At 74.4% G+C, this 115343-nt stretch carries 53 protein-coding genes and 1 pseudogene (2 of these 54 only partly in view); 23 read left to right on the plus strand and 31 right to left on the minus strand.

Annotated features, from left to right (window positions below; all coding sequences use genetic code 11):
* Both GA0070623_RS09120 and GA0070623_RS09125 read right to left on the minus strand, forming a co-directional pair.
* On the minus strand, positions 1-466 hold the 5' portion of the coding sequence (locus GA0070623_RS09120) for a thioesterase II family protein (RefSeq protein ID WP_067311868.1). 311 nt of this gene lie to the left of the window's left edge; only the first 466 of its 777 coding nucleotides appear in the window; its start codon is at positions 464-466; the stop codon falls past the left edge of the window.
* 400 nt (positions 467-866) lie between these two features.
* Positions 867-2630, minus strand: coding sequence for an MFS transporter (locus tag GA0070623_RS09125; protein WP_067311871.1), 1764 nt, complete (start codon positions 2628-2630; stop codon positions 867-869).
* Between the two features lie 82 nt (positions 2631-2712).
* Here GA0070623_RS09125 and GA0070623_RS09130 point away from each other — a divergent pair, with 82 nt between their 5' ends.
* Positions 2713-3300, plus strand: coding sequence for a TetR/AcrR family transcriptional regulator (locus GA0070623_RS09130; protein ID WP_067311874.1), 588 nt, complete (start codon positions 2713-2715; stop codon positions 3298-3300).
* An 85-nt stretch (positions 3301-3385) separates the two neighbouring features.
* Here the strand turns inward: GA0070623_RS09130 and GA0070623_RS09135 are convergent, their stop codons facing one another.
* The 4 genes from GA0070623_RS09135 to GA0070623_RS09150 all read right to left on the minus strand — a co-directional run bounded on the left by GA0070623_RS09135 (position 3386) and on the right by GA0070623_RS09150 (position 26750).
* On the minus strand, positions 3386-3652 hold the full coding sequence (locus GA0070623_RS09135; protein WP_067311877.1) for a PqqD family peptide modification chaperone: 267 nt from the start codon (positions 3650-3652) through the stop codon (positions 3386-3388).
* Positions 3653-3868: 216 nt separating this feature from the next.
* Positions 3869-25192, minus strand: a complete 21324-nt coding sequence (locus tag GA0070623_RS09140; protein WP_407937972.1) for an SDR family NAD(P)-dependent oxidoreductase — start codon at positions 25190-25192, stop codon at positions 3869-3871.
* Between the two features lie 137 nt (positions 25193-25329).
* Entirely contained in the window at positions 25330-25566 is a 237-nt protein-coding gene (locus GA0070623_RS09145; protein ID WP_067314812.1) for a ferredoxin, read from the minus strand.
* Entirely contained in the window at positions 25563-26750 is a 1188-nt protein-coding gene (locus GA0070623_RS09150; protein ID WP_067314809.1) for a cytochrome P450, read from the minus strand. Before GA0070623_RS09150 ends, GA0070623_RS09145 begins: the two co-directional genes overlap by 4 nt.
* 365 nt (positions 26751-27115) lie before the next feature.
* Between GA0070623_RS09150 and GA0070623_RS09155 the strand changes: the two genes are divergently transcribed.
* The 4 genes from GA0070623_RS09155 to GA0070623_RS09170 all read left to right on the plus strand — a co-directional run bounded on the left by GA0070623_RS09155 (position 27116) and on the right by GA0070623_RS09170 (position 32314).
* Entirely contained in the window at positions 27116-28462 is a 1347-nt protein-coding gene (locus GA0070623_RS09155; protein ID WP_067314806.1) for a KamA family radical SAM protein, read from the plus strand.
* 29 nt (positions 28463-28491) lie between these two features.
* Positions 28492-29748 carry a pyridoxal phosphate-dependent aminotransferase gene (locus tag GA0070623_RS09160; RefSeq protein WP_067314803.1) on the plus strand — a complete coding sequence of 419 codons (1257 nt, stop codon included), beginning with the start codon at positions 28492-28494 and terminating at the stop codon, positions 29746-29748.
* A 67-nt stretch (positions 29749-29815) separates the two neighbouring features.
* Positions 29816-30745, plus strand: a complete 930-nt coding sequence (locus tag GA0070623_RS09165; protein ID WP_067314800.1) for an ACP S-malonyltransferase — start codon at positions 29816-29818, stop codon at positions 30743-30745.
* Positions 30746-30769: 24 nt separating this feature from the next.
* On the plus strand, positions 30770-32314 hold the full coding sequence (locus GA0070623_RS09170; RefSeq protein ID WP_067314798.1) for an AMP-binding protein: 1545 nt from the start codon (positions 30770-30772) through the stop codon (positions 32312-32314).
* 316 nt (positions 32315-32630) lie between these two features.
* On the opposite strand, the gene GA0070623_RS09175 is transcribed toward GA0070623_RS09170, so the two are convergent.
* Entirely contained in the window at positions 32631-34226 is a 1596-nt protein-coding gene (locus GA0070623_RS09175; protein ID WP_067314915.1) for an AMP-binding protein, read from the minus strand.
* A 160-nt stretch (positions 34227-34386) separates the two neighbouring features.
* Here GA0070623_RS09175 and GA0070623_RS09180 point away from each other — a divergent pair, with 160 nt between their 5' ends.
* Positions 34387-34635 carry a phosphopantetheine-binding protein gene (locus tag GA0070623_RS09180; protein ID WP_067314908.1) on the plus strand — a complete coding sequence of 83 codons (249 nt, stop codon included), beginning with the start codon at positions 34387-34389 and terminating at the stop codon, positions 34633-34635.
* Positions 34636-34796: 161 nt separating this feature from the next.
* Here GA0070623_RS09180 and GA0070623_RS09185 read toward each other — a convergent pair whose 3' ends face one another.
* The gene (locus GA0070623_RS09185; RefSeq protein WP_067314910.1) at positions 34797-35663 is read right to left on the minus strand and encodes an aldo/keto reductase family oxidoreductase; all 867 of its coding nucleotides are present in this window, start codon (positions 35661-35663) and stop codon (positions 34797-34799) included.
* Positions 35664-35807: 144 nt separating this feature from the next.
* Between GA0070623_RS09185 and GA0070623_RS09190 the strand changes: the two genes are divergently transcribed.
* Positions 35808-36242 (plus strand): winged helix-turn-helix transcriptional regulator, encoded by a 435-nt coding sequence (locus GA0070623_RS09190; RefSeq protein WP_407937995.1) that lies wholly within the window; start codon positions 35808-35810, stop codon positions 36240-36242.
* A gap of 30 nt (positions 36243-36272) precedes the next feature.
* Here the strand turns inward: GA0070623_RS09190 and GA0070623_RS09195 are convergent, their stop codons facing one another.
* The 5 genes and pseudogenes from GA0070623_RS09195 to GA0070623_RS09215 form a co-directional block, all read right to left on the minus strand.
* Positions 36273-37178: a proline iminopeptidase-family hydrolase gene (locus GA0070623_RS09195; protein WP_197700106.1), complete on the minus strand. Its 906-nt coding sequence runs from the start codon at positions 37176-37178 to the stop codon at positions 36273-36275.
* Positions 37179-37189: 11 nt separating this feature from the next.
* The gene (locus GA0070623_RS09200; protein WP_089003978.1) at positions 37190-53305 is read right to left on the minus strand and encodes a type I polyketide synthase; all 16116 of its coding nucleotides are present in this window, start codon (positions 53303-53305) and stop codon (positions 37190-37192) included.
* Positions 53306-53364: 59 nt separating this feature from the next.
* Complete coding sequence (locus GA0070623_RS09205; protein WP_089003979.1) at positions 53365-58125, minus strand: type I polyketide synthase; 4761 nt, start codon at positions 58123-58125, stop codon at positions 53365-53367.
* Positions 58126-58156: 31 nt separating this feature from the next.
* The gene (locus GA0070623_RS09210; RefSeq protein ID WP_089003980.1) at positions 58157-67234 is read right to left on the minus strand and encodes a type I polyketide synthase; all 9078 of its coding nucleotides are present in this window, start codon (positions 67232-67234) and stop codon (positions 58157-58159) included.
* Between the two features lie 47 nt (positions 67235-67281).
* Positions 67282-72699 (minus strand): annotated as a pseudogene (locus GA0070623_RS09215) (type I polyketide synthase); the annotation flags it as partial.
* A 366-nt stretch (positions 72700-73065) separates the two neighbouring features.
* Here GA0070623_RS09215 and GA0070623_RS09220 point away from each other — a divergent pair.
* A complete protein-coding gene (locus GA0070623_RS09220) occupies positions 73066-74004 on the plus strand; it encodes an SMP-30/gluconolactonase/LRE family protein (protein WP_067305075.1) in 939 nt (312 codons plus the stop codon).
* Between the two features lie 154 nt (positions 74005-74158).
* On the opposite strand, the gene GA0070623_RS09230 is transcribed toward GA0070623_RS09220, so the two are convergent.
* The 3 genes from GA0070623_RS09230 to GA0070623_RS09240 all read right to left on the minus strand — a co-directional run bounded on the left by GA0070623_RS09230 (position 74159) and on the right by GA0070623_RS09240 (position 77103).
* Positions 74159-75424 (minus strand): glycoside hydrolase family 16 protein, encoded by a 1266-nt coding sequence (locus GA0070623_RS09230; protein ID WP_067305068.1) that lies wholly within the window; start codon positions 75422-75424, stop codon positions 74159-74161.
* A gap of 293 nt (positions 75425-75717) precedes the next feature.
* Positions 75718-75936, minus strand: coding sequence for a hypothetical protein (locus GA0070623_RS09235; RefSeq protein WP_067305065.1), 219 nt, complete (start codon positions 75934-75936; stop codon positions 75718-75720).
* A gap of 75 nt (positions 75937-76011) precedes the next feature.
* A complete protein-coding gene (locus GA0070623_RS09240; protein WP_067305101.1) occupies positions 76012-77103 on the minus strand; it encodes an NYN domain-containing protein in 1092 nt (363 codons plus the stop codon).
* 186 nt (positions 77104-77289) lie between these two features.
* On the opposite strand from GA0070623_RS09240, the gene GA0070623_RS09245 reads away from it, so the two are divergent.
* Together GA0070623_RS09245 and GA0070623_RS09250 are read left to right on the plus strand one after the other, a co-directional pair.
* Positions 77290-77997 (plus strand): YoaK family protein, encoded by a 708-nt coding sequence (locus GA0070623_RS09245; RefSeq protein WP_067305062.1) that lies wholly within the window; start codon positions 77290-77292, stop codon positions 77995-77997.
* Between the two features lie 233 nt (positions 77998-78230).
* Positions 78231-83696 (plus strand): ATP-binding protein, encoded by a 5466-nt coding sequence (locus tag GA0070623_RS09250; RefSeq protein ID WP_067305059.1) that lies wholly within the window; start codon positions 78231-78233, stop codon positions 83694-83696.
* Positions 83697-83945: 249 nt separating this feature from the next.
* Here the strand turns inward: GA0070623_RS09250 and GA0070623_RS09255 are convergent, their stop codons facing one another.
* From GA0070623_RS09255 to GA0070623_RS09270, 4 genes are all read right to left on the minus strand, one after another.
* Entirely contained in the window at positions 83946-85598 is a 1653-nt protein-coding gene (locus tag GA0070623_RS09255; RefSeq protein ID WP_084261171.1) for a class I adenylate-forming enzyme family protein, read from the minus strand.
* A gap of 133 nt (positions 85599-85731) precedes the next feature.
* A complete protein-coding gene (locus GA0070623_RS09260) occupies positions 85732-86496 on the minus strand; it encodes an ABC transporter permease (RefSeq protein ID WP_067305055.1) in 765 nt (254 codons plus the stop codon).
* Between the two features lie 24 nt (positions 86497-86520).
* Positions 86521-87501, minus strand: a complete 981-nt coding sequence (locus GA0070623_RS09265) for an ATP-binding cassette domain-containing protein (protein WP_067305052.1) — start codon at positions 87499-87501, stop codon at positions 86521-86523.
* Positions 87502-87580: 79 nt separating this feature from the next.
* The gene (locus tag GA0070623_RS09270) at positions 87581-88768 is read right to left on the minus strand and encodes a glycosyltransferase (protein ID WP_067305050.1); all 1188 of its coding nucleotides are present in this window, start codon (positions 88766-88768) and stop codon (positions 87581-87583) included.
* A gap of 105 nt (positions 88769-88873) precedes the next feature.
* Here GA0070623_RS09270 and GA0070623_RS09275 point away from each other — a divergent pair, with 105 nt between their 5' ends.
* Positions 88874-89920: a 3-oxoacyl-[acyl-carrier-protein] synthase III C-terminal domain-containing protein gene (locus GA0070623_RS09275; protein ID WP_231932724.1), complete on the plus strand. Its 1047-nt coding sequence runs from the start codon at positions 88874-88876 to the stop codon at positions 89918-89920.
* Between the two features lie 59 nt (positions 89921-89979).
* Positions 89980-90918, plus strand: coding sequence for a serine/threonine-protein kinase (locus tag GA0070623_RS09280; RefSeq protein WP_172898381.1), 939 nt, complete (start codon positions 89980-89982; stop codon positions 90916-90918).
* A 67-nt stretch (positions 90919-90985) separates the two neighbouring features.
* On the opposite strand, the gene GA0070623_RS09285 is transcribed toward GA0070623_RS09280, so the two are convergent.
* The 6 genes from GA0070623_RS09285 to GA0070623_RS09310 all read right to left on the minus strand — a co-directional run bounded on the left by GA0070623_RS09285 (position 90986) and on the right by GA0070623_RS09310 (position 98292).
* Positions 90986-92011, minus strand: coding sequence for an aminotransferase class I/II-fold pyridoxal phosphate-dependent enzyme (locus GA0070623_RS09285; protein WP_067305047.1), 1026 nt, complete (start codon positions 92009-92011; stop codon positions 90986-90988).
* Entirely contained in the window at positions 92008-93288 is a 1281-nt protein-coding gene (locus GA0070623_RS09290; protein ID WP_067305044.1) for an FAD-dependent oxidoreductase, read from the minus strand. Before GA0070623_RS09290 ends, GA0070623_RS09285 begins: the two co-directional genes overlap by 4 nt.
* Positions 93285-94985, minus strand: a complete 1701-nt coding sequence (locus GA0070623_RS09295; RefSeq protein WP_067305041.1) for a prenyltransferase/squalene oxidase repeat-containing protein — start codon at positions 94983-94985, stop codon at positions 93285-93287. Before GA0070623_RS09295 ends, GA0070623_RS09290 begins: the two co-directional genes overlap by 4 nt.
* On the minus strand, positions 94982-96019 hold the full coding sequence (locus GA0070623_RS09300) for a UbiA family prenyltransferase (RefSeq protein ID WP_084261170.1): 1038 nt from the start codon (positions 96017-96019) through the stop codon (positions 94982-94984). Before GA0070623_RS09300 ends, GA0070623_RS09295 begins: the two co-directional genes overlap by 4 nt.
* Positions 96016-97035 (minus strand): polyprenyl synthetase family protein, encoded by a 1020-nt coding sequence (locus tag GA0070623_RS09305; protein WP_067305038.1) that lies wholly within the window; start codon positions 97033-97035, stop codon positions 96016-96018. The genes GA0070623_RS09300 and GA0070623_RS09305 overlap by 4 nt, the downstream gene beginning before the upstream one ends.
* Before the next feature lie 231 nt (positions 97036-97266).
* A complete protein-coding gene (locus tag GA0070623_RS09310) occupies positions 97267-98292 on the minus strand; it encodes a methyltransferase (protein WP_067305093.1) in 1026 nt (341 codons plus the stop codon).
* A 171-nt stretch (positions 98293-98463) separates the two neighbouring features.
* Between GA0070623_RS09310 and GA0070623_RS09315 the strand changes: the two genes are divergently transcribed.
* On the plus strand, positions 98464-99327 hold the full coding sequence (locus GA0070623_RS09315; protein WP_067305034.1) for a TauD/TfdA dioxygenase family protein: 864 nt from the start codon (positions 98464-98466) through the stop codon (positions 99325-99327).
* Between the two features lie 76 nt (positions 99328-99403).
* On the opposite strand, the gene GA0070623_RS09320 is transcribed toward GA0070623_RS09315, so the two are convergent.
* Complete coding sequence (locus tag GA0070623_RS09320; protein WP_067305032.1) at positions 99404-100576, minus strand: cytochrome P450; 1173 nt, start codon at positions 100574-100576, stop codon at positions 99404-99406.
* 188 nt (positions 100577-100764) lie between these two features.
* On the opposite strand from GA0070623_RS09320, the gene GA0070623_RS09325 reads away from it, so the two are divergent.
* Both GA0070623_RS09325 and GA0070623_RS09330 read left to right on the plus strand, forming a co-directional pair.
* Complete coding sequence (locus GA0070623_RS09325; protein ID WP_172898382.1) at positions 100765-102018, plus strand: nucleotide disphospho-sugar-binding domain-containing protein; 1254 nt, start codon at positions 100765-100767, stop codon at positions 102016-102018.
* A 35-nt stretch (positions 102019-102053) separates the two neighbouring features.
* Positions 102054-103262, plus strand: coding sequence for a cytochrome P450 (locus GA0070623_RS09330; RefSeq protein WP_067305029.1), 1209 nt, complete (start codon positions 102054-102056; stop codon positions 103260-103262).
* A 15-nt stretch (positions 103263-103277) separates the two neighbouring features.
* On the opposite strand, the gene GA0070623_RS09335 is transcribed toward GA0070623_RS09330, so the two are convergent.
* Positions 103278-104675: a condensation domain-containing protein gene (locus GA0070623_RS09335; RefSeq protein ID WP_067305026.1), complete on the minus strand. Its 1398-nt coding sequence runs from the start codon at positions 104673-104675 to the stop codon at positions 103278-103280.
* Positions 104676-104792: 117 nt separating this feature from the next.
* Between GA0070623_RS09335 and GA0070623_RS09340 the strand changes: the two genes are divergently transcribed.
* From GA0070623_RS09340 to GA0070623_RS09350, 3 genes are all read left to right on the plus strand, one after another.
* Positions 104793-105467 (plus strand): 4'-phosphopantetheinyl transferase family protein, encoded by a 675-nt coding sequence (locus GA0070623_RS09340; protein WP_067305023.1) that lies wholly within the window; start codon positions 104793-104795, stop codon positions 105465-105467.
* 94 nt (positions 105468-105561) lie between these two features.
* Positions 105562-105843 carry a phosphopantetheine-binding protein gene (locus GA0070623_RS09345; RefSeq protein WP_231932725.1) on the plus strand — a complete coding sequence of 94 codons (282 nt, stop codon included), beginning with the start codon at positions 105562-105564 and terminating at the stop codon, positions 105841-105843.
* 43 nt (positions 105844-105886) lie between these two features.
* Positions 105887-107209 carry a glycosyltransferase family 2 protein gene (locus GA0070623_RS09350; protein WP_231932726.1) on the plus strand — a complete coding sequence of 441 codons (1323 nt, stop codon included), beginning with the start codon at positions 105887-105889 and terminating at the stop codon, positions 107207-107209.
* A gap of 87 nt (positions 107210-107296) precedes the next feature.
* Here the strand turns inward: GA0070623_RS09350 and GA0070623_RS09355 are convergent, their stop codons facing one another.
* From GA0070623_RS09355 to GA0070623_RS09365, 3 genes are all read right to left on the minus strand, one after another.
* Positions 107297-108532: a beta-ketoacyl-[acyl-carrier-protein] synthase family protein gene (locus tag GA0070623_RS09355; RefSeq protein WP_231932727.1), complete on the minus strand. Its 1236-nt coding sequence runs from the start codon at positions 108530-108532 to the stop codon at positions 107297-107299.
* 97 nt (positions 108533-108629) lie between these two features.
* The gene (locus tag GA0070623_RS09360) at positions 108630-108890 is read right to left on the minus strand and encodes an acyl carrier protein (protein ID WP_067305017.1); all 261 of its coding nucleotides are present in this window, start codon (positions 108888-108890) and stop codon (positions 108630-108632) included.
* A 170-nt stretch (positions 108891-109060) separates the two neighbouring features.
* The gene (locus tag GA0070623_RS09365) at positions 109061-110344 is read right to left on the minus strand and encodes a cytochrome P450 (RefSeq protein WP_067305014.1); all 1284 of its coding nucleotides are present in this window, start codon (positions 110342-110344) and stop codon (positions 109061-109063) included.
* A 231-nt stretch (positions 110345-110575) separates the two neighbouring features.
* Between GA0070623_RS09365 and GA0070623_RS09370 the strand changes: the two genes are divergently transcribed.
* The 5 genes from GA0070623_RS09370 to GA0070623_RS09390 form a co-directional block, all read left to right on the plus strand.
* On the plus strand, positions 110576-111121 hold the full coding sequence (locus GA0070623_RS09370) for an RNA polymerase sigma factor (RefSeq protein WP_067305011.1): 546 nt from the start codon (positions 110576-110578) through the stop codon (positions 111119-111121).
* Positions 111118-111879, plus strand: coding sequence for a hypothetical protein (locus tag GA0070623_RS09375; protein ID WP_067305007.1), 762 nt, complete (start codon positions 111118-111120; stop codon positions 111877-111879). The genes GA0070623_RS09370 and GA0070623_RS09375 overlap by 4 nt, the downstream gene beginning before the upstream one ends.
* A 206-nt stretch (positions 111880-112085) precedes the next feature.
* On the plus strand, positions 112086-112475 hold the full coding sequence (locus GA0070623_RS09380) for an iron chaperone (protein ID WP_067305082.1): 390 nt from the start codon (positions 112086-112088) through the stop codon (positions 112473-112475).
* Between the two features lie 91 nt (positions 112476-112566).
* On the plus strand, positions 112567-113013 hold the full coding sequence (locus GA0070623_RS09385) for a hypothetical protein (protein WP_067305004.1): 447 nt from the start codon (positions 112567-112569) through the stop codon (positions 113011-113013).
* 97 nt (positions 113014-113110) lie between these two features.
* Positions 113111-115343 carry the 5' portion of a catalase gene (locus tag GA0070623_RS09390; protein ID WP_067305001.1) on the plus strand. Its footprint extends 26 nt past the window's final position, so only the first 2233 of its 2259 coding nucleotides appear in the window; the start codon lies at positions 113111-113113; its stop codon lies beyond the right edge, outside the window.

The following is a 115343-nucleotide window of genomic DNA, read 5'->3' on the forward strand; positions in this document are numbered from 1 at the left end:
GGTCCGACCCGCTGAGCCGGGCCAGCTCGCGGAGCACCCCGGCGTCATCGCGGGTGTGCACGTACCGCTCGTCCCGGGTACGCGACGGTGCCCGGCGACCGGACGCGAACAGCCGTACCGGCGGCCGGCCGGTCTCCTGTTGCAACCGCAGCCCCAGCTCGTAGCCGAGCACCGCGCCCATGCTGTGTCCGAAGATCGCCACCGGCCGGTCCAGCCACGGTCGCAACGCGCCGAACACCCCGTCGACCAGGCCGGCGACCGTGTCCAGCACCGGCTCGTGCCGGCGGTCCTGCCGGCCCGGGTACTGGATCGCCAGCACCTCGACCCCGGGCGAGAGTGCCCGGGAGACCGGGAACAGGTAGCTGGCGGAACCACCGGCGTGCGGTAGCGCCACCAGCCGGATCGCGCTCGACGGCGCCGGATGGAACCGCCGCACCCACAGGTCGTTCTCAAGCGTTGCCGTCATCACTGTTCCTCTGGGATCGACGCTGCGGGCCTGACCCGCAGCGGGACGCCTACGGCGGAGGGCACCCGGGCCGGCCCGCCGGTGGCGGATCGTCGGGGCGGCCCGCCGGTGGCGGAGGGCTCCCCGGCCGGACCCGCCGGTCACGTGCCGTCCGGGCGTATCGTGACCGTCCCGGAACCGGCATCGCCGCTGCGTCGCCCGCGGGTGTCATCGCCGCTTCCGTGCCGGGGTGGCGGCGTCCCGTCGGGACACCGCCGCCGTCGACGAAGCGAGCGTAGGAACACCGGGGGACCGGGACAACCCCTAGCCGGCGCCCCGGCCCCCTAGCCGACGCGGCGCGGACGGGCGGGCCGGATCAGCCGGATCCGGCGGGTACGCCGGGGGCCGCCCGGGAGCGCGGTCAGGCCACCGGATGCGCCGGGCGGTGCCCGGCCGGCGTGGCCGACTCCGGTCCGATCCGGATCTCGGTGCCCGGCCCGGCGTCGGCCCGGCCGGTGCCCCCGGTGACCGTGTCCCCCGACGCCGTGGCCTCGGCCGGCGCGGCAACCGGACCGGCACCGGCGGCCAGGGTCGGGTCGGCAGGGGCCGGGTCGGCAGGGGCCGGGGTCGGGGTGTCCTCCGGTCCACCGGCCGGCTGCTGCCCGGGGACCGACACGCCCACGTCACGCAGCAGCACGGCCGCCAGGACCGCCGTCACCACCAGGATGCCGGCCGAGACGACCGCGGCGACCCGCAGCTCGTCGGCGAACGCCGCACGGGCCACCGTCACCAGCGTCTCCGCCGCAGTGGTGGACAGCGTCCGGCTCTCCTCGACCGCGCCTCCGAGGGTCTCCCGCGCGGTGACCCAGGAGTCCGCCGGCACGCCGTCGGGGGCCGCCCCGGAGAGCTGCCGCCGGTAGACGAACGTGCCGATGCTGCCGAGGATCGCCACGCCGAGCGCGGCACCGAACTGGCTGCCCGTCTCGGAGAGCCCGGCGGCGGCACCGGCCCGCTCCGGCGGCGCGGTGGAGACGATCAACTCGGCGCTCAGGGTCAGCACCATCGCGATGCCGCCCGTCATCAGGGCCTGGCCGACCACCACCTGGGTCAACCCGACCTCGTCGCCGACCTGGGCGAGCACCAGGCAGCCGGCGGCCCCGACCAGCAGGCCACCGGCGGCGACGTAGGCCCGCCGGAAACGCTGCGCCAGCATCGGGGCCAGCACCGCCGCGCCGATACCCGCCGCGCCCGCCGCCGGCAGCGACCAGAGGCCGGCGCTGAACGGCCGCAGCCCGAGCACCAGCTGGAGGTACTGGCTGATGAAGAACATGAAACCGACCAGCGCGAAGTTGGCGAGCACGTTCATCACCACCGCCGCGCTGAACGCCGGGGCGCGGAACAGCCGGACGTCGATCACCGGGTCGGCGACCCGTCGCTGGCGCAGCACGAAGACGGCCAGCAGGATCAGCCCGCCGACCACCCCGGACACCTGGGGCCAGTCGACGCCGTCCTCGGCGAACTGCTTGACGCCCCAGATCATCGGCAGCACGGCGACGAAGGCCAGCACCGTGCTGAGCAGGTCGAGCCGCCCGGCCGCCGGGTCACGGAACTCCGGCAGCAGCAGCGGGGCGAGCACCAGCAGGAGCAGCATGATCGGCACGTTGATCTCGAAGACGGTGCCCCAGGAGAAGTACTGGAGCAGCGCACCCCCGGCCACCAGGCCGATGACGCCGCCCGCGGAGAACCCCGCCGCCCAGAGCCCGATCGCGGCCCGACGCTCGTTCTCGTCGTGGAACATGTTGCGGATCAACGACATGGTCGACGGCATCAGCGTCGCCCCGGCGGCGCCCATCACCGCCCGGGTGCCGATCAGCATGCCGGGACTGGTGGACAGGGCGGTGGCCGCGGAGGCCACCCCGAACACCGCCGCGCCGATCATCAGCAGCCGACGGCGGCCGATCCGGTCGCCCAGCGTGCCCATCGGGATCAGCAGGCCGGCCAGCACGAAGGCGTAGACGTCGGTGATCCAGAGGAGTTGGCTGCCGGTCGGCTGGAGATCCGCCGTGATGAACGGCAGGGCGTACGACAGCACGGTCATGTCCATGCTGATGATCAGAGTCACCAGGACGAGTACCGCGAGACCGATCCACTCGCGACGACCGGCCTTTGCCTGCGCTGTAGCCATGGCCGAAAGCTACCATCGAATTTATACAGGCGTATACATCCGATGGGTGAATTAGGGGGTGGTTCCGAGTAGGGTGACGCCCGTGGGTCATCGGGAACGCCTGCTGGCAGGGGCCAGAGTCTGCCTGTACGAGCGCGGCTACACGCGCACCACCGCCCGCGACATCGTTGCCGCCTCAGACACCAACCTGGCGTCGATCGGCTACCACTTCGGCTCCAAAGAGGCCCTGCTGACCGCCGCCCTGGTGCAGGCGTTCGAGGAATGGGGCGTCGAGATCGACCGGGTGCTCCGCGACGGCACCCAACCCGACCTGCTGGACCGGCTGGAGTCGATGTGGTCCGGTCTGGTGGAGTCCTTCGGCACCCACCGGCCGCTCTGGGTCGCGGGGATCGAGGCGTTCGCGCTGGCCGAACACCTGCCGGTGCTGCGGGAGCAGCTGGCCGACAGCTACTCCCGGGCCCGCCCGGCGCTGGCCGCCTTCGTCATCCGCGACGGCGGCGAGAACGTCAGCGACGGCACCCGTAGGGCCCTCGGCTCGTTCCTGCTGGCCCTGATGATCGGCCTGACGGTGCAGCGGCTGCTCGACCCCGAGGCGGCCCCGTCCGGCAAGGAGCTGGCCCGGGCGCTGCAACTGATCGTCGGCGCGATCAACACCCCCACCGGCGACTGACCCCACCCGGAACAGGGGTCCGGGCCGCCCCGCCCCGACGGCCGGCACGCCGGCAGGGGGTCGGTAGGGGTACCGGGCCACCCGGTCACTCCACCCGCACCAGGCCGGCACGGAGCAGGTCCTCCAGCCACACGTCGAAATCCCGTCGGGTGATCACCGGATCGGCCGCCCACTGTCGGGCGAGGACCCCGGCGGCGCGCTCCGGTGAACCGCCCTGCTGCTGCAACGCGATCCACATCGCCGCGGCGGTCGCCCCGAACCGGTAGCGCACTCCGGCCTGCTGGCAGGTCAGCTCCAGCTGCCCGCTCCGGGTGACCCTGGCGACGATCCCCTGTTCGAGTCGCACCCGCATCCTCCCTGCCTCCCCGTGTCCACCATGGTGGGACCTGCGGCGAACCGACACCTCCAGCCGCACGACCACTACCGTACGAGGTCACCTGGTGACGCGATACGGTCGTGGACCCACGCCGAAGGTGGACAAATACCCACCCTTCTCCGGGGAGGAAGCCCGAGGCCCGCCGAACGCCATGGGCGTCGACGGACCCCGGGCCGGCCCGACGGAGGCAGGTCAGTCCGATGCCTCCAGTTCGTCGTCGAGGATGTCGAACAACTCGTCGGCGGAGACCGATGCCAGGTCCCGGGTGGCCGGCTCCACCGCCGCCACGCCGTACGCCGTGTTCCACCGGGCCACCAGCCCCTGGAGCCGGACGGAGATCCGGCCCCGCTCCGCCTCGTCCGGCACCGTGCCGTCCAGCAGCGCCTCCAGCCGGGCCAGCTCGGCCTCCAGCGACGGGGCGGCCGGCAGGTCACCGGTCAGCTCCGTCCGCACGAACCGGGCCACCGCCGCCGGACTGGGGTGGTCGTAGATGAGCGTCGCGGACAGCCGCAGGCCGGTGGCCGCGCCGAGACTGTTCCGGAACTCCACGGCGGCCAGCGAGTCGAACCCCAGCTCCAGGAAGCCCTTGTCCATGTCGACCACGTGTGGACGGGCATGGCCGAGCACCTCGGCCGCCTGCCCCCGCACCAGCTCGGTGACCAGCCGGTCGGCCTCCTCCGCCGGCAGGCCGGCGAGCCGGTCGGCCAGCGACCGTTCCCCGGCCGCCGGGCCACCCGCCGCCCGCCGCGCCGGGGCGCGCACCAGGCCGCGCAGCAACGGCGGCACCCCCTCGCTCCGGGCCCGGATCGCGGCCAGGTCGAGACGGACCGGGAGCGCCAGGGCCGGAACCGGCCGGGTGGTCGCGTCGAACAGCGCCAACGCGTCCACCGTGGACAGCGCGGTCACCCCGGACCGGGCCATCCGGCGCAGGTCCGCCTCGCCCAGGTGAGCGGTCATCCCACTGCCCGACTCGGCCCACAGGCCCCAGGCCAACGAGGTGCCGACCAGCCCGTGCGCCCGGCGGTGCTGGGCGAGAGCGTCCAGGTAGGCGTTGGCGGCGGTGTAGTTGGCCTGACCGGCACCACCCAGCGTGGCCGCCGCCGAGGAGAACAGCACGAACCAGCGCAACGGCAGGTGCAGGGTGAGTTCGTGCAGGTGACGCGCGGCCTCCGCCTTGGGGGCCAGGACCGCCGCCAACCGCTCGCCGGTGAGCGCCGGCAGCAGACCGTCGTCGAGCACACCGGCGGCGTGCACCACCCCGGTCAGCGGGTGCGCGGCGGGCACCGCGTCGAGCAGGTCCGCCACCGCCGACCGGTCGGCCAGGTCGCAGGCGACCACCGTCACCTGCGCACCGGCCGCCGACAGTTTGGCGACCAGCTCGTCCACCCCGGGCGCGGCCGGGCCACGCCGGCTGACCAGCAGCAGCCGCCGTACCCCGTGCCGGGTCACGGCGTGTTCGGCGACCAGCCGGCCCAGCCCGCCGGTGCCGCCGGTGACCAGCACGGTGCCGTCCGGATCCGGGCCGGCGGGCAGCTCACCCGCGGGCACCGGCAGCGGCGCGAGCCGGGGCGCGAGCAGCCCGCCGGGGCGTACCGCGAGCTGTGGCTCGGCAGCGGCGGCGAGCGCCGCGCGCAGCCCCGCCGGATCCGCGCCGTCCACGTCGACCAGGACGAACCGGCCCGGACTCTCCTCCTGGGCGGCCCGGACCAGGCCCCAGACCGTGGCGTCCACCGGCCGGGGCACGTCCTCGCCCTCGCCCGTGGCGACCGCACGGGTGGTCACCAGCACCAGCCGCGCCCCGGTGAACCGGTCGTCGGCGAGCCACCGCTGGAGCAGCTCCAGCGCCCCGGTGGTCGCCGGCACCGTCGAGTCCCCCGCCGCCCGCCAGGGCACCACGACGGTCTGCGGCGCGACCCCGGTCCGCCCGACCTCGGCCGCCAGCGCGACGAGATCCGGATGGTGGGGCACCCCGAGGCCCAGGTCCGTGTCGCCGAGCACCACCGTACGGTCGGTCGGCCCGGCCGGCGCGGTCGGCACCGGGGTCCAGACGACCTGGTAGAGCGCGGAACGGTGGGCGGTGCCGGCTGGGCCGAGCTGGTCGGCCGCGAGCGGCCGGACCACCAGCGAGGCGACCGAGGCGACCGGAGCGCCGTCGGCGTCGGCCAGCTCGAAGGCGATCTCGTCCGGGCCGGTCCGGGTCAGCCGGACCCGCAGCGCCGCCGCGCCGGTGGCGTGCAGGGCGACCCCGCGCCAGGCGAACGGCACCTCGAGCCGGCCCTCGTCGGGCCGGTCCGGCTCGGCCAGGTCCAGGGCGTGCAGCACGGCGTCGAAGAGTGCCGGGTGCAGGCCGAACCGCCCGGCCGAGGACCAGGCGTCCTCGGGGAGCGCCACCTCGGCGTACACCTCGTCGCCCTGTCGCCAGGCGGCCCGCAGCCCCTGGAACAGCGGGCCGTAGTGGTATCCGGCCTCGGCCAGCCGGTCGTAGCGGCCGTCCAGGTCGACCGGGGTGGCACCGGTCGGCGGCCAGGTGTCCCCGACGGGCGCGGCCGGCGCGGCGGGGGCCACCGGGGCCAGCACGCCGGTGGCGTGCCGGGTCCACCCGTCGACCCCGTCCGCCGGGCGGGAGTGCACGGTGACCGGGCACCGTCCCGACTCGTCGGGCGACCCGACCACCACCTGGAGGTCCACCCCGCCCCGCTCCGGGACGGTCAGCGGGGCCTGGAGGGTCAGCTCCTCCACCAGGGCGCAGCCGACCTGGTCACCGGCGCGCACGGCGAGTTCCACGAACGCCGTCCCGGGCAGCAGCACCGTCCCGGCGAGGGCGTGGTCGGCCAGCCACGGGTGGGTCCGCAGCGAGAGCCGGCCGGTCAGCACGGTGCCGTCGGCGTCGGCCAGGCCGACCACCGCGCCGAGCAGCGGGTGGGCCGCCGGACGCTGGCCGAGGCCCGGCACGTCGCCACCGCCCGCCGGGGCGTCCAGCCAGAGTCGACGCCGCTGGAACGGGTACGTCGGCAGTGCGGTGACCCGGGCGCCGGTGGGCGCGAACCAGGCTCGCCAGTCCACCGGGACACCCCGGGTGTGCAGGGTGGCGAGGGCGGTCAGCAGGGTCGCCGCCTCGTCCCGGCCGCCCCGCAGCACCGGCACCAGGGCGGCCCGGTCGGTGTCGGTGACGCAGTCCCGGCCCATCGCGGTGAGCACCGCGTCCGGGCCGACCTCCAGGTACGTGGTGACGCCGGCAGCCTCCAGGGTGGCGATGCCGTCGCCGAACCGGACCGCCTCCCGGACGTGCCGCACCCAGTACCCCGGGTCGCAGATCTCGTCGGGGTCGGCGAGCCGGCCGGTCAGGTTGGAGACCACCGGCACCCGCGGCGGGGCGAAGGCCAGGCCGGAGAGGATCCGGTGGAACTCGGCCAGCATCGGCTCCATGTGCGGGGAGTGGAACGCGTGGCTGACCCGCAGCCGCTTGGTCCGGCGTCCCCTGGCCCGCCAGCCGTCGGCGATCGCGCCCACCGCGTCGTGGTCACCGGAGATCACCACCGCGTGCGGTCCGTTGACCGCGGCGATGCCCAGCTCCGCCTCGCGTCCGGCCAGCTCCCGGCGTACCTCCGCCTCGGACGCCTCGACGGCCACCATCGCGCCGTCCTCGCGCATGCCCTGCATCAGCCGGCCCCGCGCGGTCACCAGGGTGGCGGCGTCGGCCAACGACATCACCCCGGCCACGTGGGCCGCGGCGACCTCGCCGATGGAGTGCCCGGCGACCAGGTCGGGCCGGATCCCCCACGAGTCGAGCAGGCGGAACAGCGCCACCTCGATGGCGAACAGCGCACTCTGGCTGTAGACGGTCTGGTCGAGCAGGGCCGCGTCGGCGACGTCCGGCTCGGTGTAGAGCACCTCGCGCAGCGGACGGTCCAGCTTCGCGTCCAGGTGCGCGCTGACCTCCTCGAACGCCTCGGCGAACGCCGGGTACGCGGCGGCCAGCTCGCGGCCCATGCCGAGGCGCTGGGCGCCCTGACCGGTGAAGAGCACGGCGAGCTTGCCGGCCGACGGCGTGCCCCGGACCACCTCGGCGGGGTCGCCGCCCCGGGCCAGGTCCCGCAGGGCGCGCAGCGCGTCCTGGCCCTCGGCGGCCACCACGACGGCCCGACGTTCCAACGCCGCCCGGGTGGTGGCCAGCGAGTACGCCACGTCGAGGTCGGCACCGGTGTCGGCGACCAGGCCGGCCTGGACCCGCAGCGCCTCCTCCGACCGCGCCGACAGCAGCCACGGCAGCACCGGCGGGGCGACGGTCGCGGGCTTGTCGGTCGGCGGTTCCGTCACCGGGGGTGCCTGTTCGAGGATGACGTGCGCGTTGGTGCCGCTGATGCCGAACGACGACACCCCGGCCCGCCGCGGCCGGTCCAGCTCCGGCCACCGCTGCGGCTCGGTGAGCAGCCGCACCTCCCCGGCCGACCAGTCCACCTGTGGCGACGGCTCGTCCACGTGCAACGTGCGGGGCAGCAGGTCGTGGCGCATCGCCAACACCGCCTTGATCACCCCGGCCACCCCGGCCGCGCCCTGGGTGTGCCCGATGTTCGACTTCACCGAGCCGAGCCACAACGGCCGGTCCGTCGACCGGCCCTGGCCGTAGGTGGCCAGCAGGGCCTGCGCCTCGATCGGGTCGCCCAGCGTGGTGCCGGTCCCGTGCGCCTCCACCAGGTCGACCTGGTCGGCGGGGACGTCCGCGGCGGCCAGCGCCTGCCGGATCACCCGCTGCTGCGACGGGCCGTTCGGCGCGGTCAACCCGTTGGACGCGCCGTCCTGGTTGACCGCCGAGCCACGGACCACCGCGAGCACCCGGTGACCGTGCCGTTCGGCGTCGGAGAGCCGCTCCAGCAGCAGCATGCCGACGCCCTCGGACATCGTCGTGCCGTCCGCGCCGGCCGCGAACGACCGGCACCGCCCGGCGGCGGAGAGTCCGCGCTGGAGACTGAACTCGACGAAGGTGGCCGGGGTGGACATCACCGTCACCCCGCCCGCCAGCGCCAGCGAGCACTCCCCCGACCGCAGCGCCTGCACGGCCAGGTGGATGGCGACCAGCGACGACGAGCAGGCGGTGTCGACGCTGACCGCCGGCCCCTCCAGCCCCAGGGTGTACGAGATCCGGCCGGACGCCACACTGGACATGCTGCCGTTGCTCAGGTAACCGGCCAGCTCGTCCGGCACGGACGGCAGCCGGCTGCCGTAGTCGTGGTACATGACGCCGGTGAAGACGCCGGTCGGGCTGCCCTTGAGCGACAACGGGTCGATGCCCGCCCGCTCCAGTGCCTCCCACGAGCTCTCCAGCAGCAGCCGCTGCTGCGGGTCCATCGCGGTCGCCTCGCGCGGGCTGATCCCGAAGAAATCCGGGTCGAAGTCGGCCGCGTCGTAGAGGAAACCACCCTGCGTCGAGTACGTCCGGCCGGGCCTGCCGGGCTCCGGGTCGTACAGGGCGTCGAGGTCCCAGCCCCGGTCGGTGGGGAACGGCGAGATGGCGTCCGCCCCGTCGAGCAGGAGCTGCCACAGGTCCTCCGGGCTGCGTACCCCGCCGGGGAAGCGGCAGCTCATCGCGACGATCGCGATCGGCTCGTCGGCCACCGGGCGGGGGGCGTCGGCCCGTACCACGTCGACCGGGCCGCCGACGACCGTCTCGTGCAGGTGGTCGGCGAGCGCGGTCGGGTTCGGGTAGTCGAAGACCAGGGTGGCCGGCAGCCGCAGCCCGGTGGCGGTGTTCAGCCGGTTGCGCAGCTCGACAGCGGCGAGCGAGTCGAACCCGAGTTCCTTGAACGCCCGGGTCGGGTCGACGGCGGTTCCGCTGTCGTGGCCGAGGACTGCCGCGACGGCGGCCCGGACCAGGTCGAGCAGCATCCGGTGCTGGTCGTCCGGGCCGAGGGCGGCGAGCTGCCGGTGCAGGCCGGAGCCGGTGGCCGGGGCGGCCCCGGTGGCCGCCGTCCGCCGGGCGGGCAGCCGGACCAGCCCCCGGAACAGCGCCGGCAACTGCTGGCCCTGGGCCCGCAGCGCGGCGGTGTCCAACCGGACCGGCACCAGCACCGGCGCGTCGGTGGCGACCGCCGCGTCGAGCAGGGCCAGGCCCTGCTCCGAGGCGATCGGCAGGACGCCGGAACGGGCCATCCGGGCCACGTCCGCCTCCCCGAGGTGCGCGGTCATCCCGCTGCGCTGCTCCCAGAAGCCCCAGGCCAGCGAGACCGCCGGCAGGCCGAGCGCCCGTCGGTGCCCGGCGAGGGCGTCGAGGAAGACGTTGGCGGCGGCGTAGTTGCCCTGCCCGGCACCGTCGAGCACCCCGGCGGCGGAGGAGAACAGCACGAACGCGGACAGCTCCCGGTCGCGGGTGAGGTCGTGCAGGTGCCAGGCCGCGGTGGCCTTGGCCCGCCAGACCGCGTCGAGCTGCGCCGGGGTCAGCGTGGCCAGCAGCCCGTCGTCCAGCACGCCGGTGGTGTGCACCACGGCGGCCAGGGTCGGGATGCCGTCCAGCAGGGCGGCGACGGCCGCCCGGTCGGCCAGGTCGCAGGCGGCCACCTCGACGTCCGCGCCGAGCGCGGTCAACTCGTCGCGCAGCTCGACCGCGCCGGGGGCGGCCAGCCCCCGCCGCGACACCAGCACCAGGTCCCGGACCCCGTGCCCGGCGACGAGATGCCGGGCCACCAGCGCGCCGAGCACGCCGGTGCCACCGGTCACCAGCACCGGACCCTCGGCCCGCCAGGTCCCGTCGACACCGGTCGCCCGGACCAGGCGGGGCACCCGGACCTGCCCGTCCCGCAGCGACAGCTCCGGCTCACCGGTGCCCACGGCGGCCAGGATCTCCTCCACCGGGGTCTCCGGATCCGCGTCCACCAGCACGAACTGGCCCGGGTTCTCCACCTGCGCGGCCCGTACCAGACCCCACACCGGGGCGTGGGCGAGGTCGGTGCCGCCGTCGACGGCACCGTGGGTGACCACCACCAGCCGGGCGGCGGCCTGCGCCGGATCGGCGAGCCAGGACTGGAGCAGGGCCAGCGTCTCCGCCGTGGCCCGGTGGGCGGCGGCGGCCCGGTCGGGGTCGTCGCCGGCCGGGGTGAGCGGGGCGAGCACCACGTCGGGGACGCCCAGACCGATCCCTTCGAGGTAGCCCCACGACTCGGTGGCGGTGCCGGTGGGGACGGTCGTCCAGTCGACCCGGTAGAGGTCGCCCTCGGTCGGACCGGCGGCGGTGAGCTGGACCGGACGGGAGACGAGCGCGCCGACGACGGCCACCGGGGCACCGTGGACGTCGGCGAGGTGCAGGGTGGCGGTCTCCGGCCCGGCGGCGGTGATCCGCACCCGCAGCGCGGTCGCGCCGGTGGCGTGCAGGGTCACCCCGGTCCAGGCGAACGGCAGGTACGGCGGCCGACCGGCGGGCACCGGCTCGCCGAGCCCCACCGCGTGCAGGGCGGCGTCCAGCAACGCCGGGTGCAGACCGAAGCGGCCCGCCTCCGCGTGCGCCTCCTCCGGGAGCGCCACCTCGGCGTACACCACGTCGCCGACCCGCCAGGCCGCCTGCACGCCCTGGAACACCGGGCCGTACTCGTAGCCCTGGGCCACCAGGTCGTCGTAGAGGCCGGCGACCGGCACCGGCACGGCACCCGGCGGCGGCCAGGCGGTCAGGTCGAACGCGGCCCCGGGGTCGTCGGCGGAGAGGATGCCGGTGGCGTGCCGGATCCAGCTCTCGGTGTGCTCCGGCCGGGAGTGCACGGTGACCGTGCGCCGGCCGTCGTCGTCGGGGGCGCCCAGCAGGAGCTGCACCTGGACGGCCCCCCGCTCGGGCAGCACCAGTGGGGCGTGCAGGGTCAGCTCGTCGAGGTGGCCGACGTCGGCGTGGTCACCGGCGTGCAGCACCAGCTCGACGAAGGCCGTGCCGGGCAGCAGCACCGTGCCGTTGACGGCGTGGTCGGCCAGCCACGGGTGGGTGTCCAGGGAGATCCGGCCGGTGAAGAGCACCTCACCGGAGGAGGCCATGCCGACCGCCGCGCCCCAGAGCGGGTGGCCGGCGGAGCCGAGCCCGGCCGAGGCCAGGTCGGCGGTGCCGCCGACGGCGTCGATCCAGTACCGGCGGCGCTGGAACGGGTAGGTGGGCAGCGGCACCTCGCCACGGGGACGCGCCGGCAGCACCGGCGACCAGTCCACCGCCACGCCCCGGGTGAACGCCTCGCCCAGCGAGGTCAGCCACCGGCGCAGGCCGCCCTCGTCCCGGCGCAGCGAGCCGACCGCGGCGACCTCGACGCCCGCGTCGGCGGCGGTCTCCTCGATCCCCATGGTCAGCACCGGGTGGGCGCTGCACTCCAGGAACACCCGCATGCCCGCGCCGAGCAGCACCCGGGTGGTCTCCTCGAAGCGGACCGTCTGCCGCAGGTTCGTGTACCAGTACCGGGCGTCCAGCCCGGCGGTGTCGAGGACACCCGCGCTGACCGTCGAGTAGAACGGCACGCTGGCGGCGCGGGGGGTGATCCCGGCGAGGACGTCGAGCAGCCGCTGCTCGATCCGCTCCACCTGGGCGGAGTGCGAGGCGTAGTCGACGTTGACCCGCTTGGCCCGGACGCCCTCGGCGGTGAGGGCGGCGACCAGGTCGTCGACCGCGTCGGGGTCGCCGGAGACGACGACCGAGGAGGTGCCGTTGACGGTGGCGACGGAGACCCGCCCGGCGTAGCCGGCCAGCCGCTCGGCCACCAGCCGCTCGGGCAGGCCGACCGAGGCCATCGCGCCCCGGCCCGCCAGCTCCTCGGCGATCGCCAGACTCCGTAGCGCCACCACCGCCGCGCCGTCCCGCAGGGACAGACCGCCCGCCACCACGGCGGCGGCGATCTCGCCCTGCGAGTGGCCGATCACCGCGTCCGGCCGCACGCCGTACGAACGCCACAGCCCGGCCAGCGACACCATCACCGCCCACAGCACCGGCTGCACCACGTCCACCCGGTCCATCGACGGCGCACCGGCGACTCCCCGCAACACGTCGGTCAGCCGCCACCGCACGAACTCGGACAGGGCCGCGCCGCACTCGGCGATCCGCTCGGCGAACACCGGCGACGAGTCCATCAGCTCCACCGCCATGCCCAGCCACTGCGAGCCCTGGCCGGGGAAGACGAAGACGGTGCCGCCCCGGAGCACGCCGGGGGCGACGCCGTCCTCGGCGAACGCCCGTGCCCCGGCGACGAAGTCGGCCCGGTCGCCGACCAGCACCGTCCGCCGGTCCAGCACCGCCCGCCCGGTCGCCAGCGCGTACGCCAGGTCACCGGCCCGTGCGCCCTCGTCGGCGGCCACGGCGGCCACCCGGGCGGCCTGCTCCCGCAGCGCCTGGTCGGTGCGGGCCGAGAGCACCCACGGCAGGACCGCCGGCTCGGGGGCGTCGGCCGGCGGTTCCGCCACCGGGGCGGCCTGTTCGAGGATGACGTGCGCGTTGGTGCCGCTGATCCCGAACGACGACACCCCGGCCCGCCGCGGCCGGTCCGACTCCGGCCACCGCTGCGGCTCGTTGAGCAGCCGCACCTCCCCGGCCGACCAGTCGATCTGCGGCGACGGCTCGGCGGCGTGCAACGTCCGCGGCAACAGACCGTTCCGCATCGCCAACACCATCTTGATCACGCCGGCCACCCCGGCCGCACCCTGGGTGTGGCCGATGTTGGACTTGATCGACCCCAACCACAGCGGACGGTCCGCCGACCGGTCCTGCCCGTAGGTAGCCAGCAGGGCCTGCGCCTCGATCGGGTCGCCGAGGCTGGTGCCGGTGCCGTGCGCCTCCACCACGTCCACCTCGGTGGCCGGGATACCGCCGGCCGCCGCGAGGGCCTGCCGGATCACCCGCTGCTGCGACGGACCGTTCGGCGCGGTCAACCCGTTGGACGCACCGTCCTGGTTGATCGCCGAACCCCGGATCACCGCCAGCACGTGGTGACCGTGCCGCTCGGCGTCGGAGAGCCGCTCCAGCAGCAGCATGCCGACACCCTCGGACATCACGGTGCCGTCGGCACCGGCCGCGAAGGACTTGACCCGACTGTCGGCGGCCAGGCCACGCTGGAGGCTGAACTCGACGAAGGTGTCCGGGGCGGACATCACGGTGACGCCGCCGGCCAGCGCCAGCGAACACTCCCCGGCCCGCAGCGCCTGCACGGCCAGGTGGATCGCCACCAGCGACGACGAGCACGCCGTGTCGACGCTGACCGCCGGCCCCTCCAACCCCAGCGTGTACGAGATCCGGCCCGAGGCCACGCTGGCCATGCTGCCGTTGCCCAGGTAACCGACCAGGTCCTCGGGGACCTCCGGCAACCGGCTGGCGTAGTCGTGGTACATCACCCCGGCGAAGACCCCGGTGAGGCTGCCGCGCAGCGAGGTCGGGTCGATCCCGGCCCGCTCCAGCGCCTCCCACGAGGTCTCCAGCAGCAGCCGCTGCTGCGGGTCCATCGCGACCGCCTCGCGCGGGCTGATCCCGAAGAAGTCCGGGTCGAAGTCGGCCGCGTCGTAGAGGAAACCGGCCTCCATCGAGTACGTCTTGCCGGGCTTGCCGGGCTCCGGGTCGTAGAGGTTGTCGAGGTCCCAGCCCCGGTCGGTGGGGAACGGGGTGATCGCGTCGCCGCCGTCGACGAGGAGCTGCCACAGCTCCTCGGGGGTACGCACGCCCCCGGGATAGCGGCAGCTCATCGCCACGATGGCGACCGGCTCGTCGTCGGCGACCGCGGTGGCGACGGTCGCCGCGACCGGGGTGGCCGCCCCGACGAGCCGGGTGTGCAGGTAGTCGGCGAGCGCGGTCGGGTTCGGGTAGTCGAACACCAGGCTGGCCGGCAGCCGCAGCCCGGTCGCGGTGTTCAGCCGGTTGCGCAGCTCCACCGCGGCCAGCGAGTCGAAGCCGATCTCCCGGAACGCACGGGTGGGTTCCACGCTGGCGGGGCTGTCGTGGCCGAGCACCGCGGTCACGTCGACCCGGACCAGGTCGAGCAGCAGGTGTCGCTGCTCGGTGTCGGTCAGACCGGCCAGCCGCCGGTGCAACGCCGATCCGCCGGCCGGCGTCGCGCCCGCCCCGGCGGCCCGCCGGGCCGGCAGCCGGACCAGGCCCCGGAACAGCGCCGGCAGCTGCTGGCCCTGGGCACGCAGCGCGGCGGTGTCCAACCGGACCGGCACGAACACCGGCGCGTCGGCGTCGACCGTCGCGTCCAGCAGGGCCAGGCCCTGCGCGGAGCTGATGGGCAGGATGCCGGAGCGGGCCATCCGGGCCAGGTCGGCCTCGCCAAGGTGCGCGGTCATCCCGCTGCGCTCCTCCCACAGCCCCCATGCCAGCGCGGTCGCCGCGAGACCGAGCCCGCGCCGGTGCTCGGCGAGAGCGTCGAGGAACACGTTGGCCGCGGCGTAGTTGCCCTGCCCGGAACCGTCCACCACGCCGGCGGCCGAGGAGAACAGGACGAACGCCGCCAGGTCCCGGTCCCGGGTCAGCTCGTGCAGGTGCCAGGCCGGGGTGGCCTTCGCCCGCCAGACGCCGTCGAGCTGCGCCACGGTCAGCGAGGTCGTCAACCCGTCGTCGAGGACGCCGGAGGTGTGCACCACCGCCGCCAGCCCGGGGATCCCGTCGACCAGGGCGGCCACGGCGTCCCGGTCGGCCAGGTCGCAGGCGACCACCTCGACGGCGGCGCCGAGCCCGGCCAGCTCCTCACGCAGCCGGGCGGCCCCCGGGGCGTCCGGTCCGCGCCGGGAGACCAGCACCAGGTCACGGACACCGTGCGTGGTGACCAGGTGCCGGGCGACCAGCGAGCCCAGCACGCCGGTGCCGCCGGTCACCAGGACCGGCCCGCGCGCCCGCCACCCGGTCCCGCCGGGGGCGGCGCGGACCAGCCGAGGCACCCGTACCTGCCCGTCGCGCACCGACAGCTCCGGCTCGCCGGTGCCGACCGCCGCCACGATCTGCTCGACCGGAGTCTCCGGGGCGGCGTCGACCAGCACGAACTGGCCGGGGTTCTCCGCCTGCGCGGCCCGGACCAGACCCCACACCGGAGCCTGGACCAGGTCGGTGACGCCATCGGCCGCGCCGCTGGTCAGCACCACCAGCCGGGACTCGGTCGACCGGGGGTCGGCCAGCCAGCGCTGGAGCAGCCCGAGCACCGCCGCCACGGTGGCCCGCGACGCCGACTCGACGTCGGCCGGGGCGGCCGACGGGTCGGCGAGGCGGGTGAGCACCAGCTCCGGGGCCTCGTCGGCCAGCTCCTCCAGGTAGGCCCAGGAGGTGGCCGGGGCGGCGGTCACCGGCACCGGGCTCCAGTCGACCCGGTAGAGGTTGCCGTCGGGGGCGTCCACGGCGGCGAGCTGCACCGGCCGGGACACCAGCGCACCGACCTCGGCCACCGGCGCACCGGTCGGATCGGCCAGGTGCAGCGACACCGCCCCGGTGCCCGCCGGGGTGACCCGGACCCGCAGCGCGGTCGCACCGGTGGCGTGCAGCGTGACGTCCGTCCAGGCGAACGGCACCGACGGCGGCCGGTCCGCCGACGCCTCCTCGCCGATCCCCACCACGTGCAGCGCCGCGTCCAGCAGCGCCGGGTGCAGCCCGAAGCGCGCCGCGTCGGCGTGCGCCTCCGCCGGCAACGACACCTCCGCGTACACCGTCTCGCCGGCCCGCCAGACGGCCTGCACGCCCTGGAAGACCGGGCCGTACTCGTACCCCTGTGCCACCAGGTCGTCGTAGAACCCGGTCACCGGCACGGGCACCGCGCCCGGCGGCGGCCAGGCCGTCAGGTCGACGGCGGGAGCGGCCGGCGGGTCGGCGAGCACGGCGGTGGCGTGCCGGGTCCACGGCAGGTCCGGGTCGGCGTGCTCGGGACGGGAGTGCACGGTGACGGTACGTCGGCGTGCCCCGTCGTCGGCCGTCGTCAACAGCTGCACCTGCACCGCGCCGCCGCCGGTCAGCGGCAGCGGGGCGTGCAGGGTCAGCTCCTCGAGGTGCCGCAGCCCCACGTGCTCACCGGCGTGCAGCACCAGCTCGACGAAGCCGGTGCCGGGCAGCAGCACCGTGCCGGCGACCGCGTGGTCGGCCAGCCACGGGTGGTCGTCCACCGAGAACCGGCCGGTGAAGAGCACCTCCCCCGACTCCGCCATGGACACCGACGCGCCCCACAGCGGGTGGCCCGCCGCCCCGAGGCCCACCGACGCCACGTCGGTCGCCGCGCTGGTCGCGTTGATCCAGTAGCGGCGGCGTTGGAACGGGTAGGTGGGCAGCTCGGTGCCCCGGGCGCCGGTGGGCGCGAACCAGGCCCGCCAGTCCACCGCCACCCCCCGGGTGTGCAGGGTCGCCAGGGCGGTCAGCAGGGTCGTCGGCTCGTCCCGGCCGGCCCGCAGCACCGGCACCAGCGTCACCGCGTCCTCGTCGGTCACGCAGTCCCGGCCCATCGCGGTGAGCACCGCGTCCGGGCCGACCTCCAGGAACGTGGTGACGCCGGCAGCCTCCAGGGCGGCCACCCCGTCGCCGAACCGCACCGCCTCCCGGACGTGCCGCACCCAGTAACCCGGGTCGCGCAGCTCCTCCGGGTCCGCCAACGCACCTGTCACGTTGGACACCACCGGCAGCTGCGGCCGGTCGTAGGTCAGGCCGGCGAGGACCTCGTGGAACTCCGTCAGCATCGGTCCCATGTGCGGCGAGTGGAAGGCGTGGCTCACCCGCAGCCGCTTGGTCCGCCGTCCCCGCTCGCGCAGCTCCGCCGCGACCGACTCCACCACCTCGGCGTCGCCGGAGACGACCACCGCCCGGGGGCCGTTCACCGCCGCGATGCCCGCCCGCGCCTCCAGGCCGTCCAGTGCCGCACGCACCTCCGCCTCGGACGCCTCGACGGCGACCATCGCGCCGTCCTGCCGCATCGACTGCATCAGCCGGCCACGCGCCGCCACCAGGGTCGCCGCGTCGGCCAGCGACAGCACCCCGGCCACGTGGGCCGCCGTCACCTCGCCGATCGAGTGCCCGGCCACCAGGTCGGGCCGGATCCCCCACGACTCCAGCAGCCGGAACAACGCCACCTCGACGGCGAACAACGCGGCCTGGCTGTAGACGGTCTGGTCCACCAGGGCGGTGTCGCCGGCCTCGGGCTGCTCGTACAGCACCTCCCGCAACGGCCGGTCGAGCTTCGGGTCCAGCTCCGCGCACACCTGCGCGAACGCCTCCGCGAAGGCCGGGTACGCCGCCGCCAGCTCACGGCCCATCCCCCGGCGCTGCGCGCCCTGACCCGTGAACAGCACGGCCAGCTTCCCGGCCGACGGCGACCCGTACACCACGTCGGCCGTGTCGGTCCCGTCCGCCACGCAGCGCAGGGCACGGAGCGCGTCCGCGCCGGTGGCGGCCACCACGACCGCCCGGCGTTCCAACGCGGCCCGCGTCACCGCCAGCGAGTACGCCACGTCGAGGTCCGCGTTCGTGCCGGCGATCCGGTCCGCCTGCGCCCGCAGCGCCTCCACCGACCGGGCGGACAGCAGCCACGGCAGCACCGCCGGGCCGACGGGCTCGGGGGTGTCGGCCGGCGGTTCCGCCACCGGGGCGGCCTGTTCGAGGATGACGTGCGCGTTGGTGCCGCTGATCCCGAACGACGACACCCCGGCCCGCCGCGGCCGGTCCAGCTCCGGCCACCGCTGCGGCTCATTGAGCAGCCGCACCTCCCCCGCCGACCAGTCGATCTGCGGCGACGGCTCCTCGGCGTGCAGGGTGCGCGGCAGCAGGTCGTTGCGCATCGCGAGCACCATCTTGATCACGCCGGCCACCCCGGCCGCACCCTGGGTGTGCCCGATGTTGGACTTGATCGACCCCAACCACAACGGCCGGTCCCCCGACCGACCCTGCCCGTAGGTCGCCAACAACGCCTGCGCCTCGATCGGGTCACCGAGCGCCGTGCCGGTGCCGTGCGCCTCCACCACGTCCACCTCGGTCGCCGGGATGCCCCCCGCCGAGGCCAGGGCCTGCCGGATCACCCGCTGCTGCGACGGACCGTTCGGCGCGGTCAACCCGTTCGACGCACCGTCCTGGTTCGTCGCCGAACCCCGGATCACCGCCAGCACCTGATGGCCGTGCCGCTCGGCGTCGGAGAGCCGCTCCAGCAGCAGCATGCCGGCCCCCTCGCCCCAGCCGGTGCCGTCGGCCCCGGCGGCGAAGGACTTCGACCGGCCGTCCCTGGCCAGGCCGCGCTGGAGACTGAAGTCGAGGAAGGTGTCCGGAGTGGCCATCACGGTGACGCCGCCGGCCAGCGCCAGCGAACACTCCCCGGCCCGCAGCGCCTGCACCGCCAGATGGATCGCCACCAGCGACGACGAGCACGCCGTGTCGATCGACACCGCCGGCCCCTCCAACCCGAGGGTGTAGGCCACCCGGCCGGAGACGATGCTGGCGAGGCTGCCGTTGCCCAGGTAGCCGGCCAGCTCGTCGGGCACCTGGTGCAGCCGCAGCGCGTAGTCGTGGTACATGACTCCCGCAAAGACACCGGTCGGGCTGCCCTTGAGCGAGGTCGGGTCGATCCCGGCCCGCTCCAGCACCTCCCACGAGGTCTCCAGCATCAACCGCTGCTGCGGGTCCATCGCCGTCGCCTCGCGTGGGCTGATCCCGAAGAACTCCGCGTCGAAGTCGGCCGCGTCGTAGAGGAAACCCCCCTCCATCGAGTACGTCCTGCCGGGCTTGCCGGGCTCCGGGTCGTACATGCCGGCCAGGTCCCAGCCCCGGTCGGCCGGGAAGCCCGAGACCGCGTCGGTGCCGCTCTCCAGCAGCGTCCAGAGCTGCTCCGGGGTGCTCACCCCGCCGGGGAAGCGGCAGCTCATCGAGACGATCGCGATCGGTTCCTGGGTGAACGGGGTCGGCGCGGGATCCGACGTCGTCACGTCCGCGCCGGAGCCCGACACGGTGGCGACCACGAACTCGGCCAGCGCCGCCGGGGTCGGGTAGTCGAACGCCAGGGTCGCCGGCAGCCGCAGCCCGGTGGCCGCCTTGAGCCGGTTGCGCAGCTCCACCGCGGCCAGCGAGTCGAAGCCCAGCTCGTTGAAGGCCCGGCGCGGCTCGATCGCGTCCGCGCCGTCGTGCCCGAGCACGGCGGCGACGTGCTCGCGGACCAGGTCGAGGGTGAACCGGTCCCGTTCGGCCGGGCTGATCGTGGCGAACTGCCGGGCCAGCCCCTGCGTCGCGTCCGCCGGGCCGGCCGCCTGGGCGCTGCGTCGTGCCGGCAGCGGCACCAGGCCGCGCAGCAGCGCCGGCACCCCGTCCGGCCGGTTGCGCAGCGCGGTCAGGTCGACCCGGACCGGGGCGAGCACCGGCTCGTCGACGCCGAGCGCGGCGTCGAGCAGGGCCAGGTTCTCTGCCGGGGTGAGGCCGGGCATGCCGGAGCGTTCGATCCGCTGCAACGCGGCGGCGTCCAGCTTGCCGCCCATCCCGCTGTCACCGGTCCACAGCCCCCAGGTGAGCGCGACGGCGGGCAGCCCGGCGGCCCGGCGGGCGACGGCCAGCGCGTTGAGGGTGGCGTTCGCGGCGGCGTAGTTGCCCTGCCCGGCGCAGTCGAGCAGGCTCGCCAGGGAGGAGAAGAGCACGAAGGCGGTCAGGTCGGCGTCGCGGGTCAGCGCGTCCAGGTGGAGCGCGCCGTCCAGCTTGGCCCGCAGCACCGCGTCGAGCCGGTCCGGGGTGAGCGAGCCGATCGTGCCGTCGTCGACGATGCCGGCGGCGTGCACCACGGCCCGCAGCGGCCGGTCGGCCGGGACGGCGGCGAGCAGCGCGGCCAACGCGTCGGCGTCGGCGGCGTCGCAGGTGGCCACCTCGACGCTCGCGCCCGCTGCCTCCAGCTCCGCGCGCAGCGCCGCCACACCGGCCGCCGCCGGGCCGCTACGACTGGTCAACAACAGATGGCGTACGCCGTGCCGGCCGGCCAGGTGCCGGGCGACGTGCGCGCCGAGCCCACCGGTGCCGCCGGTGACCAGCACCGTGCCGTCGGTCGGCCAGCTGGTGGCGGTGCCGGCGTCGGCGTCGGCGTCGGCGTCCTTCGGGGCGGTGTCGGAGCCCGACAGGGCCGCGTCGGAGCTCGGCAGGGCGGGCGGGGCGACGGCGACCCGGGCGAGCCGGGGCACACTGATCCCGCCGTCGCGTAGCCGCAGTTCCGGTTCGCCGGTGGCCAGGGCGGCGGTCAGCAACGACGTCGGTGCGTCGGTGAGCTGGACGGTGACGAACCGGTCCGGGTTCTCCGTCTGCGCGGCCCGGACCAGACCCCGGACCGCCTCGGCGGCGAGGTCGTCGACCCGGCTGACGAAGACCAGCCGGGTGCCGGCCAGCCGCGCGTCGGCCAGCCACTGCTGGAGCAGCGCCAACGCGTCGGCGGTGGCGGCCCGCACGTCACCGGTGGTGACGCCGACGAACGCCCACTCCGGGGCGGTGGCACCGGCGTCGATCGCCGCGCCCAACGCGGCCGGGTCGGCGTGCCGGATCGCCGTGCCGATCCGCTCGTCGCCGAGCACCACCCAGCGGGGGGTGCCCGCCGGGGCGGGCCGGTGGCCCAACGTCGTCCACTCCAGCCGGAACAGCCGCTCGTGGTAGCCGCCCCGGGCAGCGGTGAGCTGCGCGGTGGAGACCGGCCGGGAGACGAAGGAGCGCACCGAGGCGACCGGTGCGCCGGTGGTGTCGGCGAGGGTCACCGACACGCTGTCCCCGGCGGCCGGGGCGATCCGGACCCGCACCTCGGCCGCACCGGCGGCGTGCAGGGTGACGTCGTTCCAGGCGAACGGGATACGCACCTCGCCGTCGGCGGGCTCACCCCGGCGGGCCGCGTCGATGGCGTGCAGGGCGGCGTCCAGCACCGCCGGGTGCAGGCCGAAGCGGGCCGCCTCGGCCCGGCTGTCGGCGGGGAGCGCGACCTCCGCGTACACCTCGGGGCCACGTCGCCAGACGGCCTTGAGCCCCTGGAACACCGGGCCGTAGCCGTAGCCCTGACCGGCCAGCTCGGCGTAGACGCCGGCCAGGTCGACCGGCCGGGCGTCGCGCGGCGGCCACTCGGTGAGCGGCTGCCCGGCGTCGGCGGCCTGCGGGGCGAGGAAGCCGCTGACGTGACGGGTCCAGAGCTGCCCGTCCGGGTCGGCCCCGTCGGGGCGGGAGTAGACGGCCACCGGGCAACGGCCGGCCGGGTCGGCGACCCCGACGACCACCTGGAGGGCCACGCCGCGCTCGTCCAGCGCCAGCGGGGCCTGGAGGGTCAGCTCCTCCACCGTGGGGCAGCCGACCTGGTCGCCGGCCCGGACCGCCAGCTCGACGAAGGCGGTGCCGGGCAGCAACGCCACGCCGGAGATGGTGTGGTCGGCCAGCCACGGGTGGCTGCGCAGCGACACCCGTCCGGTGAGCACCATCCCGTCACCGCCGGCCAGCCCGACCACCGCGCCGACCAGCGGGTGGCCGGCGGCGAGCTGACCGAAGCCGGTCGCGTCGGCGCTGCCCCCACCGGAGGACATCCAGAACCGGCGACGCTGGAACCGGTAGGTGGGCAGCGCCACCCGGCGGGCGCCCCGCCCGGCGAAGAACGCCGCCCAGTCCACCGGCACCCCGCGCACGTGGGCGTGGGCGACGGCGGCGACGACACCGGTCTCCTCGTCCTGGTCGGGGCGCAGCAGCGGGACGAAGGCGGCGTCGGCGTCCTCGCCCAGGCAGGCCGGACCCATCGCGGAGAGCACACCGGCCGGTCCGAGTTCGAGGAAGGTGCCGACCCCCTCGTCGGCCATCGCCCGCACCGCGTCGGCGAACCGGACGCTGTCGCGGACGTGCCGCACCCAGTACCCGGGGTCGCACAGCTCACCGGAGAGCACCGGCCGACCGGTCACCGTGGAGACGATCGGGATGGTCGGCGGACGGTAGCTGAGCACCTGGGCGAGCCGGTCGAACTCGGCGAGCATCGGGGTCATCAGCGGCGAGTGGAAGGCGTGGCTGACCCGCAGCCGCTTCGTCCGGTGCCCGGCGGCGGCGAGGGCGGCGGCGATCTCCAGCACGGCGTCCTCGTCCCCGGAGAGCACCACCGAGGTCGGGCCGTTCACCGCCGCCAGGCCCGCCTGGGCCTCGCGGCCGGCGAGCAGCGGGCGGACCTGTTCCTCGGTGGCCTGCACCGAGACCATCGCGCCCCCGGCGGGGAGCTGCTGCATGAGCCGGCCGCGCGCGGCGACCAGGAGCGCCGCGTCCTCCAGCGAGAGCACCCCGGCGACGTGGGCGGCGGCCAGCTCACCGATCGAGTGCCCGGCGAGCAGGTCGGGCCGGATCCCCCAGGACTCCAGCAGCCGGAACTGGGCGACCTCCACGGCGAACAGCGCGCACTGGGTGTAGGCGGTCTGGTCGAGCAGGGCCGCCTCGGCGGTGCCGGGCTCGGCGAACAGGACGTCGGCCAGCGGCACGTCCAGTTGCAGGTCCAGCCAGCCGCAGGTGTCGTCGAACGCGGCGGCGTAGACCGGGTGGCTGCGGTACAGCTGCCGGCCGGCGCCGAGTCGCTGGCTGCCCTGGCCGGTGAACAGGAAGCCGAGCCCGCCACCGGTGGCCGGCCCGAGGTGTACGCCGGACGGGCCGCCGCCGTCGGCGAGGGCGGCGAGGTCCCGGGCCACGCCGGCCCGGTCCCCGGCCACCAGCACCGCCCGGTGCTCCAGCGCGGTCCGGGTGGTGGCCAGCGAGTACGCGACGTCCAGCAGCTCCGGGGCGTCCCCGTCGGTGTCCACGACGGCGAGCAGCGCGGCGGCCTGGTCGCGCAGCGCCGCCTCGTTGCGGGCGGAGAGCACCACCGGCAGCACCCCGCCGGGCTGCTGCGGCACGGCGGCGACGGCCTCGTCGGCGACGGCCGGCGGCTCCTCCACGATGACGTGCGCGTTGGTGCCGCTGACCCCGAACGAGGAGACCCCGGCCCGGCGCGGGTGGCCCGGGTCGTCCCACGGCCGCGCCTCGGTGAGCAGGGCGACGGTCCCGGCGGACCAGTCGACGTTGGGGGTGGGCGCGTCGACGTGCAGGGTGCGCGGCAGCACCCGGTGCCGCATCGCCATCAGCACCTTGATCACACCGGCGACACCGGCGGCGGCCTGCGAGTGGCCGATGTTGGACTTCAGCGAGCCGAGCCAGAGCGGCCGGTCGGCGGGGCGGTCCCGGCCGTAGGTGGCGATGATCGCCTGCGCCTCGATCGGGTCGCCGAGCCGGGTGCCGGTGCCGTGCGCCTCGACCAGGTCGACGTCGGTGGGGGCCAGCCCGGCCGACGCCAGCGCGGACAGGATCACCCGCTGCTGGGACGGCCCGTTCGGGGCGGTCAACCCGTTGGACGCGCCGTCCTGGTTGATCGCCGACCCGCGGATCACCCCGAGCACCCGGTGGCCGTTACGAAGGGCGTCGGAGAGCCGCTCCAGCACCAGGATGCCGACGCCCTCGGCCCAGCCGGTGCCGTCGGCCGCCGCCGCGAACGGCTTGCACAGGCCGTCCGGGGCGAGACCCCGCTGCCGGCTGAACGCGGTGAACGCGCCCGGGTGCACCATCACCGCGACCCCACCGGCGAGCGCGGTGGTGCACTCCCCCCGCTGGACGGCCTGGCAGGCCAGGTGCAGGGCGACCAGGGAACCCGAGCAGGCGGTGTCCACGGTCAGCGTCGGCCCCTCGAAGCCGAAGGTGTAGGCGAGCCGGCCGGACACCACGCTCGGCGCGTTACCGGTGAGCAGGTAGCCGTCCAGGCCCTCCGGGGCCTCGTGCAGCCGGGGGCCGTACTCCTGCGGCTCGGCGCCGATGAAGACGCCGGTCTGGCTGCCGCGCAGCGACGCCGAGTCGATGCCGGCGTCCTCCAGCGCCTCCCAGGCGGTCTCCAGCACCAGCCGCTGCTGCGGGTCCATCGTCATCGCCTCGCGCGGGCTGATGCCGAAGAACTCCGCGTCGAACTCGGCCGCGCCCTCCAGGAAGCCGCCCTGGCGGACGTAGGTCTTGCCGGGCTTGCCCGGGTCCGGGTCGTACAGCCCCTCGGTGTCCCAGTCCCGGTCGGTCGGGAAGTCGGTGATGACGTGCCGGCCCTCGAAGACCAGCCGCCACAGGTCGTCGGCGGAGGTGCTGTGCCCGGGGTAGCGGCAGCCGATACCGACCACCGCGATCGGCTCGTCGTCGGCGGTGGGCCGGCGCGACGGCGCGACGGCCGGGGCGGGGGCGGCGTCCCCGCCGAGCAGGCCGCGCAGCAGCCGGCCGACCGCCTGCGGCGTCGGATGGTCGAAGACCAGGGTGACCGGCAGGTCCAGGCCGGTGGCGGCGGTGAGCCGGCGGTGCAGCTCGACCGCGGCGAGCGAGTCGAAGCCCAGGTCGCGGAAGGGCCGGCCCGGCTCGACCGCGTCCGGGCCGTCGGGCAGCACGGTCCGCAGCACGTCGCGGGCCTGCTCCCGGACCAGGGCGGTGAGCGCCCGGTCCCGCTCGTCGGCCGTGCGGCCCTCCAGCCGCCGCCGCAGTGCCGACAGCGCGTCGGGCTGGGCACCGGTGGGGTTCACGGACTCGCTCATGGCACGCTCCACTAGGTCTCCGGGTTCGACGCCCGGCTCGGTGTGTCGGCTTTCGGCGCCCGGTCACGGCGAGGCCGCCACGACCGGTAGGGGACCGGTCGCGGCGGCCTCACGACGACCGGTGGGGGTTCACCGGTCGGGGCGGTGGTTCACTCCTCGGGCGCGAGCAGCGCGCCGGAGGCGGCGTCGCGGACCGTGATCGCGGACATCGGGCACATGTCGGCGGCGTCGATGACCGCCTCGTCGGGCTCGGTCTGCGGGGCCAGGGCGGACGCCTTGCCGTCCCGGATCTCGATCTGGCGGGGGGCCGCGCCGGCGCAGACCCCGGTGCCGATGCAGGCGTCCCGGTCGACGGTCACCGTCCAGCGGGTGTCCACCGCGCTCACCACGCCACCAGCAGCCGGTTCGGACCCCGGACCAGCAGGCCGGACTTCCACGACACCCCGGCGTCGCCGTCGGCCAGGCTCAGCTCGGGGAAGCGGTCCAGGATGGTGTGCAGGGCCACCTGGAGTTCCATCCGGGCGAGCTGCGCGCCGAGGCAGTGGTGCGGGCCGTGGCCGAACGCGACGTGCGGGTTCTGCTCGCGGGTGAAGTCGAAGGTCTCCGGGTTGTCGAAGACCTCCGGGTCGCGGTTGGCCCCGGGCAGGGAGACCAGCACCGGCTCCCCGGCGCGGACGGTGACGCCGCTCAGCTCCACGTCCTCCACCGCGTAGCGGGGGAACATGGCGGCCGGGTTCAGCGGGATCATCCGCAGCAGCTCCTCCACGGCCGCCGGCACCAGGCTCCGGTCGGCGCGCAGCTGCGCCATCAGCTCCGGGTGGGTGAGCAGCGCGTAGACGAAGTTGGGGATGTGCGTGGAGACTGTCTCGACGCCGGTGAGCAGCAGCCCGACCCCGGCGATGGAGAGCAGCTCCTGCTCGGTCAGCCGGTCGCCCTCGTCACGGGCCTTGACCAGCGCGCCGAGCAGGTCGTCGGTGGGCTGCTCGCGGCGCTGGGCGACCAGCTTGCCCATGTAGCCGAAGAGCTGTTCGACGTAGCTCATGAGCTGCTCGCTGGTGCTGGTCAGCCCCTCGGTCCAGATCCGGAACTGGGCGCGGTCCTCGAACGGGACGCCGAGCAGCTCGCAGATCACCGTGATCGGGAAGGGCAGCGCGAACATCTCCACCAGGTCGCCGGGCGAACCCTTGGCGATCATGTCGTCGACGTACTCGTTGGCGATCCGCTGCGCGTCCGCGCGGATCTCGTTGACCCGGCGGGCGGTCAGCGCCTTGCCGGCCAGCTTGCGCAGCCGGGTGTGGTCCGGCGGGTCGAGGCCGATGATGCCCTCGTAGGTCATCTCCTCGCGGAGGCGGGGCTGGTCCTTGCCCTGCGCCGCGGCCCGGCTGAACCGGGGGTCGGTCAGCACGGTCTTGACGTCCTCGTAGCGGGTGGCCAGCCAGGACACCTCGCCGTAGGGGAGCTGCACCCGGGCCAGCGGCTCGGTGCTGCGCAGCAGCCCGTACGCCGGGTCGATGTCGATCCCGGGTGACTCGCTGAACGGGTACTTGCGGATCTCCTGATCGATGGTCACGGGGCAACTCCCTCGGTTCGCACCGGGCGCACGGGATCGGGCGCTGGCGTCGATGTCTGCACGGCCGCTCGGTGCGGTACGGCGTATCCGGGCGACACGCCGGGCGCCGGCCGGACCAGGCGAGGGATACGTAATCAGGAAAGGAAATCCACCTACACCCCCGCGACGCCCCTAGCCGCCCCCTACCGGCCCCGCTAAGGGGCGGCTCTGGGGTGCCGTTAGGGGTCCGGGCGCAGCGGTCGCCACTAGCGTGTGGGCGAGGCAACGCGCTGTTGACCGTTGACCGTCGAGCGATTCTCGCGGGCGCGCACCGGTGATTGATTCACGCCACGTCGGTGGGCGCAACCCCCCATGGAGGATGGTTGATGTCCCTGCTCGTCTCCACGACCGCCGATCCGGGGCGGTTCCACTCCTTCGGGCCGCACCACATCGACGAACTCGGTGCCCGGTACGGATTGTCGGCCGACAATCTGCAGGCGATCCGCACCATTTCCCAGGTGCTGCCGTTCCGGGTCAACGAGTACGTCCTGTCGCACCTGGTCGACTGGGACCGCATCCCGGACGACCCGATCTTCCGGCTGGTGTTCCCGCAGCGCGGCATGCTCGCCGCCGACGACGAGCGGATCCTCGGCGACCTGCTGCGCGCCGGCGACCGCAAGGGGCTGCGCGGCGAGGTGGCCCGGATCCGGGCCGGGCTCAACCCGCACCCGTCCGGGCAGCAGCAGCACAACGTGCCGAGCCTGGACGGCCAGGAGTTGCCGGGCATGCAGCACAAGTACCGGGAGACGGTGCTCTACTTCCCGCAGCAGGGCCAGACCTGCCACGCCTACTGCACCTACTGCTTCCGTTGGGCGCAGTTCGTCGGCGACGCCGATCTGCGGTTCGCCGCGCCCGGCCCGGAGCAGTTGGTGACGTACCTGCACCGGCACCCGGCGGTGACCGACGTGCTGGTCACCGGGGGCGATCCGATGATCATGTCGACGGAGCGGCTGCGCAGCCACGTGGAGCCGCTGCTGCGGGTGGACACCGTGCGAACCATCCGGTTCGGCACCAAGGCGGTCGCCTACTGGCCGTACCGGTTCGTCTCCGACAGCGACGCCGACGACCTGCTGCGGCTCTTCGAGCAGGTGGTGGCGTCGGGCCGCAGTGTCGCGGTGATGGCGCACTTCAGCCACCCCCGGGAGCTGTCCACCGAGGTCGCCGGCCGGGCGATCGCCCGGATCCGGTCGACCGGGGCGGTGGTCTACTGCCAGGCCCCGCTGATCCGCTACGTCAACGACGACGCCCGCGCCTGGAGCGAGATGTGGCGGGCCGAGCTGGCCGTCGGCGCGGTGCCGTACTACATGTTCGTCGAGCGGGACACCGGCCCCCGGGACTACTTCCAGGTGCCGCTGACCCGGGCCGCCGACATCTTCCGCACCGCGTACCAGGATCTGCCCGGTCTGGCCCGGACGGTGCGCGGACCGGTCATGTCGGCCACCCCCGGCAAGGTGCTGGTCGACGGCGTGGAGCGCACCCCGGACGGCGACTTCTTCCAGCTCCGGTTGATCCAGGCCCGTGACCGGCGGCTGGTCGGCCGGCCGTTCCGGGCCCGCTGGTCGGCCGACGCGGCCTGGCTGAGCGACCTGGAGATCGACCCGAGCGCCCCGGCGGACGTCCTCGCCGCGGTCAGCCCCAGCGCGGCCCGCCCCGGCGCGGCCGTCACCACCTGAACACCCACCCACCCCGAAGGGAGCTGGCGATGGCCGGCCGGAAGATCTCGCCCAACCTCGCGCTCGACCAGCTGGTCGCGCAGCGGATCGCCGCGGGCGAGTCCATCGTGCACCTGGGCTTCGGCGAGTCCCGCCTCCCGGTGTTCGCGCCGCTGCGGCGGGCACTGACCGAGGGCGCCGACCGCAACGCCTACGGGCCGGTGGTCGGTGACCCGGACACCCGGGACGCGGTCGCCGGGTACTTCTCCCGCCGCCGGCTGCCCACCGAGGCGGACCAGGTGATCATCGCGCCCGGCAGCAAGCCGCTGCTGATGGCCCTGCAACTGGTGGTCGGCGGGGACACCCTGGTCGCCGCGCCGAGCTGGGTCACCTACGCCCCGCAGGCCCGGCTGGCCGGCAAGACCGTGCTGGGGGTGCCGATCCCGGAGTCCTGCGGCGGGGTTCCCGACCCGGCGGCGCTGCGGGAGACGATCCGCGCCGCCCGGGTGCTCGGCCACGACCCGCGCATCCTGGTGCTCACCTCGCCGGACAACCCGACCGGCACACACGCCCCGGACGACCTGGTCCGCGAGCTGTGCGCGATCGCCGAGGAGGAGGACCTGCTGATCGTCTCGGACGAGATCTACCGGGACATCCTGCACACCCCGGGCACGGACCTGCTCTCCCCGGCCGAGATCGCCCCCCGGCGGACGGTGGTGCTCACCGGGCTGAGCAAGAACCTGGCGCTCGGCGGCTGGCGGATCGGAGCGGCCCGGTTCCCGACCGGCGGGTGGGGCGAGCGGATCCGCGCCGACGTCGCCTCGGTGGCCAGCGAGATCTGGTCCACCCTGGCCGGACCGATGCAGTCGGTGGCCCGGTACGCCTTCGCCGAGCCACCGGAGATCCGCGAGCGGCTGACCGCGGACGCCGCGCTGCACGGCGCGGTGGCCGGTGCGGTGCACCGGATCATGGTGGACGCGGGCGCCACCTGCCGGCCGCCGACCGGCGCGTTCTACGTCTACCCGGACTTCGCGCCGCTGCGGGAGCCGCTGGCCGAGCAGGGCATCACCGACGGCGCGTCGTTGCAGCACCACCTGCTGGAGGAGCTGGGCGTCGCGGTGCTCTCCGGCCACCACTTCGGCGACCGGCCGGAGGCGCTGCGCTTCCGCGCCGCGACCAGCATGCTCTACGGCGACACCCCGGAGCAGCAGCGGCAGACCCAGACCGCGGCCGACCCGCTGGCCCTCCCGCACGTCGCCGACGCGCTGGTCCGCATCGAGCAGGCCCTGGCCAAGCTCCCCCGGTGACCTCCCGTCCCGGCTCCCCCGCCGACCGCGCCCCGGCCGGTCCGCCCCGACGACAAGGACGCCCCAGATGACCAGCGCCATCGTCTTTCCCGGGATGGGTCCGTGCGACTTCGCCGACGTCGCGAAGTTCATGCTCATCGACCGGGATGCCCGCGAGCTGCTCGCCGCCGCCAGCGACGCCCTGGACTACGACCTGTTCGCCAGGTACCGCGACAGCGACAGCGACTACTCCGAGTACGCCCAGGTGGCCTTCCTGGTCAACTGCCTGGCGTTGGCCCGCTGGGCGGAGCGGACCATGGACCTGCGGCCGGACCTGATCGCCGGCCCCAGCTTCGGGGGCAAGGCCGCCGCCGTGTTCAGCGGCGCGCTGGACTTCGCCGAGGCGGTCCGGATGACCGCCCGGCTGTCCCGGATCGAGACGGAGTACTTCACCGCCGAGCAACGGGGCGTGGTGACGATGTCGTTCGTCCGCACCCCGGGCGAGCGGCTGCGGGAGATCCTGGCCGAGCTGGACGAGGCCGGCGAGTGGTACGAGATCTCCTGCTACGTGGACACCGACTTCTGGATGGTGACCCTGCACGAGGAGCGCGCCGACTGGTTGACGCAGCGGCTGCGGGCCGGCGGCGGGCTGCCGCTGTACGTGATGGACCCGCCGCTGCACGCCGCCGCGTTCCAGCCGCTGCGTGACCGGGTGGAGGCGGAGCTGTTCGGGTCGCTGCGCTTCACCGACCCGCAGATCCCGGTCGTCGCCGATCAGGACGGCACGGTGTGCACCACCGCCGACGGCGTCCGGGCCATGCTGCTCGACGGGATCGTCACCCCGGTGCGCTGGCCGGAGGTGGTCGCCACCTTCCAGCGGCACGGGGTGGAGACGGTGCACGTCTGCGGACCGGACCGGTTGTGGGGCCGGGTCGGCGCCACCGTCCGCAATTTCCGGACCACCATCGTGGACCCCCGGCGGGCGATGCGGCCGATCCGCCGCACCGTGGCCGCCTGAGCGCGGCAGAGCACGGAGGACGAGATGACCCAGCACACCGACTACGCCCTGCACGGCCGGTTCCTCCAGGGGCTGGCCACCGCGCCCCGGGCCACCGCCCTGCACCTGCCCACCGGCCCGGTCAGCTACCAGGAGCTGCACGCCACCGCGCTGCACTGGGCCGGGGCGCTGGCCGCCGGCCCGGACGGACCGCCCCAGGTGGTCGGCATCCTGGCCGGCAAGACCCTGGAGTCGTACGCCGGCCTGCTCGCCACGCTGTACGTCGGCGCGACCGCCGTACCGCTGCACCCGGAGTTCCCGGCGGCCCGGACCGCGGGGATGCTCACCGCGTGCGGGGTCTCCACGCTGCTGCTCGACGAGGCCGGGTTGGCGGTCCGGGCGGAGCTGGGCGACGCGGTGGCCGGGGTGCCGGTGTTCGCGCCGGTGGTGGACCCGCGCGGCAGCGGCACCGGGCCACGGCTGTCGGTGGCCTCGGCGACGCCACTGGCCGCGCCCCGCCCCGCCGGCCCGGACGACCTGGCCTACGTGCTGTTCACCTCAGGGTCGACCGGGCGGCCCAAGGGAGTGCCGATCACCCACGGCAACCTGCGGCACTACTTCTCGCTGCTCGACGACCGGTACGACTTCGGCCCGAACGACCGCTTCTCCCAGTCGTTCGACCTGAACTTCGACTGCGCGATGTTCGACCTGTTCTGCGCCTGGGGCGCGGGGGCGAGCGTGCACCCGGTGCCGCCGGCGGCCTACCGGGACGTGCCGGCGTTCGTCGCCGAACGGCGCCTGACCGTGTGGTTCTCCACCCCGAGCGCGATCACCCTGGTCCGGCGGACCGGCCGGCTGGGGGCGGCGGCGATGCCGTCGCTGCGGTGGAGCTTCTTCGCCGGGGAGGCGCTGCACGCGGCCGACGCGGTGGACTGGCAGGCGGCGGCCCCCGGGTCGACGCTGGAGAACATCTACGGCCCGACCGAGCTGACGGTGACCATCACCGGGCACCGCTGGTCACCGCAGACCTCCCCGGCGCTCTGCGTCAACGGCCTGGTCCCGATCGGCGCCCTGCACGACGGGCACGACGGGGTGCTGCTCGACGCGGACGGCGCGGCCAGCGAGGTGGAGGGCGAACTCTGCATCACCGGCCCGCAGCTCACCCCCGGCTACCTCGACCCGGCCGACGACGAGGGCCGGTTCCTGCTGCGCGACGGCCGGCGGTGGTACCGCACCGGGGACCGGGTCCGGCGGCTGGACAACAAGGAGCTGATCTATCTGGGGCGGCTCGACTCGCAGGTGCAGGTGCACGGCTGGCGGGTGGAGCTGGCCGAGATCGAGCACGCGCTGCGCGGCTGCCCCGGCATCGAGGACGCGGTGACCGTGGCCCGGGCCGGCGCGGGCGGCACCGAGCTGGTGGTCTTCTACACCGGGCGGCCGACCGCCCCGGCGGAGCTGTCCCGGCAGCTGCGGCAGATCCTGCCCAAGGGGATGCTGCCGCGTTCGTACCGGCACGTGCCGGAGTTCCCGCTGAACTCCAACCGCAAGGTGGACCGGTCCCGGCTGGCCCGCGAGGCCGCCGAGGGCTGAGCCCACCTCCCCCACCTCCCCCACCTCCGCGCCTCCCCCGCCTTCCTTTCCCCCCAACCCTCCCCGGCCCGGACCACTCCGGGCCGGGGATCTCCATGATCGACACAGTTTCGTGGTTGTAGTGGCATCCGCGCGCGCGGATGCCACTACAACCACGAAACTGCGCGCCCAGCGCCCAGCGCCCCTCGGGCGGCGGGCGGCGGGCGGCGGGCGGCGGGCGGCGGGCGGCGGGCGGCGGGCGGCGGGCGGCGGCAAGGAAAACCCCTGGCCGGTCCCCCTCCTGAAGGGACCGGCCAGGGGCCGTCGGGGCGCGGGATCAGCTCCGCGTGGGCTGCCCGGCGCGGGCGGCGAGCAGCCGGCGGTCGACCTTGCCGTTGGCGTTGACCGGCAGCTCGTCGAGGACCCGCACCTGCTGCGGCACCATGTAGTCGGGCAGCGCCTCCAGGCAGAACGCGCCCAGCTCCATCTCCTCCACGCCGGTCACGCCCTCGTCGAGCACCACGAACACGGCCAGCACCGGGTCCTTGCCCTCCTGCGGCAGCATCAGCGCGGCGGCCCCGGCGATGCCCGGGAAGTCCCGGACCCGGCGCTCCACCTCGCCCAGTTCGACCCGGTTGCCGCGGACCTTGACCAGGGAGTCGACCCGGCCGATGAAGTACAGCTCGCCTCCCTCCCCCCGGTAGGCCAGGTCCCCGGTGCGGAAGACCACCTGCCCGCTGGCCGGGTTGAGCGGGTCGGGGACCAGCGCGGCGGCGGTGGCCTCCGGGTCGTTCCAGTAGCCGTGGAACAGGGCGGCGCTGCGCAGGTGGATCTGCCCGACGACCCCCGGGGTGTCGACCGGCCGGCCGTCCTCGTCGATCAGGAGCATCTCGGCACCCGGGTGGGCGTGGCCGATGGAGATCCGGTCGACCTCAGCGGGCAGCGGGTTCGGCACGTCGGTGAAGGACGCGGCGATGGACTCGCTGCTGCCGAAGCAGTTGACCACCCGGGCGTGCGGCAGGGCGCGGTGCAGCTCCCGCATCTCCGGCAGGGGGAAGTTCTCGCCGGAGTAGAGCACCCCACGGATCTGCTCGCCGAGCGCGGCCAGCCCGGCGAACTCGTGCCGCAGCACCCCCCGCCAGATCGACGGAACCCCGTTGACCTGGGTGGCGCCACTGTCGGCGAGGAACTGCACGAAGCGGCGCGGCCAGCGCAGCAGTGACCGGGGCACCGGCACCACGGCCGCGCCGCTGCCCAGGGCCAGACCGATGTCGAGCAGCGAGAAGTCGAACTGGAGCGGCGAGGTGGTGGCGACCCGGTCCTCGGCGGAGACGATGCCGTGCCGCAGCATGCCGCGGAAGAAGGCGAGCACGCCCCGGTGGCTCATCACCACGCCCTTAGGCCGGCCGGTGGTGCCCGACGTGAAGATCATGTAGGCCGGGTCGGTGGGCACCAGCTCGCGGCGGTGCCGGGTGCGCGGCGCGGGGGCCCGCTCGACCTGGATGCCGTCCGGGCCGAACCGGGCGGTGCCCAGCGGCGCGGGCACGGCCTCCCGGCGGCCGTCGACGGGTTGCAGGTGCAGTGCCGCCGCGGTGCTCTCGGCGATCAGCGCGAGCCGCTGGGCCGGCGTCTCCGGGCTGACCGGGATGAACGTCAGCCCCAGCGAGGAGCAGGCCAGGAAGACGGCGATGGCGGTCGGGGAGGTGTCCGACTCCAGGATCACCCGGTCGCCGATGTCCAGGCCGAGCTGGTCGAGAGCGGCGGCGTAGCCGTCGACCCGCTGGGCGAGCTGACGGTACGACAGGGAGCCGACCTCGCCGCCGACGACGTGGATGACGGCCGGCTTGTCGGGCGTCAGCCGGGCGCCCGCCAACAGGAACTCGTGCAGCGTCTCCACCGAGGCGTGCGTGCGCGCGAAGTTCTCTCGACTCATGGCCCGGAGCGTAGCGGCGGCCCCGGCCGTGCCCACCCGCATCGACCCCCCTAGCCGCCCCTTACCCCGACCTGCCGGCGACCGGAGATTTGTCGGGTCGTCACCGCCTGACAGCCGTTGTTAGCGTCTTCCTCACCCTGCACCGGAAGGAATCGCGGACATGTGGGATCAACGGTTCGAGGCCATCCTGCGCCAGCACCTGCCCTTCCTCGACGCCGAGGAGCCACTGCTGGGCGACACCAGCCTGCGCGACTCGGGCCTGGACTCCCTCGCCATGGTCGAACTGCTGGCGACGCTCGAGAGCGAGTACAACGTGCGGTTCGTCGACGAGGCGATGTCGATGGAGACGTTCGCCACCCCGCAGACGCTGTGGGGGGTCATGACCGAGCTGCTCGGCGCTCCCGTCTGACCGACCCGACCCGCGGAAAGGTCCCGTGACCGGAGCCGGTCACGGGACCTTTCCGTGCGGCGGGGGAGGCCGGCCCGCGCCAGGGGCCGGTGCCGACTCCCCGACTGCGGCCACCTCGTCGGGCGTCCGCCGGCCCGCGTCGGGGCCGGCGGGTCGACCCGTCAGCGGCCGATCTTGTCCAGCTCGGCGAGGTCCTCGTCCGACAGGGCGAGCCCCGCGCCGACGACGTTCTCCCGCAGGTGGGCCACCGACGAGGTGCCGGGGATGAGCAGGATGTTCGGCGACCGGTGCAGCAGCCAGGCCAGGGCGACCGACATCGGCGTCGCGTCCAGCCGGGCGGCCACCGCCGAGAGCGCCGCGGACTGCAACGGGCTGAAGCCGCCGAGGGGGAAGAACGGCACGTAGGCGACCCCCTGCTCGGCCAGCGCGTCGATCAGCGCGTCGTCCTGGCGGTAGGCGAGGTTGTAGAGGTTCTGCACGCACACGACCGGCGCGATCTGCTGCGCCTCGACGACCTGTTCCGCCGTCGCGTTGCTCACCCCGAGGTGCCGGATCAGGCCCTCCTGGCGGAGTTCGGCGAGCGTCCCGAACGCCTCGGCGAGTGAGCCGGGCCGGGTGCCCTGGGCGTCGCCCAGCCGGAGGTTGACCAGGTCGAGCACGTCGAGGCCGAGGTTGGTGAGGTTCTCGTGCACGGCCCGGCGCAGCTCCGCCGGCTGCCGGGCCGGGGGCCACCCGCCCTGCGGGTCGCGGGTCGCGCCGACCTTGGTCACGATGTGCAGCGCCTGCGGGTAGGGGTGCAGAGCGGCCCGGATCAGCTCGTTGGTGACGTGGGGGCCGTAGGCGTCGCTGGTGTCGATGTGGGTGACGCCGAGGGCCACCGCCTCCCGGAGGACGGCGAGCGCGCCGTCCGGGTCGGCCGGCGGCCCCATCACCCCGGGGCCGGCGAGCTGCATGGCGCCGTAGCCGAACCGGGTGACCGTCAGATCGCCCAGCGTCCAGGTGCCGCCGGGGAGGGACGTGGAGGACATGGTTCCTTACCTCGGATCTTCGTCGTCGGGCCAGGCGGTGCCTGGCGGGTGCCGGTTCCACTATCGTCAGGTAGCTTCCTGACGGGAAGTAGGCACCTACAGGTGCGTAACATTCCGACGGGAAAGGAAGACGCGGTGACGACGATGACGGCGGCCGAGCAGCGGTCCCGGGCCAAGGCGGAGTATGACGCGTTCGTGGCGCGGTGCCCCAGCCGCGACCTGCTCGACCGGATCTCCGACAAGTGGGTGGTGCTGGCGCTGGCCGCCCTGCGCGGCGACGGCGCGCAGCCGTTCGGCGCCGACTGCTCCGGCGAGCCCCGGCCGATGCGCTACTCGGAGCTGGCCCGCCGGATGGCCGGGGTCAGCCAGAAGATGCTCACCCAGACGCTGCGCTCGCTGGAACGCGACGGGCTGGTCGCCCGCACCGTCACGCCGACGGTGCCGGTCACCGTCACCTACGAGCTGACCGACCTCGGCCTCTCCCTGCACCAGGTGATCCGTGGCCTCAAGGGGTGGGCCGAGGCGCACATGGACGAGGTCTTCACCCACCGCGCGACATACGACGCCCGCACCGGCTGACCGGCGGGCGCGGGCGTCGTACCGGTCGGCTCAGAGCTTGTCGAGGAACTGGGTGAGCAGCTCGGTGAAGCGCTCCGGCGTCTCCAGGTGGGGCAGGTGGCTGGCGCCCTCGACGACCTCCCAGTGCGCCCCGGGGACGAGGTCGGCGAAGGGCCGGGCCGCCGCCGGGGTGACCTCGTCGTGCTCGCCGGTGATCACCAGGGTCGGCGTGTCGATCTGCGGCAGCCGGTCGACCAGCGAGTAGTCGCGCAGCGTCCCGGTGATGCAGAACTCGCTCGGCCCGTTCATCGTGTGGTACACCGTCGGATCGCTGTTGATCTCCATGAAGGTGGCCATCAGCTCCGGCGGCAACGGCTTGCACCGGCAGACGTGGCGTTGGTAGAAGACCATCATGGCGGCCTTGTAGGCCGGGCTGTCGGTGGTGCCGGCGGCCTCGTGCCGGCGCAGCGTCGCGTCCACCCCGGGTGGCAGCGCCGCCCGCAGCACGTCCAGCTCCGTCAGCCACAGCGGGTACGACGCGGGCGCGTTGGCGATCACCAGACCCCGCAGCCCGGCCGGCCGCCGCACCGCGTGCGCCGCCGCCAGCACCCCGCCCCAGGACTGCCCGAACAGCACGTACTCCTCGGCGATGCCGAGCCGGCCCAGCAGGTTGTCCAGCTCGTCGAGGAACAGCTCCACCGTCCAGAAGTCCGCCCCCCGGTCCCGCAGGTGGGTGGAGCCGCCGTTGCCGAGCTGGTCGTAGTGCACCACCGGCCGGCCGGATCGGCTCAGCCCGGCCAGGTTGAGCAGGTAGTCGTGGCTGCTCCCCGGGCCGCCGTGCAGCACCACCAGCGGCGGCCGGTCGCCGGGCAGCTCACCGGTGACCCGGTACCAGGTCCGGTACGCGCCGAACTCGACGGTGCCCTTGACGGTCGGTGCCAGTGTCATGTCGTCCACTCCCGCTGTCGTCACTGCGCGATCCAGTCCCGTACCACCTCGGCGGTCGTGCCGACCCGACCCTCCATCATGGTGAAGTGGTCGCCGGGCACCTCCCGGAGCGTGTGCGGGGTCTCCCAGGTGGCCCGCCACCCGTCGTCGTCGCCACCGGCCACGATCGACTCCTGCGGCCGGACGAAGAGCACCGGCGGGTCGATCGCCTCGACCGGGCAGCTCTCCAGCAACCGGATGTAGCGGCCCATCGCCGAGAGCCGGGCGCTGCTGAACTCGCCGAAGGTGGCCTCCTTGGCCAGCAGCGACTCCAGCATGTGGGTGAAGAACGTCGCCGTGGTGCTGCCGGTGGTCAGGTAGGTGTCCAGCAGCACCACCCCGGTCGGGCCGTGCCCCTGCCGCGCCAGCTCACCGGCGGTGGCGTGGGCGAACAACCCACCGGAGGAGTAACCGACGATCACGTACGGCCCCTGCTCGGCGATCGGGCGGACCATCTCGGCGAAGACCCGTACCGCCGCGTCGGCGGAGGCGGGCAGGCTGTCGTCGCGGCCGAAACCGGGCACCGGCAGCGTCCACACGTCCCGGGTGCCGCCGAACTCGGCGGTGAACCGGGCGTACTGCTGGTCACCGCCGAGCGCCATCGGCGAGGGGAAGCAGACGATCGTCGAGCGCTGGTCGCCACGGGCGAGCCGGCGGGGCGCGGGGACCTGCGGCAGGTCGTCAGGTCCGTCGAAGGTGGGCCGGATGTCGGCGACGGCGTGCAGCAACGCGAGGCCCTGCTGCACCCGGCCGCCCCGGACGGCGGCACCGAACAGCGCGCTCATCGTGTCGGCGGCGGTGTCGGGTGCAGCGGTGCCGTCCCGGGCCGGCGGCGTGGCCAGCTCGGTCCCCAGCAGGGTGGCGAGTTCGTCGACGCTGCCGTGGTCGAAGACCACCCCGGTGGCCAGCCGCAGCCCGGTCGCCTCGTTGAGGGCGTTGCGCAGCTCCATCGCGGTGAGCGAGTCGAAGCCCAGCTCGACGAAGCGCAGCGCCGGATCGACGTCGCCCGGCCCGCCGTGGCCGAGCACCGTCGCGGCGCGGTCCCGGACCAGGTCGCGCAGCAGCGCCTGCCGGCCGCCGGCGTCCAACCCGGCGAGGGTACGCCGCAGCGCCGCCGGGTCGGGACGACCCGGACCGGATGCGGCCCGCCGCACCGGCGGGACCAGCGTACGCAGGATCGGCGGCACCTCGCCCTCCGCCGAGGAGCGCAGGTCGGCCTTCACCGGCACCAGCACCGCCTCGGTCCGGGCCAGCGCCGCGTCCAGCAGGGCGAGCCCTTCCGCGGTGGACATCGGCAGCACCCCGCCCCGGGACATCCGGGCCCGGTCGGTGCCGCCGAGGCCCTCGGCCATCCCCCCGCCGGCCCACGGCCCCCAGGCCAGGGACTGGGCGGGCAGCCCGGCCGCCCGCCGCGCGCCGGCCAGCGCGTCGAGGAAGGCGTTCGCCGCCGCGTAGTTGCCCTGCCCCGGCCCGCCGAGCACCCCGGCCGCCGAGGAGAACACCACGAACGCGGTGAGCGCCGCGTCGCGGGTCAGCTCGTGCAGGTGGGTGGCGGCGTCGACCTTGGGGCGCAGCACCGCGTCCAGGCGGTCCCGGGTCAGCGACGGGATGATCCCGTCGTCGAGCACCCCGGCGGCGTGCACCACCCCGGTCAGCGGGTGGTCGGCGGACACCCCGGCGAGCAGCGCGGCGACCGCGTCCCGGTCGGCCAGGTCGCAGGCGGCCACGGTGACCTCCGCCCCAGCGGCGGTGAGGTCCGCGCGCAGCGCGGCCATCCCGTCCGCGTCGGGGCCGCGCCGGCTGGCCAGCAGCAGGTGCCGTACCCCGTACGCGTCGACCAGGTGCCGGGCGACGAGCCGGCCGAGGGTGCCGCCGGCCCCGGTGAGCAGGACGGTGCCCTCGGCGGTGAAGACGCTGCCGGGGGTGCCGTCGGGTGCGGCGGCGGGCGTCAGCCGGGCGGCGTGGGCGACGCCCTCCCGGACGACCAGTTGCGGTTCACCGCCGGCCAGCACCGCCGGGAGGGCCTGCGCCGACTCGTCGTGGTCGTCGAGGTCGACCAGGACGATCCGGTCCGGGTTCTCCGACTGGGCGGACCGGACGAGACCCCAGGCCGCCGCGGCGGCCGGTTCGGTGACCGGGGTGCCCTGTGCCCCCCGGGTGAGCACCAGCAGCCGGGACGACGCCAGCCGCTCGTCGGCGAGCCAACCCTGGAGCAGGGTGAGCAGCTGCCCGGTGGTGTGCCGGGCCCCGGCGGCGAGGTCCCGGGAGTCGGGCTGCACGCTGGCCACCAGCACCACGTCCGGCACGGCCCCGCCCGCGTCCAGGGCGGCCGCGAGGGCGGCCAGGTCGGGGTGGGTCTCGGCGCGCAACCCGACGGTGTCGAGCGCGGCGGACACCTTGAACTCGTCCACCCCGACCAGCGCCCAGCGGCCGGTGGCCGGGGTGGCGGGCAGCGGCACCGGGGTCCAGTCGACCCGGTAGAGGTGCTCCTGCCGGCCGGTGCGGGCGGCGGCGAGCTGCCCCGCGTCGATCTCCCGCAGCACCAGCGAGTCGACCCGGGCGACGGGCGCCCCGGTCTGGTCGGCGAGGGTGAGGGCGACCTGGTCGGGGCCGGCGGGGGTGACGGTGACCCGCAGCGCGCCCGCGCCGGTGGCGTGGACGGTCACCCCGGTCCAGGCGAACGGGACGGCGGTGGCCCCCTCGCCCCGGGTGAGCCCGATCGCGTGCAGGGCCGCGTCGAACAGCGCCGGGTGCAGGTGGAACCGCTCGGTGTCGAGCACGTCGGCGGGGAGCGCGACCTCGGCGTACACCTCGTCGCCGTGCCGCCAGGCGGCCCGCAGGCCCTGGAAGACCGGCCCGTAGACCAGACCCGCGTCGGCCATCCGCTCGTACAGGCCGTCGATCTCGACGGGGGTGGCGGCGGGCGGCGGCCAGGCGGTCGACGGGCCGGCCGGCGGGCCGGCCGGGGTCGGGGTGAGCAGCCCGGTGGCGTGCCGGGTCCACGGCGCGTCCCGGTGCCGGGAGTAGACGGTGACCGGCCGTCCGCCGTCGTCGCCGGGTGCGCCCACCGCCACCTGGACCTGTACGCCGTCGTCGTCCGGGACGACCAGGGGGGCCTGGAGGGTGAGCTCGGCGAGCCGGGCGCAGCCGACGTGGTCCCCGGCCCGGACGGCGAGTTCGACCAGCCCGGTGCCGGGCAGCACGACCGTCTCGCCCAGCGCGTGCTCGGCCAGCCACGGGTGGGTACGCCGGGACAGCAGCCCGGTGGCGATCAGCCCGTCGGTGTCGGGCAGCGTGGTGACCGCCGACAGCAGCGGATGGGCGGCGTCGAGCAGGCCGGCGGCCACCACGTCCCGCTCGGCGTCGGCGTCGCGCATCCAGTAGTACTGGTGTTGGAAGGCGTGGGTGGGCAGGTCGACCCGCCGGCCACCCGGGTTGACCGCCGGCCAGTCGAGGTCGACGCCGCTGACCCACGCCTGGGCCATCCCGGTGGCGTACGCCTCGATCTGACCCCGGTCGCGGCGCTGCACCGCGATGGTCACCGCGTCGTCCACGCAGTCGGCGACCATCGCGGTCAGCACGCTGTCCGGGCCGATCTCGATGAACCGGGTGACGCCCCGGGCCGCCAGGGCGGCCACCGCGTCGGCGAACCGCACGGTGCCCCGGACCTGGCCCTGCCAGTATTCGGCCGAGCCGAGTTCGTCGTCGCCGGCCAGGTCACCGGTGGCGGTCGACACCAGGGGGATGTCCGCCGGGTGGGCGGTCACCCCGTCGAGGACCAGCCGGTAGCCGGCCAGCATCGGATCCATCAGGTGCGAATGGAACGCGTGCGACACCCGCAACCGCCGCGTCTTCACCTCCAGCGACGCCTCCAACGCCGCGACCCGCTCCTGCGTGCCGGACACCACGACCGCGCGGGGACCGTTCACCGCCGCCACGTCGACGTCACCCAGATCCAGCTCCGCCAGCGGCGCGGCAATCGCCAACATCGCCCCACCCGCCGGCAGCGCCTGCATCAACCCACCACGGGCCGCGACGACCCGACACGCGTCCGCCAGGGACCACACCCCGGCGACATGCGCGGCAGCCAGCTCACCGATCGAGTGACCCGCCACGAAATCCGGCTTCAACCCCCACGACTCCGCCAGGCGGAACAACGCCACCTCGACCGCGAACAACGCCGGCTGAGTCCACCCCGTCTCGTCGAGGACCCCGTCCGGATCGGTGAACATCACCTCCCGCAGATCACCGTCGAGCAGCGGCCCGAACGCGGCGCACACCTCCTCCAGGGCCTGCGCGAACACCGGGAACGCCGCCGCCAGCTCACGACCCATCCCGACCCGCTGCGCACCCTGACCGGTGAACAGCACCGCCGTCCGACCGGTGGTGACCCGGCCCGACAGGCCGGTGCCGGCGGTCAACGCCTCCAGACCGGCGGCCAGGTCGGCGGTCGTACCGCCGACGGCGACGGCCCGGTGGTCCAGGGCCGCCCGGCCGGTGGCCAGGGAGTACCCGACGTCGACCGGTCGTTCGTCGGTGAGGAAGTCCCGTAGGCGGGCGGCCTGGGCGGCGAGGCCGCTGGTGGAGCGGCTGGCCAGCGGCCAGAGCACCACGGCCGGTGCCGGCGTCGGCTCGGACACGACGACGGGCTGCGGATACTCCTCGACGATGACGTGCGCGTTGGTGCCGCTGATGCCGAACGACGACACCGCCGCCCGACGCGGCCGGTCCAGCGCCGGCCACCGCACCTCGTCGGTAGCGAGCCGCACCTCACCGGCGGACCAGTCCACATGCGGGCTCGGCGCGTCCACGTGCAACGTCCGCGGCACCACCCCGTGCCGCATCGCCAACACCATCTTCATCACACCCGCCACACCCGCCGCCGCCTGCGTGTGACCCAGATTCGACTTCACCGAACCCAACCACAACGGCCGCTCCCGATCCCGCCCATACGTCGCCAGAATCGCCTGCGCCTCGATCGGATCACCCAACGTCGTACCCGTACCGTGCGCCTCTACCACATCCACCTCGCCCGCCGACAACCCCGCATTCGCCAGGGCCTGCCGGATCACCCGCTGCTGCGCCGGCCCATTCGGCGCCGTCAACCCATTCGACGCACCGTCCTGATTCACCGCCGAACCGCGAACCACGCCCAGCACCCGGTGCCCGTTGCGCACCGCGTCGGACAACCGCTCCAACACCAGCACCCCGACACCCTCAGACCAACCCGTCCCGTCCGCCGCCGCCGCGAACGGCTTGCACCGACCATCCGGCGCCAACCCCCGCTGCCGCGAAAACTCCACGAACGTCTCCGGCGACGCCATCACCGTCACCCCACCCGCCAACGCCAGATCACACTCACCCGACCGCAACGCCTGACCCGCCAGATGCATCGCCACCAACGACGACGAACACGCCGTGTCCACCGTGACGGCGGGGCCTTCGAGACCGAGGGTGTAGGCGATCCGGCCGGAGACGACGCTGCCGGCGCTGTGCCCGGTCACGTAGTCGTGGTACATCAGGCCGGCGAACACCCCGGTGGCGGAGCCGCGTACCGAGGAAGGGTCGATGCCGGCCCGCTCGAAAGCCTCCCAGGAGACCTCCAGCAGCTGCCGCTGCTGCGGGTCCATCAGCACGGCCTCGCGGGGCGAGATGCCGAAGAAGGCCGGGTCGAAGCCGGCCGCGCCGGGCAGGAACCCGCCCTGGTCGGCGTAGCTGGTGTCGGGACGGGTGCCGGTCGGGTCGTAGAGCCGGGCCAGGTCCCAGCCCCGGTCGGTCGGGAAGGCACCGATCGCGTCACCGCCCTCGGCGACCAGCCGCCACAGGTCCTCCGGCGAGGACACCCCACCCGGGTACCGGCACGCCATCCCCACGATCGCCAACGGCTCGTCGGCAGCCACGGTGCCGGTGGTCGACCGCTCCCGCGGTACGTCGAGCGCGCCGGTCAGCTCCCGGTGCAGCAGCTCGGCGAGGGCCTCCGGGGTCGGGTAGTCGAAGATCAGGGTGGCGGGCAACCGCAGGTCGACGGCGGTGGAGAGCGCGTTGCGCAGCTCGACGGCGGTGAGCGAGTCGAAGCCGAGGCTCTGGAACGTGCGGTCCGCCTCCACCGCCTCCGGGCCGTCGAGGCCGAGCACGGCCGCGACATGGGTGTGCACCAGGTGCCGGACGGCCCCGGCCCGCTCGCTCTCCGGCAGCCCGGCCAGCCAGCCGCTGCCCGGCCGGTCGACCGCTCCGGCGGCGGCGGTACGCCGGGTCGGCCCGGCCAGGCCACGCAGCACCGGGGCCAGCCGGTCCCCGAGGGTCCGCAGGGTGGGCAGGTCGAGCCGGGCCGGGACGAGGGTGGCCGGGCCACCGGCGACGGCGGCGTCGAGCAGCGCCAGCCCGTCCTGCGTGCTGAACGGCAGCACCCCGCCCCGGGACATCCGCTCCCGGTCGGTGTCGGCGAGCCGGTCGGTCATCGCCGAACCGGTGCCCCACAGCCCCCAGGCCAACGACACCGCGGGCCGGCCCGCCGCGCGGCGGGTCACCGCGAGCGCGTCGAGGTAGGCGTTCGCCGCCGCGTAGTTGCCCTGACCGGGTGCGCCCAGCACCCCGGACAGCGACGAGAACAGCACGAACGCCGACAGGTCCCGGTCCCGGGTCAGCTCGTCCAGCAGCGCCGCCGCGTCCGCCTTGGGACGCAGCACGCCGGACACCCGGGCCGGCGTCAACGACGAGACCACCCCGTCGTCGAGCACCCCGGCGGTGTGCACCACCGCCGACAGGTCCGGCACGCCGGCCAGGACGGCGGTCATCCGGTCGCGGTCGGCCACGTCGCAGGCGAGCAGGTCGACCCGCGCGCCGGCCCCGGTCAGCTCGGCGACGAGATCGTCGGCACCGGCTGCCGCCGTACCGCTGCGGGACAGCAGCAGCAGCCGGGACACCCCGTGCGCCGTCACCAGGTGCCGGGCGACCGCCGCGCCGAGCGCGCCGGTCGCGCCGGTGACCAGCACCGTGCCGGTGCCGTAGCGCGGTGCCTCCGGTGGCGTCGTCGGCAGCGTGCGCCGGACGATCCGGGGGATCCGGACGACACCCTCGCGGACCAGCACCTGCGGGTCGCCGGTGGCCAGGGCCAGCGGGAGGACGTCGTCGAGCCGGTCGGTGTGGGCGTCGACGAGGAGGAACCGGTCGGGGTTCTCCGCCTGCGCCGACCGGACCAGGCCCCAGACCGCCGCGCCGGCCAGGTCGGTCACGTCGTCACCGACGGCGTAGCGGGTGAGGACGACGAGCGGGGCGGTGTCGTCCCCGGCCAACCGGTGCTGGACGATCCCCAGCACCCGGTTCACCTCGGCGTGCACGTCGTCGGTGCCGCCCGCGCGTACCACCACCAGCCCGGCCGGCCCGCTGGTGGGGCTGTCGCCGGCACCCGGGCCGGTGGCCGTGGTGGACGGCCCGCCCGTCCGGGTGGTGTCGGGGTGCCAGGCCCAGGTGGGAGTCGTCGCCGAGGGGGTGACGGCGACGGGCTGCCAGTCCAGGCCGAAGATCGCGTCGGCGACGGCGGAGGTGGCGGCGACCTGCACCGGGCGGAGCACCAACGACCGTACGGTGGCCACGGGTGCGCCGAGCGCGTCGGCGACTGCGATCCGGACCCCGCTGCCGGCGGGGGTGAGCCGGACCCGGAGGCTGGTCGCGCCGGTGGCGTGCAGCGTCACCCCCGACCAGGCGAACGGCAGGCCCCGGTGGGTGTCGCCGTCGGCGCGGGTGAGGGCGTGCAGGCCGGCGTCGAACAGCGCCGGGTGCAGGCCGTAGCCGTCGTGCTCCGTACCGTCGGGGAGGTCGACCTCGGCGAACAGTTCGTCACCGGCCCGCCAGGCGCGGCGCAGGCCCTGGAAGGCCGGGCCGTAGTCGAGCCCGCCGGTGGCCAGGTCGTCGTAGAGGCCGGTCAACGGGACGGGTTCGGCGTCGGCGGGGGGCCACGCGGTGAGGGCGACACCGGGGGTGTCCCCGGCGACGAGGACACCGGTGGCGTGCCGGGTCCACGGGGAGTCGTCCCGTTCCCGCGAGTGCACCTGGACGGCACGCCGCCCGGTCGGGTCGGGTGGCTCCACGGCCACCTGCACCTCGACGCTGCCGGCGTCGGGGACGACGAGCGGCGCGTGCAGGGTCAACTCGTCGAGCACACCGGTGCCGACCTGGTCACCGGCGTGGATGGCGAGTTCGACCAGGCCGGTGCCGGGGAACACGACGGTGCCACCGACGGCGTGGTCGGCGAGCCAGGGGTGGGTGTGCGGCGACCACCGGCCGGTGAACACCACACCGTCGGTGTTGGCCAGTGGTACGGCGGCGTCGAGCAGCGGGTGGGTGGCGGCGAGCAGGCCGGCACCGACCAGGGCCGGGTCGTAGAGCCAGTAGTGCTGGCGTTGGAAGGCGTAGGTGGGCAGGTCGACCTGGCGGGCGCCGGGGTGAACGGCGGCCCAGTCGAGGTCGACGCCGCTGACCCACGCCTGGGCCATCCCGGTGGCGTACGCCTCGATCTGACCCCGGTCGCGGCGCTGCACCGCGATGGTCACCGCGTCGTCCACGCAGTCGGCGACCATCGCGGTCAGCACGCTGTCCGGACCGATCTCCACGAACCGGGTCACGCCCCGCGCCGCCAGAGCAGCCACCGCATCGGCGAACCGCACCGTCCCCCGCACCTGACCCTGCCAGTACCCGACCGAACCCAACTCGTCGTCGGTAGCCAGGTCACCGGTCGCGGTCGACACCAACGGGACACCCGCCGGATTGGCGGTCACGCTGTCGACGACCCGCCCATACTCGGCCAGCATCGGATCCATCAGCTGCGAATGGAACGCGTGCGACACCCGCAACCGCCGCGTCTTCACCTCCAGCGACGCCTCCAACGCCGCGACCCGCTCCTCCGTGCCGGACACCACGACCGCGCGGGGACCGTTCACCGCCGCCACGTCGACGTCACCCAGATCCAGCTCCGCCAGTGGGGCGGCAATCGCCAACATCGCCCCACCCGCCGGAAGCGCCTGCATCAGGCCGCCACGGGCCGCCACCACCCGACACGCGTCCGCCAGCGACCACACCCCGGCGACATGCGCGGCGGCCAGCTCACCGATCGAGTGACCCGCCACGAAATCCGGCTTCAACCCCCACGACTCCGCCAGGCGGAACAACGCCACCTCGACCGCGAACAGGGCCGGCTGCGTCCACCCCGTCCGGTCCAACACCCCGTCCGGATCGGTGAACATCACCTCCCGCAGATCACCGCCGAGCAACGGCCCGAACGCCGCACACACCTCCTCCAGGGCCCGCGCGAACACCGGGAACGCCGCCGCCAGCTCACGACCCATCCCCACCCGCTGCGCACCCTGACCGGTGAACAACACCGCCGTGCGGCCGGTGGTCAGGTGGCCGTGCACACCCTGGCCGGCGGCGAGGGCGCGGAGGCCGGCGACGCCGTCCCCGACGGCCACCCCCCGGTGCTCCAGGGCCGCCCGGCCGGTGCCGAGGGTCAGCGCCACGTCGGCGGGGTGCAGGTCGGCGTCGGTGAGGAAGTCGGCGAGGCGGGCAGCCTGGGCGGCGAGGCCGTTGGCCGACCGGCCGGAGACCGGCCACAGCGGCACCGGCGTCGGGGCCGGCGGGGCCGGCGGCGCGGCCTCGGGGGCCTGTTCCAGGATCAGGTGGGCGTTGGTGCCGCTGATGCCGAACGACGACACCGCCGCCCGACGCGGCCGGTCCAGCGCCGGCCACCGCACCTCGTCGGTAGCGAGCCGCACCTCACCGGCGGACCAGTCCACATGCGGGCTCGGCGCGTCCACGTGCAACGTCCGCGGCACCACCCCGTGCCGCATCGCCAACACCATCTTCATCACACCCGCCACACCCGCCGCCGCCTGCGTGTGACCCAGATTCGACTTCACCGAACCCAACCACAACGGCCGCTCCCGATCCCGCCCATACGTCGCCAGAATCGCCTGCGCCTCGATCGGATCACCCAACGTCGTACCCGTGCCATGCGCCTCCACCACGTCCACCTCGGCCGCCGACACCCCGGCGTTGGCCAGGGCCTGCCGGATCACCCGCTGCTGAGAGGGACCGTTCGGAGCGGTCAGCCCGTTCGACGCGCCGTCCTGGTTCACCGCCGAACCCCGCACCACGCCCAGCACCCGGTGCCCGTTGCGCACCGCGTCGGACAACCGCTCCAACACCAGCACCCCGACACCCTCGGACCAGCCCGTCCCATCCGCCGCCGCCGCGAACGGCTTGCACCGACCATCCGGCGCCAACCCCCGCTGCCGCGAAAACTCCACGAACGTCTCCGGCGACGCCATCACCGTCACCCCACCCGCCAACGCCAGATCACACTCACCCGACCGCAACGCCTGACCCGCCAGATGCATCGCCACCAACGACGACGAACACGCCGTGTCCACCGACACCGCCGGCCCCTCCAGGCCGAGCGTGTACGCCACCCGGCCGGTGACGACACTGCCGGAGCTGCGCCCGGAGACGTAGTCGTGGTACATCACCCCGGCGAACACGCCGGTGGACGAGCCGCGCAGGGTGCCCGGGTCGATGCCGGCCCGCTCGAACGCCTCCCACGACACCTCCAGCAGCAACCGCTGCTGCGGGTCCATGATCACCGCTTCGCGGGGGGAGATGCCGAAGAAGACCGGGTCGAACTCGGCGGCGTCGGTGAGGAAACCACCCCTGTCCACGTACGTCGTGTCGGGGCGGGTGCCGGTCGGGTCGTAGAGCCGGGCCAGGTCCCAGCCCCGGTCCGTCGGGAACCCGTCGACGGCGTCCGCGCCGTCGGCGATCAGCCGCCACAGGTCCTCCGGCGAGGACACCCCGCCGGGGTAGCGGCAGGCCATCCCGACGATCGCCAGCGGCTCGTCGTCGGCGACGGTCGTGGCTACCTTCCGTACGGTGTCGACGCCGTCCGGGCCGGCGATCTCGCTGAGCAGGTGCCGGGCCAGGTCACGCGGCGACGGGTAGTCGAAGATCAGGGTGGCGGGCAACCGCAGGCCGGTGGCGGCGGAGAGCCCGTTGCGCAGCTCGACGGCGGTGAGCGAGTCGAAGCCCAGCTCCTGGAACGCCCGGCCGGCGTCGATCCGTTCGGCGGAGGCGTGCCCGAGCACCGCCGCCACCTGGCTGAGGACCAGGGCGGTCGCGGCGCGTTCGCGGTCGTCGGTGGACAGTGCGGCGAGGTCCGCCGCCCACCCGGTGGCCCCGGCGGCGGCGCGGGCGGCGGTCCGCCGGGCCGGGCGGACCAGGCCGTGGAACGGCAACGGCAGGTCCCCGCCGAGGGTACGCAGGGCGGCCAGGTCGAGCCGGGCCGGCACCGCGGTCGGGTACGAGCCGGCCACGGCGGCGTCGAGCAGGGCCAGCCCGTCGGCGGTGGCCAGCGGCAGCACCCCGCCCCGGGACATCCGCTCCCGGTCGGCGGCGCCGAGCCGGTCGGTCATCGCCGAACCCTCGCCCCACAGCCCCCAGGCCAACGACACCGCCGGCAACCCGGTGGCGCGACGGGACACCGCCAACGCGTCGAGGAACGCGTTCGCCGCCGCGTAGTTGCCCTGACCGGGTGCGCCCAGCACCCCGGACAGCGACGAGAACAGCACGAACGCCGACAGGTCCCGGCCCCGGGTGGCCTCGTCGAGCAGCCATGCCGCGTCCACCTTGGGCCGCAGCACCGCCGACAGCCGGTCGGTGGACAGCGCCGACACCACGCCGTCGTCGAGCACGCCGGCGGTGTGCACCACCGCCGACAGGTCGGCGCGGGCGTCGAGGAGGGCCGCCACCTGTGCCCGGTCGGCCACGTCGGCGGCGACCAGCTCGACCTGCGCGCCGGCCGCGGTCAGCTCGGCGACGAGGTCGTCGGCCCCTGGCGCGGCGGGGCCGCGACGGGACACCAGCAGCAGCCGGGTGGCTCCGTGCGTGGTCACCAGGTGCCGGGCCACCGCCGTGCCGAGGGCACCGGTCGCGCCGGTGACCAGCACCGTGCCGGTGCCGAACAGCGGGGCGTCCGGGGTGGACGGTTCGACGAGCTGACGGGTGAGCCGGGGCACCGAGACCACCCCGTGGCGGACCCGCACCTGCGGCTCCCCGGCGGCCAGGGCCAGGGCGAGCGCCGACGTCACGTCACCGGCGGGGTCGGTGTCGGTGTCGAGCAGCAGCAGCCGGTCCGGGTTCTCGGCCTGCGCCGAGCGGAGCAGCCCCCAGACCGCCGCCCCGGCCAGGTCGGTCACGTCGGCACCGACGGCACGGCGGGTGAGCACCACCAGCCGGTCGGTGTCCGGGCCGGTCAGCCACTGCCGTACCAGGCCGAGCACCCGGTTCACCTCGTCGTGCACCGCCTCCGGGCCGGCGAGGTCCCCGGTCAGCCCGGCGGCCAGCACCAGCAGGTCGGCGGTGCCCGGGACCGCCGGATCCACCTCGACGGCGACCGGGGTCAGGTCCGACCCGGCGGCGGCCGGCGCGAGGTCCGATCCGCTGCCGGTCGCCGGGTGGCGGGTCCAGTTCGGGGTGGTCGTGGTGGTGGGGGTGCCGATCTCCTGCCAGGTCAGGTCGAACAGCGCGTCGGCGACCCCGCCGGGGCGGGTCACCTGGACGGGGCGCAGCACCAGCGAGTCGATGGTGGCGACGGGTGCGCCGACCGCGTCGGCGACCGCCACCCGTACCCCGGAGCCGACCGGGGTGAGCCGGACCCGGACGCCGGCCGCGCCGGTGGCGTGCAGGGTGAGGCCGGACCAGGCGAACGGCAGTCCCCGGAAGGTGTCCCCGTCGGCGAGGCCGAGGGCGTGCAGGCCGGCGTCGAGCACGGCGGGGTGCAGGCCGAACCCGTCGGCGTCCACCCCCTCCGGCAGGGTGACCTCGGCGTAGAACTCGTCGCCGCGCCGCCAGACCCGGCGCAGGCCCCGGAACACCGGGCCGTAGCCGAGGCCGCCGGCCGCCAGGTGCGGGTAGAGGTCGTCGGTGGGCACCGGTTCGGCGTCGGTCGGCGGCCACTGGGTGAGCGCGGTCCCGCTGGTACGGGGACCGGGGGCGAGCACCCCGCTGGCGTGCCGGGTCCACGGGGCGTCGGCGTCGGCGCTGCGGGCGTACACCTGGAGGGTGCGGGTGTGGTCGGTGCCGGCGGGGCCGACGACAACCTGGAGCTGGACGCCCCCGTGTTCGGGCAGCACCAGCGGGGCTTCGATGGTGAGTTCGTCGACGGTCTCGACGCCGACCTGCGCCCCGGCGTGCAGGGCCAGGTCGACGTAGCCGGTGCCGGGGAAGACCACCGCGCCGTCGACGGCGTGGTCGGCGAGCCACGGGTGCCGGTCGAGGGAGAGCCGGCCGGTGAGGACGGCCCCGTCGGCGTTGGCGAGGGTGACGGCCGCGCCGAGCAGCGGGTGATCGGCGGAGTCCAGGCCCATGGCGGTGGCGTCACCGGGGTCGGCCGGGGCGTCCAGCCAGAACCGCTGGTGCTGGAAGGCGTAGGTGGGCAGGTCGACGGTCCGACCGCCCGGGTTGACCGCCGCCCAGTCCAGGTCGACGCCGCTGGTCCACGCCTGGGCCATCCCGGTGGCGTACGCCTCGACCTGCTCGCGTTTGCGCCGCTGAAGCGCGATGGCGGTGGCGTCCTCGACGCAGTCGGCGACCATCGCGGTGAGCACGCTGTCCGGCCCGATCTCCACGAACCGGGTGACACCCCGCGCGGCGAGGGCGGCCACCGCGTCGGCGAACCGCACCGTGCCCCGCACCTGACCCTGCCAGTACCCGACCGAGCCGAGTTCGTCGTCGGTAGCCAGGTCACCGGTCGCGGTCGACACCAACGGGACACCCGCCGGATTGGCGGTCACCGACTCCAACACCCGCCCGTAGTCGGCCAGCATCGGATCCATCAGCTGCGAGTGGAACGCGTGCGACACCCGCAACCGCCGCGTCTTCACCTCCAGCGACGCCTCCAACGCCGCGACCCGCTCCTCCGTGCCGGACACCACGACCGCGCGGGGACCGTTCACCGCCGCCACGTCGACGTCACCGAGGTCCAGCTCCGCCAGCGGCGCGGCGATCGCCAGCATCGCCCCACCGGCGGGGAGGGCCTGCATCAGGCCGCCACGGGCCGCGACGACCCGACACGCGTCGTCCAGCGACCACACCCCGGCGACATGCGCGGCGGCCAGCTCACCGATCGAATGACCGGCCACGAAATCCGGCTTCAACCCCCACGACTCCGCCAGCCGGAACAGGGCCACCTCGACCGCGAACAGGGCCGGCTGAGTCCACCCCGTCTGGTCCAACACCCCGTCCGGATCGGTGAACATCACCTCCCGCAGATCACCGCCGAGCAGCGGCCCGAACGCCGCACACACCTCCTCCAGGGCCTGCGCGAACACCGGGAACGCCGCCGCAAGCTCACGACCCATCCCGACCCGCTGCGCACCCTGACCGGTGAACAACACCGCCGTCCGACCGGCGACGACCCGACCCGACAGGCCACCACCGGCAGCCAGAGCCTCCAGACCGGCCACGCCGTCGCCGAGCGCCACGCCCCGGTACGCCGAGGCGGCCCGGGTGGTGCCCAGCGAGTACCCGACGTCCACCGGACGTTCGTCGGTGAGGAAGTCCCGCAGCCGCGTCGCCTGCCCGGCCAGCGCCGCCGCCGACCGGCCGGACAGCGGCCAGAGCACCACCGGCGGCTCGGCGGCGGCGGCCGACTCGACGGCCTCGACCGGCGGGGCCTGCTCCAGGATCACGTGCCCGTTGGTGCCGCTCACCCCGAACGACGACACCCCGCCCCGGCGCGGCTGGCCGTGGTCGGGCCACTGCCGTGCCTCGGTGAGCAGCTGCACGGTGCCGGCCGACCAGTCCACGTGGGTGGAGGGGACGCCCACGTGCAGGCTCTTGGGCAGCACGCCATGGTGCAGCGCCATCACCAGCTTGATCACACCGCTGACGGCGGCGGCGGCCTGGGCGTGGCCGATGTTCGACTTGACCGAGCCGAGCCAGAGCGGCCGGTCCGCCGGTCGGTCCCGCCCGTACGTGGCGATCAACGCCTCGGCCTCGATCGGGTCACCGAGGGTGGTGCCGGTGCCGTGCGCCTCGATCAGGTCGACGTCGCCGGAGGTGAGCCCGGCGTTGGCGAGCGCCTGGAGGATGACCCGCTGCTGGGCCACCCCGTTGGGGGCGGTCAACCCGTTGGACGCGCCGTCCTGGTTGATCGCGGAGCCCCGGATGACGGCGAGGACGCGGTGACCGTTGCGCTGGGCGTCGGAGAGGCGTTCCAGCAGCAGCATGCCGACGCCCTCGCCCCAGCCGGTGCCGTCGGCGTCGTCGGAGAACGGCTTGCAGCGACCGTCGGCGGCCAGCCCGCGCTGCCGGCTGAACGCGACGAACGAGCCGGGCGTCGACATCACGGTGACGCCGCCGGCCAGCGCCAGGCCGCACTCGCGTTGCCGCAGCGCGTGCGCGGCCAAGTGCAGCGCGACCAGCGACGACGAACAGGCCGTGTTGACCGTGACGGCCGGCCCCTCCAATCCCATGCTGTACGCGACCCGCCCGGAGATCACCGCGCCGGAGCTGCCGGTGCTCATGTACGCCTCGACCGGCTCGGGCAGTACGGTGAGCCGGTCCCAGTAGTCCTGGCCGCCGCAGCCGACGAAGACGCCGACCGGGCCGCCGCGCAGCGAGTCGGGGTCGACGCCGGCCCGCTCGCACGCCTCCCAGCTCGCTTCCAGCACCAGCCGTTGCTGCGGGTCCATGGCCAACGCCTCGCGGGGCGAGATGCCGAAGAACTCGGCGTCGAACTCGTCGGCGTCGTGGACGAAACCGCCCTGCCGGACGTAGCTGCTGCCGGCGGCGTCCGGGTCGGCGTCGTACAGGGCGGTGGTGTCCCAGCCCCGGTCGGTGGGGAAGTCGCCGATGGCGTCGACGCCGTCGGCGACCAGCCGCCACAGGTCCTCGGGCGAGTTGACCCCGCCCGGGTAGCGGCAGGCCATGCCGACGATCGCGATCGGGTCCTGTTCCTGCGACTCGACCTCGCGCAGCCGTTCCCGGGTACGGTGCAGGTCGGCGGTGACCCGCTTCAGGTACCCGAGGAGCTTCTCTTCGTTCGACATCGGAACCTCACCAAACTCGTTGCCAGCGGGACACGTCGCTCCGGGAGCCGGGGGGCGGCTCAGGTCATCCCGAGTTCCTTGTCGATCAGGTCGAACACGTCGTCCGCGGAGGCCGTTTCGAGCCGGTCGACCAGGGTGGTGCCCGTGGTGGTGCTGAGGGTTTCGTTGAGCTTCGCCAGCAGCGACTGGAGCCGGCCGGTGACCCGGTGGCGTTCGATCTCCTCCGGCGTCAGGCCGGCGACGGTGACCTCCAGCCGGTCCAGCTCGGCGAGCAGGCCACCGGCGGTGTCGCCGGTGTAGCCGAGTTCGGCCCGGAGCTGGTCGGCCAGCGCGGTCGGGTTGGGGTGGTCGAACACCAGGGTGGCGGAGAGCCGGACGCCGGTGGCGGCGCTGAGCCGGTTGCGCAGCTCCACGGCGGTCACCGAGTCCATGCCGAGCTCCTTGAACGCGCGCTGCGGCTCGACCAGTTCGGCGTCGCCGTAGCCGAGGACGGCGGCCACGTTGGTGCGGACCGTCTCCAGCAGCAGGGCACGCTGCTCGGCCTCGGGCAGCGTGCCGAGCCGGTCGACCAGGGCCGAGGAGGACGCCGGGTCGGCGGCCCCGGCGGGCTCGGGTGCGGCGTCGGGCAGCTCGGCGAGCAGTGGCCGGGGCCGGGACAGGGTGTAGATCGGCGTGAACCGGGTCCAGTCGACGTCGGCGACGACGAGGTGGCTCTCGTCGTGGTCGAGGGCCTGCCCGAGCGCGTGGACGGCGAGCCGGGGGTCCATCACGCCGACGCCGAGCCGGTCGAGGTGTGCACCGACCTCACCGCCGGCCATCCCACCGCCGCCGCCCCAGCTTCCCCAGGCGACCGAGGTCGCCACCGCACCCCGGCTGCGCCGCCGGTGCGCCAGCGCGTCGAGGAACGCGTTCGCCGTCGCGTACCCGGCCTGACCGGCACTGCCCCACACCGCCGCACCCGACGAGAACAGCACGAACGCGTCCAGCGACCGGTCGGCCAGCAACGCGTCGAGGTGCACCGCACCGAGCACCTTCGCCCGGCACACCTCGGCGAAGTCGTCGAGGCCGGTCTGCCCGAGCGGCACCTCCGGGTGCAGCACCCCGGCCGCGTGGAAGACCCCGGTCAGTTCGTCACCGAGGTCGGCCAGCAGCGCGGCGACCGCCTCCCGGTCGGCCACGTCACACGCCACCACCTCCACCCCCGGATGCCGGGCCGTCAACTCGGCCGCACCGGGGGCGGCCGGACCGCGCCGGCTCGCCAGCACCACCCGCTGCGCGCCCTGCGCGATCAGCCACTCGGTGACGTGTCCGCCGACCCCGCCGGTGCCGCCGGTGACCAGCACCGTGCCGCTGGCCCGCCAGTGCCGACCGGGTGCCCCGGTCACCGGGTGACGGACCATCCGGCGGGCCAGCGGGCCGGCCGGCCGCAGCGCCACCTGGTCCTCGCCGCCGCCGGTCAGCACGTCGGCCAGCCGGTCGACGGTCTGCGGCGTCCAGTCGGCGGGCAGGTCGACCAGGCCGCCCCACCAGCCGGGGTAGTCGAGGGAGAGCACCGTGCCCAGGCCCCACAGCGCGCCCTGGGCCGGGTCGGCGACCGGCTCGAACCGGTCGACGCCGACCGCACCGGCGGTGACGCACCAGAGCCGGCCGGTGAAGTCGGCGGCGGCCAGCGCGTGCACCAGCGACACGGTGGCGGCGACCCCGGCGGACAGGCCGACGCCCAGCGGGTCGGGGCCGTCGTCCAGGGCGAGCAGGGAGAGCACCCCGGCGGGGGCCTCCCGGCCGGCGTGGTCGGTGCCGGTGACGGTGACCACCTCGGCGCCCCGGGCGGCCAACCCGTCGGCGAGCGTACGCAGCCGCTCGTCGTCGGCCAGCGCCGCCGGGGCGACCACCCACCACGTGCCGGTGAGCTGCCCGCCGGCGGGCAGCTCGGTCGGCCGCCACGCCACCCGGTACCGCCAGCTGTCCACGGTGGCGACGTCGCGCTGCCGGGACCGCCACGACGTCAGGCCGGGCAGCACCTCGCCGACCAGGGCGGTGTCGACGCCGAGGCCGTCGGCGAGCAGGTCGACGTCGGCGCGTTCCACCGCGTCCCAGAACCCGGCGTCGGTGCCGGCGGTGGCCGGGGCGTCGGCGGTCGGCGCGATCCAGTAGCGCTGGTGCTGGAAGGCGTAGGTGGGCAGGTCCGCCCGGCGGGTGCCGGGCAGGGCGGCGGCCCAGTCCACGTCGACGCCCCGGACGTGCAGCTCGGCCAGGGAGGTGAGCAGCCGGTCCAGGCCGCCGTCGTCGCGGCGCAGGGTGCCGGTGACCACCGTCGGCTGGTCCGCCGACTCCAGCGTCTCCTGCATGCCCATGCCGAGCACCGGGTGCGGGCTGACCTCCACGAACCCGGTCCAGCCCTGCCCGGCGAGAGAGCGGATCGCCGGGTCGAACCGGACCGTGTTGCGGAGGTTGTCGTACCAGTAGCGGGCGTCCAGGGTGGCGGTGTCCACCCAGTCGCCGGTGACGGTGGAGAGCATCCGGATCGTCCCGGTACGCGGGTTGATCGGGGCCAGGTCCTCCAGCAGCCGGTGCTCCAGCCCCTCCACCTGCGCCGAGTGCGAGGCGTAGTCGACGGCGACCTGCTTGACCCGGACCCCCTCCTCGGTGAGCGCGGCGACGAGTTCGCGCAGCGCCTCCGGGGTGCCGGAGACCACCACCGAGCTGGCGCCGTTGACCACGGCGAGGGAGATGTCGCCCGCCCACCGGGCGATCCGCTCCTGCGCCCGGTCGGCGGGCAGCCCGATCGAGACCATCCCGCCCCGACCGGCCAGCTTCTCGCCGATGGCCCGGCTGCGCAGGGTGACCACCCGCGCCCCGTCGGCGAGGGAGAGTCCGCCGGCCACGCAGGCGGCGGCGATCTCCCCCTGCGAGTGGCCGACCACCGCGTCGGGTTCGACACCGTACGCCCGCCAGGTGGCGGCGAGGGAGACCATCATCGCCCAGAGCGCGGGCTGCACGACGTCCACCCACTCCAGCGACGGCGCACCGGGCACCCCGCGTACCACGTCGAGCAGGTCCCAGTCGACGTACGCGCGCAGTTCGGTGGCGCAGCGGCGCATCTGGTCGGCGAAGACCGGCGAGGAGTCCAGCAGCGCGGCGGCCATGCCGACCCACTGGGCGCCCTGGCCGGGGAAGACGAAGGCGACCCGCCCGGTGGCGTCGGCGGTGCCGGTGACCGAGGTCGCGGACGGCTGGCCCTCGACGACCGGGACGAGCCCGGCCCGCAACTGCGGCAGGTCGCCGCCGAGCACCACCGCCCGGTGGCCGAGCCGGGCCCGGCCGGCGAGCGTACGGCCCACGGCGGCGGCGTCGGCGGGCACGACGTCCAGGTGCGACAGCAGCCGCTCGGCCTGGGCGCGCAGGGCGCGTTCGGTGTGCCCGGACAGCACCCACGGCAGCACCGCCGGGGCGGCCGGCTGCTCGTCCTCGTCGGCCGGGGCCACCTCTTCGAGCACGACGTGGGCGTTGGTGCCGCTGATGCCGAACGAGGAGACCGCGCAGCGCCGGGCCCGGCCGGTCTGCGGCCACTGGACCGGCTCGGTGAGCAGCCGTACCGTGCCGGGTGACCAGTCGATCTCACCGCTGGGCTCGTCGACGTGCAGGGTGCGGGGCAGCACCCCGTGCCGCATCGCCTGCACCATCTTGATCACCCCGCCGACCCCGGCGGCGGCCTGTGAGTGGCCGATGTTGGACTTCAGCGAGCCGAGCCAGAGCGGCCGGTCGGCGGGGCGGTCCCGGCCGTACGTGGCGAACAGCGCCTGCGCCTCGATCGGGTCACCGAGCCGGGTGCCGGTGCCGTGTGCCTCTACCGCGTCGATCTCCTGGCCGGCGAGCCGCGCGTTGGCCAGCGCCGCCCGGATGACCCGCCGCTGGGAGGGGCCGTTGGGGGCGGTCAGGCCGTTGGACGCGCCGTCCTGGTTGATCGCGGAGCCGCGGATGACGGCGAGCACCGGGTGGCCGTTGCGCCGGGCGTCGGAGAGCCGCTCCAGCACCAGCGCACCGGCGCCCTCGGCCCAGCCGGTGCCGTCGGCGGCGGCGGCGAACGACTTGCACCGGCCGTCGGAGGAGAGCGCCCGCTGCTGGGAGAACTCGACGAACGCGCCCGGGGTGCCGATGACGGTCACCCCACCGGCGACGGCGAGCGACGACTCCCCGGAGCGCAGCGACTGGCAGGCCCAGTGCAGGGCGACCAGCGACGACGAGCAGCCGGTGTCGACGGTGACCGCCGGCCCCTCCAACCCGAGGGTGTACGCCAGCCGGCCCGAGACGATGCTGCCGGCACCCCAGCTGTTCGGGTAGTCGTGGTAGACGACGCCGGTGAACACGGCGGTGGGGCTGCCCTTGAGCGACGACGGGTCGATGCCGGCCCGCTCCAGCGCCTCCCAGGACGTCTCCAGGAACAGCCGCTGCTGCGGGTCCATCTCGGCGGCCTCGCGAGGCGAGATGCTGAAGAAGGTGGGGTCGAAGTCGCCGGCGTCGTAGAGGAAGCCGCCGGTCCGGGTGTAGCTGGTGCCGGGGTGGTCCGGATCCGGGTCGTAGAGCCGGTCGAGGTCCCAGCCCCGGTCGGTGGGCATGCCGGAGATCGCGTCGGTGCCGGCGGCCACGAGGTCCCAGAGGGCGTCGGGCGAGTCGACCCCGCCGGGGTAGCGGCAGCCCATCCCGACGATGGCGATCGGCTCGACGGCGCGCTCCTCGACGTCGCGGAGCCGTTCGCTCGTCTCGTGCAGGTCGGCGGTGACCCGGCGCAGGTAGTCACGAAGCTTCTGTTCGTTGGACATCAGGAACCCATTCCTGGACGGAGCCGACGGATCATGAGGTGCCGAACTTGCTGTCGATGAAGTCGAAGAGGTCGTCGTCGGAGGCCGTGTCGAGATCCTCGGCGACGCTGGCGACCTCGGCCGGACGCTGCCCGGCGGTCCAGGCCGCGAGCAGGGCCTTGAGCCGCTCCCCCACCCCGGCCCGGGTGCTCTCGTCGAGGGCGGCCACCGCGTCGGCGTCCAGGGTGGACAGCGCGGCCTGGAGCCGGTCGAGGTCGTCGAGCAGGGTGACGCCCCCGGCGTCGGCGGGCACCAGCTCGGTGAGCAGTTGCTGGGCCAGCTCGGTCGGGGTCGGATGGTCGAAGACCAGGGTCGCGGGCAGCCGCAGCGCCGTCTCGGTGGCGAGCCGGTTACGCAGCTCGACGGCGGTCAGCGAGTCGAAGCCGGCCTCCTTGAACGCCCGCTCGGGGTCGACGTCGGCCCCGGAGGCGTACCCGAGGACGGCGGCGACCTGGTCGCGGACCAGGGCGAGGACGGTGTCGAGGCGGTCCGGGGACGGCATCGCGGCGAGCCGGCCGGCGAGGTCGGCGGTCGCGGTCGCCGGGGCGGCCGGCTCGCTCTCCGGCTGGGCGTCGGGGAGCGCGGCGAGCAGTGGCCGGGGCCGGGACAGGGTGTAGATCGGCGTGAACCGGATCCAGTCGACGTCGGCGACGACGAGGTGGCTCTCGTCGTGGTCGAGGGCCTGCCCGAGCGCCCGGACGGCGAGCCGGGGATCCATCGGCGGGGTGCCCTGCCGGCGGAGGTGGGCGGTGGCCTCCCCGTCGGCCATCCCGCCGCCGGCCCAGCTTCCCCAGGCGACCGAGGTCGCCACCGCACCCCGGCTGCGCCGCCGGTGCGCCAGCGCGTCGAGGAACGCGTTCGCCGTCGCGTACCCGGCCTGACCGGCACTGCCCCACACCGCCGCACCCGACGAGAACAGCACGAACGCGTCCAGCGACCGGTCGGCCAGCAACGCGTCGAGGTGCACCGCACCGAGCACCTTCGCCCGGCACACCTCGGCGAACTCGGCCACGCTGGTCTCCGGCAGGGACTTCTCCTGGTGCAGCACCCCGGCCGCGTGGAAGACCCCGGTCAGTTCGTCACCGAGGTCGGCCAGCAGCGCGGCGACCGCCTCCCGGTCGGCCACGTCACACGCCACCACCTCCACCCCCGGATACCGGGCCGTCAACTCGGCCGCACCGGGGGCCGCCGGACCACGCCGGCTCGCCAGCACCACCCGGTCGGCGCCGTGGTCGAGCAGCCATCCGGTGAGCTGACCGCCGATGCCGCCGGTACCGCCGGTGACCAGCACCGTGCCGCCGGGCTGCCAGCGCCGCTCGGGGCTGCCGGCGGTGGGCCAGCGGACCAGCCGGCGGGCCAGAACTCCGGCGGTACGCACGGCCACCTGGTCCTCCGCACCGGCGGCGAGCACGTCGGTGAGCCGCTCGACGTGCCCGTCGGTCCAGTCGGCGGGCAGGTCGACCAGGCCACCCCAGGAGTGCGGGTACTCCAGGGACAGCACGGTGCCCAGCCCCCAGAGCGCGCCCTGGGTGGGGTGCGGCAGGTCCTCGAACCGGTCGACGGCGACCCCACCCGCGGTGAGGCACCAGACCCGACCGGCGAACTCGGTCGCGGTGAGCGCCTGGATCAGCGCCACGGTGTCGGTGACGCCGACGGAGAGGCCGGCGCCGGCGGCGTCGGGGGTGTCGTCGAGGGCGAGCAGGGAGAGCACCCCGGTCGGGGTGTCCCCGTCGGGCAGCACGGTGCCGGTGACGGTGACGACATCAGCGCCCCGGGCGGCCAGCCCGTCGGCGACGGCCCGTACCCGTGCGTCGTGGCTACCGGGGTCGGCGAGCCCGTCCGGGCGTCCCCCGGTCGACCCGGCCGGTACGACGAGCCACCAGGTGCCGGTCAGCACACCGCCGACGGGCAGCTCGGTGGAGCGCCACACCACCCGGTAGCGCCAGTCGTCCAGGGTGGACGCGTCCCGCTGCCGGGACCGCCAGGCGGCGAGGCCGGGCAGCACCTCGGTGACCACGCCGGGCGCGACGCCGAGGCCGTCGGCGAGCAGGTCGGTGTCGGCCCGGTCGACGGCGTCCCAGAACCCGCCGTCGGCGGTGGCGGTGCCGGCGGTGGCGGGGTCGGGCTCGATCCAGTAGCGCTGGTGCTGGAAGGCGTAGGTGGGCAGGTCGACCTGCCGACCACCCGGGTTGACCACCGACCAGTCCAGGTCGACGCCGCTGACCCACGCCTGGGCCATCCCGGTGGCGTACGCCTGCACCTGCTCCCGGTCCCGACGCTGCACCGCGATGGTCACCGCGCCGTCCACACAGTCCGCCACCATCGCGGTCAGCACGCTGTCCGGACCGATCTCGATGAACCGGGTCACGCCCCGCGCGGCGAGGGCGGCCACCGCGTCGGCGAACCGCACCGTCCCCCGCACCTGACCCTGCCAGTACCCGACCGAACCCAACTCATCGTCACCAGCCAGGTCACCGGTCACCGTCGACACCAGGGGAATCTGCGCCGGGCTCGCGGTGACACCCGCCAGAACCCGCCCGTAGTCAGCCAGCATCGGATCCATCAGGTGCGAGTGGAACGCATGCGACACCCGCAACCGCCGCGTCTTCACCTCCAGCGACGCCTCCAACGCCGCGACCCGCTCCTCCGTGCCGGACACCACGACCGCGCGGGGACCGTTCACCGCCGCCACGTCGACGTCACCCAGATCCAGCTCCGCCAGCGGCGCGGCAATCGCCAACATCGCCCCACCCGCCGGAAGCGCCTGCATCAGGCCGCCCCGGGCCGCCACCACCCGACACGCGTCCGCCAGCGACCACACCCCGGCGACATGCGCGGCGGCCAGCTCACCGATCGAATGACCCGCCACGAAATCCGGCTTCAACCCCCACGACTCCGCCAGCCGGAACAACGCCACCTCGACCGCGAACAGGGCCGGCTGCGTCCACCCCGTCCGGTCCAACACCCCGTCCGGATCGGTGAACATCACCTCCCGCAGATCACCGTCCAACAACGGCCCGAACGCCGCACACACCTCCTCCAGGGCCTGCGCGAACACCGGGAACGCCGCCGCCAGCTCACGGCCCATCCCGACCCGCTGCGCACCCTGACCGGTGAACAACACCGCCGTCCGACCGGCGACGACCCGACCCGACAGGCCACCACCGGCAGCCAGAGCCTCCAGACCGGAGACGAGACCAGCAGCGGAACCACCGACCACCACACCCCGGTGGTCCAACGCCGCCCGACCGACAGCGAGAGAATGCCCGACGTCGACGGGACGCTCATCGGTGAGGAAGTCCGCCAGCCGGGTCGCCTGGGCCGCGAGGCCGGCAGTGGAACGGCTGGCCAGCGGCCAGAGCACCACCGGCGGCTCGGGGGCCTCGACCGGTTCGACGGACCCGACCGGCGGGGCCTCCTCGACGATCACGTGCGCGTTGGTGCCGCTGATCCCGAACGACGACACCCCGGCCCGACGGGGCCGCTCCCCCGCCGGCCAGTCCACCGGCTCGGTCAACAGCCGGACGTCCCCGGCCGCCCAGTCCACCTGCCGGGACGGCGTAGCCGCGTGCAGGGTGCGCGGCAGCGTGCCGTGCCGCATCGCCATCACCATCTTGATCACCCCGGCCATACCCGCGGCGGCCTGGGCGTGGCCCATGTTCGACTTGATCGAGCCGAGCCACAGCGGCCGGTCCCGGTCCCGGCCGTAGGTGGCGAGCAGCGCCTGGGCCTCGATCGGGTCACCGAGGGTGGTGCCGGTGCCGTGCGCCTCGACCGCGTCGACCTCGTCGGGGGTGAGCCGGGCGTTGGCCAGCGCCGCCCGGATCACCCGCTGCTGCGCCGGCCCGTTCGGCGCGGTCAACCCGTTCGACGCCCCGTCCTGGTTCACCGCCGAACCCCGGATCAACCCGTACACCCGGTGCCCGTTACGCCGGGCGTCGGAGAGCCGCTCCAGCACCAGCACACCGACCCCCTCGGACCAGCCGGTGCCGTCGGCGTCGTCGGAGAACGACTTGCACCGGCCGTCCGGGGCGAGCCCCCGCTGCCGGCTGAACGCCACGAACGGGGTGGGGTTCGCCATCACCAGCACACCGCCGGCGATGGCGGTACCGCACTCCCCGGCCCGTAGCGCCTGGCTGGCCAGGTGCAACGCGACCAGCGACGAGGAACAGGCCGTGTCGACGGTCATCGACGGCCCTTCGAAACCGAACGCGTACGACACCCGGCCGGAGATCACCGACGCGGAGCTGCCGGTGCTCAGGTACGCCTCCGACTCGGCGGGGGCGAGGCCGAGCAGGTCGCCGTAGTCCTGGGCGCCGGAGCCGACGAAGACGCCGACCGGGCTGCCGCGCAGCGCCTCCGGGTCCATGCCGGCCCGTTCGCACGCCTCCCAGGTGACTTCGAGCATCAGCCGCTGCTGCGGGTCCATGGCGATCGCCTCGCGCGGCGAGATGCCGAAGAACTCGGCGTCGAACGCGCCCGCCTCGTAGACGAAACCGCCGGAGCGGACGTAGCTGGTGCCGGGCCGGTCCGGGTCGGCGTCGAAGAGCGCGTCGGCGTCCCAGCCCCGGTCGACGGGGAACGCGCTGATCGCGTCGGTGCCGCTGTCGACCAGCCGCCACAGGTCCTCCGGGGACCGCACCCCGCCGGGGTAGCGGCAGCTCATCCCGATGATGGCGATCGGCTCGTCGGGGTCGGACCCGGTGCTGGCCGGTGTCGCGGTGGCCGGGCCGGTGCCGCCGACGAGTTCGTCGTACAGGTGGCGGGCCAGCACGGCGGGGGTCGGGTGGTCGTACACCATGGTGGCCGGCAGCCGCAGCCCGACGGCCGCGTCGAGGGCGTCGCGCAGCTCCACGGCGGTCAGCGAGTCGAAGCCGAGTTCCCGGAACGGCCGCTGGACGTCCACGGTGGTCGTCGCGTCGTAGCCGAGGACGGCGGCGACCCGGGTACGGACGGTGTCCAGCAGGTACGGCAGCCGGTCGGCGTCGGGCAGCCCGGCCAGGACGGAGGTGTCGGCCGGCACGTCCGGCACGACGGTCGCCGGGGTCTGGTGGGCCTCGGGGAGCGCGGCGAGCAGCGGCCGGGGCCGGGCCAGGGTGTAGATCGGGGTGAACCGGGTCCAGTCGATGTCGGTGACCACGAGGTGGCTCTCGTCGTGGTCGAGGACCTGCTGCAACGCGCCGAGGGCGAGACGCGGCTCCATCGGCGGGGTGCCCTGCCGCAGCAGGTGCCCGGTGGCCTTGTCGTCGACCATGCCACCACCGGCCCAGGTGCCCCAGGCCACCGAGGTGGCGGTCCGGCCCCGACGGCGGCGCTGGTGGGCGAGGGCGTCGAGGAAGGCGTTGCCGGTGCCGTAGGCGGCCTGCCCGGCGCTGCCCCACACCGCCGCGCCGGAGGCGAACAGCACGAACGCGTCGAGTGGCCGGTCGCCGAGCAGCGCGTCGAGGTGGGTCGCGCCGAGAACCTTGGCCCGGCACACCGCGGCGAAGTCGTCGAGGTCGGTCTCGCCGAGCGGGGCGGGGTCGTCGAGCACCCCGGCGGCGTGGAAGACGGCGGTCAGGTCGTCGCCGATCCCGTCGAGCAGCGCGGCGACGGCCTCCCGGTCGGCCACGTCGCAGGCGACGACCTGCACACCGGGCAACCGGGCCGCCAGGTCGGCGGCCCCGGGCGCGGCCGGACCGCGCCGGCTGGCCAGCACCACCCGCTCGGCGCCCCGGTCGAGGAGCCATTCGGTGAGGTGGGCGCCGATGCCGCCGGTACCGCCGGTGACCAGCATCGTTCCGGTGGGCTGCCAGCGCCGCTCGGGGCTGCCGGCCACCGGCCAGCGGACCATCCGCCGGGCCAGCACCCCGGCGGTACGCAGGGCGACCTGGTCCTCGCCGCCGTCGGCGAGCACGTCGACGAGCCGGTCGAGGAGGCCGGGCGTCCAGTCGGCGGGCAGGTCGACCAGGCCGCCCCACCAGTCGGGGTAGTCGAGGGAGAGCACGGTGCCGAGGCCCCAGAGCCCGGCCTGCGCGGCGTGCGGCAGGTCCTCGTACCGGTCGACGGCGACACCGCCGGTGGTGAGGCACCAGAGCCGGCCGGTGAAAGCGGCGGCGGCGAGGGCGTGCACCAGGCGTACGGTGCCGGTGACCCCGGCGGACAGCCCGGCGTCGTACGGGTCGGGGGTGTCGTCGAGGCCGAGCAGCGACACCACCCCGGCGGGGGTGCCCCGGTCGGCGAGGGCGGCAGCGCCGCCGGTGGACAGGTCGGTGGCGGTGAGCCGGGTGACGGCAGCGCCGCGGGCGGCGAGCGCGTCGGCCACGGCGGTGGCCCGAGGGTCGTCGGCGGGAGCATCCGGCGTGACGATCCACCAGCCGCCGGTCAGCTCCGGCCCGGTGGGCAGGCCGGTGTCCCGCCACACCACCCGGTACCGCCAGCCGTCGGTGACGGTGGCCGGCGCGGCGGTGGGCGCTTCCAGCCAGTAGCGCTGCCGGGCGAAGGCGTAGCTGGGCAGGTCGACCTGGGTGCCCGGGTTGACCGCCGACCAGTCGAGGTCGACGCCGCTGGTCCACGCCTGGGCCATCCCGGTGGCGTACGCCTGCACCTGCTCCCGGTCGCGGCGCTGCACCGCGATGGTCACCGCGTCGTCCACGCAGTCGGCCACCATCGCGGTCAGCACGCTGTCCGGCCCGATCTCGATGAACCGGGTCACGCCCCGCGCCGCCAGAGCAGCCACCGCATCGGCGAACCGCACCGTCCCCCGCACCTGACCCTGCCAGTACCCGACCGAACCCAACTCGTCGTCGGTAGCCAGGTCACCGGTCGCGGTCGACACCAACGGGACACCCGCCGGATTGGCGGTCACGCTGTCGACGACCCGCCCATACTCGGCCAGCATCGGATCCATCAGGTGCGAATGGAACGCGTGCGACACCCGAAGCCGCCGCGTCTTCACCTCCAGGGAGGCCTCCAGCGCCGCGACCTGCTCCTCCGTGCCGGACACCACGACCGCGCGGGGACCGTTGACCGCCGCCACGTCGACGTCACCCAGATCCAGCTCCGCCAGCGGCGCGGCGATCGCCAACATCGCCCCACCCGCCGGAAGGGCCTGCATCAACCCACCACGGGCCGCGACGACCCGACACGCGTCGTCCAGCGACCACACCCCGGCCACGTACGCGGCGGCCAGCTCACCGATCGAATGACCCGCCACGAAATCCGGCTTCAACCCCCACGACTCCGCCAGCCGGAACAACGCCACCTCGACCGCGAACAGGGCCGGCTGCGTCCACCCCGTCCGGTCCAACACCCCGTCCGGATCGGTGAACATCACCTCCCGCAGATCACCGTCCAACAACGGCCCGAACGCCGCACACACCTCGTCCAACGCCGCCGCGAACACCGGGAACGCCGCCGCAAGGTCACGACCCATCCCCACCCGCTGCGCACCCTGACCGGTGAACAACACCGCCGTCCGACCGGCGACGACCCGACCCGACAGGCCACCACCAGCAGCCAGCGCCTCCAGACCGGAGACGAGACCAGCAGCGGAACCACCGACCGCCACCCCCCGGAACTCCAGCCCGGCCCGACCCGCACCCAACGAGAACCCCACCTCCACCGGGCGCGCGTCGGTGCCGGCGGCGAACTCCGCGATGCTGGCGGCCTGCCGACCCATGCCCTCGGGCGAGCGCCCCGAGACCGGCCAGAGGGTGACCGGCGGGGTCGGCCCGGGTTCGGCGTCCTCGACGGGAGGGGCCTGTTCCACGATGAGGTGCACGTTGGTGCCGCTGATCCCGAACGCCGACACGCCGGCCCGACGGGGCCGGTCCACCGCCGGCCAGTCCACCGGCTCGGTCAACAGCCGGACGTCCCCGGCCGTCCAGTCCACCTGCCGGGACGGCGTAGCCGCGTGCAGGGTGCGCGGCAGCGTGCCGTGCCGCATCGCCAGCACCATCTTGATCACCCCGGCGACCCCGGCGGCGGCCTGGGCGTGCCCGATGTTCGACTTGATCGAGCCGAGGAAGAGGGGGCGGTCCCGGCCCCGGCCGTAGGTTGCCAGGATCGCCTGGGCCTCGATCGGGTCACCGAGGCTGGTGCCGGTGCCGTGCGCCTCGACCGCGTCGACCTCGTCGGGGGTGAGCCGGGCGTTGGCCAGCGCCGCCCGGATCACCCGCTGCTGCGCCGGCCCGTTCGGCGCGGTCAACCCGTTCGACGCCCCGTCCTGGTTCACCGCCGAACCCCGGATCAACCCGTACACCCGGTGCCCGTTACGCCGGGCGTCGGAGAGCCGCTCCAGCACCACCAGGCCGGCGCCCTCGGACCAGGCCGCGCCGTCGGCCCCGTCGCCGAAGGAGCGGCACCGGCCGTCCGGCGACAGCGCCCGTTGCCGGCTGAACTCGACGAAGAGCTGCGGGGTGGCCATCACGGCGACCCCGCCGGCCAGGGCCAGCCCGCACTCCTCCTTGCGCAGCGACTGGCAGGCCAGATGCATCGCCACGGACGACGACGAGCAGGCGGTGTCGACGGTGATCGCCGGTCCCTCCAGGCCGAGGTTGTAGGCGACCCGGCCGGAGACGAGGCTGCCGGAGGTGGTGCTGTCGACGTAGTCGTGGTGCATCACCCCGACGAAGACACCGGTGGCGCTGCCCTTCAGGGCGAGCGGGTCGATGCCGCCGTGCTCGAACGCCTGCCAGGCCACCTCCAGCAGCAACCGTTGCTGCGGGTCGGTCTCCACCGCGTCCCGGGGGCTCATCCCGAAGAAGCCCGGGTCGAACTCGGCCGCGTCGTGCAGGAAGCCGCCGTGCCGGGTGTAGCTCTTGCCGGGCCTGCCGGGTTCCGGGTCGTAGACCCCGTCGACGTCCCAGCCCCGGTCGGTGGGGAAGCCGGAGATGGCGTCGGTGCCGTCGGCGACGAGCCGCCACAGGTCCTCCGGCGACCGGACCCCGCCGGGGTAGCGGCAGCCCATGCCGACGATCGCGATCGGCTCCTGGTCCCGGCCCTCCACCTCACGCAGCCGCCGGTTGGCCTGTTGCAGTTCGGCGGTGGCGCGCTTGAGGAAGGTCCGGAGCTTGTCGTCGTTCGCCATCGTTCACACCAATCTTTCCCGCGCCGCAGGTTCGTCGGAGGCTGTCCTCAGGAGATGCCGAGCTCGTTCTCCAGCACGTCGAACAGCTCCTCGTCGGTGGCGGACTCGTAGTCGTGCCGGGCGTCGTCGTCGGGGTCGCCACCGGCCCGGTCGTGCCAGCCGCGCAGCACCGCCTCCAGCCGGGCGGTGATCCGGCCGTGCTCGTCGTCGGGCACCCCGGTCAGGGCCTTCTCCAACCGGTCGAGGTCGGCGAGCACCGCGGCGGCCGGGTCGGCGTCGGGCACCACCAGTTCGGCCTTCAGCGCGCGGGCCAGGGCGACGGGTTCGGGGTGGTCGAAGACGAGGGTGGCGGGTAGCCGCAGCCCGGTGACGGTGCTGAGCACGTTGCGGAACTCGACGGCGGCGAGGGAGTCGAAACCGAGGTCCTTGAACGCCCGGCCGGGTTCCACCGAGGACGGGCCGGGGAAGCCCAGCACCGCGGCGGTGTGCGTACGCACCAGGTCGAGCAGCAGGGTGTCCCGGTCCACGTCGGAGAGTCCGGCGAGCCGCTCGGCCAGCGTCGGGCCGCCGGCCGCCGCGCCGCCGGTGGCGGTGGCGGTGGGTCGGGCCTGGGTGCGGACCAGACCGCGCAGCACGGCGGGCAGCGCGTCGGTGCGCCGCCGCAGCGCGTCCAGGTCGACCCGCACCGGTACGACGCTGGCCCGGTCGGAGGCGACGGCCGCGTCGAAGAGTTCCAGCCCCTCGTCGACGGTCATCGCGGGCATCCCCAGCCTGCGCATCCGGTGCAGGTCGGCGTCGTCGAGGTGGCCGCCCATCCCGGTACCGGTGTCCCACAGGCCGAAGGCCAGCGAGGTGGCCGGCAGGCCGTCGGCCCGGCGGCGTTGGGCGAGCGCGTCGAGGAACAGGTTCGCGGCGGCGTAGTTGGCCTGGCCGGCACCCGCCACCCAGGCGGCCGACGAGGAGAACAGCACGAAGGCGGTCAGGTCGCGGTCCCGGGTGAGGTCGTGCAGGTGCCAGGCGGCGTCCACCTTGGGCCGCAGCACCCGGTGCAGCTGGGCGGGGGTGAGGGCGTCGACCAGCGCGTTCTCGGCGGTGCCGGCGGCGTGCACCACGGCGGCGACCGGGTGGTCGGCGAGCAGCGCGGCGACCGCGTCCCGGTCGGCGACGTCGCAGGCGGCGACCGTCACGTCGACACCGGCGGCGGTGAGATCCGCGACCAGTTCCGTCGCGCCGGGCGTGCCCGCACCGCTGCGCCCGGTCAACAGCAGCCGGCGTACGCCGTGCCGGGTGACCAGGTGCCGGGCGACGAGGCTGCCCAGCCCGCCGAGGCCACCAGTGATCAGGACGGTGCCGTCGGCGGGCCACGGGCCGGCGGCGGTGTCGACGGGCAGCCGGGTGAGCCGGGGCACCAGCAGCCGACCGTCCCGGACGGCCACCTCGGGTTCGCCGGTGGCCAGCGCCGCCGCGAGGTGTCCGGCGTCGACCTCGCCGGTGCCGTCGGTGTCGACCAGTACGAACCGGCCGGGGTGTTCGGCCTCGGCGGCGCGGACCAGCCCCCACCGGGCCGCCGAGGCGGGGTCGACCCGGGTGTCACCGGCCGCCACCGCGCCACGGGTGTGCAGCACGAGCGTGCTGTGCGCGTACCCCGGGTGGGTGAGCCAGCGGCGCAGCAGCCCCAGCAGGCGTTCGGTGTCCCGGTGCACGGCCTCCGGTGCCGTGCCGGGCGGGTCGAGGGCGACCACGACGGTGCCGGCCCCGGGCTCGGGCAGGTCCGCGTCGACGTCGACCAGGGTCCAGTCGGCGGCGGCGACGCCGGGGGTGGGGACGGGCTGCCAGTCCACCTCGTACAGGTGGCGGTGCCGGTTGCGGGCGGCGACGCCGAGGGCGTCGGCGGCGACCGGCCGGACCACCAGCTGCTCGATGGTGGCGACCGGGTTGCCGTGCCCGTCGGCGACGGTGACGGCCAGCTTGTCGGCGGCGGCCGGGGAGATCCGCAGCCGCAGGGCGGCGGCGTGCGCGGCGTGCAGGGTGACGCCGCGCCAGGAGAACGGCAGCGGGGTGTCCCCCGCGCCCTCGTCGACCAGGTTGGCGTGCAGTGCCGCGTCGAGCAGCGCCGGATGCAGCAGGAACCGGGGGGCGTCGGCGGCCGCCGCCTCGGGCAGCGCCGCCTCGGCCCAGATCTCGGCGGCGTCGCCGTCGCCCCGCCGCCACACCGCGCGCAGCCCCTGGAACGCCGGCCCGTAGCCGTAGCCGTGGTCGCGCAGTCGCTGGTAGAGACCGTCGAGGTCGACGGGTTCGGCCCCGGCGGGGGGCCAGGCGGACAGGTCGGCCGCCGCCGGGTCGGCCCCGGCCTGCCGGACCAGGACCCCTTCGGCGTGCCGGGTCCAGTCGGTGTCGTCGGCCGCGTCGCCGGGCCGGGTCCAGATGCCGAGGGTACGCGCGCCGCTGTCGTCGGCGGCGTCGACCGTGACCCGCAGGGCGAGGTCCCCGTCGGCGGGCAGCACCAGTGGCGCGTTGATGGTCAACTCGTCGATCACCGGGCAGCCGACCTGGTCACCGGCGCGCAGAGCGAGTTCGACCAGCCCGGTGCCGGGGACAAGCACGGTGTCGAAGACCGCATGGTCGGCGAGCCACGGCTGGGCGGTACGGGAGAGCCGGCCGGTGAGCACCACGCCGCCGGTGCCGGGCAGGTCGACGACGGCACCGAGCATCGGGTGGTCGGCGGCCAGCTGGCCGAGCCCGGTGGTGTCACCGGCACCCGGGGGCACGTCGAGCCAGTAGCGCTGGTGCTGGAAGGCGTAGGTGGGCAGGTCGACCTGCCGACCACCCGGGTTGACCGCCGACCAGTTCAGGTCGACGCCGCTGACCCACGCCTGCGCCATGCCGGTGGCGTACGCCACCACCTGGTCCTCCGCGTCGCGCTGCACCGGGCCGGCGGTCCCGGACCGCACCCGACGCTGCAACGGAACCGCCACCGCGTCGTCCACACAGTCCGCCACCATCGCGGTCAGCACGCTGTCCGGACCGATCTCCACGAACCGCGTCACACCCCGCGCCGCCAGAGCAGCCACCGCATCGGCGAACCGCACCGTCCCCCGCACCTGACCCTGCCAGTACCCGACCGAACCCAACTCATCGTCACCAGCCAGGTCACCGGTCACCGTCGACACCAGGGGAATCTGCGCCGGGCTCGCGGTGACACCCGCCAGAACCCGCCCGTAGTCAGCCAGCATCGGATCCATCAGGTGCGAGTGGAACGCATGCGACACCCGCAACCGCCGCGTCTTCACCTCCAGCGACGCCTCCAACGCCGCGACCCGCTCCTGCGTCCCCGACACCACGACCGCGCGGGGACCGTTCACCGCCGCCACGTCGACGTCACCCAGATCCAGCTCCGCCAGCGGCGCGGCAATCGCCAACATCGCCCCACCCGCCGGAAGGGCCTGCATCAGGCCGCCCCGGGCCGCCACGACCCGACACGCGTCCGCCAGCGACCACACCCCGGCCACATGCGCGGCAGCCAGCTCACCGATCGAATGACCCGCCACGAAATCCGGCTTCAACCCCCACGACTCCGCGAGCCGGAACAACGCCACCTCGACCGCGAACAACGCCGGCTGCGTCCACCCCGTCTCGTCGAGGACACCATCCGGATCGGTGAACATCACCTCCCGCAGATCACCGCCGAGCAACGGCCCGAACGCCGCACACACCTCGTCCAACGCCGCCGCGAACACCGGGAACGCCGCCGCCAGCTCACGACCCATCCCCACCCGCTGCGCACCCTGACCGGTGAACAACACCGCCGTCCGACCGGCGACGACCCGACCCGACAGGCCACCACCGGCAGCCAGCGACTCCAGACCCGCCGACAGCCCCACCGCGTCCCGACCGACCGCCACCCCCCGGAACTCCAGTCCGGCCCGACCCGCACCCAACGAGAACCCCACCTCCACCGGACGCGCGTCGCTCGGCCGGGCACCCAGCCGTTCGGCCTGCCCGGCCAGCGCCGCCGTGGACCGGGCGGACAGCGGCCAGAGCACCACCGGCGGCTCGGCGACCTCGGCCGGCCCGGCGTCCTCGACCGGGGGTGCCTGCTCCAGCACCACGTGGGCGTTGGTGCCGCTGAGCCCGAACGACGACACGGCAGCCCGGCGGGGTCGCCCGGTCGTCGGCCAGTCCACCGGCTCGGTCAGCAGCCGGACGTCCCCGGCCGTCCAGTCGACGTGCGGGGTGGGCCGGTCGACGTGCAGGGTGCGGGGCAGGACGCCGTACCGCATCGCCAGCACCATCTTGATCACCCCGGCGATCCCGGCGGCGGCCTGGGTGTGGCCCAGGTTGGACTTCACCGAGCCCAGCCAGAGCGGCTGCTCGCGGTCCCGGCCGTAGGTGGCGAGGATCGCCTGGGCCTCGATCGGGTCACCGAGACGGGTGCCGGTGCCGTGCGCCTCGACGGCGTCCACCTGGTCGGCGGTGAGCCGGGCGTTGGCCAGGGCGTCGGCGATGACCCGGCGTTGCGACGGGCCGTTGGGGGCGGTGAGGCCGCTGCTGGCCCCGTCCTGGTTGACCGCGGTGCCCCGGACCACGGCCAGCACCCGGTGCCCGTGGCGCTGGGCGTCACTGAGCCGCTCGACCAGCAGCACCCCGACGCCCTCGGCCCAGCCGGTGCCGTCGGCGGCGGCGGCGAACGGCTTGCACCGGCCGTCGGCGGCCAGGCCCCGCTGCCGGCTGAAGTCGACGAACGTCTCCGGGGTGGCCATCACGGTCACCCCACCGGCCAGCGCCAGGGTGCACTCCTCGCGGCGCAGCGCCTGGATCGCCAGGTGCAGGGCGACCAGCGACGACGAGCAGGCGGTGTCCACGGTGATCGCCGGGCCTTCGAGGCCGAGCACGTAGGCGACCCGGCCGGAGACGATGCTGCCGGTGTTGCCGGTGCCGATGAAGCCCTCCAGCTCGGCGGGCACCGTCGGCAGCCGGCTCGAATAGTCGTGGTACATCAGGCCGGCGAACACGCCGGTACGACTGCCCCGCACCGAAACCGGGTCGATGCCGGCCGATTCAAAAGCCTCCCAGGACGCTTCCAGCAACAGTCGTTGCTGCGGGTCCATGGCGAGCGCCTCACGCGGGGAGATACTGAAGAACTCGGCGTCGAAAAGCGCGGCGTCGGAGAGGAAACCACCCGTCCTCGCGTACGTCTTGCCGGCCTTTGAATCGTCGGGGTCGTAAATGTCGTCGACATTCCAGCCCCGGTCGTCGGGGAAGTCGGACACCGCGTCCGCCCCGTCGACCAGCAGTTGCCACAGGGCGGCCGGGCTGTCCACACCACCCGGGAACCGGCAGCTCATGCCCACGATCGCGATCGGGTCGTATTCCCGGCGCTCGGCCTGACGCAGCTGCCGGCGGGCCTCACGCAAATCGGTGGTGGCCCGCTTCAGGTACCCGAGAAGCTTCTCCTCGTTCTCCATCTACGTCTCCCGCCACTAGACCCAGCCGGGCAGACCCGGGCCAATATCGACTCACGGGTCAGCGCGGCGGAAATTGTCGAAACAGAGAGCTTCTACAGGCATTCTTGGTTGTCCGCGATGACCCTACGGCGGCCCGCCGCACCCTAGACCCCCTACCGCCCCCAGAGCGCCCCCTAGGCGTCGGGGGTCCAACCTCGACTGTCCGGCACCCGGTCGGCCCGCCGCGACCGCCGGCTGGGGTTGCCCGTCGGGCACCGGACCGGCGACGGACGTAAAGTCGGGAGAGTCCTGGCCCCACGATCCTCGGCAGCCCGGCACCACACGGATCCACCACCGGCACCGGGCTGTCGGCCCCGAAGGAGCACAGTGAACAGACGCCTCCGGACCGCCCTCGCCCTCACCCTGACCGGCACGCTGCTGACCACGGTCGCGGTGACGCCGGCGCAGGCCCACCCGGCGCAGCGCCTCCCCGACGTCATCGCCCTGCCCGACGGCTTCCAGCCCGAGGGCATCGCCACCGCCGGCCGGTACGCCTTCCTCGGCTCCCGCGCCACCGGCGCGATCCAGCGGGTCGACCTGGTGACCGGGCGCGGCAGTCAGCTCAGCCCGCCGACCGGCACTCCGTCGCTCGGCCTCAAGATCGACCAGCAGGGCCGGCTCTTCGTCGCCGGTGGCACCACCGGGGACGCCCGGGTGGTCGACACCCGGACGGGGCAGGTCCTGGCGACCTATACGTTCGCCGGTGCGCCCAGCTTCGTCAACGACGTCGTGCTCACCCGCGACGCCGCCTGGTTCACCGACTCGTACCGGCCGGTGCTCTACCGGGTGCCGTTCGGCCGGCACGGGGCGCTGCCGGCGGCCGACGCCGTCACGACGGTGCCGTTGACCGGGGCGTACCAGCAGGTCCCGGACACGATCAACCTCAACGGCATCGTGGACACCCCGGACGGCCGGGCGTTGATCGTGGTGCAGTCCAACACCGGGAACCTGTTCCGGGTGGACCCGGGCACCGGGGCGACCACCGTGGTGGACGTGCCCGGGCACTCGTTCGTCGCCGGTGACGGCCTGCTGCGCGACGGCGACACCCTCTACGTGGTGCAGAACCGGTTGCAGCAGATCACCGTGGTCGCGCTGGACCGGGCGGGCACCTCGGGCACGGTCACCGGGACGCTCACCGACCCGGACTTCGACGTGCCGACCACTGTCGCCAAGGCGCTCGGCCGGCTCTACCTGCCGAACGCCCGGTTCACCACGACGCCGACGCCGACCACGCCGTACGCGATCGTCGCGGTCCGCCCGGCCTGACCACCACCCCGGGGGTACGCGCGGAGGTCGCGGGTGCCCCCGGGGCTCCGGCCGCGGACCGGCGCGGCGGGGCCGGGCTCCCCGGTGCGCCGGGACGCCCGGTCCACGACCGTCGGGCCGGCCGTGGCGGCCGGCCCGACGGCGCTCGGGCCGGTCAGGCCCGGGACCACTTCTGGCTGCTCACCCCGAGGCAGTCCCACAGGTGCAGCTTGCCGCCGTTGTTGGGGTTCTGGTCCCGCACGTCGACGCACCGGTTGGCGCTGAGGTTGACCAGGTCGCCCGCGCCGTTCAGGGTGAACCGCTGGGCCGGGTTGCCGTTACAGGTGACCAGGTTGACCTCGGTGCCGTTGGCGGTGCCGGCCCAGGCCGGGTCCATGCACTTGCCCATCGCGCGCACGGTGCCGTCGCTCGCGAAGGTCCAGGCCTGGGCGGCGGTGGTGTTGCAGTCCCAGATCTGGAGCTTGGCCCCGTCGACCGGGTCGGCGCTCGGGATGTCGATGCACCGGCCGCTCTGCGCGCCCCGGATCCGGGTGGTGCCCGACGGCGGGTTGCCCCCGCCCGGCACGTAGCTGGAGACCCGGACGTAGTCGACGAGCATCTGCTGGGGGAACTGGGTGGAGCCGTCGGGGTAGCCGGGCCAGTTGCCGCCCACCGCGACGTTGAGGATCATGAAGAACGGGTGGTCGAAGACCCAGCGGTTGCCGCCGAGCCGGGACGGGTCGACCCGGTGGTACTCGACACCGTCGAGGTACCAGACGATCAGGTTCGGCTCCCAGTCCACCCGGTAGGTGTGGAAGGTGTCGGCGAGCGGCTGGCCGATGGTGCGGCTGCCGGTGATGCCGCCGCCGCCGGAGTAGCCGGGGCCGTGCACGGTGCCGTAGACCGTGTTCGGTTCCCGGCCGATGTTCTCCATGACGTCGATCTCGCCGGCGTTGGGCCAGCCGGCGCCGCCCATGTCGTTGCCGAGCATCCAGAACGCCGGCCAGATGCCCTGACCGCGCGGGATCTTGATGCGGGCCTCGAACCGCCCGTACGCCTGGGTGAAGGTGGCGGCGGTGAGCAGCCGGGCCGAGGTGTACTCGCACCGGCCGTAGTGGCACTGGTAGTTGGCCGGGTTCTCCCGGCGGGCGGTGATGACCAGGTTGCCCTGTCCGTCGTGGACGGCGTTGCTGGTGCTGTTGGTGTAGTACTGCCGCTCGTTGTTGCCCCAACCGCCACCGCCGATGTCGAAGCGCCAGCGGTTCTGGTCGACGGGGGTGCCGGCGCCGGCGTTGAACTCGTCCTGCCAGGTGATGCCGCCGATGGCGGCGGAGGCCGGCTCGGCCTGGGCGGGCAGGACCAGGGCGGCGGCGAGGGTGACGAGGGCGACGGCCGCGCGGGCGAGGGGTCGGGACCGGGGGACGGGTCGGGTTCCGGGCACGTGAGGCTCCTTCGGGGCGACATCGGGTGCGGGGGAATCTGCCGGGGAGAGCGCTCTCCACGAAGGATGTCGATTTCCCGCACTTCTGTCAAGAAAGTTGACAGTTAATCCGACCGCTCCGACCACCTGAACGGAGATGGTGACCAGAAAATCACTCTCGGTAATCGTGGGGTGTGGCGCGCGACGTCGCAGGGGGCGGGCCTCCCCGAAGGGGGCACTCAGCCCGGGAGTTACCGGTCGACCGGGGCCGGATGCGGGCGGGACGCGGTGCGGACCGCCCGCCGGCCCGCTGGTCAGCGGTGCAGACCGCGCCAGGAGGGATTGCTGCCGCGCCAGGCGTCGGCCAGGATGAGTGCCGCCGCCCGACTCGGGCACTGCTGCACGCGGGAGCGACCCGACGCCCCGCCGATCTGCGCCTGGACCTCCCAGGCCTCCCCGTCGGTACGGATGTACACGTCCCGCCGCCCGCGCGGGCTCGGGTCACCGTTCCACCAGTGCTCCTCGACCATCATTTACCGACCGTATAGCAAATCGGCGTCGGAACGTGAGTCACGAATTCGTCGAGGCCCGCCGACGGCCTCCCCCGGTCACCCCTGTCGGGGGGTGAGCAGGTAGTCGTCGGCCTCCGCGCTCCACGCCAGGGTGACCTCGCCGGCGGTCGCGGCGGCCTTGCCGAACTGGAGGAAACTGCGGTAGCCGAGCTTCTTCTCGCTGAACTCCGGGCGGGCCCGGCGGAGCTGGTTCTTGAGCCCGGAGAGCGCCACCGGCCCCCCGGACGCGGCCAGCTCCGCCACCACGGTCCGCAACAACGCGAAGGCCACCTCCTGGTCGCCGTGCTCCGGCAGGGACACCTCCGGGTCGCCCTTGGCCGGCCCCTCCGCCAGCTCGACGACGTTGTGCCCGGCGAGGTGGCGCAGCAGCTCGCCGAAGGTACGGAACCCGTAGTCGGATTCGCTGAAGGTGGGATCCTTGCGCAGCAGGGTGCGCTTCAGCCGGGAGGCGGTCACCTCGCCGTCGGAGCTGCCCTGGAGCCCGGCGACGGTCTGGGCGACCAGCACCGCGAGCGCGTCCGCGTCGCGGGCCGGCTCCTCGGCGGCCGGCGGACGCTCCGGCTCGACCGCCTCCCGGTCCACCTGGCCCGGCTGCGGCGGCTCCGTCGGCCGGGCGGCCGGCCGACCACGACGGCCCCGGACCGGCAGGACGTCGACGCCCTCCAGCCGGTCGTAGTAGAGGAACTCGTCGCAGGCGGGCGGCAGCAGCGCCGAGGTGGACTTCTCCACCCCGACCCCGATCACCCGCTTGTTGAGTTCGCGGAGCTTGTGCACCAGCGGGGTGAAGTCGCTGTCCCCGGTGCAGATGACGAAGGTGGAGATGTAGCCGCGCTCGAAGGCCAGCTCCACCGCGTCGACCGCCATCTTGATGTCGGCGGCGTTCTTGCGGGACGCCCCCATCCGCTGCGGGATCTCGATCAGCTCGACGTGCGAGCGGGTGAGCATCCGGCGGTCCTCGTCGAAGTACGACCAGTCGGCGTACGCCCGGCGTACCACCACCCGCCCCCGCTCGGCCAACGCGTCGGCGATCGGCCGGAAGTCGAACGCCCGCCCGCCATGGTGGTCCCGCGCTCCCAGCGCCAGGTTCTCGTAGTCGAGAAAGAGCGCGATCCGATCCTCTTGATCCACCCGCCCACCGTACGCCCGCACCCGCCCGGCACCACCCCGCCACGTCGAACCGTCCGGCGGCACCCGGTGGGCGGGCCTTCCGCCGGGGGCGCCGGCCGGCCCGGTGGGCGGCCACGGTCCGGCCTCCTGACGCGTTGTCGCAGCTCATGGGTAGAATCCCGGCCGGAAACGATCATCGGAAGGGCCATGACGAAGAGGTACGAGCTGCCGCTGCTGGTGCTGACCGCGGCGACCGGGGCGGTCGACGGCGTCAGCTACCTCGCCCTGGACCGGGTCTTCACCGGCAACATGACCGGCAACGTGCTCTTCATCGGCTTCGGGCTGGCCGGGGTGTCCGGGCTGCCGGTGCTCAACAACCTGCTGGCGCTGCTGGCGTTCATGCTCGGCGCGGTGCTCGCTGCCCGGTTGACCCGGGGTGCATCGGGGCCGGCGAAGCTGCCCGCCGCCGGCCTGGCCATCCTGGTCGGCGGCAGTGTGCTGTCGCTCGTCCTGGCCGGCATCTGGCTCGCCACCGGCCCGCCGGCGCACGGCACGATGCTGGTCGTCACCGCCCTGCTCGCCCTGGTGCTCGGCGCGCAGGCCGCGGCGGTCAAGCACATCGGCATCCGGGACCTCTCCACCGTCGTGGTGACCATGACCATGGTGAACCTCTCCGCCGACAGCCGGGCGGCCGGCGGTCCCGGCACGGCGTGGCTGCGCCGGTTCGGGGCGATCACCGCGATGGGGCTGGGCGCCTTCGTCGCCGCGGTGCTGACCCTGCGGGTCAACGGGGCGGTGGCCCTGGTCGTGGCCGGGGCGCTGCTGGCCCTCGGCACGACGCTGATCGCGGTGGCCCGCCGTCGGGAGGTCGCGGCGGCGTCGACGCCCGACGGACCCGCCGCCGGGGGCCACTGACCCCCGTCCCACCGCCCCACCGCCGCCCAGCCCCGCGAGCTGCCCGGACGGCGTGGAGCCCGGCGGACCGGGCGGGGAAGACCAAAAACTTTTGTGGGTTTCCTACAACGGTCACCGCTCAGGGTTCGGTGATTACGACATGGCGCTACCGGCCGGCACCCGGAAGGGTGATCGCTGTCAGGGGTCGATGCCTTGCGGCGCGTACTCGTGGATCTACCGGAGGAGTCGATCGGGTGTTCAGCCGTGTCGCCATCGTCAACCGGGGTGAGGCCGCGATGCGCCTCATTCACGCGGTCCGAGAGTTGGCCGCGCAGACCGACACCCGGATCGAGACCGTGGCCCTCTATACCGACGTCGATCGCGCCGCGACCTTCGTCCGCGAGGCCGACATCGCCTACGATCTCGGTCCCGCGTCCGCCCGGCCGTACCTCGACCTGAAGCGGCTGGAGCACGCCCTGGTCGAGACCGGGGCCGACGCCGCCTGGGTCGGCTGGGGCTTCGTCGCCGAGGACCCGGCCTTCGCGGAGCTGTGCGAGAAGATCGGCATCACCTTCGTCGGGCCGAGCCCGGACGCGATGCGCAAGCTCGGCGACAAGATCGGCGCGAAGCTGATCGCCGAGGAGGTCGGCGTGCCGGTCGCGCCGTGGAGCCGGGGCGCGGTGGAGACCCTGGAGGCGGCGATCGCCGCCGCCGCCGAGATCGGCTACCCGCTGATGCTCAAGGCGACCGCCGGCGGTGGCGGGCGGGGCATCCGCGTGGTCACCAGCGACGCCGAGCTGGCCGACGCCTACCAGCGCACCAGCCAGGAGGCGGCCCGCGCCTTCGGTAGCGGGATCGTGTTCCTGGAGCGCCTGGTCACCGGCGCCCGGCACGTCGAGGTGCAGGTGATCGCGGACGGCCAGGGCACCGCCTGGGCGCTCGGCGTCCGGGACTGCTCGGTGCAGCGGCGCAACCAGAAGGTCATCGAGGAGTCCGCCTCACCGGTGCTCGGCCCGGAGCAGACGGCCGAGCTCAAGTCCTCGGCCGAGCGGCTGGCCGTCGCGGTCGGCTACCGGGGTGCCGCCACCGTCGAGTTCCTCTACCACCCGGGCGACCGGCTGTTCGCCTTCCTGGAGGTCAACACCCGGCTCCAGGTGGAGCACCCGATCACCGAGCTGACCACCGGGTTCGACCTGGTCAAGGCGCAGCTGCACGTCGCGGCGGGCGGCCGGCTCGACGGGGTGCCGCCGGTGGAGCGCGGGCACGCCATCGAGGCCCGGCTCAACGCCGAGGACCCGGACCGCGACTTCGCCCCCGCCCCGGGCCGGATCGCCCGGCTGGACCTGCCCGCCGGCCCCGGCATCCGGGTGGACACCGGGGTCAGCGAGGGCGACACCATCCCGGCCGACTTCGACTCGATGATCGCGAAGATCATCGCGTACGGGCGGGACCGGGACGAGGCGCTCGGCCGACTGCGCCGGGCGATGGCCGACACCACGGTGATCATCGAGGGCGGCGCGACCAACAAGAGCTTCGTGCTCGACCTGCTCGACCAGCCCGAGGTGATCGACGCCAGCGCCGACACCGGCTGGATCGACCGGGTCCGCGGCGAGGGCCGGCTCGTGTCGCACCGGCACTCCGCCGTCGCGCTCGCCGCCGCCGCGATCGAGGCGTACGAGGAGCAGGAGCGCGCCGAGCAGCAGCGGCTGCTGTCCACGGCGTTCGGTGGACGCCCGCAGGTGCAGCACGCCAGCGGCCGCCCGTTGGACCTCAAACTGCGCGGCGTGGGCTACCGGATGCGGGTGGCCCGGATCGGCGCGCACCGGTTCCGGGTCGGCATCGAGGCCGGCGGCGACGTGCGGACCGCCGACGTCGAGCTGGACCGGTTCGACCGGCACACCGGGCAGATCGCCGTCAACGGCGCCCGGTACCGGCTGCTCACCGGCACGCACGGGGCGATCCACCTGGTCGAGGTGGACGGGGTGACCCACCGGGTCGGCCGGGACGAGGGCGGCGTGATCCGCTCGCCGATGCCCGCGCTGGTCGTCGCGACGCCGGTGGAGGTGGGCGGCGAGGTCGAGGCGGGCGCACCGGTGCTGGTGCTGGAGGCGATGAAGATGGAGACGGTGCTGCGGGCACCGTTCCGCGCCCGGCTCAAGGAGTGCGGCGTCTCCGTCGGCAGCCAGGTGGAGGCCGGCGCGGCGCTGCTGCGGCTGGAGCCGCTGGCCGACGACACCGACGAGCCGACCGACGCCCCCACCGCCCCACCGGTCGAGCTGGACCTACCGGTCGCGCCCGACCTGGCCCCGGCGGTCGAGCGGTCCCGACGCGGCCAGGAGGACCTGCGCGGCCTGCTGCTGGGCTTCGACATGGACCCGCACGACGACGGCCGGGTGCTCGACGAGTATCTCGCCGCGCGGCGGGCCGCCATCGAGGACGGCCACCGCCCGCTGGCCGAGGAGATCGACCTCGTCGACGTCTTCGCCGACCTCGCCGAGCTGAGCCGCAACCGGCTGACCGGTGAGGACGGCAGCGGCGACAGCCACGTCCCGAGCGCCCGCGAGTACTTCCACACCTACCTGCAGAGCCTCGACGTCGAGCGGGCCGGGCTGCCGGCACCCTTCCAGGCCAAGCTGGCCAAGGCGCTCGGCCACTACGGTGTCACCGACCTGGAGCGCACCCCGGCCCTGGAGGCCGCCGTGTTCCGGATCTTCCTGGCCCAGCAGCGGGCCGCCGCCGACGCCACTGTCGTCGCGACGTTGCTGCGCTCCTGGCTGCGCGAACCGCCGCCGGACGCGGTGCTGCGCGAGCCCGCCGGCCTCGCGCTGGAGCGGCTGGTGGCGGCGACGCAGGTCCGCTTCCCGGTCGTCGCCGACCTGGCACGCGGGGTGGTGTTCGCCTGGTTCGCCCAGCCGCTGCTACTGCGCAACCGGGCCCGGCTGTACGCCTCGGTCCGCCGGCACCTGCGCCACCTGGACGCGCACCCGGATTCGGCGGACCGCGCCGAGCGGGTGGCGGAGATGGTCCGCAGCACCGAGCCCCTGGTCCGGGTGCTCGGCCAGCGGCTCGTCCGGCACCACCTCGACAACGCGGTGATGCTGGAGGTGCTGACCCGGCGGTACTACGGCAACAAGGGCCTGACCGACGTACGCACCCGTCGGGTCGCCGACTGCACGTTCGTGGTCGCCGAGCGGGCCGACTCCAGCCTGGTCTCCGCAGCGGTACGCTTCGACGCCCTCGGCGACGCGCTGCGCGGGCTCGGTGAGCTGGCCGGGGACGGCTCCGCCGTCGACGCCGACATCTACCTCGGCTGGGAGAACCAGCCGGAGGACTTCGACGCGATGGCCGCCGCGCTGCTGGAGGTCGTCAACGCGCACCCGCTGCCGTCCCAGGTCCGCCGGCTCACCACCACGGTGGCCGGGCGGGGCGGCGCGGTGATGCACCACCACTTCACGTTCCGCCCGTCGAGCACCGGGATGAGCGAGGAGCGGCTGATCCGGGGCCTGCACCCGTACATCGCCCAGCGGATGCAGCTGGAGCGGCTGCGCAAGTTCGACCTGACCCGGCTGCCGTCGTCGGACGAGGAGGTCTACCTCTTCCAGGCCGTGGCGCGGGAGAACCCGTCGGACGAGCGGCTCGTCGCGTTCGCCCAGGTGCGGGACCTGACCCCGCTGCGCGAGCAGGACGGCCGGCTGGTGGCCCTGCCGACGGCCGAGGACATCGTCGCCACCTGCCTGGACTCGATCCGCCGGGCGCAGACCCGCCGCCCGTCGAAGACCCGCTTCAACACCAACCGGATCGTCATCTACGTCTGGCCGCCGAGCGACCTGACCCGCGAGGAGATGGAGATGATCGCCGAGCGGGTCCGGCCGACCACGGTGGGCGCCGGGCTTGAGGAGATCCTCTTCATCGCGCGGCAGCGCGACCGCCGCACCGGCGAGCTGGCCAAGATCTCGGTTCGGATCTCCTTCGACGCCACCGGCGGAGCCGAGCTGACCATGGGCGAGCCGCCGGCCGACCCGGTCGAGCCGCTCGACGACTACCGGCTCAAGGTGCTGCGGGCCAGCAGCCGCAACACGGTGTACCCGTACGAGCTGACCGGGCTGCTCGGCAGGTTCGTCGAGCACGACCTCGACGACGACCACGCGCTGGTGCCGGTGGACCGGCCCCGGGGCCGCAACACGGCGGCGATCGTCGCGGGTGTGGTCACCACGCCGACGCCGAGGCACCCGCAGGGGGTGACCCGGGTGGTGCTGCTCGGCGACCCGACCAAGTCGCTCGGCGCGCTCTCCGAGGGCGAGTGCCGGCGGGTGATCGCCGCGCTGGACCTGGCCGAACGGCTGCGGGTGCCGCTGGAGTGGTACGCCCTGTCGGCCGGCGCGCGGATCTCGATGACCTCCGGCACCGAGAACATGGACTGGGTGGCGGCGGCGCTCAAGCGGATCGTCGAGTTCACCCAGGACGGCGGCGAGATCAACATCGTCGTCGCGGGGATCAACGTGGGCGCCCAGCCGTACTGGAACGCCGAGGCGACGATGCTCATGCACACCCGGGGCATCCTGGTGATGACGCCGGAGGCCGCGATGGTGCTCACCGGCAAGCAGTCCCTCGACTTCTCCGGTGGGGTGTCCGCCGAGGACAACTTCGGCATCGGCGGCTACGACCGGGTGATGGGTCCGAACGGGCAGGCGCAGTACTGGGCGCCCAACCTGACGGCGGCGCGGGACGTGCTGATGGCGTACTACGACCACACGTACGTCGCTCCCGGCGAGGACGCGCCGCGCCGGGCGACCACCATCGACCCGGTGGACCGGGACGTCACCGTCTTCCCGCACACCGTGGCCGGCAGTGACTTCACCACGGTGGGGGAGATCTTCTCCGCGACGGCGAACCCGGACCGCAAGAAGCCGTTCGACATCCGCACGGTGATGCGGGCCCTGGCCGACCAGGACCACCCGGTGCTGGAGCGCTGGGCGGGCATGGCCGACGCGGAGACCGCGGTGGTGCAGGACGTCCACCTCGGCGGCATCCCGGTCTGCCTGCTCGGCATCGAGTCGCGGTCGGTGCCCCGGCGGGGCTTCCCGCCCACCGACGGCCCGGACACCTACACCGCGGGCACCCTGTTCCCCCGCTCGTCCAAGAAGGCCGCGCGGGCGATCAACGCGGCCAGCGGCAACCGGCCGCTGGTGGTGCTGGCCAACCTGTCGGGCTTCGACGGCTCACCCGAGTCGATGCGCAAGCTGCAACTGGAGTACGGGGCCGAGATCGGCCGGGCGATCGTCAACTTCCGTGGACCCATCGTGTTCTGCGTGATCTCCCGGTACCACGGCGGGGCGTTCGTGGTCTTCTCCAAGGCGTTGAACCCGAACATGACCGTGCTGGCGCTGGAGGGCTCGTTCGCCTCGGTGCTCGGCGGCGCTCCGGCCGCGGCGGTGGTGTTCTCCGGTGACGTCAACGCCCGTACCGCTGCCGACCTGCGGGTCCGTGAGCTGGAGGGCCGCGTGGCAGCCGCCACCGGCACCGAGCGGGCCGCGCTGACCGCGGAACTCGACGAGATCCGTGCGGCGGTCCGCGCGGAGAAGCTCGGCGAGGTCGCGGCCGAGTTCGACCGGGTGCACAACATCCAGCGCGCGGTCGAGGTCGGGTCGGTCGACGCGGTGGTCCGGGCCGCCGAACTCCGCCCCCGCATCATCGAGGCGATCGAGTCCCGACTGGGCTGACCCGCCCGGGCCGGCATCGGCGTACCCCGCCCGAACAGATCCGGGCGGGGTGCGCCGATGCCGTCGGCCCACCCGCCGGTAGGGCCGGAGACCTCGACACCTGGCCGCCCGATGGTGGAGCGGGGCAACTCGCACGAGACCTTCCCTGGCGGGCCGGGAAGTGGTTGTCGTAGACAGCCTTATGCCACACGGGCATAGCGGCCGGACCCACCGCAAGGAGATCACCGCCGGCGCTGGGGGTGGAGGGGGTCAGGGGGTGGCGGGTGCGCCCGCGTCCGCCAGCAGCCGCTGACGCATCAGGAACTTGCGGACCTTGCCGGTCGGACCCATCACCACACCGTCGGCCGGCACCGTGACCACCCGCCGGAGCGTCCCGCCGACCACCGGGCCGAGCGCGGCGCGGACCTGGTCGGACCGGTCGGCCGTCGGATCGGCGTCGTCGGCGAGCAGCAGCAGCGCCTCGGTGACGATGCGGTCGTCGGCCTCCCGGACCGCGATGACGGTGCAGTCGCGTACGTCCGGGCAGTGCTTGAGGATGCGCTCCTCGGACAGCGCCGTGTAGAGCCAGTTGCCGTCGCCCAGGTCGACCGCGTCACTGGCCCGGTCGACATGGTGGTAGTTGCCGTCCGGGTCGCGGTACATCAGGTCGCCGGTCAGGTAGTAGCCGTTGAGCCGGGTGCGGAAGGTGTTGACCGAGTCGTTCCAGTACCCGATCGCCAGCGTCGGCGACTTGAGCCCGACGTGCCCCACCTGCCCCTCGGCGACCTCCTCGCCGGTCGTGACGTCCAGCAGGGCGATCTGCGCGAACGGGTACGGCTTGCCGACGCAGCGGTCGTAGCGGTCGCTGCCGAGGCGGTGGCTGATCCGGAACGCGCCGTGGCCCATCTCGGTCGAGCCGAGCATGTCGACGAACTTGGAGCCGGGCACGTCGACCATGCCCTGCCGGGTGTACGCGGGGTGGCTGCCGACGGCGACCAGCCGCCGGATGTGCGACTCGTGGGCGCAGTCCCCGGTGTTGAACCAGTTGCGCACCGAACTCAGGTCGCGGGTGCTCAGGTCGTGCCGGGCCAGCTCGGACCAGGTCACCGCGAAGCCGAAGACGCCGGTCGGCCGCCAGCGCTCGATGGCGTCGAGGATCGTCTCGGCGCTGCGCTCGAACGGACCGCCCTGCGCCGACAGGTAGAGCAGCTGGTAGCCGTTGCAGAGCGCCTGGTTGACGGTGATGATGCCGGCGGTGTGCGCGGCCGGCAGGACGGACAGCTCCCGTACCTCGCCGTAGGGGCGGGACTCGGTGAGCCGGACCGCCCGGATGGCGGCGAACAGCCCGTGGTGCGAGTGGACGATCGCGGCCGGCACCCGGGTGGTGCCGGACGAGTGGGTGATGACGACCGGGTCCTCGGGGTGGTGGCGGTAGTGCGGCGGGGCCTGCCCGGGGTCGCCGGTGCCGGTCTCGGCGGCGTCACCGAGGACCGGCGCCCCCAGGTCGTGCTCGCGCAGCGCGGCGTGGTCGGCGTCGAGCACCACCCCGACGCCGCGCAGCCGGCGGATGAACTCGGCCGCCAGCTCGATCGGCATGTTGCCGTTCATCAGGGCCGGGATCGCGCCGAGCCAGGTCAGGGCCAGGAAGTTGAGGAACACGTCGGGCGCGGACGTCACGTAGACCGCGACCGGGTCGCGCCAGCCGATGCCGCGCCGGCGGAACCAGTCCGCCCGTGCCGCGACCCGTTCGGTCAGGGTGGCCAGGGAGAGCGGCGTCCAGGCGGGGATGCCGTCCACGTCGACGTCGAAGGTGATCCGCGGCGAGTCCGGGTCGGCACCGTGCTCGGCCAGCCGGAGCAGCACGTTGCCGGCCCCCAGCTCCATGTCGGCCGCGAGCGTCGCCCGGAAGTTGTCGGCACCCAACGAGTTGTCTCCTCACCTGACACGCTCACGGCAGCGCACCGGCGGCGCGGCGGCCGATCTGGGACACGCTCAGGCTAGAGCGCCGACCAGCGGCAGACAATGGCCAACATCAATCATGGCCACCCGGTCGGGCTCAGGAGACCTCGCGGTTGAACAGGTGCGACGACCAGACCAGGCTGACCGCGGCCAGCCCGATCATGATCAACGCGCCCTGCCAGACCACGGGATCGGCGAGCTGACCGTTGAACAGCGCCCGCATCCCGTTGGTGGCCCAGGAGAAGGGGTTCCAGAACGCGACCCGCTGGATCCACAGTGGCGCGAGGACGAGCGGGATGAGCACCCCGGCGAGCAGCGACACCGGCTGCCCCACCGTGTTGACCAGCACACCGAGGCTGTTCTCGTTGCGTACCAGCAGGGCGATGTCGTACGAGATCGAGGTGCTCAACAGCACCATCACCGACAGCAGCGCGTACGAGATGAGCAGGTTGCCCAGGTGCACCCGCAACCCGAACGGCAGCGCCACGATCGTGATGATCACCGCCTGCACGACGTTCAGGCAGACGTGCATCATGGCCCGGCCCAGCAGCAGGCCGGTCCGGCTGACCGGGGTCACCCGGCACCGGTCGATGATGCCCGCCCGCAGGGCGCTGAGCAGCCCGTAGCCGGCGAACAGGCCACCGAACAGGCCCATCGCCACGAACAGGCCGGGCACGTAGATCCGGTAGGCGTCGGCGTAGGTGGAGGCCCCCCGGTCGACCATCACCACCTTGAGGAACGGGGCGAACAGCACGAGGTAGGTGATCGGCTGGGCCAGACTGAACGCCACCATCACCGGGTTGCGCACCATCAGACCGACCTCCTGTTGGAAGATCAGCCAGGTGTCCCGGACCAGTTTCACTGCGGCTCCTCTCGTGCCGGCCGGTCACTCCTCGAGCGACCGGCCGGTCTTGGCCAGGAAGACGTCGTCCAGGCTGGGCCGGCGGGCCTCGATCGCCCCCGGCTCGATCCCGCGGCCCAGCAGCGTACGCATGATCTGCGGGATGGCGGTCGCCGCGCTGTCCACATAGAGCCGCAGGGTGCCGTCGACGGTCTCGGACGAGTGCACGTAGGGCTGCTCGCCGAGCAGCTTGCCGGCCGCCGCCAGATCGGAGTCGGCGTCGGTGTCCACCACGTCGGCCCGGGTGAGGTCGACCGCCACCACGTCCCCGGAGATCTCCCGCTTGAGATCCGACGGGGTGCCCTCGGCGACGATCCGCCCACCGTCGATGATGGAGACCCGGTCGCACAGGGTGTCCGCCTCGTCCAGGTAGTGCGTGGTGAGGAAGACCGTCATGCCCTCCGCTCGCAGCCGCCGGACCTCCTGCCACATCCGGACCCGGCTGGGCGGGTCCAGCCCGGCGGTCGGCTCGTCCAGGAAGATGACCTGGGGCGAGTGGATCACCCCGAGCGCGACGTCGAGCCGTCGGCGCTGCCCACCGGAGTACGTCCGGATCCGGCGGTCGGCGAAGTCGTCGAGCTGGAAGGCCCCGATCGCCGCCTCGGCCCGCTGCTGCGCCTCGGCCTTCGTCAGACCGTACAGCCGGGCCTGGAGCACCAGGTCCCGGCGGGCGGTCGAGTCGTCGTAGGTGCCGCTGGACTGGGCCACGAAGCCGATCTGCCGGCGCACCTGCGCGGGTGCCCGCAGCAGGTCGACGCCCGCGATCGTCGCCCGCCCCCCGTCCGGGCGGATCAACGTGGCCAGCATCCGCAGGGTGGTGGACTTACCCGCGCCGTTGGGGCCGAGGAAGCCGACGATCTCGCCGCGCCCCACGGCGAAGTCCACTCCCCGCACCGCCTCGACCGTGCCGGCCTTGCGGCCACGCCCGACCCGGTAGGACTTGCGCAGGCCGGTGGCCTCGATCATCGAGCCTCCTCGTACGGCGACGACGCCGGGCCACGTCGGTGTCGGCCGTGGACGGCGACCTCCGCGCGGGAGCGTCAGGTCAGGCTAGTGGCGCCGTACCCGTAGGACAATGGTCGATGTGCCGGGCGGCCAGGGCGGCGAGGTGCCGGGCCGCCGCGACCGCACCGCCGGCCGCGGCGAACGACGCGCCGACCCGGCGGGCCTGCGCCCGGTAGCCCGGTTCGTCGAGGAGCGCGGTGAGCGCGGCGGTGAGCTCCGCCGGGGTGGCGGAGCCGAAGGAGACCTCGATGCCGGCGCCCGCCTCGACCACCTGGCGGGCCACCGCCGGATGGTCGTGCCGGATCGGCGCGACGATCACCGGGACGCCGTGGGCCAGCGCCTCGCTGACGGTGCCCAGCCCGCCGTGGGAGACCAGCGCGTCGAGCCGGGGCATCAGCTCCAGCACCGGCACCCGGGGGGCGACCAGCACGTGCGCGGGCGGGTCGGGCACCAGGTCGGGCGGGGCGGTGAGCACCACCTGCACCCGGTCGGCCAGCGGCGCCGTCGCCGCCATCATCCGCTGGTAGAAGTCCCGGGCCAGGTGCTCGGCCATGGTGCCGACGGTGACCAGCACGTGCCGGCGGGCCGGATCCCAGGCGTTCCAGGCGAAGCCCGGCGCGTCCGGCCGGTGGCCCAGGGCCGGGCCGGTCAGCACGCACTGCGCCGGCAGCGGCGTCGCGCCGGTCAGCGCCGTGCTGGTCAGACCGATCACCAGATACGGCGAGAACCGCAGGTCGATCGTCTCGTCGACCGGCAGGTCGGTCATCGCCCAGACCCGGGGCAGCTGCGCCCGCACCCAGTCGGTGAACTCGGGCATCTCCCAGGTCGGCGGGGTGAGTTCCAGGGTGCCCACGCAGAAGGTGGCCCACGGCACCCCGTGCCGGTGGGCGGCCAACGCGCCGGCCAGCGCGTACTGGTCGACGACGACGACGTCGGGGCGGTGGTCGGCGACCGCCCGGTCGGCCGCGTCCCGGATGAACCGGTTGACCGGCAGCACGTGCCCCTCCCAGAGGCTGCGCACCGAGGCCATCCCGGACTCGCCGTCGAGCCGGTAGTACCGCTTGCCGGTGGGATAGAGCGTCGCGTCCGGGCCGATCAGCGGACGCAGGTCGCTGCGCGGCCCGCACCAGGCCACCTCGTGCCCGGCCGCCTCGAGTGCCTGGGCGATGGCGAGCGGAGCGTTGAGATGGGACACCACCGGCAGCACGACGAAGAGGAAGCGGGCCACGTCGATATTCTGGCACGCGTTGACATCGGCGGGGGCCGCTGATGGGATTCAGCCCGTGGTGGTCGACGGGCGACGGACGCGGACGGCACCCTCCACTGTGGGCGGATGTCGGGCGGCCCTCGCTCCGGGCACCCACCGACCGGCCCCGACGCCATCCGGTCCCCGGACGGTCGCCGGTCGCCGGAGCACCCCGGCGCCGGCCGCATGACGGCGCTCGACGCGGTCTCGGTCCACCTGCCGCAGCGCCGCGTCCCGATCGAGAGCCTGGCCGGGCCGCTCGGGCTGACCGAGATGCAGGTCCGGCTGTTCCGCCGCTTCCACGGCCTGGACCAGGTGCGGCGCGATCCCGACCTCTCCCTGCACGACCTGCTGCTGGGCGCGGCGACCCGGCTCGCCGCCCTGCGCGGGCAGGAGCACCGGGTCCGGTTCGTGCTGTACGGGCGGGCGTTCCCGGTCGTGGTGCCGTACCCGGCCAATCCGCTGCACGACGTCTGCCGCGCCCTGGGGCTCGGCCACGCGGTCGCCCTCACCCTGACCCAGCAGTCCTGTGCCAGCGCGTTGCTCGCCATCGAGCTGGCCGGCCGGCTCCTGGCCGCCGAACCGGCGGCCCGGCCCGGGCCGGGCGAGGGGCCGCTGGCCCTGGTCCTCACCGGGGAGAAGGCGTTCACCCGGGATGCCGAGTTCATCCCGGAGACCTCGATCTTCAGCGAGGGGGCGTCCGCGTGCCTGGTCAGCACCGACGGCCCACGGGACCGGCTGCTCGGCTACGCGTGCGCGCAGCGGGGCGAGTTCGACGTCGCCGGTGGCGCGTCCGGCGCGCAGTTCCAACGCGAGTACCGGCCGGCGCTGGCGGAGGTGATCGGCCGGGCACTGGCCGAGGCCGGGGTGGCGCTCGACGACGTCCGGCTCGTCCTGCCGCACAACGTCAACGTCGTGACCTGGCAACGGCTGTGCCGGCTGCTCGGCTTTCCGCGGGACCGGGTGCTGCTCGACAACGTCCGGGAGACCGGCCACGTCTTCTGCGCGGACGCGTTCGTCAACTACCGGACGGCGTGCGAGCGCGGCCTGCTGCGGCCGGGGGACCACTACCTGGTCGCGGCCGTCGGGGCCGGGGACGGGGCGACGTTCGCCGCGATGGTCTTCACCCACTGACCGGATGTCGCAGGAGACCGGTCGGCCACCCCGCCGGCCGGCGTGAGGTGAGGAGAACCGTGCCGGCAGCAGCCCCGACCGACCTGCACCTGACCCGGGCCGCCCGGCGGGCCTTCCCCGGCCCGGCCACGCTGCTGGCGGACCCGGCCCACCGGGAGCGGTCCCGCCGCTACCTGGCCGACCTGGCCCGGCAGGACGGCCAGGAGCTGCCGGCGGGCCTGTTCGACCCGGCGTCCGGGTCGCCGGGCCAGTCCTACGCGGAGATGGCCGAGGCGTTGGTCCGGGGGCTCGTCTCCCCGGACGAGCCGGTGGACCTGCTCGTGCTGGCGTTCTCCGGTCACGACATGCTGCCCGGCCGGGCCACCGCCACCTACCTGAGCCACGTCTGCCCGGGGAATCCGCTCGCTTTCGCCGTCTGCGACCAGGGTTCGGCAGCGCCCTTCAGCGGGCTGCGGATCGCCCAGGCGTACGCGGCGTCGGGCGGTCGCGCCCTGCTGATCGCCGTCGAGCAGGCGGTCCTGCCCTACCGCACCCGGACGCCCGGCCCGGCCCGGCACCAGGGGGTCGCCCTGCTCCACACCGCCACCCCGACCCTGCCGGCCGGACCCGGCGGGAGCGCCCGGATGACCGTGCTCCGCCAGCACCCGGACGTGGCGGCCGGTGACGTCGCCGCCCTGGCCAGGGCGGAACTGGCCACCCTGTCGGGCGGGTGGTCCGACACCCGGGTGGTGCTGGGTGCCGACCTCGCCGCGGCCTGGCCGGCGCACCCCACCGAGCGGGTCACCGTGACGCCACCGGGGCAGCCGGTCACCGGCCTGTGGTGGACCCTGCTCGACCAGCTCACCGCCGGCCCGCAGCGGCCCCGGCCCGCCGTCGGCGCACCGCTGTCCGGCCCGGTGCTGGCCGCCGACTACGACCCGGAGCTGCGGTACCTCTGCCTGGTCGGCTGGGACGGCACCGGCACCCCGGACGACGGGCGACCCGACCTCGGGCGGTGAGCGGCACCCGACGGCCGACGCGGGCCGGACCGGTCGCCGGCACGGTTCAGCGCACGCCGACCCGCGCTCAGACCCCGGCGGCCGACGCGGTCCGGACGAACGCGCACAGCCGCGCGTTCGCCTCGTCCGTGCCGACGGTGACCCGGACGCCCACTCCGGGCAGGGCCATCACCAGGATGCCGGCCTGCCGGGCCTGCTCGGCGAACGACGCCGACCGCTCCCCCAGCGGCAGCCAGACGAAGTTCGCCTCACTGGGGGCCACGGTGAGGCCGAGCCCGCGCAGCTCGTCAACCAGCCCGGCACGCGCCGCCGCCAGCTCGGCGCAGCGCCGGGTCAGCTCCGGGGTGACCGCCTCGTCCAGGCTCGCCACCGCCGCGGCCTGGGCGAGGCTGTTCGGGAAGAACACCGCGCCCGTCATCGCCACCGCCGGCGTCATCCGGGACGGCACCACCGCGTAGCCGACGCGCAACGCGGCCAGCCCGTACGCCTTGGAGAAGGTCCGCAGGACGCAGACGTTGTCGTGGGCGCGGAACAGGTCCATCCCGTCGGGCACCTGCGGGTCGGTGACGAACTCCCGGTACGCCTCGTCGATGATCACCGGCACGTCGGCCGGGATCCGCGCCAGGAACTCCTCGATCTCGTCGCGGCGCAGCGCCGCCCCGGTCGGGTTGTTCGGGTTGCACAGCAGCACGCAGCGGGTCTGCCCGGTCACCGCGGCGGCCATCGCGGGCAGGTCGTGGCGGTAGCCGTCCATCGGCACGGGCACGTCCCGGGCGCCGACGTTCCGGATGATCAGCGGATAGCCCTCGAAGGACAGGGCCGCACGGACCACCTCCGGCCGCGGCCCGAGCGCCTGCACGAGGTGCTGGCACAGCCCGGCCGAGCCGGGGCCGACGACGATCGACTCCGGCCCCACGCCCAGCCGGCCCGCCAACGCGGCCACCAGCGCCGACGAGGTACGGTCCGGATACCGCTGGAGCGCGCCCGCACCCTGTTCGACGAGTCGCCGGACACTCGGCAGCGGCGGGTACGGCGTCTCGTTCATCGACAGGTCGGCCGGCGGGTGGGTGCCGAGGGTCGGCGCAGTGGTCATCGTCGCTCACTTCGTTGCGGGGCCGGCGGGGCGGTTCGATGGGCTTTCCGGTCGACGAGCAGCCCGAGCTGGTACATCCGGTCGACCAGGGACAGCGGCCGGACGGCCGTGCCGGACAGGTTGCCGGCGGTGAGCCCGAGCAGCCGGGGGTTCGCCGCGGTACGCCGCATCATCCGCCCGCCGAGCAGCCGGGGCAGCCCGGACACACTGGTCAGCATGAGGGCCGCGCTGTGGCTGACCGTCGCGACGTGGTCGAGGCGGGGCCGGCGGGCGGCGTCGTAGTCCCGCAGCGCCCGGTCCACCCCGGCGTCGTCCGGGTGGCCCCCGGCGGTGAGGGTGGCCGCCAGGGTCTCGGCGTCGGCCAGTGAGCTGTTGACGCCCTGCGCCGCCATCGGGTGCACCGCATGGGCGGCCTCGCCGACGAGGGCGAGCCCCGGCACGGTCAGCCGCGCCGCCCGCAGCCGGTAGACCGCCAGCAGCTGCCGCCGGTGCAGGTTGGCCCGCAGCGCCGGGCCCAGTGGCCGGATGGCGGGCACCTCGGCGAGCAGCCGGTCGCACCAGTCGGTCAGGTCGGCGGCGCTGCGTCCGCGGAACTCGTCCGGGGTCACCTGGACGTAGACCCGGCAGCGCCCGCCGGGTAGCGGATAGACCAAGCACAGCCCCCGGTCGGTGCGGTAGGCCGACACCTCGTCTGCCACCTCGACCCCGGCCACGTCGAAGGCGACCAGGCCGTGCGGGTACTCCCGCCGCTCGACGGTGATGCCGGCCGCCTTGCGCAGCGGTGAGGACATGCCGTCGGCGGCGACCACCAGCGCCGCCCGGATCTCCTGCTCGCCGTCGCCGTCGGTGACCCGGACCCCGGTCACCCGGCCGTCGGCGGCGCGCAGCGGGCCGGTGACCCGCTGTCCCCACCGGACCGTCACGGTGCCGGGCAGCCCGTCGGCGAGCACGCCGCGCAGGTCGCCGTAGTCGGCGCAGAGGATCTGCCGGTGGCTGCCCGGCAGGGCGCGGTAGTCGAGGGCGAGCAGCGGGCGGCCCTGCGGGTCACGGATGGCCAACTGGTCGACCGGGCACGCGCCGGTGGCCCGCAGGGCGTCGAGGACACCCCAGCCGTCGAGGATGCGTACCGTCTCGGGTTGGAGGATCTCGCCCTTCGCGATCGACGTGGGGGTGGATTGCCGGTCGAGCACCAGCACCCGCAGCCCCCGCCCGCCGAGGGCGCGGGCGGCGGCCAGGCCGCCGGCCCCGGCGCCCACCACGACGACGTCGGCGTTCACCGGGCCACCACGCCGGGTGCGACGCCCGACCGGCCGGCGACCGCGCGCCGGTACTCCCCGAGCGCCCGCAGCGCGACCGCCTGGGTGATCACCGCGTTGGGGTACCGCAGGTGGTGCCGGATGTAGTTGCAGACCCGGGTGGCCGGCCAGCCACCGTCCGGCCCGGCGGCGGCGAGCAGCCAGCCCACCCCCCGGTCGACCGCCCCGGCGGCCTCCGGATCCCCGCTGGCCAGCAGCCCCTGTACGGCCCAGCCGGTCTCCTCGACCGACCCGGCGGTGCCGTCGCCCGGCCCCCACGACCCGTCGGGCAGTTGGGTGTCACGCAGCCAGCGCACCGCCCGCCGGACCACGTCGTGCCGGGCGTGGCCGACCCGGGACAGCGCCGCCACCACCACGGCGGTGCCGGAGGTGTGGTCGCGGTACCAGAGGTTCTCGTAGCTGCCGTCGGGGCGTGCGGCGGTCAGCAACCAGGCCGCGCCGGCGGCGACCGCCGGGTGGTCGTCGGGGTGACCGGCGTCGTGCAGGGCGAGCACCGCCTGGCTGGTGATGGCGGGGCACGGGCCGTCGTTGGCGAGCTTGGTGTCGCGTACCCACAGGCTCCACGAGCCCCGGCTGTCCTGCCGGCCGACCAGCCAGGCCAGGCCCCGGCGCAGCACCGGATCGTCGGCGGCGTCGGGGTAGCCGGCGAGCGCCGAGAGGATCTCGGCGGACTCCAGGGTCACCGGCCAGCCGCCCACGTTGGAGTAGCTCCACCCGCCCGCCGGCACGTCCAGCACCGTGAAGGCGGTCGGCTTCTGGGTGGCGTGGAAGAAGTCCCGGGTGGGGCGCAGCCGGGGGTCGGCGGCGTACCCGGCGGCGATCAGCCCGGTCACCGCGTACCCGGAGCGGGTCAGGTCGAGGTTGCGCACCGCGTCCCAGGCACCGTCGGGGCGGACCGCGCGGCGCAGCCAGCCGACGACGGCGGTGGCGATGTCCGGCGCCTCGCCGGAGCGGGCCAGGCCGAGCAGCACCAGGGCGGCGGGCCACGGGTCCTCGCTCAGCGCGCCGGTGCGGCCCTCGTGGTCGTAGATCGCGCGTAGCAGCCGCAGCGCCACCGGCCGGGCCCGGCGCAGGGTGGCCCGGCGAAGCCGGCCGGTGGGCAGCAGGTCGGCCTGCATCAGGGCCAGCCCGATGAACGGCGCGGTACGGAACGACAGCCGTTGCCGGCGGACCCGGTCGAACAGCACGATCTCCAGCGGCAGCCGGCGCAGCGGGCCGGCCTCGGTGGTCAGCCCGGCCATGGTGAGCAGTTGCCGGCAGAGCAGCGAGATGGCCGGATCGGTCACCGTGTCGACGCCGCCCATCGCGGCCAGCCGGGCGCGGCCGGCGGTGATCGCCTCGGCGCTGGCGGCCGGCGCGGTCAGGGCCAGCGCCGCGACCGCGACGGCGGTGGCGACGACCTCGCTGTCGGCCCCCACCACGCCGCCCCAACCGCCGTCGGCGTGCTGCTGCCGGCGCAGCCAGTCGGTGCCGGCGTCGACCAGGTCGGCGCTGCCCACCGGGTCGGCGGCGTGCAGGGCGGCCACGGATCCGGCGGTGCCCAGCACCGAGGCCGGCGGGTCGTCGCCGAAGACCCCGTCGGGGCGCTGCCGACGCAGCAGCGCCTCGGCGCCGTCGGCGATGGCCCGGTCGACGGCCTCGGTGGGCACAGCGGTCATGACACGTCCTCCAGGGCGGCTCTGCGAGGGGTGGTCAGGGTACGGACCGGTCGTCCGGTGCCGAGTTCGTGCCGGGTCCGCATCAGGCGCTGGGACCACCAGGTCAGCCCCACCATCGGCAGGGCCAGCGCCAGTTGCGGCCCGACTCCGAGACCGAGCCCGACCAGGGCCGAGGCCAGCACGACCCGCTCCACCACCAGGACGGCGTGCGCCCGCAGCGCCACCAGGACGGGCATGTCGGCGCGGTGGGTGACCAGCGGGGCGAGGGCGGTGCCGCCCAGGGCCAGCACGACGAGCAGGGTCACCAGGTAGCCGGGCCGCCCGGACGGCCCGGCCAGCAGACCGGCGGTGAGCGCGGCGGCGACGGTGACGGCGTAGAGGGCCAGCACCGTGTTCACCGCGAACGGCGTGCCCCGGCGGACCGGCAGTGTCAGGTAGCCGCCGGCCCGGTCACCGTCGATGTCGCGCAGCGCACCGACCAGGTTGGACATCGTGTCGTGCGACCAGAAGGCCACCATGGACGCGAGCAGCACCGGCACGGTCGACGCCGTGTCCCCCGGGAGCCCGACGGTCAGCGCGCCGTAGAGCAGCGCGATCGCGCCGAGCGCGCCGCGGACCAGGTTGCCGGCGATGCCGCGCGCCTTGCCCCAGCTGCTGTAGGCGACGATGCCGCACGCGGCGAGCAGCGCGGCGGCGGTGGTGCCCCAGCCGCCGAGCACGGCCAGCAGCGCGAGCACGGCGAAGCAGGCACTGCCGCACCAGAGCGCCGTGCCGGGGCGCAGCCGGCCGGACGGGATCGGCCGGTGCGGCTTGCTCCCGGCGTCGAGGTCCCGGTCGAAGTAGTCGCCGAGGTAGTGCCCGCCGAGCCAGCCGGCGGTCGGGGCGGCCCAGGCCGACGCCAGCAGCCACGGGTGGTGCGGGCCGTCGGTCAGGGCCGCGCCGGCGAGGCCGACCATCCCGACGTACCACAGGGTGTACGGCCGCCAGGTCTCGACGTGTGCCCGCAGCGCCCGGGTGACGCCGGCCGTGCTCACGCCGTCTCGCTCGTCATCCAGTGCGCGATGCCGGCGAGCACGTCGACGCTGGGCGAGGGGGTGAGCGGGGAGAGTTCGGCCAGCGCCCGCTCGGCGTGCTCGACCATCTGCCGGCGGGCGTCCCGCACCGCGTCGACCTCGGCGAGCAGGCCGGCGACCCACTCGACGTCCCCCGGGCCGGCTCCCCGTCGGTGCAGCACCGCCATCAGCTCCACCCGCGCCGTGTCGGTGGCCGTGTCGTAGGCGAGCAGCAGCGGCAGGGTGGGCCGCCCGTTGTTGAGGTCGCTGGTGGCCGGCTTGCCGGTCTGCTCCGGGGTGGCCACGTAGGACAGCAGGTCGTCGCGGATCTGGAAGGCGATGCCCAGGTGTTCGCCGTAGCGGGCCAGCCCGGCCGCGAGCTGCGGGTCGGCCCCGCCGAGCAGGGCACCGACGTGGCACACGGCGCGGAACAGCGCGCCGGTCTTCAACCGGATCATCTCCGGGTACCACTGCGCGCCCGCGTCCAGGTCGCCGACGAGCTGCGTCTCCAGCAGCTGCCCCCGGCAGAGGTCGCGGCCCGCCTCGGCCAGCGCCGCGACGGCGGCGGCGACCTGCCCGGGGGGTGCCGTCGCACCTACTTCCACAATGGACTGAAAGGCGGTGAAGATGAGGTGGTCGCCCACCACGATGGCGTCGGGGATTCCGAACGCGACCGGTACCGCGGGGCGGCCCCGCCGCAGCGTGTCGGCGTCGATGATGTCGTCGTGCACGAGCGTCGCGACGTGGAGGTACTCCATCCCCAGTGCGGCGGGCAGGACGGCGGACGGTGACCCGCCCACCGCCTCCGCCGCGTGCAGCGTCATCATCGGCCGGAGCAGCTTGCCGGCCGGCAGCAGGGCGTACCGGGCGATGGTGACCAACTGGTCGGTCGTCTCCGGCCACCGGCGCTCGAGTTCCGCGCGCAGCAGCCGCCCCGATTCGCTGCGGGCGAGGTCGTCGATGAAGGGCGGATAGCGCGTGAAACCAGTAACCGTCATAGCGTGTCGACCCTTTCGCAAAGGCTCGGCCCAGCCGGCACGCGAGACGTTACCTGCCGGTCCCGCCCCGAACAACCATCGGAAAACCACCCCGACGATGGAGAAACACGAATGTCGTAACCCTGTTCGCCAGCAAATCGGTTGATGGGCAGAGAAATCCGCTGCACCGCTCACCGTGCGTCACACAGATCGATGAGATTAGGTACGAAAGTCTGATCGCTGACCGGCGGATCAGGCAGCCGCGGCGAACTCCAACAGGGTCAGTCCGTCGGTGCCCCGGTAGGTCCGCACCGGGGCCAGACCCGCCGCCGCCGCCAACGCCACGTGCTCGGGCACACCCCGCTCCCGGCCACCCACCAGCACCAGCATCTGCAGGTCGTACGGAGACCGGTGCGGCACGTACGGGTCGGTCGGCAGCACCTCCACCACCAGCACCCGCCCGGTGCTCCCGGCCGCCTCGGCGCACCGGCGCAGGATCGCCGTCGCGTGGGCGTCGCTCCAGTCGGTCAGCGCCCGGGACACCACGTAGACGTCGGCCCCGGCCGGCAACTCGGCGAAGAAGTCCCCGACCACGGTGTCGACCCGCCCGGTCAACCCGTGCTCGGCGAACGCCCGGGCCGCCGTCGCCACCGGCTCGCTCCGGTCGACCAGTGTGCCCCGCAGGTGCGGGTGGGTGTCGAGCAGTTCCCGCAGCAGCCCGCCGGCACCTCCGGCGACGTCGACGACGTGGCCCACCTGCTGCCACGGGTAGAGCGCCGCCACCTGGGGCGCGGTGAACCGCTGCTGGCTGAGCATCAGCGCGTCGAAGTAGGCCCGGTAGGCCGGGTGGGCGTCGAGGTCCGCCCAGAAGTCCCGCCCGTGCACCGCCTGGTAGCCGGGGCCGCCGGTGCGGACCGCGTGCGGCAGCCCGGTGTAGGCGAGGTCCATCCGGGCGCCCAGACCGTCGAGGTCCAGGTAGGCGCCGTGCCCGCCGCCGTCGCGGTCGCAGAGCAGCTCGCCGACGTCGGTCAGGGTGAACTCGTCCGGCGACGCCTCGACCACGACGCCCCGGTGGGCCAGGTAGCGCAGCAGCCGACCCAGCGCGTCCGGGTCGGCGTCGCAGGCGGCGGCCAGCTTGTCGAGGCGGGTCACGCCGGCCGCGATCCGCTCCGGCACCCGCAGCGTCACCGCCGTGCGGACCGCGAAGGGGGTGGCCAGGTCGGTCAGTCGGGCGAGGCGGGCGGCCGGGTCGTCCCCGGTGGGGTTCTCGATCGTCACCCGGACAGCCTCCCTGTCCCGCCGCGCGTCCACAATGCCCCTCGCGTGGATGCCGTCCGGCGGCCCGGATGCTCCCGGGGCCGGTGCGACCCGTCGACGACGGTGGAGAACCCATTCATCCCCGTGGAACAATGCGCCGACGGCCCCCCGCCCAGACCGGAGGAACCACCGATGACCACTTCCCTCGTGCCGGAGGTACGGCTCGTCGCGGGCGCCCTGGGCGCCGAGGTCCACGGCATCGACCTCAACACCCTGACCGACGAGGGGTTCGCCCACCTGCACCGGCTGCTGCTCCAGCACCAGGTGGTCTTCGTCGCCGGCCAGACCGGGTTGACACCCCAGGCGCACATCGCCTTCGGCCGGCGCTTCGGCGAGGTCGAGCTGCACCCGTACCTGCCCCGGTTGGACGGGCACCCGGAGATCGTCGTGATCGACTCCGAGGACGGCGGGAAGGTCGACGTCTGGCACACCGACATGACCTTCCACCAGAGCCCGCCGATCGCCTCCATCCTGCACCTGGTCCAGCTTCCCGAGACCGGCGGCGACACCATGTGGACCAACCAGTGCAAGGTGTACGAGGCGCTCTCCGCACCGCTGCGGGACCTCCTCGACGGGCTGACCGCCATCCACGTCATCCGGATCGGCAACGAGTTCACCAGCCGGGCCGAGCACCCGGTGGTCCGGGTCCACCCGGAGACCGGCCGCCGCTCGCTGTACGTCAACCGGCTGTTCACCTCGCACATCCCGCAGCTCAGCCGCAACGAGAGCGACGCGCTGCTGGAGTACCTGTTCGGGTTCTCCGAGGGGCCGCAGTTCACCTGCCGGTACCGCTGGCGGGTCGGTGACGTGGCGATCTGGGACAACCGGGTCACCCAGCACTACGCGATCAACGACTACCAGGGGGTACGACGCGGGCAGCGGATCACCGTGCTCGGCGACCACCCCACCGGCGACGCGCCCCGCTGGGACCACTACGTCGCCGCACCCGGTCAGCGGTACTGGCCGGACCGGGTCAACGCGGTGGACAACTACTGACCACCCGGCCGGCGGCGACGTCGGCCACCCGCGCGGGAACCAGGTCCACGTCGTTCCCGGCCCGCGTCGTCCCCGGTCACCAGGTGACCGGGAACGACGCGATGCCGCCGTTCATCCGGTCGTGCCGCCACGGGATCTCCTCGACCGGCAGCGCGGGGGCCAGCCCGGGCAGCCGGCGCAGCAGCTCGCCGACCGACAGCTCGACCTGCATCCGGCCCAGCGCCGTGCCCAGGCAGAAGTGCGGCCCGAACCCGAAGGTCAGGTGCGGCACGGTCGGCACCCGGTCGATGTCGAAGACGTTGGGGTCGGGAAAGACCCGCGGGTCGCGGTTGCCGGCCCACGGGATGGCCATCACGCAGTCCCCGGCCCGCATCGCCACCCCGCCGAGGGTGAGGTCCTCGCGGACCACCTGGACCCGGAACATGCTGCTCACCGAGGTATAGCGCAGGATCTCGTCGGTCGCCGAGGACAGCTTCCCCGGGTCGGCCCGCAGCTTCGCCAACTGCTCGGGGTGCTGGAACAGGGCACGCAGCCCGGCGCTGGTGGAGTTGATCTCCAGCCCGCCGAGCAGCACCCCCATCGCCAGCTCGACCAGCTCGGCGTCGACCAGCTCGTGCGCGTCCCGGCCGAGCACCCAGGCCGAGAGCAGGTCGTCGCCGGGGCTCACCCGCTTGCGGTCCAGCTGCCCCGCCAGGTATTCCCGCAGCTCCGCCTGGGCGGTGGCCGCGTCGGCGGAACCGTACGCGGTGACCGAGTTCAGCCCCTCGATCCAGCCGTAGAACCGGGGCCGGTCGGCGACCGGAACCCCCAGCACGTCGCAGACCACGTACACGGGCAGGGGCGCGACCAGCGCGGCGACCAGGTCGGCCGGGCGCGGACCGGCCAGCAGGTCGTCGATCAGCCCGTCCACCAGCCGCCGCACCCGGGGGCGGAAGGTGTCGATCCGGCGGGCGGTGAACGCCCGGCTGGCCACCCGGCGGACGACCGCGTGCGCCGGACCGTCCATGTTCAGCTCACGGGGACCGCCCCCGTCGGGGGTGCCGGTCGCCCCCAACGGCAGCCGGGAGAACCGGGGATCGGCCAGCACCGTGCAGCAGTCCTGGTAGCCGAGGACCAGCCAGGCCGGGCGGCCGTCGGGCAGCCGCACCCGGCTGACCGGATCGGACACCACCATGTCGAGCAGCTCGGCCGGCAGGTCGCCGGTGAACGGCTCGAACGGGTAGTTTCGCAGCTCGGAGACGACGGTCATGGCGAGCTGCCACCCGCCGGCCGGCGGTCCACATCGGGCATCGGGTAAGACTCGGCCATCGGTACGTCCGGCGTCAATATCCATCGGTACCACCGGCGACCTTCCGGGTCGGGACATCCATCGCCTAGCATCTGTGCACCGGAACTGCCCGGTTGGCGTGCGCGGATGAGGCGGACTTGACTGCGGCTTTGCGGATCCTGTTGACGACGTGGGGCTGGCGGTCGCATTTCTACGGCCTCGCCCCGCTCGGCTGGGCGCTCCAGGCGGCCGGTCACGAGGTGCGGGTGGCCAGCCATCCCTCGCTGGTGCCGGCGATCACCGCGGCCGGGCTGGCGGCGGTGCCGCTGGGCCGGGACCTCGACTTCGCCGAGGCCTTCGCGGGCCGGATCGGCGCGGTGGGCGCCCTCGACCCGGCCGGACCCGCCGCCCCCGACCCGGCTCTACCCGCCGCCCCGGCTCCGGCGGTGCCCGCCACCCCCGACCCGGCCACCCCCGAACAGGACGACCCGCTCGAACCGGCGATCACCGCCGACGGCGGGGTGGTCCGGTTCGCCGACGCCCTCCTCGACGACCTGGTCGGCTTCGGCCGGGCCTGGCGGCCGGACCTGATGGTCTGGGAGCCGTTCAACCTCGCCGCCCCGGTGGCCGCCGCCGCGCTCGGGGTGCCCGGCGTGCTGCACCTGTGGGGGCCGGACTCCTCGGTCACCCTCCGGCTCGACCCGGAGTCGGTGCTCGGCCCGCTCGCCGGCCGGTTCGGGCTCGCCGCCTCCGACGTGTCACTCACCGGTGCGCTGACCCTCGACCCGGTGCCACCGCCGATGCAGGTGCCGACGGCCCGCCCCGGCCGGCCGGTCCGGTTCGTGCCGTACAACGGTCCGGCCGTGCTGCCGTCCTGGCTGCACGGCCCGGCGGACCGGCCCCGGGTCTGCGTCACGGCCGGCACCATGATGGCCGGGGTCGGGCTCGACGACCGGCTGGGCCTGGCCCGGGTGATCCGGGCGGTGGCCGGGCTGGACGTGGAGGTCGTGGTGCTGGTCGAGCCGGCCCAACAGGCCCGGCTCGGCCCGCTGCCGGACAACGTCCGGCTGGTCGACGCCCCGCTGGCCCTGCGCCTGGTGCTGCCGACCTGCGCCGCGCTGGTGCAGCAGGGCGGCGCGGGCAGCACCATGACGGCACTCGGCCTCGGCGTGCCGCAGCTGGTCCTGCCGCAGGTCAGCGACCAGCACTTCAACGCCGAACGGCTGGCGGTCACCGGCGCGGGGACCTGGTTGTCCCCGGCGCGGGCCGACGACGACACCCTCCGCGCGCTGGTCGGTGAGCTGATCGGCGACGGCCACTGGCGGGAGTCCGCGGCGCTGATGCGGGACCGGGTACACGCGATGCCCACCCCCGCCGAGGTGGTGCCGGCGCTGGTGGCCCTCGCCGCGTCCACCCGGAGCTGATCCACCGGCCTGTCGGACCACCCTAGGAGTCACTGATGACGCAGCCGTCGCCCATTCCTTACCCGCTCGCTCCGGCGCCCACGATCTACCACCCGTCGCCGGACTACACCCGGCTGCGGGAGACCTGCCCGGTGGCGCCCATCGCGCTGCCCGACGGGGCGTCGGCCTACCTCGCCACCCGGCACGCCGACGTGCGCCGGGTCTTCACCGACCACCGGTTCAGCCGGGCCGCCGCGGCCGGCCCCGACCGCCCGACCCGGGAGCTGGGGTCACTGGCCGAGGACTCGCTGATCGGGATGGACCCGCCCCGGCACACGACGATGCGCCGGGCGGTGTCGCACGCGTTCACCGTCCGCCGGGTGGAGGCGCTGCGCCCGACGGTCGCCGCACTCGTCGACCGGATGATCGACGACCTGGTGGCGGCGGGTCCGCCGGCCGACCTGATCCCGCACCTGTCCGCGCCCCTGCCGATCTACGTGATCAGCAAGCTGTTCGGCATCCCGGAGCACGACCAGGAGCGGGTACGCCAGTGGTCCGACGCGCTCGTCGGGGACTGGGACGCCGACCCGGCGGCCCCGCAGGCCGCCCTCGACGCGTTCGGCGAGATGATCGTCGAGCGTCGCCGCAACCCCGGCGACGACCTGATGAGCGCGCTGATCGCCGCCTGGGATGCCCACGACGACCTCACCGAACGGGAACTCGTCTCGGTCACCGCCGGCATCTTCGTCGGCGGCCACGAGACCACCACCAACCAGCTCAACCTGTTCCTGCTGGTGCTGGCCCGGCACCCCGAGCAGCTGGCCGGGCTGCGCGGCGACGACCCGGTGGCGGTGGCCCGCGCGGTCGAGGAGCTGTCCCGGTTCATCCAGCTCGGCGACAACGGGGTGCTGCTGCCCCGGGTGACCACCGAGGAGGTGGAGCTCGGCGGGGTACGCCTGCCGGCCGGCACCCCGGTGCTCCCGGCGATCGCCTCGGCGAACCGCGACGCGTCGGTGTTCGCCGGGGCGGACACCCTCGACCTGGGCCGGGCCGACAATCCGCACCTGGCGTTCGGTGCCGGCCCGCACCACTGTCTCGGGGCGGCGCTGGCCCGGATGGAGCTGCAGGAGGCGCTCGGAGCGCTGCTGCGCCGGCTGCCCGGCCTGCGCCTGGCGGTGCCCGAGGAGGAGCTGCGGTTCAAGCCCGGCCTGGTGGTACGCAGCCTGGAGACGCTGCCGGTGAGCTGGGACCGGGTCGCCGGGTGACCGTCGATCCGGCGCTCAGCCGGTGACCCGGGTGGGGGCCGTCGGGTCGAACGCCGCCTCGACGGCCACCTCCTCCACCCCGCGCAGCAGCGCCTCGGCCTGGGCCTCGGTGAAGCAGCCCAGGTCGAAGATGACCTGGAGGAAGATGGTGTCGGGGTGGTCCTCGACGGTGATGAACGCCTGCTCGGGCAGGTGGTCCAGGGTGCCGTCCCAGACCAGGAACGTCTCGACCGCCTTCCGCCGGATCTGCTCCGGGGTCACCTCCCCGGCACGGGCGGCGTCGTCGGCCGCCTGCCGGGTGACCACCCGCCGGTCGTTGATCCGCAGGGTCACCCGGGCCGGATACCCGCGCTCGTCGTCCAGCCGGGCGCTGGTCTCGGCGAGCTGCACCGGGTCGTAGTAGGCGTACATCCCGGCGGCGACCGACGCCCGGCGGGCCCGGGTCACCACTTCGTCCACCGTGGTGTCGGCGGCGTCCACGGTGAGCACGCCGTTCTGGCTCAGCGGGGCGATGGCCTCGGCGAACCCGGGCCGGAACCGGTTGCCCACGATGAGCTTGGCGGTCAGCGGGCTGACCCCGGTGGCCCGGCCGACCGCCACCGCGATGACCGCGAGCAGCACCCGGGAGGTGTCCGTCCTGGTCCGTCGGGCGATGGCCCGCACCGCCAGGTGGGCCGCGGGCGAGCTGAACCGGCCGTGCCAGAACCGCCGGCCGTGCCGCCCGGCCGGGTTGGTGACCTCGCCGAAGGTCGACGGCGGGATGGCCCGCAGGTGCGTCTCCCAGTGCCGGACCGCCCGGTCGCTGACCCGGCGCAGCGGTGGCGTGCGCTCCCGCCGGCCGAGGTCGAGCAGGTCCACGGTACGCGGGTCGGGGGTACGGCGGGCCGCCAGGTCGACCAGCCCGAGGTCGGCCATCAGCAGGGCGGTCGCCGTGCCGTCGACCACCAGGTGGTCGAGGGTCAGCACCCGGTGCACCGGGACGCCCCGGTGCCGGACCACCGCCATCCGCACCGACCAGTCCCGGTAGAGGTCGTAGTGGGTCAGCAGCCGGGCGTGGCCCAGCTCGTAGGCGAACTTCGCCACGTCGGCCGGGTCGGCGTCGTCCGGAACGTCCAGCACGTCGAGGGCGATCTCCCCGTCGGCGGACACCACCTGGCAGGGTTCACCCCGGTCGTCGGTGCCCAGCCGCATCCGCAGCGCCGGATACCGGCTCATCAGGTCGCCGAGCTGCGCCGCGAGCTGGGCCACGGTGACCCCCGCCGGCACCGGGTGCGCGCCGCTGACGTTGTGCGTCCACCCGGTCTCCCGCATGTCCTGCATGATCGCCAGTTGACCCCAGGTCAGCGGCGCGGTCCCGGCCCCCGGGCCGGCGAACGGGACGAGCACCTGCGCCTCGGCGGTCTCCGCGAACATCGGTCCATCAGAGCAACGCCGATCGGCGCGTGTCAACGTCACAAATCGCCGCCGACGACCGGGGCGTCGGCAGCGTCGTGGTGCCGGCGGACCGGGCAGCGGCGTTAGGGTACGGCCATGCGGGACACCGTCCGGGTCTGGACCGTGCCGGCCCGGGTGACCCCGGACGAGCTGGCCCGGTACCACGCGGTGCTCGATGCCGGCGAGCGGTCCCGGGCGGCGGCGCTCGCCGACGCGGCGACCCGGGACCGGTTCACGGTGGGGCACGGGGCGCTACGTCTGCTGGTCGGCCGGATCCTGGACGTGCCGCCTGAGCGGCTGCGCTGGTCACGGGGTCGGCACGGCAAGCCGACGCTGGCCGATCCCGGGGGCGGACCGCAGACGAGCCTGTCGTACTCCGCCGATCTCGTCGCGCTGGCGGTGGGCGGTCGCCGGGCGGTCGGGGTCGACATCCAGCACCCCTCGCCGGGGCTGGACCCGGTGGGTCTGGCCGACCGGTTCTTCGCCACCGAGGAGGCGCGGCAGGTCGCCTCCGGAGCCACCGCCGCCGTCCGGGCCGACCGGTTCGCCCGGTTGTGGGCGCGCAAGGAGGCCGTGGTCAAGGCGGCCGGGGGTCGGCTCTGGCCCAATCTGGCGATGCCGGTGTACCGGGGCGACCTGGTGCGGTGCGCCGACCCGGTGGGCGTACACCGGGTGACCGACGTGGTGACCCCGGCCGGATACCGGATCGCGGTGGCCCTGACCGGGGACGCGCCGTACGTCGTCGAGTCGTGCCGGGGCCTCGGCGGGTGACGTGCACCGGGCACCGCGGACGAAGATCGCCGCACCCGTTGACACCCTCCGATCCCGTTTGCTCTGATGACTCCATGGTGGAGCGCAGGGTCCAGTGACAGAGTCCGACACGGCCGCCCCGCCGCGGCTACGCGCGCAGGTCGTCGACCGCATGACCACGCTGCTGACCCGGATGCTCAAACCCGAGGCCCCGGTCACCGAGCGGACCCAGCTCATGGACGAGCTGGGCCTCAGCTCCTCCCTCGCGCTGGAGCTGCTGCTCGAGCTGGAGGACGAGCTGGAGATCCAGATCGACGTGGAGGACCTCGACGAGGACCGGATGACCACGGTCGGCGACCTGGCCGACTACATCACCGAGCACAGCACCCCCCGCTGACGGCCCGCGACCGGGGCCTGGCCGGCGTTTCCGAAGGAGTCCCATGCCGACCATGGACCGGCCCCGCCTGAGCGTGGTGATCCCCGCCCACGACAACGGTTCGGTGCTCGACACCACACTGGCGTCGCTGACCCGGCAGAGCCTGCCGGCGGAGGAGTTCGAGGTCGTCGTCGGCGACGACGGCTCGGCCGTCCCGCTGGCCCCGGTCGTCGAGCGCTACGCCGACCGGCTGCGGATCAGTTGCGTGCGCAGCGACACCAACCGGGGCCGCAGCGCCAACCGCAACGCGGCGGCGGCCCGCGCCACCGCCGACACCCTGCTGTTCCTGGACGCCGACACGGTGGCGCACCCCGGCCTGCTGGCCCGGCACCGGGCCTACCACGCGGCCCTCGACGGGCGGCCCGGGGTCCTGCTGGGGCAGCGCTACGACCTCGACTGGGCCGGTGCGGACGCCCTGCGCCGGGGTGAGCCGATCGACCCGCTGATGCTGGACGCCGAGCGGGGCGACCCCCGGCTGGAGGACATCGCCCATCCGCAGCGGATCAAGGATTTCCCCAGCGCGCCCTGGGTGCTCGGGCTGACCCACAACGCGTCGGTGGACCGGGAGTCGTTCCTGCGGGTGGCCGGCTTCGACGAGGCGATGGTCAAGTGGGGGTTCGAGGACCTGGACTTCTTCTACCGGGTCTTCCACCTGCACGGGGCCCGGCCCGACCTGTTCCGGCTGGACGTCGAGGCGCTCTCCTACCATCTGCCGCACTTCCGCAAGACCTCCAACGGCATGGCCTCGATGGACAACATGAAGCACATGCTGCGCAAGCACCTGCGCTACGACGTCGAGGTGCTGTACGCGATCAACACGTTCGGCCGGCACCTGGGCCGGATCCGGCTCTACGGCGAGGCGATCGAGGCGTACCGGCGCAACGGGTTGGGGCGGCCGGACGCGCTGCCGGACGCGCTGCGGGCGGAGCTGGCCACCGGCACGGCGCTGGTGATCGGCAACGGGGTGTCCGCCCTGGAACTGGGGTCCGGCTCGCACACCTTCGACCACGACGCACCGCCCGGCCCGACCAACTCGCACCTGCTCGGCACCGTGCTCCAGCAGTTCCGGGCCGGTGCGCTGGATCTGATCGTCAACGTCGACCTGTGGCGCTTTCTCCTCCCGGAGGATCTGCCGGCCTTCCTGACCCGGGGGCTGCTCAAGGCCGACCGGATCGAACTGGTCGCCACCCACGTCCCGGTGGACCAGCGGGCGATGCTGCCGGTGCCCTTCATGGCGGATCTCGACTACCTGGTCGACATGCTGCACCGGCACTTCACCGTCACGGTCGGCGTCCACGACGGCGCGACCCTGTTGACGGTGCGCTGAGCCGTCCGACGCGCCCCCTGTTGACGGTGCGCTGAGCCGTCCGACACGCCGCTGTCGGGTGGCCGCCAGCGTGGTGCCGGCGGCCGGTCACGCCCCCGGGTGGCCGAGGATCAGGCTGACGTTGTGGCCGCCGAAGCCGAAGGAGTTGGACATCACGGTGGCCACCGCGGTGGTCCGGGGCTGCTTGCGGATGTGGTCGATCTCGTCGGCCGGGTCCGGTTCGTCGAGGTTGTGGGTCGGCGGCAGCACGCCGCGCCGCAGCGCCTCGACGCCGATGGCCGCCTCGATCACCCCGGAGACGCCGAGCACGTGCCCGGTCACCCCCTTGGTGGAACTCACCGGCGGGGTGGCCGCACCATAGACGTCCCGCAGCGCGGCCACCTCGGCCGCGTCGCCGGCCTTGGTGCTCGTGCCGTGGGCGTTGAGGTACCCGATGTCGTCGGGGCGCAGCCCGGCGTCGCGCAGCGCCGTCCGCATGCAGTGCGCGGCGCCGGAACCGTCGGGGCGGGGGGTGGTGGGATGGTAGGCGTCGTTGTTCGCGCCCCACCCGAGCAGGTCGGCGTGCCGCCGGGCGCCGCGCGCCACCGCGTGTGCGGTGCGTTCCAGCACGAACACCCCGGCGCCCTCGCCGAGGACGAGGCCGTTGCGGCGGCGGTCGAACGGGCGGCTCGCGGCGGTCGGGTCGGACCAGCCGCGGGCGAGCGCGCGGGCGTTGCCGAACGCGTCGACGAAGGTCGGGAAGAGGGGTGCCTCGCTGCATCCGCAGAGCACCACGTCGGCTTCGTCGGCGCGGAGGATCCGCACCGCCTCGCCGATCGACTGGGCGCCGGCCGCGCAGGCGGTCCCGATCGACGAGGTGTAGCCCCGGATGCCGTACCGGATGGCGATCCGGGCCGCGCCCATGTTGGGCAGCGTCCCGGGCAGCATGTACGGGCTGACCCCGAACCGGCCCCGCTCAGCCCGCGCGAGCACCTGGTCGGCCAGCGTGGACAGCCCGCCGACGCCGGAGACGATCACGGCGACCCGGTACGGGTCGACGTCCCGGCCCACCTCGATACCGGCGTCGGCCAGCGCGTCCCCGGCCGCCCGCAGGGCCATCACGATCGAGCGGTCCGCCACCCGGGACTCGGGGCCGGGCAGCACGCTCGCCGGGTCGATGGCCGGGCTGAACGCCGCGACGTCGACGACGCCGTGCACGGGGTGCCCCTCGGCGGGTCGGGTCAGGCCGGACCGGCCCTCGCAGACCGCGTCGAACACCTCGGCGGCCCGGGAGCCGACGGGGCTCACCAGCCCGATCCCGGTCACCGTCACGCCGGCGGGCACGGGTGTCCCTCCCGTCCGGTCCCGTCGACCCGCCGCACCGGCGAGCCACGCCGGTGACCCACCGGGCGGACGACGCGGGAGGACGTGGCGGGCATGCTCAGTGCGCCGAGGCGGGCTGGATCCGCAGTGACACCGTGCGGCAGAACTCGCCGACGGTCATCATGGACAGCGCCTCCGCCTCGTCGTCGTCGAAGGTCACCCCGAACCGGTCCTCCACCCGCACCGCCAACTCGGCGAGGCCGAGCGAGTCCACGTCGAGACCGGCCGGACCGAACACGGTGTCGTCGTCGGCGTCGGAGATGTCGTACTTCATCTCGGTCAGCGCGGCGAAGAGGAACGCGCGGATCTCATCGGTCATGTCCGTTGTTTCCTTTCCGGAGATCGGCGTCGGCGGACCCGGCGGCCGGTGGGGACGCGGAAGGCGTGGCGGTGGCCGGGGACGCGGCCGGGAACCAGGGGCGACGTCGGTGTGAACCGTCGCCGGCTGGCCACCGGAGCAGCCGCTCCGTCGGAATTGACCTTACTCAATCAAGACGGTTCCGCAAGGTCCACCCGGACGGTGCGGACCGACCGATCGGTGTGCGGGGCGACCACGTGCACGGGCAGCCGGTCGTGGCCCCGCAGCATGAGTTCACGCCGCTCGCCGGGGGCCTCGGCGAGCGTCAGCCCGGGGAACCGGTCCAGCAGCCGGGGCAGGACGAGCCGGCCCTCCGCCCGGCCGAGCGCGGCACCGAGGCAGTAGTGCGGCCCGCCGCTGAACGCCAGGTGCCGGTTGTCCCGGCGGGACGGGTCGAAGGAGTCCGGCGCGGTGAACCGGCGCGGATCGCGGTTGGCCGCCCCGGTCAGTACCAGCACCGACCGTCCCTTGGCGACGGTCACCCCGGCGATCTCGGTGTCCTCGGCGGCGTAGCGGACCGCGAAGTGCACCGGTGGCTCGTACCGCAGGATCTCCTCCACGTAGGCCGGTGCCAGCGACGGGTCGGCGCGCAGCGCGGCGAGGGCGGCGGGCCGCGCGGTGAGCAGGGCCAGCCCGTTGCCGAACAGGTTCGCCGTGGTCCGGAACCCGGCGTTGTACATGACGATGAGGTTGGCCGACAGCTCGGCCTCGGTCAGCTGGTCGGGCTGCTCGTCGCGGATCCGGACGAGGGCCGAGACGAGGTCGTCGCGGGGTTCCGCCCGCCGGGCGGCCACCAGGGCGGCGAAGTAGCCGGTCAGCTCCTCGGCGGCGGCGTTGGCGGCCCGGATCTCCCGGAACGAGCGCGGCCCGATCTCCAGCACGGCGTCGAACGCCCGGACCCGGGACGGGAACCAGTCCCGGTCGCGCTGCGGCACTCCGAGCAGCTCGCCGACGACGGCGCTGGGCAGCGGCAGGGCGAACGCGGCCATGAAGTCGACCGGCCGACCGTCGGCACCCGCCTCGGCGAGCCCGTCGAGCAGCCCGTCGGCGATCCGCAGGATGGCCGGTTCCAGCGCGGCGACCCGGCGGGCGGTCAGCGCCTGGCCGAAGAGCTGGCGCAGCCGGGCGTGCTCGTCGGGCGGGGCGTTGAACATGCTGGCCTGGAGGGTGCGGATCACCGGGTGGTCGCGCCAGCGCAGGCCGGACCGGTCCAGGTGGTCGGCGTCGAGCACCCGGAAGACCGGATCCCGCAGGACCCGGTGGGCGGCGTCGTAGCCGTGCACCACCGCCGCGTACGGGGCCGTCGGGGGAAGCGCGGCCGCCTCCCCCAGCTCGTGCAGCCGGGCGTAGTACGGGTACGGATCGCGTCGTACCTCGTCGCCGAGCAGCTCGTCGAGGGAGACGGAGAAACCCATGGCGCTCCTCGGACGACGTGCACGGGCGGAGGATGCGCAGACCATAGACGCATCGGCGGCGACGTGTCCACGACCGGGCCGGCCGACGGCACCGGGCGCACCGGGCCGGTCGTCGGCCGCCGTGACGAACCGGCAGGTCAGCCGCCCCGCCGGGTGGCACGGTGGAATCCGGTGTGACAGTTACGGCGGAGGCGGACAGGTAGGGGGTGTGACAGCGATCGAGAGGCAGACATGAGCAGTGGTGACGACGGTGCCCGGGAGCAGCGGTTCCGTCGCGTGCACGCCGCGACGTACCCCGACCTGCTGCGGTTCGTCCAGCGGCGGGTTCCGCCCAGCGAGGCCGAGGACGTCGTGTCGACGGTCTTCCTCACCGCCTGGCGTCGACTCGACGACATGCCCGAGGACGCCCGGCCCTGGTTGTTCGCGGTGGCCCGCCGGACGATGGCGAACCAGACGCGCAGCTGGCTGCGGCGGCAGGCGCTGGACGTACGGCTGGTGACCCAGGACGAGCCCGCGTACGGCGACGGCACCGTCGACGCCGCTGCCCGGATCGACCTCGATCGGGCCTGGCGGAGTCTGCGGCCCGACGACCGGGAGGTGCTGGCGCTGGTGGCGTTCGACGGACTGACCGCCGGACAGGCAGCCACCGTGCTGGGGTGTCGCCGCTCGACGTTCGCCATGCGGCTGAGCCGGGCCCGGGAACGCCTCCGCGCCGCGCTCGAACCCGCCGCCGTCCGCCCGCACGCCCTCACCGTTCTCAAGGAGCAGCAGTCATGAAGGATCTGGAACAGCTCGCCGTGCTCGACCCGGCCGGTGGACACGAGCCGACTCCGGCCGAGTGGGCGCGGGCGAACGCGCTCGTCGACCGGATCGTCGAGGGCGGGACGACCGCCCACACCACGCCGGCCCGCCGGCCGACGACCCGGCGGTGGGCGGTCGGCCTGGTCGCCGCCGGGGCGGCTGCGGTGGTCGGGGCGGTCACGCTCCCGTCGCTGCTGCCGGGATCCATGGACCGGGCCCTCGCCTCCTGGACCCCGGTGCCCGGTTCGCTCACCGGCGAGCAGGTCATGCCGCAGGCCCGTCGGTGCGCCGAGAGCGGGGTGGGCAGCGACCCGTCGGCGCCGGTCAGCCCGTCCGACGTGCTCCTGGCCGAACAGCGCGGGGTGGCCACCCTGCTGATTCAGCGGCGTGGCGCGGGTGTGATCGAGTGCATGAGCGTGGACGGGGATCGGCCCGCCGCGATGGCGTTGACGGACGGTCCCCTGCCGCCGCCCGCCGCCGGCACCGTCAACGTGGAGACGCGCAGTTCGGTCGGTGACGGTGATGACCAGTACTCGAACGTCGTCGGCCTGGTCGGTCCGTCGGTGACCGGCGTCGACCTGGTCCTCGCCGACGGCAGGACCGTCCGGACCAGCACCAGGGGTGGCTGGTGGGCCGCGTGGTGGCCGGGCCCGGAGGGTGGCGAGATCGGCAGCATCACCGTGCTGGTGCACCACACCGCCGGCACGTCCACCCACCGGATCGAGGATCTGTGACCGGCCGGCCCCGGCCGGTCAGGAATCGAGAAGCCAACGCTGTCACCTGGTCATAGCCTGTATCCGGTGGCCGGCAGGACGCCGCGCCTCGTCCACCCAGTGAGGGAGCACGCGTGTCCACGAAGAGTTCGACCACCGCGTCCGGCGGCGACACCGCCGAGTCGACCACCGGAACCGACGGGTTCAGCGCCGAGGAGCGCGCCGCGATGCGGGAACGCGCCGCCGAGTTGCGCGCCGAGGGGAAGAAGGGAGCCAAGAAGGCCGACGGGATGCAGGCGGTGCTGGACCGGATCGCCCAGATGGCCCCGGCGGACCGGGTGCTCGCCGAACGGGTGCACCTGACGGTCACCGCGGCCGCCCCGCAGCTGTCCCCGAAGACCTGGTACGGGATGCCGGCGTACGCGAACGAGGACGGCAAGGTCGTCGTCTTCTTCCAGGACGCCGGCAAGTTCAACTACCGGTACTCGACCCTGGGTTTCCAGGAGGCGGCCCACCTCGACGACGGCGACCTGTGGCCGGTGTCGTACGCGCTGCGCGCCTGGAGCCCGGCGGTGGAGAAGCGGGTCCGCGAGCTGGTGACGGCAGCGGTCTCCTGACCGGCGGGCGCCCGGGCGGCGGGCGCCCGCCCCGGGGCGGCGGGGCGGGCGCCCGGGGTGTCAGCGCCGTGTCGACGGGTATCCGGCGGCAATGACGCCGACCAGCAGAGCCCTGATCGCCGGCGCGGCCGGTGCGTCCGCCCTCAACGCCGTCACCTACCTCGACATGGCGATCCGGGCCCGACCGGCCAGCAGCGCCGCCGAGGACAGCGCCGGCCGGCTGGCCGAACTGGCCCACGTCGACCTCGGCGACCAGCGGACCGCCACCAACCGGCGGTCCGGGCTCGGGCCGCTGCTCGGCTACGCCACCTCGGTGGCCGCCGCGGCCGGTTATGCGGCGGCGGGTGGCCGCCAGCTGCCGCTGGGCGTGTCCGTCCTGGCGCTGACCGGCCTGGCGATGATCGGATCCAACGGCCCGCTGACCGTCCTGCGGGTCACCGATCCACGGACCTGGTCGGCCACCGACTGGATCACCGATCTGGTCCCGCACCTGGCGTACGGTGCGGTCACCGCCGTCACCCTGCGCGCCCTGCGCTGATCTCACCGTAGGTAGCGACCATCGGCGTGTTTTGCTCCGGGTTGCCCGGGTAGGGGAAGAACACCCGTTCCCCGCTCCACGAAGAGGTGCCACCCAGATGGAATCCCGCAAGCCGACCGAGGTCGTCAAGGACGTGGTGGACGCCGCAGCCGAGAAGGTCTCCCACCTGATGGCCCCCGAGGTGCCCGGCGCACCGGGCAGCGCGCCGCCCACCGTCGACGAGCCCACCACCCCGCACGACCCGCTGCCGCCCAAGCGGGAGCAGGGCGCACCCGAGACGCGCACCCCGACCGGTGCGGTCACCGGGGCGCCGGCCGTCGCCAACGGCCAGCAGGGCGCGTTCCTGACCACCTCGCAGGGGGCCAGGCTGCGCGACACCGACCACTCGCTGAAGGCCGGGGCGCGCGGCCCGACGCTGCTCCAGGACCACCACTTCCGCGAGAAGATCACCCACTTCGACCACGAGCGCATCCCCGAGCGGGTGGTGCACGCCCGGGGCGCGGGCGCGCACGGTGTCTTCACCGGGTACGGCGCGCAGGAGGTCACCCGGGCCGGTTTCCTGCGCAAGGGGAAGGAGACGCCGGTGTTCGTCCGGTTCTCCACCGTGCTGGGCTCCCGGGGTTCGGCCGACACGGTGCGGGACACCCGGGGCTTCGCCACCAAGTTCTACACCGATGAGGGCACCTTCGACCTGGTCGGCAACAACATGCCGGTCTTCTTCATCCAGGACGCGATCAAGTTCCCGGACATCATCCACGCCGGCAAGCCGCATCCGGACCGGGAGATCCCGCAGGCGCAGAGCGCCCACGACACCTTCTGGGACTTCGTCTCGCTGCACACCGAGGCGCAGCACCACACGATGTGGAACATGTCCGACCGGGGCATCCCGCGCTCGTACCGGACCATGGAGGGTTTCGGGGTGCACACCTTCCGGCTGGTGAACGAGGCCGGGGCGACGGTGCTGGCCAAGTTCCACTGGAAGCCGAAGCTGGGCGTGCACTCGCTGGAGTGGGAGGAGGCGCAGCTGCTCGCCGGCATGGACCCCGACTTCCACCGGCGTGACCTCTACGACGCCATCGAGGCCGGCGCGTACCCGGAGTGGGAGCTCGGCCTCCAGGTCTTCCCGGACACCCCGGAGGAGACCTTCGCCGGCATCGATCTGCTCGACCCCACCAAGATCGTCCCGGAGGAGCTGGCCCCGGTGCAGCCGGTCGGGAAGCTGGTGCTCAACCGGACGCCGACGAACTTCTTCGCCGAGACCGAGCAGGTCGCCTTCCACCTCGGTCACCTGGTACCGGGCATCGACGTCACCAACGACCCGCTGCTGCAGGGCCGGCTCTTCTCGTACGTCGACACCCAGCTCACCCGGCTGGGCGGGCCGAACTTCGCGCAGATCCCGATCAACCGGCCGCACGCGCCGGTCAACGACATGCTCCGCGACGGGTTCCACCAGCACGCGGTGCACGCCGGGGTCGCGCCCTACCGGCCGAACTCGCTCGACGGGGGCAACCCGTTCCCGGCCGGGGACGCCGAGAACGCGTTCCTCGACGTGCCGGTGACCGTGGCCGAGGCCCCGAAGGTCCGGGCCAACCCGGCCTCCTTCGACGACCACTTCAGCCAGGCCCGGCTGTTCTGGCTGAGCATGTCGCCGGTGGAGCGGGAACACATCGTCCGGGCCTACACCTTCGAGCTGGGCAAGTGCTACCACCAGGCGATCCGGGAACGGCAGCTGCAGTGCCTGGCCAACATCGACCCGGTGCTCTGCGCCGAGGTGGCCACCGGTCTGGGGCTGCCGACGCCGGAGCCGACCGTGCCGCTGGCCGACGTCACGCCCAGCCCGGCGTTGTCCCAGGTCGGCCGCACCTGGCCGGCCGACGGCCGGACGGTCGGCATCGTGGTCGACGCCGGAGCCGACGCGGACGGCGTATCGCGGGTGTGCCGGGAGGTGTCCGCCGCCGGCATGGTGCCGCTGGTGATCGCCGCGCACGGCGGCACGGTGGACGGCCTGACCGTGCAGCGGACCTTCGCCACCGGCCGCTCGGTCGAACTGGACCTGTTGCTGCTGGCCGGGGCGCCCGCTCCCGCGCCGGACGCGCGGCCGGCCCGGGACGCCAAGGCCGGCGCGGCGGACGCCACCGTCGTGGATCCCCGGGTGCTGCTGCTGGTGCAGGAGTGCTGGCGGCACGCCAAGGTGATCGGCGCCTGGGGTGACGGCGTGCGGGTGCTGGAGCTGGCCGGTGTGGTCGGCGCTGCGGGCGTGGTGGCCGGTGACTCGCCGGCCGACGTGCTCGCCGACGCGCAGGCCCTGCTGGCCGCACACCGCGTCTGGG

It is taken from the genome of Micromonospora rifamycinica (genome assembly GCF_900090265.1).
GTDB lineage: Bacteria > Actinomycetota > Actinomycetes > Mycobacteriales > Micromonosporaceae > Micromonospora > Micromonospora rifamycinica.

Bases quoted from the DNA above. Each gene is read 5' to 3' on its own strand.
- GA0070623_RS09385 (WP_067305004.1), top strand. From the start codon at position 112,567: ATGACGCCGACCAGCAGAGCCCTGATCGCCGGCGCGGCCGGTGCGTCC.
- GA0070623_RS09370 (WP_067305011.1), top strand. From the start codon at position 110,576: ATGAGCAGTGGTGACGACGGTGCCCGGGAGCAGCGGTTCCGTCGCGTG.
- GA0070623_RS09375 (WP_067305007.1), top strand. From the start codon at position 111,118: ATGAAGGATCTGGAACAGCTCGCCGTGCTCGACCCGGCCGGTGGACAC.
- GA0070623_RS09295 (WP_067305041.1), bottom strand. From the start codon at position 94,985: ATGACCGCTGTGCCCACCGAGGCCGTCGACCGGGCCATCGCCGACGGC.
- GA0070623_RS09265 (WP_067305052.1), bottom strand. From the start codon at position 87,501: ATGATCGAGGCCACCGGCCTGCGCAAGTCCTACCGGGTCGGGCGTGGC.
- GA0070623_RS09235 (WP_067305065.1), bottom strand. From the start codon at position 75,936: ATGATGGTCGAGGAGCACTGGTGGAACGGTGACCCGAGCCCGCGCGGG.
- GA0070623_RS09305 (WP_067305038.1), bottom strand. From the start codon at position 97,035: ATGACGGTTACTGGTTTCACGCGCTATCCGCCCTTCATCGACGACCTC.
- GA0070623_RS09320 (WP_067305032.1), bottom strand. From the start codon at position 100,576: ATGACCGTCGTCTCCGAGCTGCGAAACTACCCGTTCGAGCCGTTCACC.
- GA0070623_RS09180 (WP_067314908.1), top strand. From the start codon at position 34,387: ATGTGGGATCAACGGTTCGAGGCCATCCTGCGCCAGCACCTGCCCTTC.
- GA0070623_RS09315 (WP_067305034.1), top strand. From the start codon at position 98,464: ATGACCACTTCCCTCGTGCCGGAGGTACGGCTCGTCGCGGGCGCCCTG.
- GA0070623_RS09340 (WP_067305023.1), top strand. From the start codon at position 104,793: ATGCGGGACACCGTCCGGGTCTGGACCGTGCCGGCCCGGGTGACCCCG.
- GA0070623_RS09360 (WP_067305017.1), bottom strand. From the start codon at position 108,890: ATGACCGATGAGATCCGCGCGTTCCTCTTCGCCGCGCTGACCGAGATG.
- GA0070623_RS09185 (WP_067314910.1), bottom strand. From the start codon at position 35,663: ATGTCCTCCACGTCCCTCCCCGGCGGCACCTGGACGCTGGGCGATCTG.
- GA0070623_RS09160 (WP_067314803.1), top strand. From the start codon at position 28,492: ATGGCCGGCCGGAAGATCTCGCCCAACCTCGCGCTCGACCAGCTGGTC.
- GA0070623_RS09330 (WP_067305029.1), top strand. From the start codon at position 102,054: ATGACGCAGCCGTCGCCCATTCCTTACCCGCTCGCTCCGGCGCCCACG.
- GA0070623_RS09335 (WP_067305026.1), bottom strand. From the start codon at position 104,675: ATGTTCGCGGAGACCGCCGAGGCGCAGGTGCTCGTCCCGTTCGCCGGC.
- GA0070623_RS09190 (WP_407937995.1), top strand. From the start codon at position 35,808: ATGACGGCGGCCGAGCAGCGGTCCCGGGCCAAGGCGGAGTATGACGCG.
- GA0070623_RS09175 (WP_067314915.1), bottom strand. From the start codon at position 34,226: ATGAGTCGAGAGAACTTCGCGCGCACGCACGCCTCGGTGGAGACGCTG.
- GA0070623_RS09135 (WP_067311877.1), bottom strand. From the start codon at position 3,652: ATGCGGGTGCGACTCGAACAGGGGATCGTCGCCAGGGTCACCCGGAGC.
- GA0070623_RS09380 (WP_067305082.1), top strand. From the start codon at position 112,086: ATGCGGGAACGCGCCGCCGAGTTGCGCGCCGAGGGGAAGAAGGGAGCC.
- GA0070623_RS09125 (WP_067311871.1), bottom strand. From the start codon at position 2,630: ATGGCTACAGCGCAGGCAAAGGCCGGTCGTCGCGAGTGGATCGGTCTC.
- GA0070623_RS09165 (WP_067314800.1), top strand. From the start codon at position 29,816: ATGACCAGCGCCATCGTCTTTCCCGGGATGGGTCCGTGCGACTTCGCC.
- GA0070623_RS09210 (WP_089003980.1), bottom strand. From the start codon at position 67,234: ATGGCGAACGACGACAAGCTCCGGACCTTCCTCAAGCGCGCCACCGCC.
- GA0070623_RS09205 (WP_089003979.1), bottom strand. From the start codon at position 58,125: ATGTCCAACGAACAGAAGCTTCGTGACTACCTGCGCCGGGTCACCGCC.
- GA0070623_RS09170 (WP_067314798.1), top strand. From the start codon at position 30,770: ATGACCCAGCACACCGACTACGCCCTGCACGGCCGGTTCCTCCAGGGG.
- GA0070623_RS09285 (WP_067305047.1), bottom strand. From the start codon at position 92,011: ATGACCACTGCGCCGACCCTCGGCACCCACCCGCCGGCCGACCTGTCG.
- GA0070623_RS09365 (WP_067305014.1), bottom strand. From the start codon at position 110,344: ATGGGTTTCTCCGTCTCCCTCGACGAGCTGCTCGGCGACGAGGTACGA.
- GA0070623_RS09275 (WP_231932724.1), top strand. From the start codon at position 88,874: ATGTCGGGCGGCCCTCGCTCCGGGCACCCACCGACCGGCCCCGACGCC.
- GA0070623_RS09155 (WP_067314806.1), top strand. From the start codon at position 27,116: ATGTCCCTGCTCGTCTCCACGACCGCCGATCCGGGGCGGTTCCACTCC.
- GA0070623_RS09350 (WP_231932726.1), top strand. From the start codon at position 105,887: ATGCCGACCATGGACCGGCCCCGCCTGAGCGTGGTGATCCCCGCCCAC.
- GA0070623_RS09200 (WP_089003978.1), bottom strand. From the start codon at position 53,305: ATGTCGAACGAAGAGAAGCTCCTCGGGTACCTGAAGCGGGTCACCGCC.
- GA0070623_RS09245 (WP_067305062.1), top strand. From the start codon at position 77,290: ATGACGAAGAGGTACGAGCTGCCGCTGCTGGTGCTGACCGCGGCGACC.